Below are 115343 nucleotides of genomic sequence, written 5' to 3'. Positions count from 1 at the left end.
CAGGCCCCCATCGCCGTCGTCAATGCAGGTATCGGCATCCGCACGCTCGACGGCAAGTGGACCGCCGGATTGTGGTCGAAGAACCTGTTCAACAAGATCTATGCCGCCACGTTCAGCCCGGCCACGGGCAGCGCGCCGACCATCGAGATCCTGTCCGACCGCCGCTCGTTCGGCGTTCAGGTTGCACGCAAGTTCTGATGTTCAGCAGCCGGAACCGCACGGGCGGTTCCGGCTCTCGCTTTGCGTTTTTCCGACTTTGCATTCGCCAGACTTTAGCCAGAGGCTGATCCCACGACCATGGCCACCCAATTCGCCTCGGCAACCGCTCCGGTAGCCTCAGACCAAGTCCAAAGTGCTGGTCCCCGGCCGCTCAGACTGCTGCGCTTTGCCGCCATGGTCATGCCGCTGGCGGCGGTGGAAGCGCCGCTCACCACTTATGTCCCACCGCTATATGCCAGCCTGTTCGGGTTGAGCCTGCCCGCGATCGGCGCGATTTTCCTGCTTGCGCGGCTGTGGGACGCGGTAATCGACCCGGCCATCGGGTTGCTGTCCGACCGCACCCGCAGCCGGTTCGGTCGGCGTCGGCCGTGGATCGTGGGCGGCTCGGTGCTGTTCGCGCTTGGCGCCTTTGCCGCGTTCCTGCCGCCACCCTCGTTCGGACCATTCGCGCTGTCGGCGGCGCTGTTCGTGCTCTATCTCGGCTATTCGATGATCGCGACGCCGCTGGCCGCATGGACCGGCGAGCTTTCCGCGCAATATCACGAACGGACCCGCATCGCGACGTATGCCATGGTCATGACCGCGCTCGCCTTGTTGCTGGCGCTGGTACTGCCAAGCCTGCTTGCCACCCGCTTGGCAGGCCAGCCCGCCGCGCAACTGGCGGCGATGGGGGCAATGGTATTCCTGCTGCTGACGATCACGCTGCCGCTGGGGCTGGGTGCACTGCCCGAACCGGAGCCGGCCAAGGGTCCGCTGCCGCCGCTGCACTTGCGCCAAACGATCGGGTTCGTGCTGCGTGAAAAGCTGCTGCTGCGCGTGCTGGCGTCGAATGGAGCCGTGCGGCTGGGGCAGGGCATCCGTACCGCGCTGTTCGTGTTCTTCGTCGCGCATTACATGAACAGCCCCGCGCTGGCGCCCGCGCTGTTCCTTTACCAGTACGTTTTCGGCATTCTGGCTTGTCCGATCTGGCTCGCGATCGGCCGCCGCGTTGGCAAGGGGCGCGCGGCCGTTGCCGGTGAATTGCTGCAGATGACGATCAACCTCGCGCTGCTGCTGGTGGCGCCGGGCGGATGGCCACTGTTGCTGGCGCTGACAACCGCGCAGGGACTGGCGCAAGGTTCGGGCAACCTGATGCTGCGCTCGATCGTTGCCGACGTTGCCGACGCACACCGGCTGGAAACCGGACACGACCGCATCGGCCTGTTCTTCTCGGTGTTCTCGCTGTCGGACAAGGCCGGGTTGGCGTTGGCGGTCGGGATCGCGCTGCCGCTGGTCGGAGCGCTGGGCTTCGATCCCAACCACGCCAGCACCGCATCGGCCCTGTTCGGGCTCAAGGCGGTGTTCGCGCTAGGGCCGGCGATTGCGCACCTCATCTCTGCCGCGATCATCCACGGCTTCCCGATCGACGAGGAGCGCCATGGCGAGATCCGCCGCGCCCTGGCCGCGCGCGATGCCGCCGGTTTGGCGTCCGATGCCAGCCATGACCGCTGGCTGGCAGACGAGGCGCACGAGGGCCGGAACTAAGCCTCAACCGGTTCCGCGATACCCGGCGCCCTGATTGGGTCGCGCCGGGTATCGCGGGGCAATTCAGGTGCCCTTGGCCTGCGTCGCGGACTTGGCGGCATGGTGATGGCGATGCTTATGCGCCTTCTTCTTGTGGGTCTGGGCCCATTTCCAGTGCTCCAGACGCCGCAGGCGCGTTTCCAGCCCACCGATGCGTGCCGTGCCAGCCTGAGCAGCCTGCGCCGTCGCCAGGGCGCCTTGTGCGGACGCTCCGGCCCCTTGAGCGGCCGCTGCGGCGGCGTCGGCACTGGCCTGTGCGCGCTGTGCCGCGCTACCGGCAGCATCGGCGCTCGATTGCGCCTTGCCCGCAGCATCAAAGCCCTCATTGGCGCGGGTCATGGCCTGATCGGCTGATGCCTGCGCGCGCTTGACCGACCCGGTCGTGGCGCAACCGCCAAGGATCATCGGCATCGTCGCGGCAACCAGCAGCACTAGTTTTGATTGGTTCATCGTCGGTTCCCTTCGTTTGCGGATCGCCCCTTGTTCCACCCTGCCAAGGCCGGACTGTCGGCCGGTAACTGTCGGTGCGATGAACGGAACTGCGATCGGATCAGAACTGCCGATGAAGCGAGACGGCGGGCCGACGGACCGTGGCATTGTTGCGCTGCAACCCGCTTTGCGGTGATTCCATAGAGTTAGGTCAAGCGCGCGTTAACCGGGCCTCTTTGCGGCTCGGTAAGATAGCGGGCGCATGCCCCTTTGATGATGAGGGTTGCCCGTTTCCTGCCAGATCTCGATTTCGTTCTGCTTTGCCTTGCGCTGATCGCTGGCGGCGCAAGTGCTGCCGATCGGTCGGTGCCGGTAGCACTGGCGGCGCTGGTCGTTCTGGCCGGGAGTGGCCTTGTGCGGGCGAGGCGCATGCAACGCGCCCGCCGCGACAGTGCTGCGGCCGAACAGGAGTTGCTCGAAACCCGTGCGATCGCGCGCCTGCTGGGCGAAAACGCGAGTGAGATCGTGCTGCGGACCGATGCTTCGGGCATGATCACTTACGCTTCACCCGCGGTGGCGCAGCATGGTCGCATCAAGCCCGAAGCCTTGCTCGGCGCTAGCCTGCCGTCGCTGTTCAACGCGACCAAGGCCGATGATGTGGCGCGGCTGCACGATCTGGCCATCCATGGAAAGTCGGACGGACAGTGGCATGAATTTCGGGCCGGAGCAGCCCTGCGCGGTCCTGACGCCGACGGTGGCTGGTTCGAACTGCGCGTCCATCCGCTGATCGATGAAGCAGGCGGCCACCATGGCGCGGTGGCGATCTTGCGCAACATCGACGAGCGCAAGACCTTCGAGCAGCGTCTGGCCGAAGCCGGGCTGACCGATCCGCTGACCGGGCTGGCCAACCGACGCGCGTTCATCGCCATGCTGCAGCACTGCCTCGACGGACAGGCGCAGGACGCCCCCAATGTCGGCTGCATCGCGATGTTCGACCTCGATCATTTCAAGCAGATCAACGACCAGTTCGGCCAGGAAGTCGGGGACCGCGTGCTCGTGCTGTTCGCCGGTCTGGCGCGGGCGCAAGTGCGCGGCGAAGACATGGTCGCGCGCGTCGGCGGGGAGATGTTCGGCGTGCTGCTGCCTCAGGCCAGCCCGGAACAGGCCGAGGCGGTCTGTCAGCGCATTCTCAGCACATTTTCCGATCAGGCGCGCGTGGTCGGCAATGCCATTGTGCGCACCAGCGCCAGCGGTGGAGTCGCGCGGATGGCGCGCAGCGCCGATGCCGCCATGCGCGCGGCCGAAATCGCGCTCTATACCGCAAAGGCCAAGGGGCGTGACCGGCTTGAACTTGAGACTCGCAAGCGCAGCCCCGGCGCCCGTTGGTAGTCGTCAGGGGCCATTCCGCACGGTCCGGCCGACGCGTTTCTGTCATCACTACGCATTTATCCGGCAAGATGGCGTTAAACGGGGTTGAACCCGAGCAACAATTGTGATTCTTAATAAGGCAATGAAACGCCGCCCCGCCCATCACCGTCTCAAGTTGCCGCGCGAAAGCGTGACGCAGTCTTTGGCGCTGCTTGCTTTGCTGTTTATGGGTGCGGTAGCGATCGCCGGGCCAAGCGGTGCGCTTGCCTGGTCGGAAAACGCACGCCTGCTCGAACAGCGCCAGACCGAGGTGGCGCAGCTTTCGGCTGAGCGTGACCGGTTGAAGAACCGTGTCGAACTGCTCGATCCGCGCCACGCCGATCCCGATCTGGTCGGTGAATTGCTGCGCAAGGATCTGAACGTTGCGCACCCCGACGAGCTGGTGATCCCGCTACGCTGATAGCGCCATTTCCAAGGCGGCGCGGCGCTAGCATGAGCCGCAGCAACTGCATCCGACTCCCCGCTCGATAGCATCGATCAGGCCGATATTGACGATTTCGGTGCGGCGGATTGCATCGAGGCTGGAACTTTCGGCCTGCGCGGACCATATCTTGCTGGTCGATGTCTGCTGAACCTTCATCTCCTGAAACGGCCGATATCGGCGTTTCGCCATCCGTGTGGCGCTATGCCCATGCCAGCAGGGCGCACCTGATCATCGATGGAGCGGCCTATTTCGTGCATATGCGCGCGGCAATGGTGCAGGCCCGACAACGTATCCTGCTGATCGGCTGGGACTTCGATACCCGCATTCTGGTGGGTGAGGGGCGGCGGTGGTGGAACCTGCCGCGTCGCAAGGTCGCGCCTGCGCGACTGGGCGCCTTCATCATGTGGCTGGCAAATCGCCGTCCGGGGCTGGATGTTCGCCTGCTCAAGTGGAACTTCGGCGCGATGAAGGCGCTGTTGCGCGGCACCATGGTGTGGGATCTGCTGCGCTGGGCCCTGCATCCGCGCATCACGTACCGACTGGACAGCGCGCACCCGCTGGGGTGCAGTCACCACCAGAAGATCGTGGTGATCGACGACAAAGTTGCGATGTGCGGCGGCATCGACATGACCGCTGAGCGCTGGGATACCCGCGAGCACCGCGAAAAGGACCAGCGGCGACGCTTGCCCGGCGGTCTGCGAACCTTCGGCCCATGGCATGACAGTTCGCTGATGCTCGAAGGCGAGGCCGCGCGCGCGCTCGGCGATCTGGGGCGGCAACGTTGGGCGCAGGCGGGCGGGAAGCCTCTTGCGCCCTGCCTGCCGCAAACCGAATCTGCCTGGCCGAACCGGGTCGCAGCCGAATTCACCGACGTTGAAGTGGGTATCGCGCGCACGCGGTCGGCCTGGCGCGACATCTCGGCCGTGCGCGAAGTCGAGGCTTTGGCGGTCGAGCAGATTGGCCGCGCGCAGCGGTTCATCTATGCGGAGAACCAGTACTTTGCTTCGCGCCGGATCGCCGAGGCGCTGGCAGAGCGGCTGGCCGAGCCCGATCCGCCCGAGGTTGTCGTGGTGATGCCGCTGGCCAGCCATGGGTGGTTGCAACACACCGCGATGGACAATGCGCGGGCAAGGCTGTTTGCAGCGGTGAAGGCGGTCGATCACGCCGATCGCCTGTCGATCTGGATACCCCGCAACGCGGCGGGAACGCCGATCTATGTCCACGCCAAACTGACGATCATCGACGACGAGATCCTGCGGGTCGGGTCGGCCAACTGGAACAACCGTTCGATGGGGCTGGACACCGAATGCGATGTGTTCATCGACGCACAGCGCCCCGCCAACGCCGGCTGCGAGGCGCAGATCAGGGCAATCCGGCACTCCTTGCTGGGCGAGCATTGCGACCTTGCCGCCGACCTTGTCGGTTCGGAACTCGATCGCCACAGGTCGATGGCGGCGATGATCGCGGCCCAGCCTGCGAACGGGCGGCACTTGGAACGTTATGTTCCGCCAGAACTGAGCGAGGCGGCCAAGGTTCTTGCGGATTCGGCACTACTTGATCCCGAAGCACCCGAAGAAATGCTTGCTTTCTATCGTCATCGCGGGCTTTTCCGCAGCCGCATACTGAAACGCCCCGCCTGAAGGCGCCATGGGCAAGAACCGGGGAGCACCGAACGATGAGCCACAGCCACGATCATGACGATGCAGATGATGATGCGCTGCGCGGCAAGGCTCCCGTGCCCGACCACGTACAGGAAGCGATCCGCACGCTGATCCGCTGGGCTGGCGACGACCCGGAGCGCGAGGGGCTGCTTGACACGCCAAAGCGCGTGGCGCGGGCGTGGAAGGAATATTGTCAGGGTTATGGCGAAAACCCGGCGTCGCATCTGGCGCGCCAGTTCGAGGAAGTGGGCGGCTACAACGAGTTGGTGCTGCTGAAGGACATTCCGTTCCAGTCGCATTGCGAACACCACATGGCGCCGATCATCGGCAAGGCGGCCATCGCCTATCTGCCGCGCAACAAGGTGGTGGGGATCTCGAAGCTGGCGCGGGTGCTCACCGGCTTTGCGCAGCGCCTGCAGATTCAGGAGCGGCTGACCAGTGAAGTGGCCCAGTGCATCTGGGAAAACCTCAAGCCGCATGGTGTTGCCGTGGTGATCGAGGCGCAACACGGCTGCATGACCGGGCGCGGGGTCCGCACCCCCGGCGTCGGCATGGTCACCAGCCGGCTGATGGGTACGTTTCTTGAGGACAATCGCAGCCGCAAGGAAGTGCTCAGCCTGATGGGGTATTGATCGCGCGGCATGAAAGGGCAAGGATGGCCGCCATGCGCAAAGCCATCCTGTCGCTCGCCCTCGTCGCCACCCTGACCACGCCGGTTGCGGCGCTGGCGCGTGCCCCGGCGCCAGCAAAGCGGACCGCCATTCCCGCCGCGATCTTTACCGATCCACCGCAGGACAAGGCGCATCCGGCGCGGATGGAAACGCTGCATATTCCCACGGGCGGCGTTGCGGTCAACGGCGTGGCCTATCTTGCGGTCGGCGCCGGGCCGCACCCGACGGTGGTTATTGCCCACGGCTTGCCCGGCATCGAAAAGAACCTTGATCTGGCGCAGGCGTTGCGCCGCGCCGGATGGAACACCATCACTTTCAATTATCGCGGGTCGTGGGGCAGTCCGGGCTCGTACAAGTTCGCGCAGAACCCCGAAGACCTCAGCGCCGTGCTGGCGTTCCTGCGTGACCCCACCAACGCGGCCAAGCTGGGCGTGGATACGCGCCACCTTGCCGTGATCGGCCACAGCATGGGCGGCTGGACCACCGCCATGGTCGGCGCGCAGGACAAGCAATTGTCCGGGCTGGTGCTGATCTCTGCCGCCAACATGGGCCTGATCGGCGCTATGCCGCACGATGCGCTGCTGCGCTTCATGAGCGAGAACATGGAAACGCTGGCCTCGACCCCGGCAACGCTGACCGATGAACTCGTCGCCAATTCGGCCGCGAACAACTGGCTGGCCAGAGCCGATGGGCTCAAGGACACCCCGCTGCTCGTCCTGACCTCGGACGACGGACTGGCAGGGCAGGGCGAGGCGCTCGTCGCAGCCGTCCGCAAGGCGGGTGGCACGAAGGCCGTTACCGCGCATGAAGCGACCGACCACAGCTGGTCGGACCGCCGCATCGCGCTGGAGGCGCGGATCATCCGTTTCCTGCAGCCGCTGTTCAAATGAGAGCGATCCGCGATGCGGGTGGCGCATCGCGGATCTGGTCTGTTTAGCGCTTGGTCGCGGTGTCGTACCAGCCCGCGATATCTTCATGCAGCTTGGGCAGGACGGCGGGGTTGAGGTAGATCATGTGGCCGCTTTCGTAATAGCGGCTGGTGATGTTCTTGCGCAGCGGCTCGGCCAGCATCAGGTGGTCGATGTCGTATTCGGTGGCATAGAACTGGGTGGCGGCATCAAAATAGCCGTTCAGGAACAGCACCTTCAACGTCGGGTTTATGCGCATCACATAAGCCAGATCAAGCCCGGTATCGGGAACTTGCGCGGGCCAGCGGGTGCCGGGCGCGCGGTGCTTCCAGTCCCAGTCGAAGTCCTTGTCGCGCGCCGACACCTTGTAGGGCATGTCGGTCTTGTACCCCAGCGTGCGCGCGACATAGCTCTGGAAGCTGCTGACATAGGCGCCGGTGGTGGCGGTGCTCGCCGCATCGTCCTCTGGCTCCGCCGCGTTGGCATCGCCGACGTTCAGCAGGTAGCGGGTATCGAGCCGCCCGGTCGCCACGCCACGATCGCGCAGCAGTTCGGTCTGGAACTGCTCCAAGGGAATGCGCAAGTTGGCGCGGCGGACAAAGGCTTCCGACAGGCCGGTATAGGCGGCAAGCTGGCGCGCGGTGGCGGTCAGTTCATCGGCGCTGATCGCCGTGCCCTTGGCCAGCGCTGCGGCATAAGGCCCGGACACCCAGCCGCGCACTTCGTCGATGAACTTGGCCAGATCGGCAGGGCGGTTGGCGATGCGGTTGTGATACCACGCGGTGGCCGCGTACGTCGGCACCATCGACAGCGGGCCAATGTCATAGCCGGGCAATTCAACGCCGTAGTTGAGGATGGTGGACAGCATGACGATACCGTCAAGGCTCAGCCCCCGATCCTCAAGCTGGGCGGCGACCGCACCGTTGCGCAGCGTGCCATAGCTTTCGCCGAACAGCACCTTGGGGCTTTGCCAGCGGTTGTTCTTGTCGACATAGCGGATGATCGCGCGGGCAAAGGCCTCCGCATCCTGATCGACGCCCCAGAAGTCCTTGCCGGTCTTGTCGCCAAGCGGGCGCGACCAGCCGGTGCCGATGGCGTCGATGAACACCATGTCGGTCTTGTCGATCAGCGAATCCGGGTTGGGCTTGAGCGCGTATTGCGACGGAGCGACATACGTCGGGTTCTCGGTCGACACGCGCACCGGCGAGAAGCTGCCCATGTGCAGCCAGATCGAAGCCGAGCCAGGACCGCCGTTGTAGAAGAAGCTGACCGGCCGGTTCGCAGCGCCGCCATCCTTGACGTAGGCGGTGTAGAACACGCTGGCCGAAGGCTTGCCGTCGTCATCGCGGATCGTCAGCGTTCCGGCCGTGGCGGTGTAGCCGACGGTGCCGTTGCGCAAGGCGACGCTGCCTTTGCTGACGGCGGCCTGCTCCTCGACTGGCGGGCGTGGCCATGCCTTTTCCGCTTCGGCCTTGAGCACATCGGCACGCGGCTTTGCCGCATCGGCGCTCTTGTCGTCGGCATGGGCTGGCATGGCCGTGAGGGCCAGCAACATAAACGCGGAAATGACTGCACGCATCCGGGGGGAAGTCCTGTCTTGGTTTCGTCTGCAACGGGGCTGGCAGGCGACAGGCTGTCTCGCAAGTGCTTTTCGTCTCGGCTGCGCAATGCGCGGTCCGAATGCACGAACGGGCCGCTCCCGAAGGAACGGCCCGCTGCATGACACCTTGCGGCGCGAATGAAATCAGAGGTGTTCGAGCACGTATTCGGCCGAGCTGACCTTGAATTCACCAGGTGCTTCGACATGGACCTGTTCGACTACACCGTCGTTGACGACGAGCGCGAAGCGCTGGCCGCGCAGACCAAGGCCGAAGCCCGAGCCATCGAGCGTCAGGCCCAGTGCCTTGACGAAATCGGCGTTGCCATCGGCCAGAAGCGTGACGTCGGGCGAGCCGCTGGCGGCGCCCCATGCCTTGAGCACGAAGGCATCGTTGACGGCCGTGCCGACGATTTCGTCGATGCCAGCGGCCTTGAGTTCGGCAGCCTTTTCGACGTAGCCGGGCAGGTGCTTGGCCGAGCAGGTGGGGGTGAAGGCACCCGGCACCGAGAACAGTGCAACGCGCTTGCCGGCGAAATAGTCGGCACTCTGCACCGCTTCGGGCCCGTCCTGCGTGGCCTTGACCAGCTTCACGTCGGGCAATTTGTCTCCAACCGCGATCGTCATCCCCAGGTATCCTTTCTATGCGAGTATTGGCGTGGAGAGATATAGGCAGCGCGTGTGACAGCGCAACCACGCACCGCCACCGATCGCGTGCGAACTACTCATATAAAGTTTTCTTTATATAAAGTTTGCGCGGGGTAGCTCGAATGGCTATTGCCGACCAAGAGCCGACCCGTTCACCGGGTCGAACACCGATTCAAATTCAGCCATTCAGGAGATTTCAGCGTGGCCAGCGTGCTCGAAGCCGAAAAGGATTACGTGATCGCCGATATCGGCCTTGCCGAATTCGGTCGCGCCGAAATCGCCATCGCCGAAACCGAGATGCCGGGCCTGATGGCACTGCGCCGCGAATTCGGCCCCTCGCAACCGCTCAAGGGCGCGCGGATCACCGGGTCTTTGCACATGACGATCCAGACCGCGGTGCTGATCGAAACGCTGGTGGCGCTTGGCGCGCAAGTGCGCTGGGCGACCTGCAACATCTATTCGACGCAGGACCATGCCGCCGCCGCGATTGCCGCCGCAGGTATTCCCGTGTTCGCGATCAAGGGCGAGACGCTTGGCGAGTACTGGGACTATGTCGGCCGCATCTTCGACTGGGATGATGGCGAGGGCCAGACCGCGAACCTGATCCTCGACGATGGCGGCGACGCCACGATGTTCGCACTGTGGGGCGCGCGGCTGGAAGCGGGCGACACCATGCCCGAACCTTCGAACGCCGAGGAAATCGAGTTCCAGCGCGCGCTCAAGGCCTTTATCAAGCGCAAGCCCGGCTACCTGACCATCTCGGTCGCCCACATCAAGGGCGTGTCCGAAGAGACGACGACCGGCGTTCATCGGCTGTACCAGATCGCCAAGGACGGCAAGTTGCCGTTCCCCGCGATCAACGTCAACGACAGCGTGACCAAGTCGAAGTTCGACAACTTGTACGGCTGCAAGGAATCGCTGGTCGACGCCATCCGCCGCGCCACCGACGTGATGCTGGCCGGCAAGGTCGCCTGCGTTGCGGGCTTTGGTGACGTGGGCAAGGGCAGCGCTGCGTCGCTGCGCAATGGCGGTGCGCGCGTGATCGTCACCGAAATCGATCCGATCTGCGCATTGCAGGCCGCGATGGAAGGCTATGAAGTGGTCACGATGGAGGACGCGGTGACCCGCGCCGACATCTTCGTCACCGCCACCGGCAACGAAGACGTGATCACCGCCCAGCACATGGCCGCGATGAAGCCGATGAGCATCGTGTGCAACATCGGCCACTTCGACAGCGAGATCCAGATCTCGGCGCTGTCGAACTACAAGTGGACCGAAGTGAAGCCCGGCACCGATCTGGTCGAGTTTCCCGCTGAAGATGGCGGCGCGGGCAAGCAGATCATCATTCTGGCCAAGGGCCGGTTGGTCAACCTGGGCTGCGCCACCGGCCACCCCAGCTTCGTGATGAGCGCCAGCTTCACCAACCAGACGCTGGCCCAGATCGAACTGTTCACCAAGGCGGCGGATTATGACAACAAGGTCCACGTGCTGCCCAAGCATCTGGATGAAAAGGTCGCGGCACTGCATCTCGAAAAGCTGGGCGTGAAGCTGACGACGCTTTCGCCCAAGCAGGCCGCCTATATCGGCGTTACGCCGGCCGGACCGTTCAAGCCCGATCACTATCGCTACTGATCCGATCGGTCGATTTTCGTGCGTACATGCCGGACGCGTCCACCATCATGGGCGCGTCCGGCATTGTGTTTCGGCGCATGACTGCCTAGCCAAGGCACGATGTTGCAGAACCAAGCCGTACTTGTCCTGATCGGTCTGCTGCTGGCCGGTTGGACCGTGGCCGCAACCTGGGTGATGCTGTCCGCGCGGGCGCGGTTGCGCAGGGCCGAAAGCGGGCAGCGGCAGGCCCGCCGCCTTTCGCGCATGATCGAGGAATCGCCCGCGCTGCCGCTGCTGGTGCGCGCCGACGGGCGGATCGAAGGACCGCCCAGACTGGCCGGCTGGTTCGGGTTTGAGGCGATGCCCGGCTTCCTTTCCGAGTTGGATGCCCCGGATCGCGGCTTCGATGAAGTGCAACTGTCGCGTCTGGCTGACGCCGTGCGCAAGGCGCAGCGCACCGGAACGCCATTCCGGCTGGTGCTGCGGGCGCGCGGCACGGACAAGAGCCTTGGCCTGCGCGGTCACCTAGCCGATCCGCAAGTCTCGCCGGGCGGCGCGGCGCTGGTGTGGTTCTTCGACTTTTCGGACAGTGAGGCCGAACTGCGCAGCCTGCGCGCCGAGGCGGCAGAGGCGCGTTCGGACTTTGCGGGGCTGTCCGGCCTGATCGAGGCCGCGCCGCTGCCGATGTGGTTCAGGGGCCGGGATATGCGGCTGCGGCTGGTCAACAGCGCCTATGTCAAGGCAGTCGGTTCGCGCAGTGCCGAAGCAGTGATTGCCGCCGATGTCGAACTGGTCGAACCCGATCAGGGCCTTACGCCTGCGCAAGTGGCGCGGCAGGTGCGCGACAAGCGCGCGCCGGTCGAGCGGATCGTGTCGGCCACAATCGGCGGACAGCGGCGCACGATGCGGGTCATCGACCTGCCACTCGGTGACGAAGGGGTGGCCGGATACGCGGTCGATATCGAGGAAATGGAGGAACTGATCCGCCAGTTCCGCCGCTTCCGCGAAGCGCAACGCCAGATGCTCGACACTCTGTCGGCGGGGATCGCGCAGTTCGATGACCGGCGCAATCTGGTGTTCGCCAACCAGCCGTTCCTGCGCCTGTTCGCTATGCCGCAGGCGTGGGTGGTCGATACCCCGCCGTTCGACCGCGTGCTCGATCGGATGCGCGATGGTGGCCGCCTTCCCGAAGTGCGCGATTTTCCCGAATGGCGGCGCGAACGGCAGGGCTGGTTCCTCTCGCGCGAACCGCGTGAGGAGCCCTGGCACTTGCACGATGGCACCCACTTGCGCGTGATCGGTCAGCCGATGCCCGATGGCGGGCTGCTGATGATCTTTGAGGACCGGACCGAGCAACTGCAACTGTCTGCGATGCGCGACACCTTGCTGCGCACCCGCACCGCCACGTTCGACAACTTGTTCGAATCGCTTGCGGTGTTCGGGCCAGATGGGCGGCTGCAATTGTGGAATCGTCGCTTTGCCGCCGATTTCGTACTCGACGAGGCGTTCCTCGATACCCATCCGCGCGCCGACATGCTGCTCAACCGGCTGGCAGGCCTGCTCAAGCGCCCGGCGCAAGTGGGCACCATCGGGCAGGTGATCCAGTCGGCCACGCTCGACCGCAAGCAGATGAGCGGCCGACTGGCGCTGGCCGACGGCCGCTACTTCGAATTTGCCGGGGTGCCGCTGCCCGATGGCAATGGGTTGCTGACCGTGCTCGACATCACCGACTCGCAAAAGGCCGAAGCCGCGCTGCGCGAACGCAATGCCGCGCTGGTTGAGGCGGACTCGGTCAAAACCCGCTTCATCGCCAACATGAGCTATGAATTCCGCACGCCGCTGACCTCGATCGGTGGCTTTGCCGAAATGCTGCAGGGTGGCATCGCCGGGGAGCTGCCGCCAAAAGCACAGGAATACGTCGCGGCAATCCTCACCTCGGTCGAACGGTTGGGTGAGCAGATCGAGAACGTACTCGACTTGTCGCAAAGCGAGGCCGGGACGCTGCCGCTGGCGCGTGAGCCGGTCGATCTGTTCGCCTTGCTGAGCGAGGTTGCGCGTGAACGCGCCGAGCGGATCGCGGCGGCGGGGCTTACGCTCGACTTGCGCGGTTCTTCCGCCATCGGCACCGTCACCGGCGACGACCGCCGATTGCGCCGGGCGTTTGGCCAGTTGCTCGACAATGCCATTGCCGCCACGCCCGAAGGCGGGCGCATCCTGATCGACACCGGACGGATCAAGGGCAAAGGGAAGGGCGGCGGCATCCAGGTCGTGGTCTCCGACAATGGCCGGGGTATGGACGGCGGCCAGTTGGCACGCGCCTTTGAAGGGTTGAAGGTCAGCGCCGATGGCAAGACGATCGAGCGGCGCGCCGGCCTTGGGCTGCCGCTGGTGCGCCAGTTGATCGAAGCGCATGGCGGCACCATAGAATTGCAATCCGAGCCCGGTGGCGGCACCAGCGCCATCATCGCTCTGCCGGGAGCCTGACGTGATCGCCACCATCGACCTGCCTGATCTGGACGCCACCACCGCCTTGGCCGCGCGCATCGCTTCACGGCTGCGCGCGGGCGATGTCGTGGCGCTGACCGGTACGCTGGGCGCGGGCAAGACCACGCTCGCTCGCGCGGTCATCCGCGCGCTGGGGCATGAAGGCGAAGTGCCCAGTCCCAGCTTTGCGATCATCGAACCCTATGATCCGCCGCAAGTTCGCCTGCCGGTGATCCATGCCGACTTCTATCGTCTCAAAGACCCAGCCGAACTCGCCGAAATCGGTCTGGACGACTATCGCGAGGGCGCCGCGCTGATCGCCGAGTGGCCCGACCACGCCGGTGGCTTTGCGCATGAGGCGGGCTGTCTGTCGATCTGCATGGAATCCGACGAAAACGGTCGCCGGGCCATTGTCGAGCCCGGGCAGGATTGGCTAGAGCGAGGGTCATGGAATTGACAATCCCCGATAGCGCCCCGGCTTTTCTCGCCGATGCGGGCTGGGCCGGAGCAACCATCGAGCCGTTGCCCGGCGATGCCTCGTTCCGCCGTTATTTCCGCGTCGAGCGGGCTGCGGATACCGCGATGCTGATGTATGCGCCTCCGCCGCAGGAAGACCCGCAGCCGTTCGTGCGCGCGGCCCGCTGGCTGGATGACAACGGCTTGCGCGCGCCGCGTATCCTGCATGAGGCAGCCACCCATGGCTGGGTGCTGCTGCAGGATTTCGGCAATGTGCGGATGCGCGAGTATGTCGATGCCTGGCCCGAGGACGAAGAGGCGGTCTATCGCACCGCCATCGATACGCTGGTGCAGTTGCACCGGCTGCCGGGCGGTCCGTTCACCCAGTATTCGCTGGCCGAGTACCAGCGTGAGGCCAAGCTGTTCGTCGACTGGTTCTGCCCGGCACGCGGATTGTATGTCGATGGGCGCAGTTGGAACGCGGCTTGGGAGGAAGTGCTCGCGCCGATCCTGATCGCCCAGCGCCCCGGCGTTACCGTGCTGCGTGACTATCACGCCGAAAACATCATGCTCGACGGCGGGATCGAACGGCAGGGCCTGCTCGATTTTCAGGACGCGCTGGTCGGCCATCCGGCCTATGATCTGGTTTCGCTGTTGCAGGATGCGCGGCGCGAAGTGGCCCCCGAACTGGAAGCGAAGATGTTCGATCACTACTGCGAACGCACTGGCGCCAATGACGAGTTTCTGGGCGATTACGCCCGCCTTGGCGCCCAGCGCAATGCCAAGATCATCGGCATTTTCGTGCGCCTGTGGAAGCGCGATGGAAAGCCACGCTACCTCGACTACATCCCGCGCGTGTGGGCCATGCTGGAGCGCGATCTGGCGCACCCGGCACTGGCCCCGGTGGCACGCTGGTTCGACCGCAACATTCCCGATGAATTGCGCGATCCGGCGGGCGTGCTCGGCGGAAGGTTCGAACGATGAGCGACGCTGCCGATACCTTCGGGCAAAAGCCGCTCGCCAGCGACGTGGCGATGATCCTTGCAGCAGGCATGGGCAAGCGCATGCGCCCGCTGACCGCGGCCCGGCCCAAACCTCTGGTCCGCGTCTGTGGCAAGCCGTTGATCGACTATGCGCTCGACAAGCTTGAGGAAGCCGGGGTCGCACGCACGGTGGTCAACGTGCATTACCTTGCCGACCAGATGACCGCACATCTGGCAGCGCGGCAGGCTCCTGCCATTGCCATTTCGGATGAGACCGAGGGCTTGCTTGAAACCGGCGGTGGCTTGCTGCACGCGCTGCCGCTGATCGCGGCGGAGACGTTCTTCAGCCTGAACAGCGATGCGATCTGGCTCGATGGGCCGCGCAACGCCTTTGCCGCGCTCAGCGATGCCTGGGACGAGGAGCGGATGGACGCGCTGCTGTTGCTGGTCAGCCATGCGCAGGCGTTCAACTATGACGGGCGCGGCGATTTCCACCTCGACCAGTTGGGCCGGATCACCCGGCGCAAGCCTGGCCGCGTGGCGCCGTTCATCTTCACCGGCATTCAGCTTGTCTCGCAGCGGTTGCTGCGCGATGCGCCGGATGGGGCGTTCTCCACCAGCGTGTTGTGGGATCGGGCGATCGAGGAAGGTCGGCTGTTCGGCATTTCCCATACCGGCTTGTGGTATGAAGTGGGCACCCCGCAGATGATCGGGCCGACCGAACTTGCCCTGACCCAGCTTTGACATGAGCGGGGCTGGCGTGGCCGATGATGACCATGGGGTTGGTCAAAAGGACGGCAACGTCGCCGATGGCCGGCATCGGCCGCAGGTCTATTCCATCGCCGCGCACCGGGGTTTTGCCGACGCGCTCGTCGCCGGTCTGATCCCCCGCTACCGCGAAGAGGCGTTCGGCCTTGCCCGGTTGACGCTGCTTCTGCCCAGCACCCGCGCGGTGCGCACCGTGACCGAGGCGTTCGTGCGGGCAAGCGCTGCGGATGGCCATGGTGGCTTGCTGTTACCGCGCATGGCCGTGGTCGGCGATCTCGATCTGGACGAGACGCTGGGACCGCTGCTCGATCCGCTGCGGGCAGGGGCCGACGTTCCGCCCGCCATCGATCCAGTGCTGCGCCTTTTGCGCATCGCCGATCTGCTGCGGGGCGAAGTGCCCACCGGGACCGGCGAGGCCAGCCTGCTGCGTCAGGCGCGCAATGTCGTAGGGGCGATCGACCGGTTGGGCGTCGAGGATGTCGATTGCATGCACCTGCTTGATCCCGATCTGGTCGGGGTTGTCGGGGAACTATCGCAACACTGGAAGGACAATACCCGCCTGTTCGCCGCCACGCTGATCCGCTGGCAGGCCGAACTGGACGAGCGCGGCGCGATCGATCCGCCCGTGCGGCGCAACCGGTTGCTGCAGCACATCGCTTCGGCGTGGGCGCAACAGCCCCCGGCGCACCCGGTGGTGGCGGCAGGGGTCACTTCGGCGTCGCCCGCGGTGGCAAGGCTGCTGCGCGTGGTGGCAGAGCTTCCCCGGGGCGCGGTGATCCTGCCCGATCTCGATCTGACGCTCGACCAACCGGTGTGGGATGCGCTGGGCCTTGCCGGGCAACCGCGCGAGGCGGGCGGGCCGGTGTTCGGGCGCGGTGATGCCACCACGCACCCGCAGTATCACCTCAAGCTGCTGCTCAACCGCATGGGGCTGGCGCGCGACGAAGTGCAGCCATGGCACCGTTCGGGCCTTGCCGCCGCGCCACCTGCGCGCAGCCGGGCGATCTCGAACTTGTTCCTGCCACCCGAAGCGAGCGCCAAGTGGGCCACCTTGCCTGCCGAACAGCGGCGTTTGTCGGGCGTCCGGCTGATGGAAAGCGCCCATCCGGACGAGGAGGCGCAAGCCGTTGCCGTGCTGGTGCGTGAGGCGTTGGCAGTGCCCGAACGGCGCGTGGCGGTGATCACGCCCGACCGCGCGCTGGCGCAGCGCATTGTCGCGCATCTGGGGCGCTGGAACATCCAGGCCGACGACAGCGCGGGCATTCCGCTGGCGCAGACCGCGCCGGGACGGCTGCTGCTCCATCTGGCAGACACCTGGGCCGAGGCCGCCGCGCCGGTGCCGTTGCTGGCGCTGCTGGGCCATCCTCTGGTGGCCAGCGGGCCCGAGCGCGCCGACTGGCTGGATCATGTGCGCCTGCTCGATCTGGCGTTGCGCGGCCCGCGTCCGGGGCCGGGCACAGCAGCCATCGGTGCCCTGTTGACCGCACGTCGCAAGGACTTCCCCCAGCTTGAAAGCTGGTGGCCGCACGTCGAAGCCTTGCTGGCGCCGCTGCTGATGCTTGAGGGCGCGGTGCCGCTTGACGCCACGCTGGTGCAGCTTGCCCAGACGGCCGAGGCGCTGTGCGGAGAGGCGCTGTGGGCGCAGCCTGCCGGGCGCGCGCTGGCCGCCTTTGTCGAGCAATGGACCGCCGCTGCCGCGCAAGCCAGTCTGACCGCACCGCCCGCCGAAGTGGCCGCACTGCTGCGCGATGCGCTTGGCGAGATTGCGGTGCGTCCGCCCTATGGTGGTCATCCGCGCCTTGCCATCTATGGTCTGCTTGAGGCGCGGATGAGCCGTGCCGATCTGGTGATCTGCGCCGGGCTGACCGAGGGTAGCTGGCCGGGCGCGCCCGCGACCGATGCCTTGCTGGCGCCTGCGGTACTGCGCGCGCTGGGGATTCCCGGCGCCGATTTCCGCATCGGCCTTGCCGCGCATGACCTTGCCGGAGCGCTGGGGGCGCCAGAGGTGGTGCTCAGCCATGCCCGGCGCGATGCGGCGGGTCCGGCAATCGCTTCGCGTTTCCTGCTGCGCATCCATGCGATGCTTGGCGACCATGTGGCGATCGAGGCTGATGCGGTGCGCCATGCCCGCCGACTTGGCCGGGTGGACATAGCGGTTGCCCCCGCGCCGCAGCCCAAGCCGATGCCATCAGCCGAACAGCGCAAGGTCGATATCGCGGCCACTGCGCTCGACCGGTTGCGCGGAGATCCCTATCAATTCTACGCCTCGGCCATCCTCAACTTGCGCGCGCTCGATGCGCTTGATGCCGCGCCCAGCCCGGCGTGGAAAGGCACCGCCGTGCACGGGGTGCTTGAAGCCTGGCACGAAGCGGGCGCTCCGCCCGGCGGGCTGGTGGCCGAAGCCGAACGCCAGCTTTCCGCGATGAGCGGCCATCCGTTCATGCGCGCGCTGTGGCAACCCCGTCTGCTTGAGGCGCTGCGCTGGATCGAGGAGCGGCAGATCGCCTTGCAGCAACAAGGGCGGATTGTGGCCCTTTCCGAGAAATGGGGTGACATCCAAATCAAGGGGGTCCGCTTGCACGGCAAGGCCGACCGCATCGACCATTTGCCCGACGGCAAGCTGGCGGTGGTCGATTACAAGACCGGCAAACCGCCGTCGGCCCGGATGGTCGAACAGGGTTATGCGCTGCAACTAGGCCTGATCGCGCTGATCGCCGAACGCGGCGGCTTCAAAGAGGCCGACGGGGCGGTCGACGGCTTTGAATACTGGTCGCTGGCGCGCAAGCAGGGCAACCCGGATTTCGGCTATTGCGAGGAGCCAGTGCTGGAAGGCAGGCGCAAGTCGGGCCTGCCACGCGATGAGTTCGTCGCCCGTACACTCGATTATCTGGAAGATGCGATCGATCGCTGGATCCTCGGGAACGAGCCCTTCACTGCGCGCCTCAACCCCGATCTGCCGGGCTATTCCGACTACGACCAGTTGATGCGGCTCGACGAATGGCAGGGCCGGGCAAACCGCAAGGATACCCCGGCATGAGCGTGAAGGTCTATCCGCTCAAGGACAACCAGTTGCAGGCGGTCGCGCCGGAGCGGACGGTGTGGCTGTCAGCGTCGGCGGGCACCGGCAAGACCCAGGTGCTGTCGGCGCGGGTGCTGCGTTTGCTGCTCCAGCCCGGCGTCGAACCCGATCAATTGCTGTGCCTCACCTTCACCAAGGCGGGTGCGGCTGAAATGGCGACCCGCGTGAACGAAGTGCTGGCGCGCTGGGTGCGGCTTGATGACACGCAACTGGCGATCGATCTGAAGGCCATCGGCGCGCCGTTCGATCCTGCCACCGTGCAGCGCGCGCGCAGCCGTTTTGCCGCGGTGCTCGATTGTCCGGGCGGCGGCTTGCGCATCGGCACGATCCACGCGTTCTCGCAGTGGCTGCTGTCGGCCTTTCCGGTTGAGGCAGGGCTGCTGCCGGGCACGCGCGCGATGGAGGATCGCGACCGCGACCTGCTGTTCCACCGCGTGCTGGCCGACTTGCTGGTCAGCGCGCAGGACCGGGGCGACGACACCCTGCTCGATGCGCTGGCATTGCTCAGCCTGCGCTATACCGAGGTGCAAGTGCGCGACTATCTGTTGCGCTGTGCCGCGGCGCGCGACTTGTGGCATGGACCCGGCGCTTGGCAGTCCCCACTGCGGCCGCGCATAAACCGCGTGCTGGGGCTGGCTGCGGATGCCGACGCCGATGGGCTGGCCGCGATCTTTGCCGACGATGCGTTCGACGTGCGCTCGCTGCGCCGCTGCCACACCGCGCAACTGGCGTGGAACACCGCCAACGGGGCCAAGATGGCCGCACCCATCGGCGCTTGGCTGGCGGCCCCGGCGGCTGAACGCGCGCAGACCTTCGACGCCATGGCCAAGGCCCTGCTCAACGACAAGGGCGAGCCGAAATGGCTGAGCAACCTGCTCAAGGTCGATGGCGACTATGCCGAATATGCCGGGCGGGTGATCGCCTGCATCGAGGAGGCGCGCGAATGGCTGGCGCGGCATCGCCTTGCCGATCTGCTCGAACCCGCGCTCACGCTGGGGCAGCGCTTTGCGCTGGCGTGGGACGAGGCCAAGCAGCGCGAAGGTTTCATCGATTTCGACGACCAGATTCGCGCCGCCGCCGCGCTGCTGACGCGGCAGGACAGCGCCGAATGGATCCGCTTCAAGCTCGACCGCCGGTTCGATCACGTGCTGGTCGATGAAGCGCAGGATACCAACAAGGCGCAGTGGCGGATCGTGCTTGACGGTCTGGTCGATGATTTCTTCAGCGGTCAGGGCCAGCACGACGACGGTCCCGATGGCGAGGTGCATCGCACGCTGTTCGTGGTCGGTGACTACAAGCAGGCGATCTTTCGTTTTCAGGGCACCAGTCCCGAAAACTTCCGTGACGCGCGCGATCGGGTGGCAAAGCAACTGGGCGAACTTGCCCAGGTGCTGGACGATCCGGCGCGCGACCTGCTCGATCTGGGGTTGGGCAGATCGTACCGCACGGCGCGGCCGATCCTCGACTTCGTTGACCGTGCGATCGACGCCATCGGCCCCGAAGCGATCGGCCTGAGCGGGCCGCGTGAAGCGCATGTCGGCGAAGAGCGCGCGGGCAAGGTCGTGTTGTGGCGCGCGGTCGGCCATGATGATGGCGAGGATGCGGCCAACCTCGGCGACGAGGTTGACGACTCAGACGGCGATGATGGCTGGCTGTCGCGCCCCGACCGCGCGCTGGCCGACACGCTGGCGCGTCAGGTGCGCGGCTGGCTGGAACGCGGCTTTCCGCTGGGCAAGGGCGAGCCGCGGTTGGCCGGGCCCGGCGATGTCATGATCCTAGTCCGCAAGCGCAAGGAACTGGCTGGGCTGATCGTCGCGCGGCTTCATGCGCAAGGTGTGCCGGTGGCCGGGGTCGACCGGCTGCGGCTTGGCGCACCGTTGGCGGTCAAGGACTTGCTGGCCGCATTGCGCTTTGCCGCGCAGCCGCTCGATGACCTGAACCTTGCCAACCTGCTGGTCTCGCCGCTGATCGGCTGGACGCAGGAGGAGTTGCTTGCCCATGGCTGGCGGCCGCGCAAAGCTGCCTTGTGGGAGCACTTGCGTCAGCTGGATGCGCCTCTGGTCGGCGAAACCCGCGAACGGCTTGGCGCGCTGCTGGCGCGGGCGGACTATGTCTCGCCCGATGCCCTGCTGCACTGGCTGCTGGTGGGGCCATGGGATGGACGCCGGCGGCTGGTGGCACGGCTGGGCGAGGAAGCGGCCGATCCGATCGCCGAATTGCTCAACGCGGCGATGGCCTATGGCGCGGCGCATCCGCACAGTCTGGTCGGGTTCCTCAACTGGTTCGACGCAGGCGATGGCGATATCAAGCGCGAAGCCGGGGGAAGCAACGGACTTGTCCGGGTGATGACCGTCCACGGCTCGAAGGGATTGCAGGCGCCGATCGTCATTCTGGCCGATGCGGCCGACGATCCCGACAAGGCGATGGTGCGCGGGCTGGAACTTGATGAGGTCGTGCTCGATGCGCGCCGTCCGGTGCCGCTGCCGCCGCTGCGCAAGGACGAAAAAATCGCAGCCGTGCGCGCGGCCGAGGATCTTGCCCGCGCCGAGGAACGGCAGGAACACTGGCGCCTGCTCTATGTCGCGATGACCCGCGCCGAAGAGGCGCTGTTCATCACCGGCGCGCTACCGGCCAGAGTGGATGAACCGCCCAAGGACAGTTGGTACGCCCGGCTTGCTCCGCTGTTTGCCACCGACCACTGGATCGACGATCCGTTGTGGGGTGGCAGGCGCGAACTGGGCAGTCTGGCGGAGTGGCCCAAGGGCGTGCCGCAGATTGGCCTGAAACCGGCCATCATGCCAGCCCCGGAGCCGTTGCCGGACGTGCTGACCGTGCCGGTTGGCCCGGAACCACGTCCGCCGCGTCCGCTCGCACCCAGTTCGCTGGGCGACGAGACTGCGCCCGATCCGCCGGTCAAGCCGGGGCCGCATGCCATTCAGGCGGCGCAACGCGGCACGCTGATCCACCGGCTGATCGAGCGCCTTCCTGACCTTGGGCCAGAGCGGCGCGAGGTGGCGGCGCTGGAATGGTTGAAACGCAATGCCGCGCAGTTTGCCGAAGGCGAGCGGCAGGACATGGCGCGCGCCGCGTTGCAGGTCGTGACGCATCCTGACTGGCAGGATGCGTTCGGGCCCGGTTCACTGGCCGAAGTGCCGCTGGCCGCGCTGGTCGAGGACCGGGTAGTCACAGGCACCATCGATCGCCTGCTGATCACGCCTACGCATGTGCGGATCATCGATTTCAAGACCGGGCGCCGTCCACCAGTTCGGCTTGAGGACATTCCAGCGGCCTATTTGCGCCAGATGGCGGCGTACCGCGCGGCCTTGCGGGTGATCCATCCGGGCAGGATCGTCGAAGCCGCGCTGCTCTATACCCATGCCCCGGTGCTGTTCACGCTGCCCGATGCGCTGCTCGACGCGCAAAAGCTGGGCCTTTCGGGGCCGGAGGAAACCTTTTCCGCCTGATCGGTTGCGCCTTGCGCGCCGCACCCTAGATTGCAGGCAACAATTCGGATCGTTCTAACAGGAGATTGCAAGCCATGGCGACCAAGGCCGTAACCGATGCCAGCTTCGAGCATGACGTGCTCAACGCCGGCAAGCCCGTGCTGGTCGATTTCTGGGCCGACTGGTGCGGCCCGTGCAAGATGATTGCCCCGGCGCTCGAAGAGATCGCGGGCGAACTGGCCGACAAGGTCGACATCGTGAAGATGGACATCATGGAAAACACCGACGTGCCCGGCAAGATCGGTGTGCAGTCGATCCCGCTGCTGGTGCTGTTCAAGGATGGCAAGCCGGTCGCGCAAAAGCTGGGCGCCGCACCCAAGAGCCAGCTCAAGGGCTGGCTGGAAAGCGTCCTTTAACGATGGACAGCGGCAGAGTGGCGGTGCGGGGTCATAACCGCGCCAGCCGCTCTGCCAGTGTATCGAACAGGGCAGGGCTGGCCGCCGCGACCAGCCCCGGCTCCAGATGGCGGTCGACGCGATAGGCCGATCCATCGGGACGCGCGGCCTTGCCGCCCGCTTCATTGACGAACAGCACGCCCGCCGCGTGGTCCCACGCCAGCGTGCGCTCGAAGATCGACACGTCGTTGATGCCGGTGACGATGCGCGGATATTGCTCCGCCGCACAGCGCGGAATGTCGACCAGCGTGTAGTGCGGCGCGATGTGCTGCTGCAATGCGGCGCGGCGCACCGGATCGGCAAACACCAGCGAGATGGCGGCAACCGGCGGTTCCTGCCCGGTGGTGCGGCTGACCAGCGCCTCACCGTTGAGGAAGGCGCCCTTGCCCTTGTGCGCGCTGCACACCCGACCGGTCAGTGCATCGTAGATCCACCCGCCAACCGCTACGCCATGTTCGGCGAGCGCCACCAGCACGCCGAACGGCGGCTTGCCCGCGGCAAAGTTGTTGGTGCCATCCAGAGGGTCGATGATCCAGCACAGCGAATCGCCGAGCCTCTCAAGCACAGCAGGATCGGCATGCGCGGCCTCCTCGCCGACGATGGTCGCTTCGGGCAGGATCGCGGCGAGCCCTTCGGCAAGGATGCGCTCGGCATCGGTGTCGGCGATGGTCACCATGTCGTCCACCGCCTTGGCTGTCACCTGATCGGCGGCAAGTTGCTGGTAACGCGGCAGGATCGCGGTTTCGACCGCGCGCTTCATCAACGCGGCGACGGCGGTATCGAGGGCGGCGCTCATAAAGAACTCTTTATGTGAGAGGAATCGCGGCAATCTCGGCGAACGCGGGACGTTCGCGCAGCCTTGCGTACCAGTCAGCCAGATGCGGCAGATCGGGACGAGGGATGCCCAGCGCGAAGTAGGTATGGGCATAGACCCCCATCGGCATGTCGGCGATGCCGAAAGCCGGGCCGGAAAGCCAGTCCCGCGTCGCCAGCTCGGCATCGAGCAAGGCCATCATCGCTTCGCTGGCGCGGGCCGAAGCAGCAACGGCGGTGTCGGTGCCGTCCTTGCCGTGACGCACCACTCCAAGGAAGGAATCGCGCTGCGCATCGGCAAAGTGGAACTGCCAGTCCATCCATTTGTCGCCACTGGCGCGCACTGCGGGGTCGTCGGCGCGCAGCTGCGGCGCATGGACGTCTGCCAGATAGCGCAAGATGGCGTTGGATTCCCACAGATGCACATCGCCATCGCTGATCGCGGGGACCATGCGATTGGGGTTGAGCGCCTGATATTGCCGCGAATAGCCGAACTTGCCGCCCATATCGATGCGCTCGAACGGCACCTGCGCTTCACCAAGCGCCCAGACGACTTTCTTGACGTTGTGCGAGTTGATGCGGCCCCACAGCGTGATCATGGCGCGTCAGCTCCGGTAATCGGCGTTGATGGCGATGTAGCCATGCGTCAGATCGCACGTCCACACCATGGCGCGGCCTTCGCCAAGGCCAAGGTCGACCTCTATCGAAATGTCCTGTCCCTGCAGGTGCGCCGCCACCGGGGCTTCGTCATAGTCGGCGAGCGGTTGGCCATCGCGCGCGGCCCAGGTGCCGCCAAAGCCGATAGACAGCCGGTCCCGGTCGGCCGGTTGCCCGGCCTTGCCGACGGCCATCACGACGCGACCCCAGTTGGCGTCCTCGCCCGCGATGGCGGTCTTGACCAGCGGCGAATTGGCGATGGATAGCCCGACAATCCGGGCGCTTTCGTCGGAAATTGCGCCCGAAACGCTGACCGCGATGAACTTTTGCGCGCCTTCGCCATCGCGCACCACCAGATGGGCAAGCTCGCGGCAAACCTGCTCGATCGCGGCGGCAAAGGCATCGGCGCCGGCGTCGTCGAACCCGGTCAGCGGCGCATTTCCTGCCTTGCCGGTGGCAAAGGCCAGCACGGTGTCGCTGGTGGAGGTGTCGCTGTCGACCGTGATGCAACTGAAAGTGCGCGTGTTGGCCGCGCTCAGCACGTGTTGCAGGAATGCCGGGCTGACCGCCGCGTCGGTGAAGATGTAGCCCAGCATCGTCGCCATGTCGGGCGCAATCATGCCCGAACCCTTGATGATCGCGCTGATCTGCACCGTGGCGCCGCCAATTACCGCGCTGGCGGTGACGCCTTTGGCGAAGGTGTCGGTCGTGCCGATGGTGCGCGCGGCATCTTCCCACGAGCATGGCGCGGCATCGAACGCGGCGCTGATCCCCGCCTGCGCCTTGTCCTTGGGCAAAGGCACGCCGATGACCCCGGTAGAGGAGACGAACACCTGTTCGCGCGGGGCATTGAGGTGCGCTGCGACCTGATCCATGATCGCCTCCACCGCCTCACGCCCGCGATAGCCGGTGAAAGCGTTAGAATTGCCCGCGTTGACCACCAGCGCACGGGCTTGGCCCTGCGCCACGTTGATGCGGCCGAGTTCGACTTCGGACGAGCAGCACACGTTGCGGGTGAACACCCCGGCCACGGCAGTGCCTTCGTCCAGTTCCACGTAGGTCAGATCGCAGCGGCCCCAGTCCTTGTACCCGGCGCGCACAACGCGCGGCGTGGCGCCTGCAATCGCGGGCAGGGCGGGAAAGGGCTGGGCGAGCGGAGATACGGCGTCGGACATGGCCGGGGGCCTAGCGGTTCAGGTCGCCGCGTTCAATGCCCGCAAACGATCGGCGGGCAGGCGGATGCCCCTTGCGAACGGCGACTTGGCCAGAACATTCGCCACACAAAAACTCATCCCCAGCCCAGCCAGCAGCGCGAGTGCGCGCCCGGCAACCGGCAGGTCCAACGTCACGATATGCACCAGTTCCAGGATCGGGAAGTGCACGGCGTAAAGCGGGAACGAAATCTCGCCTAGCCAGGTCAGTCTGCGGGGTAGGGGGGCGGTCGGTCGCGCTGCCGCTCCAAGCGCCAGAACGCCCGCAAACAACGCGATCACCACGGGATCGCTGATGCTCAGGTCAATTCTGGCGATTTTCGGCACCAAGAGCAAAGCTGGCAACAACGCGAGCGACGTCCACCAAGGCAGCGTGCCCGTCGTCAACCGGCCTCGATTGCGGGCAAGCGCGATGCCCAACGGATAGGCAAAGCCAGCGCGGACAAAGCCAAACGCCCAATCATTTCCATGCGCGCCGATCTGGAGCGAGCCGAAATGGTGTGCTGCGATGGCCAGTACGATCCAGCACAGCCCGGAAATCGCCACCAGCGTGCGCGTCGGCAAATAGCGCAACACAGCCAGATGCAGGGCGTTTATCGCCAGCTCGACGACCAACGACCATTGTGGGGCATTGAGCGGATAAGTCAGCAAATCGGTGTCGGGGACTATCCGGGGCAGGCCCACCATGGCCAGGACCAGCACATCGAACACCTTCGGCCAACCCCACAGGAGCGCATGGCTGATGGTACCGAACAGCGCACCAAGCCCGATGAGCGGCCAAAGGCGTGCGCAACGGCGCGCCATCACCAGTGTCGCCTGGCGCACACTGGAGGCGCCATTCTCGATCATCGGCGTCAGCACGAATCCGCTGAGCATGAAGAAGAAGTCGACCGAGAGGTAGCAGCGCTCGAACAGCCAAGTTTCGCCCGAAAGCCCCTCGAAATGGACCATCAGCACCATCAGCGCAGCAATCCCGCGCAAGCCGTCGAGCACGACAAGGCGCGCTCCATCGCTCTGCCCGTGCTGATTGTGCCCCTGCGCCATCCCGATCAGGGTAAAAATCCGGCGCTAAGGATTGGTAAAGAGCTGAGCGACTTTGGGCCTTTTCCTGCTGCAAGGGATGTCCCATAGATTACCGATGCTGTCCCGGATGACACCCCTTGTTCGCCCCGCGCTGCGCGCCTTGACGGTTGCAGCAGCACTGACTTTGGCCACGCAGGCCCATGCGGCACTGCCGCGCGGGCCCACCCCCAGCGGCAGTCCCGGGCAATGGGTGACAAGCAATGACTATCCCAGCGCGGCATTGCGCAACGAAGTGGAGGGCGTCGTCGGTTTTCTGCTGACAATAGGTGTGGATGGCGTTCCATCAGGCTGCGAGGTTACCCAGAGCAGCGCCTCGCCCGATCTCGACAACCAGACGTGCCTGCTGCTGATGCAGCGCGCGCGGTTCACGCCCGGGACCGACGGAAACGGCAAGCCAGCAGCAAGCACCTACCGAAGTTCGGTTCGCTGGCAGATTCCAAGGGATATTCATGTTGAAGCCACCTTGTTCACTTACAGTTATGTTGTGCAGGCCGATGGCACGGTAAGCGATTGCAAGGTCGTGCGCACAAATGGGGCTGCAGCAGGCTATGGAAACGTTGCGGGCGACGGACCGTGCGGACGCCTTGGGCAGCATTTGGCTCCCTATCTCGATCCAACGGGCAAACCGGTGGCACGCCGCGTGACGACAACGTATTCGGTGACCGTCGAGGCGCCCTGACATCGCTCATGCAGTTCCGAGCCGGAAAAATTGCCGTCTGCAATGGACGAACCGCTTCGGCTGCCCTATCTGGCCCGACGATGCGCTTGTTGCTTGTCCTTCTTGCCATGCTCAGCGGACTTTCGCTGCCCGGCTCCGCTTACGCGGTGTCGTCGGCAGAAGTCGTCGCTGCAAGCGCGGCCAGCACGCAGCCAACGGCAAGCGTGGCCTGCCCGTTGCGGGCCGCCGTGGCGCGCGCCGCATACCGTCTGGAGCGTACTGCGCCACTGGTATTGCCTGCGCTTGCGCCCGCCGTTGCCCGCATGTGCGGCGTCATCATCAAGGTCGACCGCGCGCGCGAATAACGCGCCGCCGCGTCGTTTCGGCCTTGTTTTGATCAGGCCAGCCTTGTTTTGAACAGGTTTGCGCGGCGTTTGCGCACTTTGCCTGCAACTTTCCCATTCGGTAATCAGGAATCCGCCCATGTTCGGCGCACTTGCCAAGTCCATTTTCGGCTCGTCCAACGACCGTTACGTCAAATCGCTCGACAAGGTCGTGCGCAAGATCGCCGCTTTCGAGCCCGACGTGCAGGCGCTTTCGGACGAGCAGCTTGCCGCGCAGACGGTGAAGTTCCGTGAGGCGCTGGCCGCCGGGCAATCGCTCGACGACATTCTGCCCGAAGCCTTTGCCACCTGCCGCGAAGCGGCGCTGCGCGTGCATGGCATGCGCCACTTTGACGTGCAGATGATCGGCGGCATGGTGCTGCACCGTGGCGAGATCGCCGAAATGCGCACGGGCGAGGGCAAGACGCTGGTGGCGACGCTCGCCGCCTATCTCAACGCCATCGAGGGCAAGGGCGTCCACGTCGTCACCGTCAACGACTATCTGGCCAAGCGTGACAGCGAATGGATGGGCCAGATCTACAAGTTCCTGGGGTTGAGCGTTGGCGTGATCGTGCCCAACCTTGACGAGGAGGAACGCCGCGCGGCCTACAACGCCGATATTACCTATGCCACCAACAACGAGCTGGGCTTCGACTACCTGCGCGACAACATGAAGCAGGATCGCAGCCAGATGGTGCAGCGGCCCTTCAACTTCGCGATTGTCGATGAAGTCGACTCGATCCTGATCGACGAGGCGCGCACCCCGCTGATCATTTCGGGCCCCACCGACGACAAGAGCGACCTCTACATCTCGGTCGATGCGGTGGTGAAGACGATCGAGCCTTCGCTGTACGAGGCGGACGAGAAGTCCAAGAGCGTGTCGCTGACCGAGGACGGCGTCGAATGGGTCGAACGCCAGCTTGAGGCCGCCGGACTGCTGGTCGGCTCGAACCTCTACGACGTTGAAAACACGATGGTCGTCCATCACCTTGACCAGGCGTTGAAGGCCAACGTCATGTTCAAGCGCGACATCGACTATATCGTCAAGGACGGCAAGGTCGTCATCATCGACGAATTCACCGGCCGCATGATGGACGGGCGTCGCTGGTCGAACGGGCTGCATCAGGCGGTCGAGGCCAAGGAAGGCGTGCGGATCGAGCCCGAGAACCAGACCATGGCCTCGATCACGTTCCAGAACTATTTCCGCATGTATCCCAAGATTTCGGGCATGACCGGCACCGCAGCGACCGAGGCGGCGGAATTCTTCGACATCTACAAGATGAACGTCGTGACCATCCCGACCAACATCCCGGTCAAGCGGGTGGATGAAGAGGACGAGTTCTACAAGAACACGCTCGACAAGTTCGGCGCCATCGCCCGCCTGATCCGCGAGCGCTACGAGACCGGGCAGCCGGTCCTGGTGGGCACCGTCTCCATCGAGAAGTCCGAACTGCTTTCGGAATTCCTGAACAAGGAAGGCGTCAAGCACAACGTGCTGAACGCCCGCTTCCACGAGATGGAGGCCCATATCGTGGCGCAGGCCGGGCGGATGGGTGCGGTGACCATCGCTACCAACATGGCCGGTCGCGGCACCGACATCCAGTTGGGCGGCAATGCCGAATTCCGCATCGAGGATGAGCTGCGCGACGTGCCCGAAGGCCCCGAGCGCGACGCCGGAATTGCCCGGATCAAGGCCGAAGTCGCCGAGGAAAAGCGCAAGGTACTGGAAGCGGGCGGACTGTGCGTCATCGGCACCGAACGCCACGAAAGCCGCCGCATCGACAACCAGTTGCGCGGTCGTTCGGGCCGTCAGGGCGACCCGGGCCTGTCGAAGTTCTATCTGTGCCTTGAAGACGATCTGCTGCGCATCTTCGGCCCCGACACCCTGTTTTCGCGGATGATGAATTCGAACCTGGCCGATGGCGAGGCGATCGGTTCGCGCTGGCTGTCAAAGGCGATCGAGACCGCGCAGAAGAAGGTTGAAGCGCGCAACTACGACGTGCGCAAGCAAGTGGTCGAATACGACGACGTGATGAACGACCAGCGCAAGGTCATCTACGAGCAGCGCGCCGACATCATGGATGCCGACACCGTGGGCGAGGTCGTCAACGACATGCGGCTCGATACCGTCAACGCCATCGTAGCCGATGCCTGCCCGCCCAATTCCTATCCGGAACAGTGGGATATCCCGGCACTCAAGGCGCGTACGCTCGATGTGCTGGGGCTGGATGCGCCGATCGACGACTGGGTGGCCGAGGACGGGATCGAACCCGAAACCATCGAGCGGCATCTGGTCGAACTGGCCGACGCGCACATGGCGGCCAAGATCGCCGAGATCGACGCCGCCTCGTGGGCGAGCCTTGAGAAGTCGATCCTGCTCGAACGGCTCGACCATCACTGGAAGGAACACCTCGCCACGCTCGACGCCTTGCGTCAGGTGGTGTTCCTGCGCGCCTATGCGCAGAAGACCCCGATCAACGAATACAAGCAGGAAGCTTTCGGCCTGTTCGAGAAGATGCTCGAAGCGATCCGCGAGGACGTGACCCGCATTCTGATGCTGGCCGAGTTCCGCATGCGCGCGCCCGAGGATTTCCAGCTTCCCGAGCTGCCCGACTTCCTGACGAGCACCGACTTCGCGCCGGGCGCACCCAATCCGTTCGGGGTCGAAGGCGCGGCGATCCCGTTCGGAGCCTTCACCGGGACCGTCCAGGCAGGGCAACTGGAACAGGCGCAGCCTGCCGGTGATCCTTATGCCGGGCAGGGGATCAGCCGCAACGCGCCGTGCCCGTGCGGATCGGGCCAGAAGTACAAGCACTGCCACGGCGCCGCCGCCTGAGGGTGCGCTGACCCGGATAGTGGCTTTGCCATCAGACGGGGAGCGCGCGCCAGATGCGCTCCCCGTCGGCATCAAGCCTAGACCAGAATGAAGTCGGACACGGCGAGCACCGGCTTGTTGACCAGTAGCGCGATCTGAACCGCTGCATGGCCGCCGACCCCGTCGGCATCGTAGAACAGCGCCCCGGTGCCTGCATCGTACAGCAGGTGCTGGTCGGCCGTGGTCGCTTCTGTGCCGAAACCCAGCTCATTCGCGCTCAATTGATCGCCAATTGCCGCAAATATCTCGTGCGACAGCGCGATCCGATCCGACCCGTGCTCGAACACAAAGTGATCGAGCGTGTCGGGCGAGCCCAGATCGTTCAGGGTGAACGTCTGGGCAATGCCGTCCGGTGCTGCCGTCACGTCATGAGTGGCATCGCCAAGCGGCAGCGGATCGCCGACCAGCACATTGCCATAGAAGCCTGAACCCGTGCCGGTAGCGGTCACGCTCAGGCTGACGTGGATATTGGCAAGGTTGCCCGCAAAGATGGCCGACGATAGCGACCCCAGATCGACCGCATTGTTGGTGAAATAGGCGGCGGCCGCTGCACCGCTGGCAAAGCTTTGGTGAAGCAGCGTTGTGCCGTTGCCCGAGATGTCGAGCGTCACGTTGGTCACGGATGCGCCATAGTTCGTTCCGCCGTAAAGGCCGACGATCAGATCATGTTTTACGGCCAGTTGGGTCAGATCGACTTTAACGTCGAACGCGGCGGTGCTTGTCTGGGCGCCGTTGCCGTAAGGAGAGTGGTGCCCGCCCACTTCGGCGATCGCGAAATAGGTCGGAGTCTTGGTCGAGGTGAACGCGGCATTGATCGCGGCATTGGCGGCCAGGATCGAGTTGACGTTGGCTGCAAGCGGGGCACCGGTGACGTTGGCCACCGAATTCGACGTCCAATCGAACGCCAGCGGGGCCGCGGCCATTTTGCTGTTCGCGCTGGCGACCGCCTTGTCGATCAGGGAGGTGCCGCTGATGACTGCAGTGGCTTGGCTGCCAACGCCGCGAACCAGCAGTCCACTGGTGCCTGCTGTTGCCGTCGATATGGCCGAAGCCGTACCGACGTGACCGCTGGAAGTGGCCTTTGCGCTGCCCGAACTGCCGCTGCCGATGCCACCGAACGCGGAAACGGTGTCGATGACCGACGGGGCCGTGGTGGTGGCTATGCCGGTCGCAACGGCCGCAGATCCGACGCCGCGCGTTGTGCCAAGGCCTCCATCCCCGCCGGTTGCCACAACGGTAAGCGTGCCAAGCCCCTTGGCTGTCAGCACACCTGCGGCCGTGGCATTCGCACCGCTGCCGCCAGCCGCGCCCTGCGCACTGCCACCAGCGCCGCCATAGGCGTTGACGTTGAGCAGCACATTGGCGGGTGTCGAGGCTAGTGCTGTGTCATCGTACGTCTGGCTGGCGAGGGCCGCGCCGCCCGCTCCGCCGACACCACCGCCACCCGCCGAGCCACCCGCGCCACCGCGCGCGGTTTCGGTTAGTGTTGCCCAACCGCTCTTACTGGTTGCCGAGACAAGGTCCACGGCCGATGCACTGGCCCCGTCACCGCCTTTTGCGCCGCCCAGGCCAGACCCGCCAGCGCCACTGCTAAGGTCGAGCGAGGCTGTTGCAGAGCCGTTTCCGCTGGTTGCCGCCGAAGTCTTGGTACCGCTCGCACTACCGCCCATGCCGCCCGAGTTGCCCACGCCATTTCCGTTACCGCCTACGCCTGCGGTTGCCGTTACGATGGCAGCGACTGCCTCGTTTCCTCCAGTCATGCTGATGGCCGCGCCACCGGCGTTGGCAGAGCCGCCGGCACCGCCTTTCGCTCCGGCCGAATTCCCGCCGTTGCCGCCGCCTGCGGATTCGGTGAGCGTAACGGCCTTGTTTCCGGTTGCGGTTCCGCTGACAGTGGCTGCTCCACCGGCCCCACCGACCGTAACCGCTCCGTTCACGTATCCAGTGCCACCACCGCCACCGCGGGCGCTGGTATCAACGTTGATGCTGGCGGGCGAAGACCTGGTAATGCTTTCAGACACGTTGGCATCACCGCCATTACCGGCAAGGCCGCCGTAACTGGAGCCTCCGCTGCCGCCGTTGCCCGCCGTGGTCAGATAGAGGTTGCCGCCTGCCGAACCGCCATAGGTGACGTTGGCTGCGGAGATCGCGCCGCCGTTCCCGCCGTTGGCACCATTGTAACCGATGCCTCCGATGCCTCCGGTAAGATAGGCGACCGCAGATGCCGTCTGCGCCAGATTGGCGACCGCCACTGCGGTGGCTGTGGCAGTGCCGCCATTGCCTGCGGTGGTGCCAGCACCGGAAGCCGCCCCCCCATCGCCGCCGGTCGCGAAGGCCTGAGCATTGGCTTGGCCGGTGGTGCTGGTCACCGCCACTGTGCCATTGCCTGTTCCGCCGCTGCCAGCATTTCCGCCTTGGGCATAACCGCCTGTTCCACCCGTGCCGCGTGCTACGCCATAGAGGGTCTTGGTCCCGATCAGTACCAGCGACGCCGTGCCGCTTGTCCCGGCAAGGGCGGAAATCCCGGCACCCGAAGCGTTACCCGCCGCGCCGCCCAGAGCATTGGCGGATGCCGTGATCGAGGCGCTCTGGGTTGCGTTCAGGTTGTCGTTGAAATTGAGGTTGCTGGTTGCGGCACCCCCTGATGCTGCCGTGCCGCCGCTCGTCGTTCCGCCGTTGCCCCCGATGGATGCCTGCGTAAGGTTCAGACTGCCGCCGTTGGTCGACCCGGAAACCTGATTGTTCGCCGAAGCGGCTGCACCGGCACCTGCGCTGGCACCGCTTGTGCCATCGCCGCCAGCACCACCGTTTTGCGTGAGGCTGACCGTGACGAGCCCGTTGCCTGCGGTCTTGCCGCTTGCCGTTGAGCCGCTTGCCACGCCGCCGTTGCCACCGATTGCGCCAGCGCCCTTGCCGACACCGCCGCCTCCGCCAGTCGCGGCGACAACGAGGTTTACCGCCTCGCTGCCGACAGTCGTGCTTGTCGCGGTGCCGACAGCCTTGCTGGCGCCGCCGGCCGCGCCGCTGGTCCCAAGCGCCGATGCCGAACCGCCGTAGCCGCCGGTTGCCGTCGCGGTGGCGTTCACCACGAAGGCCCCCGTCGCATTGACGGTCGCAGAGCCATATCCGCCGGCTGCGGCCACGCCGCCATCCGAGGCACCGCCAAAGCCTGCATTCGCCGTGGAGGCAAGGGTGAGTTGGGCGCTTTTGTTGGCGTTGAGGGTGTCGTTGAAAGTCAACGATGATGTGGCATTGCCCGCCGCGCCACCCGATCCGCCTGCTGCACCATTTCCGCCGCTGCCTCCGATGGCCGTCTGCGCAAGGCTCAGCCGCCCGGAAACAGTCTGGCCGCTGACGGCATCGATCAGCGTCGACTGGGTGCCGTTGCCGCCAGAAGCTCCGGCAGATCCATTGCCGCCCGAACCGCTGAATTGCGTCAGGTTGATACTGACCAACCCGCTGCCCGCAGTAGCGCCGCTCGCCTTGCTGCCGCTCGCGATGCCGCCATTGCCGCCGACGTGGCCCGCACCACTGGCATTGCCCCCACTACCACCAAACGTGTTGAAGGCGACGTTCACCGAGTTGTTGCCGACCGTCGTGCTTGTGCCGCTGGCAGATCCGGACGCACTGCCGCCGACACCGCCATTGCCACTTTGCGTGCCAGATCCACCGCCCCCGCCAAGGATTGACGAACTGACGGTGACGGTCTTTGCGCCCTTGATGGTGGAGACACCGGTAGCAGCGGCACCAGCTCCTCCGGACGAGCCGACGTAGCCGTAACCACCCGCGCCGCCATAGGCAGCGTTGTTGGTGCTCAGGTAGGCGCTTTGGGTCGGGCTCAACGTGTCGTCGACGTTCAGATTGGCGATGGCGACGCCACCGGCACCGGCAGTGCCGCCGTCGGACGTGCCGCCCGCTCCGCCATAGGCAGATTGGTTGAGTTGCAGGCTGCCGCCATTGGTCGCACCCGAAACGCTGTTGGCCAGTTGCGTTGAGCGACCGGCCGCGCCATTGGCGCCGTTCGTGCCACCGCCGCCGTCACCGCTCTTTTGCAGTACCGTGGCATTGGCGGAACCGTTTCCGGCCGTCACGGCAATTGCGGCGGTTCCCGATGCCAGCCCGCCGGCACCACCGGTAAGGCCAGCAGCGGTGGAATAGCCCCCGTTGCCGCCATAGGATGTCGCAGCAGCGTTGACCGTTTCGCCGGTTGCCGCGGTGTTGGTGGCTTTCGCCGAAGCGGACCCGTTGCCGCCATTGCCGCCTGCTGCGCCCGACCCACTCGGGTTGCCTAGACCGCCGCTGCCGCCCGATCCGCCTGCGCCGCCATAAGCCTGTGCGTTGGCAGACGCCGCTCCGGCGCGGTTGGTGATGGCCAGCGCAGCGGCATCACCGCCCGCCGCACCACTTCCAGCCGAACCACCGGCACCGCCCCCGCCAAAGCCGCCCGATCCGCCGCCGCCGCCCTGACCGCCCGATGCCGAAGCATTGTTTGTTGCATCAAGTGGGGTTGCCGTGGCCGCTGAAGCCGCCGACCCGTTGGTTCCCGAAGATCCTGCCTGGCCTGGGCCGACGCCACTTGCGCCATTGGTCCCGCTGGCGCCGTTGCTCGTTACCGTACTCATGCTGTGCCCTCCGATATTCAAAGGGGACGGCGTCAGGGGCTACCACATGGAAAAGCAAATGCGGTGACAGAACCAATTCGGTTCGCCAGATATCCCATTTCGCCGACCACGTGATCTTGATTGTTGATGCGTTGCGTATTGCGCCTTGCTTGCTTTGTCTAATGTAAGCCAAATCACAGTTGATGAATATTTTTTCAGCCAATCGGTTTACTGGTCACAAACCCGCAAGGATCGGCGGAAGTTCTTTTAAATGCTGGTTACAGAACCTCAGACACAGCGGAGCGCTTTGGGAACACCGCAAATCCGGGCGCCCAGAGCAAAACCAACATACCAGACCGCCAAACCCCAGACTACCAAGCCATAGGGTGCTGCAAAATCCGATGCGGACCAACGATGAAGGAGAAGGGGGAAACAAGCCCGCAAATGCCAGAGAGGCTGAATTTGCAGGCTGTTTCCGAAGAAAATGGCTCCCTGAGTAGGATTCGAACCTACGACCACTCGATTAACAGTCGAGAGCTCTACCGCTGAGCTATCAGGGACCGGCTCCGGTTGCCCGGGGCAGGAGCGCGCTAATAGCAGGCGATTCCCGTTTGGCAAGCCCCGGTTTTCCACAGGCCGTTTTCGATCGTCGAACAAGCCGTCAGACGAGGAACTGCTCGGCGAATATCCGCTCGTCCAGACTTTGCCCGCGATCGAACAGCAAGGTCAGCTGGTGCTCGCGCCCGGCGCGCACGCGCACCACCTTAACATCGCGCAGTTCCTTTTGGTCGGCCACCACCAGCACCGGCCGCTTGACCGACTCGCGCGCGCGAAAGGTGATCTCGGCATTGTCGGGCAGGATCGCCCCGCGCCAGCGGCGTGGCCGGAACGGGCTGATCGGAGTGAGCGCCAGCGTATTGGAGCCAAGCGGCAGGATCGGTCCGTTAGCCGAAAGGTTGTAGGCGGTCGATCCGGCAGGGGTCGCCACCAGAACCCCGTCGCAAGACAGTTCGGGAATGCGCACCTTGCCGTTCACCGTCACCTCAAGCTTGGCGGTCTGGCGGGTTTCGCGCAGCAGCGAGACTTCGTTGATCGCCCACGAGGTATGCAGCACGCCGCTGTTGGTCTCGGCCTCCATCCACAGCGGCGAAACCGCGATATGGCGGGCGCGGGCAATGCGCTCGTCCAGACTGCGGCTGCTTTTCTGCTTGTTCATCAGGAAGCCGACGGTGCCCAGATTGATGCCGAACACCGGCACGACGCGGTTGGTGTCGAGCATCTGGTGCAGCACTTGCAGCATGAAGCCGTCGCCGCCCAGTGCGACGACAACCTCGGCGTCCTCGACCGCGACCCATTCGCGTGAGGCGCGCAAGGCCACCTCGGCATCCTGCGCCCTGTCGGTGGGCGAGGCGACCAGCGCCAGGCGCTTCGTTTCGACCATGCGGTCCTTAGCTCCTTCCCCGGGGCCATTGCGGCCCATGTCTTGCAGCGGGGTGTATGGAGCGCCCCAATGTGGTGCAACGGCAAAAGGAACTACGCTGATGATTTCGCCCCGGCTTTGTCCTATGGCCTCGCTCGATGAGCCCGGCCATGAACCCGATTGTCGAACCTGTTGCCGCCGAGCGCGATGTCCTGACCGGTCTGGTTGGTGCAGAAACCGCGCGTGGATGGCTGGATCGAGCCAGCGATGGCGGGTTCATTCAGGCCATGCTGGTCAGCCTCAAGCGGCTGCCTTCGGTCAATCTTGCCTATGGCAAGGCCGGGGGCGATCTGGTGCTGGTCGAAGTGGCGCGGCGGATAAGCGACTTCGCGCGCGAGGAATTGGGCGACTCCACCATCGTGGCGCGCACCGCTGGCGGTGATTTTCTGGTCGCTTCGGCGCAGACGCTGAGCCGCGAACGCTGGCAGTGGCTGGCCGAAGCGCTGGGCCGGACGATCGCGCGGCCGCTGATCGTCAATGATGAACGGTTGTCGCTCGCCCCCCGTACCGCCCTGTTGCGCGGGCTTGCCGGAGAATCGGGCGGCGCGCTGCTCGACCGGCTCGATCAGGCGGCCGAGGCCTTGCAGCGCAGCGCCGGACGGCGCGTACTGTGGGCCGATGGCAGCCATCCCGCACGGGGGCGGAGTGCCGCACGGCTTGAAGGTGACCTGCTGGGGGCGCTGCACCGCGACGAGATCACCATCCTGCTGCAGCCGCAATTCGATGTGGCCAGCGGAGCATTGGTCGGTGCCGAAGCGCTCGCCCGCTGGCAACACCCCACGTTCGGCCGGATCGGTGCAGAGACGCTGTTTGCGGTTGCCGACAGGGGCGATCTGGTTGCCCAGCTATCGCGCCACATCGCGCTGCGTGCGCTGACGATCGCGGCGAGCTGGCCCAGTCCCTTGCGGTTGTCGCTCAACGTCACGGCCGAGGACTTTGCACTGGGCGAGTTTGCGTCAACGCTGCGCGCCACACTCGATCGCACCGGCTTTCCGGCTGAATGCCTGACGATCGAGATTACCGAGCAGACCCTGATCACCGATTTCGATGCGTGTGCATCTGCGCTTGAGGAACTGGCGCAGATCGGCGTCAGCGTCGCGCTCGATGATTTCGGCACCGGCTTTTCCAATTTCCGCGCGTTGAAGGCGCTGCCGCTGCACACGCTCAAGCTAGATCAGACGCTGGTCAAGGATATCGCGCGTGACGGTCGGGACCGGGCGATCCTGCGGGCCATGGTCGCGATGGCCCGCGCGCTCGACCTGAAGGTCGTGGCCGAAGGGGTCGAGACCGTGACCCAGCTCGACATCCTGCGCGATGAAGGGTGCGAGGTCTTTCAGGGTTTCCTGCGCGCGGGGCCAATCGACGAAGCGTCGTTTGCAGCGTTGGCCGCGGCTCCGCAATAAGCTCAGGCCGCCTTCTTGCCAGCCCCGGCACGGCGGGCGATTGCCGACAACCCCTTGGTCAACTGCACCAATCCATTCAGCCGCGCTTCGGGCGAGCCCCAGGCGCGCTGGATGACCAGCTTGTTGTCGGGCCGCAGCTTGGCCACGCCGCCCAATCGCTCGATATAGCTGATCAGCCCAAGCGGATCGGGGAAGCTGTCGTTGTGGAAGCTGACGAGCGCGCCCTTCACGCCAACGTCGATCTTGGAAATCTGCGCGGCAATCGCCTGACGCTTGACCTCGATCAGCCGTAGCAGGTTCTGGGTGGGCGAGGGGAGCGGTCCGAAACGATCGATCATTTCGGCGGCCAGCGCCTCGACCGCATCGGCACCTTCGGCTTCGTTCATGCGACGATACAGCGCCATGCGCACCGCCAGATCGGGCACGTAGTCCTCGGGGATCATGATCGGTGCGTCGACGGTAATTTGTGGACTGAGCGTTTCCCGCTCGCGCGCAAGGCCGATCTCACCCGCCTTGGCTGCCAGAATCGCATCCTCCAGCATCGACTGGTAGAGTTCGAAGCCGACTTCCTTGATGTGGCCCGATTGTTCGTCGCCCAACAGGTTGCCCGCGCCACGCAGATCGAGATCGTGGCTGGCCAGCTGGAACCCGGCACCCAGTGAATCGAGATCGCTCAGCACCTTCAAGCGCTTTTCGGCCACTTCGGACAGCGCCTGAGTCTCGGGGTAGGTGAGGTAGGCGTAAGCACGCAGCTTGCCCCGCCCGACGCGGCCGCGCAGCTGATACAACTGCGCAAGGCCGAAGCGGTCGGCGCGGTGCAGGATGATGGTGTTGGCACTGGGAATGTCGATGCCGCTCTCGATGATCGTGGTCGACAGCAGCACGTCGTACTTGCGTTCATAGAACGCGCCCATGCGGTCCTCGACCTCGGTCGGGCTCATCTGGCCGTGCGCGGAAACGGCGCGCACTTCGGGCACGTTGAGGTGCAGCCATTCCTCAAGTTCGGGCATGTCGGCGATGCGCGGCACCACGATGAAGCTCTGTCCGCCGCGCTGGTGTTCGCGCAGCAGTGCCTCACGCATGACCACATCATCCCACGGCATCACGTACGTGCGCACGGCGAGCCGGTCGACCGGCGGGGTCTGGATGGTGGACAGTTCGCGCAGGCCCGACATCGCCATTTGCAGCGTGCGCGGGATTGGCGTTGCGGTCAGCGTCAGCACGTGGACGTCGGTCTTGAGCTGCTTGAGCCGTTCCTTGTGGTTCACGCCAAAGCGCTGTTCCTCGTCGACGATGACCAGCCCGAGCCGCTTGAACTCGATCGACTTGGCCAGCAGCGCGTGGGTGCCGATGACGATATCCATCGTCCCGTCGGCAAGGCCGGCGCGCGTTTCGGTCGCTTCCTTGGCCGGGACCAGCCGCGACAGGCGACCGACGTTGAGGGGGAAACCGTTGAAGCGCTCGCTGAACGCAGTGTAGTGCTGGCGGGCGAGCAAGGTGGTCGGTGCGATCACCGCTACCTGCCGCCCGGCCATGGCCGCGACGAACGCCGCGCGCAACGCCACTTCGGTCTTGCCGAAGCCGACATCGCCGCACACCAGCCGATCCATCGGCTTGCCATCGACCAGATCGCCCAGCACATCGTCGATGGCGCGCTCCTGATCGTCGGTTTCCTGCCAGGGGAAGCGGTCGACGAACGGGCCATAGCTGGTCGGATCGACCGCCAGCACCTCAGCCTGCCGCAATGCGCGGTGCGCGGCGGTAGCCATGAGTTGCCCGGCGATTTCAAGGATGCGCTCGCGCATCTTGGCCTTGCGCCGCTGCCACGCCTCGCCGCCCAACCGGTCGAGCGCAACGCCATCGCTGTCGTTGCCATAGCGCGAGAGCACGTCGAGGTTTTCGACCGGGATGTAGAGCTTGTCGTTCCCGGCATAGGTCAGTTGCACGCAGTCGTGCGGGCTTTCGCCGACGCGGATCGCCTCAAGCCCCTCATAGCGGCCGATGCCATGCTCCATGTGGACGACCAGATCGCCGGGGCTGAGCGCGGACAGCTCGGCCAGAAACGCATCGGCATCCTTGCGCTTGCGTTTGCGCCGGACCAGCCGGTCACCAAGGATGTCCTGCTCGGTCAGCAGTTCCAGTTCGGTGTTGGCAAAGCCTTGTTCCAGCGGCAGGACGACTGCAACCGGCTTGCCCCTGGCAGCAAGACCCAGCGCTTCCTGCCAGCTTTCCGCCAGCAACGGCGCCGCTTTGCCAGCCTCTGCCAGCAGCGAGATCAACCGCGCGCGCGACCCGGTGGTATAGGCCGCGACGATGGGCTTGAGCCCGCGCGTGCCGAGCGCCGCCAGATGCTTGGCCGCAGCCTCATAGACATTGGCCTGCTGCGCGCGTTCGGCGGTGAAATCGCGCGAACTGGCAAAGCCGAAATCGAGCGCGCGGGTGGATTCGGGTTCGGCGAAGATCGAGGTGCGATGCACCGGCCAGCCCGTCAGCGCGCGTTCCATCTCGTCGCTGGTCAGGTAGAGCGCGGATTCGCTCAGCGGGCGGTACGATCCGGGGGTGCGTTGCGCGCTTTCGATGCGGGCATGGTGATAGTCGGCAATGTCAGCCAGCCGGGTTTCGCCCGCCTTGGCCGCGCTACCTTCCAGAACGACCAGATCGCCTTGCACCAGATGGTCGAACAGCGTGACCATGCGGTCTTCGAACAGCGGTAGCCAGTGCTCCATGCCTGCCAGGCGGCGCCCTTCGCTGACCGCCTGATAGAGCGGATCGCCGGTAGCGTTGGCGCCGAACAGTTCGCGATAGCGGCTGCGAAAGCGCTTGATGCTGTCCTCGTCGAGCAGCGCTTCGCTGGCGGGCAACAGCAGGTGCGTTTCCACCGGCTGCACGCTGCGCTGGGTCGATGGATCGAACAGCCGCATCGTCTCCAGCTCGTCGCCGAAGAAGTCGAGCCGCAGCCCATGGTCCAACCCGCTGGGATAGATGTCGAACACCGAGCCGCGCACGGCGTATTCGCCCGAATCGACCACCGTATCGGTGCGGGCATAGCCTTGCCGCTGCAACAGCCCGATCAGGCTTTCGCGCCCGATCTCGATTCCGGGCTTGAGCAGCCGGGTCGATTCGCGGATGCGGAACGGGGTCAGTGTGCGCTGGAGCACCGCGTTGATCGTGGTGACCAGCAATTGCGGCGCGTCGCGCTTCCATTGCAGACGCTGCAAAGTCGCCAGACGGCGCGCGCTGACCGACAAGGCGGGAGAGGCGCGGTCGAAAGGCAGGCAATCCCACGCAGGAAATTCGAGCACCTCCAGTTCGGGCGCAAAGAAGCCCGCGCTTTCGGTGACCGCGCGCATCGCTGCATCGTCTGGCGCGACGAACACGACCCGGCCGCTCGCCTTGGCGGCATGGGCGGCGCGCGCCAGATCGGCCAGCACCAGCGGCTGCGCCCCGCGCGCGACGGAGGACAGGACCAGCGGACTGGTGGCGGAAAGCAGGCGGTTCAGGTCGGGCATCGCTGGGTCAATCGAACAATCTGGCGCAGATACTGGCTACAACACCCCATCGGTTGACCGTCCGGGCGCTCGCCAGCCGATGCACTAGGCCAGCCACCGCACTTCGACAAGGCGGGGAAAAGGGGCTTGGTCGGTGAGGCGTCAGCGCGGAATGTCGACGTAATCAAGCAGGCGCATCCGCGCCATCTGCGGCCCTTCATATTCTGGAGGAACCGGTTGCGTGCCCAGCGCCCAGGCCATGATATCGACGTCATCCTCGTCAATAAGGTGTTCGAACCAGACCACTTCAGCCTCGGTCCAATCGGCGTGGAAGCGGTCGAAGAAGCAGCCGATCATGTAGTCAGCTTCGCGCGTGCCACGGTGCCAAGCGCGGAACTTCAGCCGGTTGAGGCGGTCGGTGTCGATCATCCCGTTGCGGTTAGGCCAAGCGCGCGCGCAACTCAAGCGTCCGGGCGGGCAGGAACCTTCCCGTCCTGCTCCGCCCGGACTTGCCGCTCATTGCAACGGCGCGCGCAGGGCTTGCAGCACTTCGTGCGGCTGGCGACCGAGCAGGTTCTTGGCCAGTTCGCCGACCAGCGCGCGCTCGACCGCTGGTGTGTAGTGACGGCGCAACTCGCCCAATGTGCGCGGAGTGGCGATCACGACGATATGTTCCAGCTTGTGACCGGCCACTTGCCGGTTGAGCCAGTCGGCCACGGCCGCGGCGTGAGCATCCTCGCGCATCTGATGGGCGGAAGTGCCGCCGCTGCTCGACCCATGGCGACCACCCGAGCCGTGATTGTGCTCGACCAGTTCGGGCAAGGGTAGTGCGTGCAGTTCAGGCTCGGTTTCGTTGCCGCCATTGCGCAACAGCGACCAGCCATGGCCGTCGACGATGACAACGACAGCGGCGTGGGGAAGCAGCATGGGAATATTCTCCGGATCGTTTCTACCGTGTTGTTGTGGAGCCATCCTCACCGCCCCGACCATGCGCCAGATCAAATTGTGGCGCACAAATCATCGGACCGGAACGGTCGATTCAAACCGCAACGCGGTGGTGGCGCCGGGCCGATGCGCTCGCTAAGGATCGGGAATGCGTCCCGATCTGCTCAATCCCCTGTTCGCCGAAACCGGCAGCCTGAAAGGCGTGGGGCCGGGGCTGGCGCGCCCGCTCGACAAGCTCGGCCTCACCCGCATTCGCGATCTGGTCTATCATTTGCCCGAACGCTTCGTGGCGCGGCGTCCAATCCTGAATCTGGACGAGGCGGGCGTGGGCGAAAACATCGTCGTCGCACTGACCGTCCAGGAGCATCGCGCACCGGCGGGGCGAGGGCCGTTTCGTGTGCTGGCGACCGATGCCGCGGGCAACTTCGTCGCGATCACCTATTTCGGGCGCGCGGCTTACAGTGCCAAGAAACTGCTGCCGGTGGGCGCGAAACGCTGGGTGGCAGGGCGGCTCGACCAGTTCGGCCAAAGTCTGCAAATCGTCCACCCCGACCATGTGGTCGAGGACAGCGCCGAACTGCTCGGCCAGATGAACGAGCCGGTCTATCCGCTGTCCGAAGGGCTGACCCAGAACCGCCTGCATGGGCTGGTGCAACAGGCGCTGGGCCATCTGCCCGACCTGCCGGAATGGATCGAGCCGGGTCAACTTGACCGGTCGGGCTGGCCGAAATGGGCCGATGCGATGCGTAGCGCCCACACCGGCTCCGCCGAAGCCGCACGCGATCGCCTGGCTTATGACGAACTGCTGGCCAATGCGCTGGCGCTGATGCTTGTCCGCGCGGGCAATCGCAATCGCGTGGGGCAACAGCTGGCGGGTGATGGCCACTTGCGCGCCAAGCTGCACCTGCCTTTTGCGCTGACCGGCGCACAGACCCGTTCGATCGCCGAAATCGCGGGCGACATGGCGCAAGGCGCGCCGATGTTGCGCCTGCTGCAGGGCGATGTCGGCGCAGGCAAGACCGCCGTGGCGCTGCATGCCATGCTCATCGCGGTTGAGGCGGGGGCGCAGGCTGCCATGCTTGCGCCGACCGAAATCCTTGCGCGCCAGCATTTTGCGACGCTTTCAAAGATGCTCGCCGGAACCGGAGTGTCCATCGCCATCCTGACCGGGCGCGACAAGGGCCGCGCGCGTGAAGCCACGCTGATGGGCCTGCTCGACGGGTCGATCCACATCTGCGTCGGCACCCATGCGATCTTTCAGGAGACGGTCGCCTACCGCAATCTCGGTTTGGTGGTGATCGACGAGCAGCACCGCTTTGGCGTCGGACAGCGGCTGATGCTCACCCAGAAGGCCAAGCGGACGCCGCACTGCCTGGCGATGACCGCAACGCCCATCCCGCGCACGCTGACGCTGGCGCAATACGGAGAGATGGACGTTTCCCGGCTGGACGAGATGCCCCCCGGACGGCAGCCGATCGACACCCGCGTGATCGCCATCGAGCGCATGGCCGATGTCGTGGACGGCATCGGGCGACACATCGAGAAGGGGGGGCAGGCCTATTGGGTGTGCCCGATGGTGCGCGAGCAGGAAACCGAGGATCTCGCCGCAGCCGAGGCGCGCCATGCGGCGCTGGCTGCGCGCTTTGGTGACAAAGTAGAACTGGTCCACGGACAGTTGCGACCCGAAGCCAAGGACGCGGCGATGGAGCGCTTCGTCCGTGGCGAAGCGCTGGTGCTGGTGGCCACGACTGTTATCGAGGTCGGCGTCGACGTGCCCAACGCCACGCTGATGGTGATCGAGCAGGCCGAGCGCTTCGGCCTTGCCCAGTTGCACCAGTTGCGCGGCCGGGTGGGGCGCGGCAGCGACAAGAGCACGTGCCTGTTGCTGCGCGGTGAGGCGCTGTCCGAAACCGGGCGCGAGCGGCTTGCCCTGATGCGCGAAACGCAGGACGGGTTCCGCTTGGCCGAAGAGGATTTGCGGCTGCGCGGCGGGGGCGAGTTGCTGGGTACCCGGCAATCGGGCGATACCCCGTTCCGCGTCGCCACGTTCGAGCAGATCACGCGCCTGCTGCCGGTCGCGCATGACGACGCGCGGCTGTTGATGGATCGCGACGGGGGCCTTGCCTCGCCGCGTGGGGCGGCTGCGCGCGTGCTGCTGTATCTGTTCGAGCGTGACTGGGGTGTGCAACTGCTGCGCGGCGGGTGAACTTCCGATTCCTGCCTTGCCCTTCGGGGCAGGCGTCGGGTCAACGCCAGCGCGATACAGGGCGCCATGGACAAGCTTCCCGAAAATGCCCGCCTGCTTGGTCAGGCCGGGCTGTTGCCGCAGATCGCGCTGGCTCTGGCAGTGTTCAAGGGCGGCCCACTGGGCTGGACCGCGCTCGCGCTGGCCTATGCCTATGCCGCGCTGATCTTCAGCTTTCTGGGTGGCGTCTGGTGGGGGATTGGCATCGCAAAGCCTGCGGTGCCGCGCTGGTTTCCGCTGGTGGCGGTGTTGCCCAGTCTGATCGGACTGGCCTTGTGGTTGCCGTGGATGCTCGGTTGGACCTGGCCGGGCCCGCAGTTGTGCGTGCTGGGCGTGCTGATCGCGCTATCGCCACTGGTTGACCGCGCTTTGCAATTCGCGCCTGTCGGTTGGATGAGGCTGCGCTGGCAGCTTTCGCTCGGGCTGGGCGGGTTGACGATCCTGACGGGCTTGATCGCACCCTGATCGCGCGCCAACGCCGATCGCGCGTTCGGTTCCAGAGTCCGCCCCGGTTTTCCTGCCCGATAACCTGAGCCCGCATTCCTGCGTGGCGGGTATTGCCTGCCGAAGCAAGGGCCTGTGCCCGTGCCGATCCCTGTATTCAGCGCCGCGCGAAACGCTGTCCGACCCGCCCCGCGATGGTCAGGACAAACGCTATTGACAACATCCTTCCTGAAATCTTATTTATCGGATAATTAGGATGCACAGTTCCCAGGGAGGGGAAAATGAAACACAACCATGCACGGATTCTGACGTTGGCAAGCGTGCTGGCTTCGGTCAGCGCGCCGTCGTTGGCGATGGCCCAAGACGCAGCTGCTGCCGACAAGGAGCAGACCGAAGCGATCGTCGTCAGTGGCCTGCGCGCATCGCTGCGCGATGCGATCGTGGCCAAGCGCGCGTCCACCGTCGTCACCGAGGTGATCTCGTCGAAGGACATCGGCGTGATGCCCGATGTGACCATCGCCGACGAACTCAACCGGCTGCCCGGCGTCACCGCCTCACGCGATCGCGGCAACGCCAGCCAGGCCTCGGTGCGTGGCCTTGGTCCGCGCCTGGTGCTGGGTCTGGTCAACGGCCGCGAAGTCGCCTCGTCCGAGCCGGACCGCAACGTCCGCTGGGAAATCTATCCGTCCGAAGCCGTGTCGGGCGTAACGGTCTACAAGTCGCAGGGCGCCGACCTGATCGCGGGCGGTGTTGCCGCAACGATCGACATCCGTACCTTGCGGCCGCTTGACTATTTCGGCCCGAAGCTGACCGCGCGGGCCGGTGTGCAGGCCAATGATGCCGGGTTCAAGATCCCCGGCTACAACGGCGTCGGCACGCGCGGCAGCGCGCAGTTCGTTACCCACCTGACCGATACGCTGGGCGTTGCGCTCGGAGGTACTTATCAGCAGCAGCAGAACGGCTATGGCTCGTTCCAGGGCTGGGGTTACAACACCGGTTCGGACAGCCCGACGCTGGATGGCAAGCACGTGAACGCACCTTGGGGTGCGCAGACCGAAGTGAAGGCGCTGAAGGAAACGCGCTGGAGCACCACCGGCGCCCTCCAGTGGCGGCCCGATGACCATTGGGAACTCGGCGTCGACTTGCTCTATTCCAACGTCAAGATTGCCGAAAAGCAGTATCAGCAGTGGTACGGCGGCTGGGGCGACTGGGACGGGACCATTCCCGATTCCACGTATCAGACCGGCCAGTTCACCCTTGCAGGCGATAGCATCGTCGGTGCCAAGATCGACAACTGGAAGACCACCGTCACCAACGTTCTGGCCAAGTACACCGAGGACAAGAACCTGCTGGCGACTGGCTTCAACGCCCGCTTCCGCGGCGATGACGTGACGGCCAAGCTTGACGCCTCGTACTCCAAGGCCATCCGCAACAACTTGTGGCAGGCGCTGGAATGGAACGTTTATCCCCAGTCGGTGACCTTCAACACCGCCGCCGGGGTCGCGCCATCGATCACCACGCCAGTGGACCTCACCGGCGGCGCACAGTCGTTTGCCGGGCAGGGCCTGACCGGTCCGCAACGGCTTGTCGATACGCTGGGCGCGGTGCAGTTCGACTTCAACTACCAGATCCACGGCGGTCTGATTTCGGCGCTGAACGCTGGCTGGCGCTATTCGAACCGGGTCAAGAGCTTCAACTCGATGACCGGCGGTTCGGTTTCGGTGGTTGGTACGCCCAGCTTTTCCTCGTTCAGCGTGAACGGGTCGGGCTTCACCGCGCCCAACTTGCTCTATGCCGATTACAACGCGATTGCGGCGCTCGATCTGACTGGCTCCACCCAGGACAAGGGGCAGTACTGGCACGTCAGCGAAGATGACTTCGAGGGCTACGTCATGGCTGAACTTGCAGGCGAGGTCGGCGGGATCTCGTTCACCGGCAACATCGGCGTGCGCGCCGTCGACGTCAGCACCAAGTCGTCCGCGTTCCAGGCCGTCACCTCGTGGAATGGCACGGCCAACGTCACGACGTACAACCCGATCAGCACGCCCAGCCACTACACGCGCGTTTTGCCGAGCCTGAACCTCAACTTCGATCTGTCGCCCGAGCTCAAGCTGCGCGCAGGCGTGGCGCGGGTGATGAGCCGTCCGCCGCTCGACGAACTGCGCGCGAGCAGCAACTTGTCCTACTATCCGCCGTCGTTCCTGCAGGGCAGCTCGGGTAATCCCAAACTCAAGCCGTTCATGGCGACGCAAGGCGATCTCAGCCTCGAATACTACTTCCACAAGGATGCGGTGGTCGCGCTGGCTGGGTTCTACAAGAATGTCGACAGTTCTGTGGGTTACACCAGCTTTACCGAATCCTATCCGGTCAACGGCGTGCTGACCCCGTTCGCCATCACCGGCCCGGCCAACGGCAAGGGCGGCTATATCGTCGGCACCGAACTGTCGTTGTCGATGCCGTTCTTCTTCGTGCCGGCGCTATCGAACTTCGGCATCTATACCAACGTGGCACTGAGCGATTCCAACCTGAAGGAAATGACCCCCACCGCCAATCCGTTTGCGGCGGTCGGGCTGACCAAGTTCACCGGGCAGTTTGACTTGTGGTATTCGGCACACGGCATCGACGCGCGCGTCGGCGTCAAGCGCCACAGCCCGCAGACGGTGATCTTCGGTTGGGATGCGACCAAGCTGACCCGCCTCGAAGCCGAAACGACGGTTGGTGCCAGCGTTTCGTACGCCATCACCAAGGCGATTTCGCTGCGGGTGCAGGCCAACAACCTGACCAATCAGGCGGCGCGGTTCTATTACGCCAACGACGTCAACCAGTTGGCCCGCTACGAAAAGTACGGCCGCAGCTATCTGGCCGACGTGACCGTCAAGTTCTGATCCGCAACACCTTGCGCACAACAATCGGGGGCCGCGATCATCTCGCGGCCCCCGTTCTTTTTGCCTATGGCCGGTTTTCCTGCGGCCTGCCGCCTATTTCTTGACTGTGTAATCCACGCTCATCCAGCGCAAGGCGCGCACTGCCTCGTGATCCTTGACCGTGAACCAGGCAGCGTTTTCCCAGCTCGATCCCGTGCCCCAGCGCGTCTTGCACTTGGTGGATACCCAGTCGGGCGCCCAATAGACCACGCCGTTGCCGCCATTGGCCACGACGGTGCGGGTCAGATCCTCAAGATAGCGGGCCTGTCCCTCGGGGCTGACCGGATAGCCGGGAATGGCCGAATCCGTGCCCAGCAGGTTGCCGGTATCATCCCCGAAATCGGTGGTGAAGGGATAGGCCGTCTCGACCACCCATACCTCGGCGCCATAGCGCCGGTGGGCAGCGTCGATCACCTTGCCCAGCCCGGCAAGATTGTACTTCGACCACTTGCTGTAATAGCTGATGCCGATGATGTCGTAATCGAGCACGCCCGCTGCGGTCGCGTTGTCGAACCAGCCGATGATGTTTTCGGGTTGGGCGATGTGCAGCATGGTCTTGATCGCGGCGCCGTGCGCGCGCGACGCTTCGCGTACGGCGGCAAGCCCAGCGTTGAGCAGCGCGGCGTTGCGCTTCCAGTCGGTTTGCGCGGCATCCTTCTCGCCGGCGAGCAGTTCGCGGTTCGTTTCATTGCCGACTTGCACGAATTCGGGAAGCTGGTGTTCGCCCGCCAGGCGGTCGAGGATGTCGCGGGTGTAATCGTGCAGCGCCCTGGCCTGCTGGTCAGCGCTCAGGCCGACCCATGCTGCGGGTGCGTTCTGGTGATCGCCATCGGCCCAGTCGTCGGAATAATGGAAATCGAGCAGCACCTGCATGCCCGCAGCATGGGCGCGGCGAATGGTCTTGAGCGCATCGTCATAGGTGCTGTAGCGCGTCCACTTCGGATCGTTCCACAGGCGCACCCGCACGATGTTGGCGCCATGCGCCTTGATCAGGGCAAAGGGATCGACCTTTTGCCCGTGTTCGCGAAAGACCGCGCCGCAGTCCTCCATCTCGTTGGTGAACGACAGATCGGCGCCAAGGTGCAGCGGCGCTGTCGCGTGGGCCGGAGCCGAGGCCAGCAGACCGGCGATAAGCAGTTTACGCATGGTGGTCCTCACGCTGATTTGTGGGCAAAAAGCAGCAGGCTGGCGGGGGCTAGGCCATCGCCAGTGACACGCAGTTCGATCGGGCCGTCGCTCTTGCCCGCTTGAACCAGCGCTTGCGCCAGTCCGTTGAAGGCGAGGCGGTCGGGCGTCTTGTCGGGATCGTGGTCGGTTGGATCGCCGTTGCCGGTGCCGATCAGCCGTGCATCACCCGATACGGCGAAGTGGAGCCGATTGGCAGCGGCTGGGACAGGATTGCCCGCCTTGTCGACCACCTGCACCGCGATCACGGCAAGGTCGGCACCATCGGCCACCAAACGCTTGGCGCTGGTTGCCAGGCGCAAGCCTGTCGCAGGGCCAGCAGTGATCCGCTGATCGCGGGTCACTTCGCGACCCTTTGCGTCCAGCCCGCGCGCCACCAGCTTGCCGGGCGCATAAGCCACCTGCCAGACAAGGTGGCCGTTGCGCGGCATCGGCTTGGTGCCCAGACTGCGTCCGTTGAGCACAAGCTCCACTTGCGCAGTGTTGCCATGCGCCCATACCTCGATCGGCTTGCCTTCACGGCCCGGCCAGTTCCAGTGCGGCAACAGATGCACTTGCGGCAGATCAGGGCGCCACCATGCGCGGTAGTAATGAAAGTTGTCCTTCGGGAACCCGCAAATGTCGGCGGCGCCGAAATAGGAGGAGACGCTCGGCCATGCCGGGAAGGGCGTCGGCTCTCCGCGATAATCGAAGCCCGTCCAGATGAAGCCTCCGGCGATGCCCGGATCGTTGGCCACGATCTGCCACCATGCCTCGCCGGTGCTGGCCCACCAGGGCGCTTCGGTGTCATAGGCACGCACGACATGCCGCGCAGCATCGTTGGCATATTCGCCGCGCGTGGCGACGGTGCTGGCCGTCTCGGTGCCGATCACCGGAACGTGCGGATACTTGGCCTTGAACGCCGCGATCTTGTCGGTGCGGTAGTTGAAGCCGACGACATCGACGCTGCGCGCGGCGCCATCTTCGTACCAGCCGCTGTCCATCGCCTGCGTGGTCAGCCGCGTGGGGTCGAGCGCCTTGGCGCGGGCGACCAGCCGATCGGACAGACGGCGGCCGCGCGGCGTTCCCTGATGCCCTTCCTCGTTGCCAACCGACCACAGGATGATCGAGGGATGGTTGCGGCTCGACAGGATCATCCGGTCAAGTTCGTCAAGCGCTTCGGGGCTGGTGGTGTTGAGCCGCGTCTCGGCGATCATCATCATCCCGCGCGCGTCGCATATGTCGAGCAGCGCTTGCGATGGCGGATTGTGCGCGCTGCGCCAGGCATTGGCGCCCATGTCCTGCATCTGGGCGACGCGCCATTCGTGCAGCGCGTCGGGAATGGCCGAGCCGACGCCCGCGTGATCCTGATGGTTGCAGACCCCCAGCAGCTTCACCGGCTCGCCATTGAGGAAGAACCCGGTGGCGCCATCAAAGCGCAAGCTGCGGATTCCGAAGGAGGTCTGAACCGCGTCGACCACGTTGCCGTCGGCCAAGACCTCGGTTTCAAGCCGATAGAGCGCGGGATCGCGCAAGGTCCACAGCCGGGCAGAGGGCAGGGAGAAGCTCTGGTCCTGCAAGGCCTCGCCACGCGTGCCGACCGTGGCCAAAGCGCCATCGCCTGACGCCACCACCGCACCATCGGGCGCGATGACCCGGTGGCGCAACTGAAAGGCGACGCCCTGCGATCCGGCCACTTGTGTCGTGATCGCGATCTGCGCGCCTGACCCATGCGGTTCGCCGCGCACGAACACGCCCCATTGCGGGACATGCAGCGCTGCGGCCACCACGAGGCGCGCATGGCGATAGACGCCCGCTCCTTCATAGAACCAGCCTTCGCCAAGGCTGGCATCGACCCGGATGGCAAGCTGGTTGGGGGTGCCGTCGTAGTTCAGGAAATCGGCGATATCGACGCGGAACGGGGCATAACCGCTCTCGCTGCCGCCCGCGACATAGCCGTTGACGATTACTTGCGAGGCGCGGAACACCCCGTCGAATTCCAGCCAGATCGCCCGGCCCTTGTCGGCGGCGGTTACCGCCAGCTTGCGGCGATACCAGCCCACGCTGTTTTGCGGAAAGGCCCGGCCGATGGCACGAAAGCCGTGCGCGGCAGAGAAATCCTCCTTGCCCTTGGGCACTTGCGCGGGCGGGGCGTAGGGCAGATCGCTGGCCCAGTCGTGCGGCACGGTGACTTGCGCCCATGCACTGTCGTCGAAGTCTGGCTTGCCCGCATCGGTCGTGTCGAAGCCGGGCTTGGCATACGTACGCTGCCATGCGCCCCAGCCGAAATCCCGTTCGGGATCGGCGGCATGGCCCAGATGGAATCGCCAGCCATCGGCCAGCAGTTCGGTCCTGCGGGGCGAAGCCTGTTGCGGCGAGGCCAGCGCCGCTGCCGCCTGGGCCTTGCCTGCGATCAGCGCGGCCGAGCCTGCAAGGCTGGTGCCGATCATGGTGCGACGGTCGATTGCAAACATGTCCATGGCGATCAAAACTCGAACGGAGCAATGGGGTGGACGGTGCCGAGCATCATCGCGTCGGCAACCAGCGTCAGCGGGCGGGCATCGACTTCGCTGCGGCCACTATCGATGAGCGTGGCGAACCGCTCGTACAGCCGGGGATATTCGCGGTTGGGTGCCAGCGGCAGCGCGTCACCGGCGATGGTCAGGACGTGGCCGCCAGCGCCAAGCGTCAGCAAACCATCGACGCTCTCGACCTCGATGTCCCATTGCTGGTGGCCTTCATGCAGGATGTCGAGATCGCAATGCACGATGGGCGCGCCATCGTGGCTGAGGGTCATGGCCGCGCGCATCGGCATGGCGCGGTTGGCGGGTACGTGCAGGTCGGCCGCCTCCAGCGCGAGCACGCCGGGCATGATCGCGGTCAGTATCGAGAGCGCGTTGATTGCCGGATCGAACACGCCGAATCCTCCTGCAGCCAGCAGCCAGTCCTGCCCCGGATGCCATTCGCGCACGTTTTCGCGCCAGGCGATGCGCACCGCGCCGATCTGCCGCTGTGCCAGCCAGGCTTTTGCCGCATCGACCGCCAGACTTTCGCGCGAGTGCCAACTGGTGAACAGGCTCAAGCCCGCCCTTGCCGCCTCGTGGCGCAGCCGCTCGACTTGCGACAAGGCGGCGGCAGGTGGTTTTTCCAGAAAGACGTGCAGTCCGGCGTCGAGCGCCTGATGTGCCAGTTCGGAACGGACGGCGGGCGGGGTGCACAGCACGATGGCGTCGAGTTCATGTCCGGCATCAAGCAGCGAACGGAGGTCAGGATGATGCGGCAGGCCGTCCACGCCGTCATGCTTGCTCGCCGTTGCGACCAGATCGAATCGCTGATTTCCGCCGATAGCGGGAATATGCTGATCGCGGGCGATCTTGCCCACGCCAACCAGCCCCAGTCGAATCCTCGCCTTGCCCATGAACCGCTATCCTTCGCACTTTACTTTTATATGATATATCTGCTTAAAGGCGTCAACGACAGGCTACAAGTTGCGAAACGGACCGACGGGTACCGTGGAGCAGACGTTTCAGAGGACCGCGCGCCATGACCCAAAGCGAACCCAAACCCACGCTCCGTTCGCGTGCGTGGTTCGACAATCCGGCCTCGCCCGACATGACCGCGCTCTATCTCGAACGCTACCTCAACTATGGCCTGACCATGGAGGAGCTGCAGTCGGACCGGCCGATCATCGGCATCGCGCAGACCGGCTCCGACTTGTCGCCGTGCAACCGCCATCATCTTACACTGGCCCAGCGTGTGCGCGATGGCATCCGCGATGCAGGCGGCATTCCCATCGAGTTCCCACTCCACCCGATTCAGGAAACCGGCAAGCGGCCGACCGCCGGGCTCGATCGCAACCTCGCCTATCTCGGGCTGGTGGAGACGCTGTTCGGGTATCCGCTCGACGGCGTGGTGCTGACCATCGGCTGCGACAAGACCACGCCGGCCTGCCTGATGGCGGCGGCCACGGTCAACATTCCGGCCATCGCGCTGTCGGTCGGCCCGATGCTCAACGGCAATTTCCGGGGCGAGCGTACCGGCAGCGGCACGATCGTGTGGAAAGCGCGCGAAATGCTGGCGAAGGGTGAGATCGACTACAAGGGCTTCATCAAGCTGGTCGCGTCGAGCGCGCCGAGCACCGGTTATTGCAACACGATGGGCACGGCGACCACGATGAACAGTCTGGCCGAGGCTCTGGGCATGAGCTTGACGGGCAATGCGGCCATTCCGGCGCCCTATCGCGACCGTCAGGAAAGCGCTTTTCACACCGGGCGCCAAATCGTCGAAATGGTGCGCGCTGACCGCAAGCCGTCCGACATTCTTACCCGCGCCGCGTTCCTCAACGCCATCCGCGTCAATTCGGCCATCGGTGGCAGCACCAACGCGCCGATCCACCTCAACGCGATCGCCCGCCATGTCGGCGTCGAGCTGACCCTTGCCGACTGGGAAGCGCATGGCGCTGACGTTCCGCTGCTGGTGAACCTGCAACCGGCGGGCGCCTATCTGGGTGAGGACTTCTACCGTGCGGGCGGCGTTCCGGCGGTGATGGGCGAGTTGTATCGCGCAGGCCTGCTCGATGGCGATGCGCTGACAGCCAACGGCCAGAGCGTTGCGGACAATGTCGGCACGGCGCAGATCGAGAACGAGGATGTCATTCGCCCGCTTGATCGCCCGCTGCTGCCCGCGGCCGGACTGACCGTGCTGTCGGGCAATCTGTTCGATGCAGCGGTCATGAAGCTGAGCGTCATCAGCCCGGATTTCCGCGCGCGCTATCTGTCCGATCCCGCTGATCCCGAGGCGTTCGAAGGGCATGTCGTGGTCTTTGACGGGCCCGAGGATTACCACCATCGGATCGATGATCCGGCGACCGGCATCACCGACCGGTCGATCCTGGTGATCCGTGGCGCCGGCCCCATCGGCTATCCGGGCGGGGCCGAGGTCGTCAACATGCGCCCCCCTGCGGCGCTGATCCGCGCGGGGATCGATGCCTTGCCCTGCATCGGCGACGGGAGGCAGTCGGGCACGTCGGGCAGCCCCTCGATCCTCAATGCCTCGCCCGAAGCGGCGGCGGGGGGCGGCCTTGCGCTGCTGCGCAGCGGCGATACCGTGCGCATCGACTTGCGCGCGCGCAGCGTCAACGTGCTGATCTCGGACGAGGAACTGGCCGAGCGCCGCGCGCAGGAGGCGCAACAACCCTTCCACGGTCCCGAAAGCCAGACGCCCTGGCACGAGATTTCGCGCAACATTACCGGGCAATTTGCCGGTGGCGCGGTGATCGAAAGCGCGGTCAAGTATCAGCGGATCGCGCAGACCAAGGGCCTGCCGCGCGACAGTCACTGAACAAGGCAGCAACGGGCCGAGAGGAATAGCTGAGCGATGGCGAAATCGAAAGCGGACTGGCAAATCCTGCCGCGCGACACGCGCGACACGCTGGGTGAGGGGATCACTTATGTCGTCGCCGAAAACGCGCTCTACTGGGTCGATATCATCGGCCAGCGAGTGCAGCGCTTCAACCTGTCGACTGCCGCCTATGCGCAATGGGCCATGCCCGAAATGGTCGGTTGGGTGCTCGAACGCGCCAATGGCCAGGGCTTCATCGCCGGGCTGAAGTCGGGGTTCCACACGCTGACGCTGGAGCCCTTCGCGCTGTCACCCATCGCCGCACCCGAACCGCATCTGCCAACCAACCGCATGAATGACGCTTGCGTCGATGCCAAAGGGCGCATCTTTGCGGGCACGATGAGCATGGAAGGGCAGGCGTCGGGCGCGCTCTATCGGCTCGATCCCGACCTGACATACCATCGCGTCGATGCGCCCTACACGATCGCCAACGGCCCGACGATCGCGCCTGATGGCGCATGGCTTTATCACACGTGCAGCGCGGCGAGCGAAGTCTACCGCTTTGCGCTGAACGACGATGGCAGCCTTGGGCGGCGCGAACTGTTCGTCGCATTTCCCGACGCATGGGGATCGCCCGACGGCATGGTCGCCGACGCCGAGGGTGGCATCTGGATCGCGCATTGGGGCGGTTCGTGCGTCAGCCGCTTCACCCCCGAAGGCAAGCGCGAGCGCTGGATCGATCTGCCCGCCAGCCAGATCACCAAGCCCTGCTTTGCCGGAGAGAACTTTGACCGCCTGTTCGTCACCAGCGCCGCCGACGGTGTGGACGAGCCACTGGCGGGCGCGGTGTTCGAGGTCGATCCCGGATGCCGTGGCCTGCCTTCGCACCGGTTCGGCGGATAAGGCGATGACGGGTCCGCGCCGCTCAGGCTCAGCCGGTCTGGGTGATCAGTTCCATCACGTCGCCGATGATCGCGCTCATCGCGGCGCGCGCGGTATCAGGATCGCGGGCAAGGATCGCCTCCTTGACCGCGCCATGGGCGGCAAGGTCGGCGGTGCGGCCCTTGATCCGGTTGGTCAGCCGGATCGATGTGCGCAAAGCGGTGGCTACCACATCGCGGAACTGGGCAAAGAACGGGTTGCCGCTGGCGCGCAGGATCGACAGGTGGAAGGCGATATCGGCGTCGAGCACGTCATCCTCGCCGCGTTCGGCCGCCGCCATCCGCGCAAATCCGTTCTCGATCAGCGCCAGCGCCTTGTCATCGGCGGCAACGGCGGCCAGCGCGGCGGCGGCCGGTTCGATCGCTGCGCGCAACTGGTTGAACTGCCCGAGCAATTCGACCGAGAACTTGCGTTCGAGCAGCCAGCGCAAGACGTCGGCGTCAAACAGGTTCCAGGCGCTCACCGGCTGCACGGTTGTGCCCTGGCGCGGTCGGGCGCTGAGCAGGCCCTTGGCCGTCAGCATCTTGACCGCTTCACGCGTGACCGAGCGGCTGACCCCGTGCCCTTCGGACAGTTCGGCCTCGGTCGGAAAGCCGTTCGCCTCGAACGCACCGGTGACGATCTGCTTTCCCAGCAGGTCGAGCAGACCATACGTCAGGTTGCGACCCAGTCCGTTGCGAATGTCGTCGGATGCGGTGTCCATGGGCGCTTGCCGATCTCCAGAATGTTTAATCATATAAATAGACCACAGGGCCTTTTGGCAAGCGTCTTGAGAGGAATAGCCGTCTGATGTCCCTTTCGCTGCTCGATACCGCCATGGTGGCAGGCTACGCCATCTTCATCTTCGCGCTTGCCCAGTGGGTCAGCCGCCGCAAGGCGGGCGACACGCAAGACAGCGCGGACTATTTCCTCGCCTCGCGCAGCCTGCCGTGGTGGGCGATCGGTGCTTCGCTGATCGCGGCCAACATCTCGGCCGAACAGATCGTCGGCATGGCCGGATCGGGCTATGCCATCGGCCTTGCCATCTCATCGTACGAATGGATGGCGGCGGCCACTTTGCTGATCGTGGGCAAGTTCTTCCTGCCGGTGTTCCTGAAGAACAACATCACGACGATGCCCGAATTCCTCGAAACCCGCTTCGGACCGACCATCCGCACTGTGATGGCGGTGTTCTGGCTGGTGCTCTACGTGTTCGTGAACCTGACCTCGATCCTGTGGCTGGGATCGGTGGCGGTCCATCAGGTGGCGGGCGTCAATCAGGATCTGGCCTTGGCCGGACTTGGCGTGTTCGCGCTGCTCTACCAGATCCGGGGAGGGCTGAAGGCCGTGGCGCTGACCGACATCGTGCAGGTCGCCTTGCTGGTGATGGGCGGGCTGGTGGTCTCGACCATCGCATTGGGCCAGTTGGGGCAAGGCGCGGGCGTGGTCGCGGGCTTCACCCGACTGGTTCAGGCGGTGCCTGACCATTTCCACATGATCCTGTCGCCCGACAGCCCGCATTACAAGGAGCTGCCCGGCCTTGCCGTGCTGATCGGCGGATTGTGGATCGCGAACCTGTCGTACTGGGGCTTCAACCAGTACATCATCCAGCGCACACTGGCCGCAAAGTCGCTGGCCGAAGCGCAGAAGGGCATCGTGTTCGCCGCCTTCCTGAAACTGCTGATGCCAGTGATCATCGTGCTGCCGGGTATCGCCGCCGTCTTGCTCGCGCCCGGCCTCGGCAAGCCCGATCAGGCCTATCCGGCCATGCTGCACTTGTTGCCCAGCGGCTTGCTGGGGCTGGTGTTTGCCGCGCTGACCGCCGCGATCATCGCTTCGACCGCCAGCAAGATCAACTCGATCGCCACGATCTTCACCCTCGATATCTATGCCCGCAAGATCGACACCACGGCCAGCGAGGCACAACTGGTTCGGGTCGGACGCTTCACCGCGATTGCGGCGACGGTGATCGGCATCGTTGCAGCGCGGCCCTTGCTCGGCGGGCTGGATCAGGCGTTCCAGTACATTCAGGAATTCTCGGGATTCGTGACGCCGGGCATCACGGTGATCTTCCTGACCGGCCTGTTCTGGCGCGGCACGACCGAAACCGGCGCGCTGGCCGGGGCACTTGCCTCGGTGGTGCTGAGCGCCTTCTTCCGCTTTGCCGGGATCGCGGCGCTGACCGACATTCCCTTCATGAACCGCATGGGGATCATCTTCTTCGCCTCGCTGGCGCTGACGGTGGTCATCTCGCTCGCCCGGCCAAGCCCCGAGCGCGCCGCCGGGGGCATTCTGGAGGGCGTGGATTTTGGCACGACGCGCAGCTTTACCGCGGCTTCGGTGCTTATCGTCGCCATTCTGGTCGCGCTCTATGCGGTGTGGTGGTGAGATGAGCATCGGACGAAGCGGTTCGCTGATCGCGATCGACTGGGGCACGACCAACCGCCGCGCCTTCTTGCTGGACGCCGACGGCCAACTGTTGCGCACCTTGCGCGACGGCAAGGGGCTGCTGGCGGTCGAGCCCGGCGGGTTTCCGGCCGAACTCGCTGCCATCCGGGCCGAACTGGGCGATCTGCCGGTGCTGCTGGCGGGGATGGTCGGTTCGGCGCGGGGCTGGGTCAACGTGGCGTATCTGCCATGCCCGGCCGGGCTGGCCGATCTGGCGAAAGGCCTGCACTGGATCGACCGGCGCACCGCGATCGTGCCGGGTCTGAGCGATCCCGCAGGCGACGTGATGCGCGGCGAGGAAGTGCAACTGCTGGGCGCGGTGGCAGCGGGGCTTGCGCCTGCCGATGCGCTGCTGTGCCAGCCAGGCACGCATTGCAAATGGGCGCGGATGGTCGACGGCAAAGTCGCCAGCTTTGCCACGGCCATGACCGGCGAACTTTTTGCGCTGCTCCGGAACCACAGCCTGCTGGCCGAGTTCCTGACGGGCGAGGTCGTGGACAACGACGCCTTCCGCCAAGGGGTGAGCACCGGGCTTGCCGGGCGCCTGACCAGCCACCTGTTCGGCGTGCGCGCTTCGGCCCTGCTGGGCTTGCGCAGCGCGCAGGACAGCGCGGCTTACGCCTCGGGCCTGCTCATCGGTCATGACGTGGCCGGTGAAAATCTGGAGCAGGGACAGGCCGTCCATATCCTCGCCGATCCCCATCTTGGTGCGCTATATGCCTCGGCGGTGCGCATTGCGGGCGGGGTGCCCCATCCTGTCGACAGCCACGCCAGCTTCATCGCCGGCATCGATCACATCTGGAAAGCGACCAAGCCATGACCCTCGCGACCGACCTTCTTGCCCCCGCCATGAAGCGTTGCCCGCTGGTGGCGATCCTGCGCGGGGTTCGCCCCGACGAAGTGGAAGCCATCGCCGACGCGATCATCGAGGCGGGCTTCACGATGATCGAAGTACCGCTCAATTCGCCCGAGCCATTGGAATCGATCGCCCGACTGGCCAAGCGCTATGGGCCACAGGTGCTGGTGGGCGCAGGAACGGTGCTCAGCGTGGCCGACGTTGCGGCCGTGCGCGATGCCGGTGGGCGGCTGATCGTCTCGCCCAACGTCAATGCCGATGTCATCCGCGCCAGCAGCGGACTGGTCTCACTGCCGGGCTTTTTCACCCCTACCGAAGCGTTCGCCGCGATCGAGGCTGGCGCAACCGGACTCAAGCTGTTTCCCGCAGACGGGGCCAGCCCGGCCTATCTCAAGGCGCAATGCGCGGTGCTGCCCAAAGGCCTGCCGCTGCTGGCCGTTGGTGGCGTGACGCCGGACAACCTTGAGCAATGGGCCGCTGCCGGGGCGCATGGGGCCGGACTGGGTTCGGCACTCTACAAGGCTGGACAATCGGCCGCGCAAGTGGGGCAACAGGCGCAGGCCTTTGCCAAGGCGGCGGCAGCGGTTGCGCTCTGGCAGCAGGGGTGAACAGCCACAGCCCCTTCGACCCGAGCGTGGATCGAAGGGACTGGCCTTTGGTTGCCCTTAGCGGAACAGCGTCTTGAGCGTGACGCCCCACGTGCGGTTGTGTCCGGGGAAGCGCACAGCGGTATTGGCATTGGTGGCCGCTGACACCCAGTAATAGGCGTTGGTCAGGTTCCGGGCCCAGGCCGAGACTTCCCAACGACCATCCAGCCGGTGCAGCGCCAGACTGGCATTGACCACGCCATAGCCCTTGAGGTTGAGCTGCGCATCATCCTCCAGCGTGTTCTTCGCGGTTCCCTGATAGCGACCGTTGACGATGGCACGCAGTCCCAGACTGTCGCTGACCGGTGAATCCCACATGACCGTGGCCGCGCCCGAGAATTTGGGGCTGAGCGGGAAGGCCGCGCCGTCATAGTCCTTGGGCTTGCCCGCCGCATCGATCCCGACATAGCCTTGCACCTCGGTCTTGAGCAGGGTGCCTGCCAGCGCGACGGTGAGGTTGCGCGTCACGGCGATGTTGACATCGCCATCAAGGCCATAGGCGCGCGACTTCGGGATAGACGCCAGGCGCAGCAGCGTGGTGTAGATCGGATCGGCGAAATAGATGCTCAACTGCTTGTCGCGATAATCGTAATAGAACCCCGTAAGGTTCAGGTTCACCTTGCGGTCGAGCAGCGCCAGCTTGGCGCCCAGTTCATAGCTGGTCAGTTGTTCCTGTCCCGCCGGGCCGTTCTGGGTTGCGATGTTGGCGGCATTCACCGGGGTCGAGCCCGACTTGTAGCCGCGCGATACCGAGGCGAACAGCAGCGCATCGGCATTGACCTGCCAGCCCAGCGCGGTGCGCCAGGCCACGTTGTGCTCGTCCGTGCGCGACCGCACGATGCCGAACGTCTTGGTCACCGGGTCGAAGGTGTTGCACTGGTTGGCGCTGATCGGCGCGGTCAGCGCACCATAGACCTGATAGAACAGCGCGCGGTTGAACAGGTTGACGTTGGGCAGCATTGACCCGTTGAGGTCGCGCGAACAACCGGCATAGTCCTGCGTGTCCTTGGTATAGCGGATGCCGGTGGTCAGCGTCAGTTGCGGCGTCAGCTTCCAGTCGGCGCTGGCAAAGGCCGAGCGCGTCTTGACCGCGAAGTCCGCCGTGTCGCGATACGTACGGAACGATGTCATCACGTCGGCGACGGTATAGCCGTTGCTGTTGAATGGCGTCCCCAGCAAGCCCAGCGCCAGAATGGAGCCCCGGATCGCGCCAACGTTGGCATTCTCGCCCAGCAGCGTCTGGTTGGTGTCGATCACCTTGTCATCGGCGTAGTACCCGCCCACGGTCCATTCCGCCGGGCCGGTCTTGCCCTGCAAGCGCAGTTCCTCCGACACCGAGCGTGCCTGTCCTTCGGCATGCTGGATCAGGATCTGGTAAGGCGCGCCGCTCCAGTCGAACACCGCGTCGCGTTTCACCTTGTTGTAGCCGGTCAACGACACCAGCGTGATGCCGGGGGTGATCTCGGCTTCGATCAGCCCGCGCAGGCCGATGAACCAGTCGTTCTCGCGCAAGGGGCCGGATACCCCGGCGCCCGCCCCGATATTGGCCGAGCGCGCCGATTGCGCGGCCCAGTCAGCGGTATCGTTGGTCCAGGTTCCCTTGTGCCCGGTGATGTAGGCGGGCAGGCCGGGCGCGTTGAACAGGCTGAACAGCGTGCCATTGGCCGGATCGGTGTTGGGCGTGAAGCCTACCGCTTGTCCCGCAATGGTGTCCGACTTGTTCTTCCAGCCGTTCACGCCGATTTCCAGCTTGAGCGTTTCGGTCGGGCGCGCGGTCACGGTCAGGCGGCCACCGTAGTTGTGGACTTCCCCCAGACGCTCGTCGCGACTTGCGCTCTTTTGCCAGCCCTTGCCGCTGTCCTCGGTGCGGAACGCCAGACGCGCGGCCACCTTTTCGCCCAGTGGCGCGTTCACAAAACCTTCGCTGTTGAAGGTCTGGTTGTTGCCACCTTCGACGGTCAGCCCCGCTTCAAGCCGGTCCTTGGGCTTGGCGGTGATGAAATCGACCAGTCCCGCGGTGGTGTTGCGGCCGTACAGTGTGCCCTGCGGCCCTTTGAGCACCTCGATGCGTTCAAGGTCGAACAACGGCCCCGAGTTCATGAACGGATAGGCGCTGGCCACTTCGTCGGTATAAGTGCCGACGGTCGAGGTGGCCGACAGGTTGATGGTGTTGAAGCCGACCCCACGCAAAGTGTAGATCGGCACGCCCTGATACCCGCGCGAGACATTGAGGCTGGGTGCCACGCTTTGCAGATCGTCGGTCGAGGTCACGCGCATCTGCTTGAGCTGCTCGCCTCCGAACGCCTGAATCGAAGCGGGAATGTCGCTCAATTGTTGGGCGCGGCGCTGTGCGGTGACGATGATCTCGGCCGGGGTTTCCGCCGGTGCAGGGCTTGCGGATTCGGCGCCCGGATCGGGTGCGGCGGCGGCGGCGGCGGCGGCCAGTGCCGGTGACGCCCACAACGGTCCGCCTAGGATCGACCCGGCAAACAGCAACGACAGGTAACGAGGGGCAATCGACATCTGGCACTCTCCCATGAACATCACAGTGTTCTTGGGGGCATTCTATCACCTGATATACGTTTATCAATCATGATAAGGAGAATCTTTTCGGGACAGCAAGACGTTGCAACAATGAAGCTTTCGGGAGAGGGGGGGCCGGAAGGTGGCTGGCGGAAAGGATGGTCGCGTCAACCCCGGTATCGCGCACTGACCAGAACCGGGTGGGATCAGCCGGTCAGGCCGCGCAGCAGGCGGAGTGCCGCAGCGCCGATCTCGTCATGACGGGCATCGTCGATCCGCTCCCAGCCCAGGAACGGCCGCGATATCGCTTCTTCGCGGGTGAAGGCCGATAGTGCCGCAAGCAGCATGACGGCGCCGATCCGATCTGGCTGAGGCGAGCCATCTTGCGCCCGCGCCATTCCCAGCAGGTCGGCCACCAGCGCTATGCCCGGTTGCCACAACTCGGCAAACAGCAGCGCAAAGCCCGGGCCCTGCTCGCTCATTTCGCGCAGCACGAAATCGGTGGAGAGGCGCTGCTCGGCGTCGGCAGTGATCGCCGAGACGAGCGCCAGCAAAATCGTTTCCAACCAGTGCCGTGCTTCTTCACGCGTGATCGCGTCGCTGTCGGCAGCGGCGCGCGCGCTCGAAACGAGTGGCAGCAGGCGGCGCCGGTACTGCTCGACGATCGCGTTCGCGCAGGCGCGGTGCAGCCCTTCCTTGTTGCCGAAGTGATAGGCGATGACCGGCAAGGTCACCCCGGCCTGCGCCGCGATCATGCGGGTGGTGGCTCCGGCAAAGCCTTCGCGCGCAAAACAGTCCATTCCTGCGGCCAGAATGCGCTCCGCCGTGGTTTCGGGCAGGAGCGTTTCGGTTGCGGGCAGGGTGCTGTCCAACTGGGTCATGCGCGGTGCCTAGCACGAACTTGCAGGCGAGCCTATCGCCTGATAGATCCTGTATATCACTTGATAGGACTCGATCATGACGCAAGCCGCCCGCGCTGAAGCAGCCCTCGACGATGCTCTGCACGATCGCGCACGCAAGGCGGCGGCGCAGGAGCGGCACATCGATTACCGCAGCCCTGCTGGCGAGCCGGCACTCGTTGCGCCCGATTCGGTGCAATGGCGCGTGTTCCGCAATCCGGTGGCCTTGGGGGTTGGCGGCGTGGCTGCGGTGCTGCTCGAATTTGCCGACGCCCGTATCCGCAGCGGGGTGTGGGAGCATTCGGTCTATCCGGTTGATCCCATCGGCCGCTCGCGCCGGACCGGCCTCGCCGCCATGGTCGGCGTCTATGGCCCGCAATCGACCGCGCGCGCGGTGATCGCCGGAGTCACCCGGATGCATGCGCGGGTCGGTGGCACGACGCCTGATGGCACGGCCTATCGCGCGCTCGATCCCGAACTGCTCGACTGGGTTCATGCAACGGCATCGTTCGGCTTCATGAAGGCCTATGACCGGTTCGTCCGCCCGCTGTCCGCAGCCGATCAGACCCGCTTCTTTGCCGAAGGTGAACCAGTTGGCGCGCTGTATGGCGTGCGCCATCCGGTGCGATCGGAGGCCGACTTCACGGCGATGATGGAGCGGCTGCTGCCTCGTTTCGAACCGCACCCGATCAATCTCGAATTTCTCGACATCATCGCCTCGGGCAAGGCGGCGCCCAATGTGCCACGTGCGCTGCACCGGGCACTGGCGCGCGGTGCGGTCGCCATTCTGCCGCCGGTGGTGCGCAAACGGCTGCAACTGGGCGGCGAGTGGAACCTTTCGCTGGCCGACCGCGCCATGCTTCGGCTTGCCGGTACGCTGGCCGACCGGGTGCATGACAAGTCCAGCCCGGCCTGGGCCGCCGCCGAACGGCTTGGCCTGCCGGGACGGTTCAGTTGGCTTGAACCGAAACAGCAACGCCGCATCCTGCTGGCGCGCGGCTGAAGAGAAGATTGGTCGGATACCGAAAACGCAAAGGGCGCCCACTTGGGGCGCCCTCGCACATCCTTGCTTGTTCAAGGAAGTTGGTCGGGGAGAGAGGATTCGAACCTCCGGCCCCTGCCTCCCGAAGACAGTGCTCTACCAGGCTGAGCTACTCCCCGACCGATCCGCCAGCCAGTCACCCGGCTGCGAGGCAGGGGCGCCCTATATGTCGGGGTCATGCAGGTGGCAAGCGGGTATGTGAAAGTTTTTACCCACAGGCTTCGTCCACAACCGCCCGCATGTGTCGGACTGGCGCAAACCCGCTGCCCGGCATAGACTGCGCGCCATGGCGGCACCGCATTACGAGCAGCAGTATCTTGACCTGATGCAGCGCATCTGGACTTCGGGCGACGAGCGGGTCGACCGCACCGGCATCGGCACCCGCGCGGTATTCGGCGCGCAACTGCGCTTTGACCTGTCCGATGGGCAGATTCCCTTGCTGACGACCAAACGGGTCTATTGGAAAACCGCCGCGCGCGAGTTCCTGTGGTTCCTCACCGGCGACACCAACATCCGCGCGTTGTGCGCGCAAGGGGTGGAGATCTGGACCGACTGGCCGCTCGACCGCTATCGCCGCGAGACCGGCGACAGGATCGAGCGTGCGGCCTTTTCGGCGCGGATCGTGGCGGACGCCGCGTTTGCCGCACAGTGGGGCGATCTTGGCCCGGTCTATGGCAAGCAGTGGGTCGACTGGCCGGTCTATGAGCCCGCAGAGGAAGCCAAGGGGCTGTTCCGCAAGCGCGCACAGGGCGTCAACCAGGTGGCCGTGGTGGTCGAGAGCCTGCGCACCAATCCCGGATCGCGCCGCCATATCGTCGAAGGCTGGAATGTGGCCGAAGTGCCCGCCATGGCGCTGCCGCCGTGCCACAAGACCTATCAGTTCCATGTCGCGGGCGACCGGCTGTCGTGCATCCTCTATCAGCGGTCGTGCGATGTCGCGCTGGGGCTGCCGTTCAACTTGTTCGGTGCCGCACTGTTCACGCGGATGCTGGCGCAGCAATGCGACCTGCAACCGGGCGAGCTGGTCTGGATGGGCGGCGATACCCACTTGTACCTGAACCATGCCGAGCTGGTGGAGGCGCAACTGGCGCGGGTTCCGCAAGGCTCGCCCCGGTTTGAGCTGGTGAACCGCCCCACGAGCATTTTCGATTATCGGATCGAGGATTTCGCGGTCAGCGGCTATGCTCCCCAGGCGCACCTGGCGGCACCGGTCGCGGTCTGAAAGGGCGATTGACTCGGAAAGTTCGGCGTAATATTATTACTCGCAGATAAAAGATTGCTTCTGGCTGGCGAGTCTCGCACAAGTGGGGTGTCCGGCCGATGCGGGAGTGTCCGATGCGGGCTTTCAGTCGATGAGTTCACCCAACTCCGCAACCGATCGGGGCAATCTGCCGCCGCTTTCGCTGCACGTGCCCGAGCCGCGCTTCCGGCCGGGTGACGCGGCGGATTATTCGCACCTGCCGATCTCGCAAGCGGGCGCGCAGGCCCGACCGGACGAGGCTTGCGCGCCTGTCGAAACGCACCCGCTGTGCCTCGATCTGATCCGCGTGCTCGATGATGAGGGCAGGGCGGTCGGCCCGTGGAACCCGGCGCTGGATGCCGAGACCCTGCGGCGGATGCTGCGCGCGATGGCGCTGACCCGCGCGTTCGACGATCGCATGTACCGCGCCCAGCGGCAGGGCAAGACCAGCTTCTACATGAAAAGCACCGGCGAGGAGGCGACGGCGGTTGCCCCGGCGATGGCCCTTGCCCCCGATGACATGGTGTTCCCGACCTATCGCCAGCAAGGCCTGCTGATCACGCGCGGCTATCCGCTGGTCGAGATGATCAACCAGATTTACTCGAACCGCGCCGACAAGCTGCTGGGGCGCCAGTTGCCGGTGATGTATTCGGCGCGCGAACAATCGTTCTTCAGCATCTCGGGCAATCTGGCCACGCAGTTCCCGCAGGCGGTGGGCTGGGCGATGGCCAGCGCGATCAAGGGCGACACCCGCATCGCGGCGGCCTGGCTGGGCGAGGGATCGAGCGCGGAAGGCGATTTCCATTCGGGGCTGACCTTTGCCGCCGTCTACAACGCGCCGGTGATCTTCAACATCGTCAACAACCAGTGGGCGATCAGCAGCTTCTCCGGGTTCGCCGGGGCCGAGCGCACCACGTTTGCCGCGCGCGCCATCGGTTATGGCATCGCCGGACTGCGGGTGGACGGCAACGATCCGCTGGCGGTCTATGCCGCATCGCGCTGGGCGGCCGACCGCGCCCGCGCCAATGGCGGGCCGACGCTGATCGAGCACTTCACCTACCGCGCCGAGGGGCACTCCACCTCGGACGACCCCGGCCAGTACCGCAGCGCGCAGGAGCGGGCCGAATGGCCACTGGGCGATCCGGTGACGCGGCTCAAGCAGCACCTCATCGCGCTTGGCGAATGGAGCGAGGACGCGCACGCGGCGATGGACCTGGAACTGGTCGAGACGGTCAAGGCCGCCGCCCGCGAAGCCGAGAAGAACGGTGTTCTGGGACAAGGGTTGCACCATCCCACGCGCACCCTGTTCGAAGGGGTGTTCGAGGAAATGCCCTGGCACTTGCGCGAACAGTCCGAGCAGGCGATCCACGAACGCCGCATCCGTTACCCCGATTGGCAGGAGTGACGCCGATGACCAGCAACTCCAGCAACTCCGGCAACTCCAGCAACTCCGGCAACTCCGGCAGCGCCGAGCCTCGGGCAACCCGCCGCATGAACATGATCGAGGCAATCAACGATGCGCTCGACATCATGCTGGCGCGCGATCCCGATGTCGTCGTGCTGGGCGAGGATGTGGGCTATTTCGGTGGCGTGTTCCGCGCCACGGCGGGCCTGCAAAAGAAGCACGGGCGGACACGGGTGTTCGATACGCCGATCTCCGAATGCGGCATCATCGGCGTGGCGGTGGGCATGGGCGCCTATGGCTTGCGCCCGGTGCCCGAAATCCAGTTCGCCGATTACATCTATCCGGGGCTTGACCAGTTGGTGTCCGAGGCGGCGCGGCTGCGCTATCGCTCGGCGGGCGAGTTCATCGCGCCGCTTACCGTGCGTTCGCCCTTCGGCGGCGGCATCTTCGGCGGGCAGACCCACAGCCAGAGCCCCGAGGCGCTGTTCACCCATGTCGCGGGCCTCAAGACCGTGATTCCCAGCACGCCGCACGATGCCAAAGGCCTGTTGATCGCCGCCATCGAGGACAACGATCCGGTCATCTTCTTCGAGCCGAAGCGCATCTACAACGGGCCGTTCGACGGCTATTACGACAAGCCGGTCGAGCCGTGGTCGCGCCATCCCGACAGCGAGGTGCCCGAGGGCCATTACCGCGTGCCGCTGGGCAAGGCGCGGATCGTGCAGGCCGGTGAGGCGCTGACCGTGCTCGCCTATGGCACGATGGTTCACGTCGCGCGCGCGGTCTGTGCCGAGAAGGGCGTCGATGCCGAAATCCTCGATTTGCGCACGCTGGTGCCGCTGGATATCGACGCGATCGAGGCTTCGGTGCGCAAGACCGGGCGCTGCCTGATCGTCCACGAAGCGACGCGCACCGGCGGCTTTGGCGCGGAGTTGAGCGCCTTGGTGCAAGAGCGCTGCTTCTATCACCTCGAAGCCCCGATCGAGCGGGTGACCGGCTTCGACACGCCTTATCCGCACAGCCTCGAATGGGCCTATTTCCCCGGCCCGGTGCGGCTTGGTGAAGCCATCGACCGCCTGATGATGCCTGCCTGATCTGGAAAGCCTGACGCCATGGGAACTTATACCTTCCGCCTGCCCGACATCGGCGAGGGCATTGCCGAGGCCGAGATCGTCGCCTGGCACGTCAAGCCCGGCGACCGCGTCGAGGAGGATGGCCGCATCGCCGACCTGATGACCGACAAGGCCACCGTCGAGATGGAAAGCCCGGTGTCGGGCATCGTCCGCGAAGTTGCCGGGGCAGAGGGTGACGTGATCGCCATTGGCAGTCCGCTCGTGGTGATCGAGACCGACGATGCGGACGAGCTTGCCGAGGAGGCCGTCTCAGCGCCTGCGCCGGCGGATGAGCCCGCAACTTCCCCGGAAGCGACGCCGCAGCCCAGCGAGGCTGTACGGGCACCTGAGAGACATGAGGCCGTCGCACTCCCTGTGGCAGCGCCTACGACCGGCTCGGTCCCCCATCGCCGCGTGCTGGCCAGCCCGGCGGTGCGCCAGCGCGCGGACGACCTCGGCATCGATCTGGCGCACGTGCGTCCGTCCGAGGAAGGGCGGGTGCGCCACGCCGATCTCGACGCGTTTCTCGCCTACAATGCGGGCGGCGGTTTCAGTGCTTCGCGTGCCACGCGCCCCGACGAGCAGGTGCGGGTCATCGGCCTGCGGCGGCGGATTGCCGAAAACATGGCGGCATCGAAGCGGCATATCCCGCACTTCTCGTACGTCGAGGAGATCGATGTGACCGCGCTGGAGGACTTGCGCGCCGATCTCAACGCCCATCGCGGCGAAAAGCCCAAGCTGACGCTGCTGCCGCTGTTGATCCGCGCGATCTGCAAGACGCTGCCCGCGTTCCCGATGCTCAATGCGCGGTATGATGATGAGGCCGGCGTCGTCACCCGGCACGGTGCGGTGCACATGGGCATCGCCGCACAGACACCCGCCGGGCTGATGGTTCCGGTGTTGCGCGATGCGCAGGCGCAGAACCTGTGGCAACTGGCGCGCGAGATCGCCCGGCTGGCCGAAGCCGCGCGCACCGGCACCGCGCGCAGTGACGAACTGTCGGGCTCGACGTTGACCATCACTTCGCTGGGACCGCTCGGCGGCATCGCCACGACGCCGGTGATCAACCGCCCCGAAGTCGCCATCATCGGCCCCAACCGCATCGTTGAGCGCCCGATGTTCGTGCCCGACGGCTTGGGCGGCGAACGGCTCGCCAAGCGCAAGCTGATGAACCTGTCGATCAGTTGCGACCACCGCGTGGTCGACGGCTGGGATGCGGCCAGCTTCGTCCAGGCCTTGCGCCGCCTGCTGGAAACGCCGGTGCTGCTGCTGGCCGATTGAGCGGGGTGGGCGGGTGACTGCGGCCCCGGCCCGCATGGACAAGTTTCGGAGGCTCGTCCTTACGGCTGCTTTCCGGCAATTTCGATCCGAACTTGCCGGTCCGGACGCGACGCCATTGCGGGCGTGAACGCCACCAAAACGCAACAGCTTCGTCGCCCCGTGCTTGACACGGGGCTTGGCTAGTTTTCCACGTCACCCCGCTGCGCGTTCGCCACCGGATACCACTGGCCCCAAAGGTCCAACCAATCGGGGTTGTCGCCTTCGATCCAAAAATCGTCCACGTGGCTTGAGCCTGCACGTTCACGATGCTGCCAAACGCGAGGTCTCAAGGAAAGCCAAGCCCCGTGTCAAGCACGGGGCGACGGGGGCTTGGAGGAGGAAATGACCGCTCCCACGACATCCCCGTCGTTCAGCTAATCACCATACCTTGGCAAAAGCTGATACTCCTTGAGCGCCAAAATTACCCACCAAGCCTACCGCACCACGCCGCGATAGGTCATCTGCCCTGCGCCCAGCGCTGCCAGTTCGCCGGGCACACGCCAGCGGACGTGGGTGACGTCTTCGGCGCGGGCGTGGCGCCACTGGCCGTCGCCAAGGTGAACGATCAGATCGGGCAGGGCGCCCCAGGTGTGGCCGCCATCGACCGAGACCTCCTGATCGTCGCGCGCGCTCGACTGGAACGAGATCGAGCGCGGCATCGGGTTGGTCACGGTGAATTCGCGGGTGCGGCTGGCCTTCCAGTTGACCACGAAGATCACCCGGTCGCCCGCGCGCAACTGGTCCGCGCGCTCCAGCACGCGAATCCTGCCGCCACCGGGGGCAGCCTCGAATCGTTCGATGAAGACATCGCTCGCCAGTTGCACAGGCTCAGCCGCCTGGGCGAACAGTGGCGCCGCCGTCCCCACGGTCGCAACCATCGTGATCACCGCCTTCTGCATCAAACCTAAGCCCCCGCGTGCCATGCCCCAAGTTGGGTAGGATGCTTATCCACAGCCGCGGCTAAAACTTGGTTAACCCGCGCTAAATGCACTACGTTACCGGGGTTTCTCGGAGCCCGGAATGCGCTGGCGCTGGTGGTGGCGCGCCCATGTGGAAACGCGCAAAAAACTTCGCTTCAATTTGTTGACAGTGCCGGTGCTCTGCCATAGAGGCGCGGCTCCCAAACGGAAGCGCGGGTGTAGCTCAGTTGGTTAGAGTGCCGGCCTGTCACGCCGGAGGTCGCGGGTTCGAGCCCCGTCACTCGCGCCATCGTTTGGAAGTCAGAGTGCCCTGTTGGTGGACGCTCCGTGGTTGCGGTCTTTTGACCGTCAGTGCGCGGGTGTAGCTCAGTTGGTTAGAGTGCCGGCCTGTCACGCCGGAGGTCGCGGGTTCGAGCCCCGTCACTCGCGCCACCAACCCAGATCGGAACAGACCGGAAGCGCAGGCCCCCTTGTGGGGCCCGTTTCCGTTTGTGGCACCGCGAAACGTTAAGCACTCACCCCCAGCGGCCGGTTTCCATCCAGATCAGATAGCGGCGCAGCGGCAGCAGCCACGCCACGCCCAGAATGACATAGATCAGCGTCTGAACCAGCACGGGCAGGGTACCCAGCACACCGCTGAGCGAGCCGACGATGGCTGCATAAGCCGTCAGCGCGGCCAGCAGGCCCAGTATCCCGATCGGCTTGCGCCATGTCGGCCGGTTGCTGTCGTGCTCGGTCATGATTGGGTGCAATCCTTCGAAACGGCGTTCAGAACGGGCCGTAAAGCCGGGTCGGGGTTACCACGGCGGCAAGCCGGTGGTCGTGTGCCTCGACGGGCAGTTCCTCGGCAAGCTGGCAATCCCATGCCAGACCGATGGCGATGGTTTGCGGATGCGCCGCCAGCCAGCGATCGTAATGGCCACCACCTTGGCCAAGCCTGCCGCCATCGGCGCTGAAACCGACCAGCGGCACGAACAGCACTTCGGGTACTTCGGGAAGCACATCGGGGCCGGCGCCTCCGGTCGGTTGCCGGGCGCCGAACGGATCGGGTTCAAGCGTGTCGCGCAAGTAAGGCGAGATCCAGCGGCGGAATTCCATCGGCGCCTCACGCCCGGCGAACCAGGGAAGGGCCAGCGTGTGCCCCGCCTCGTGGAAGAAACCGGCATAGCCCAGCGTCGGCGCCTCATCGGCGGTTGGCATGTACAGGCCGATCACCGCATCGCGCGGGATGATGTCGAGGATCGGGCCGGGCGGGCGGCGCAGCACCAGCCCACGGATGCGGGGATCGAGCGCCGCGACATGCGCCTGACGCTCGGCGCGCAAGCGCTTTCTGAGCCGGGCCTTGGCAAGCGTGGCTCCCGCATCTCCACCACCGTGCATCTGTGGCTCAAACTCCGGATTTGGTGGGGTGACGGGACCACCATGGGTCGTTAGCTCGGAAAATCCTCCGACGCCTCGACGTCAGGTGGGGACCATGTGCTTCGGGCCAAGACCCGGGCAGGGACAGCCCCCGTGGATTGCTTATAGCCTCAGGGATGTTTCATGCGGCTCGTGCCGGGCAGTACCCGTCATGGCACTATCTAGGCGTTCGCGCGCGGTTCCTCAAGATGTCCGGCAAGCTTTTCCACGCGTTCGGCCAAAGCGTTGATCCGGGCAAGCGTCGCCGCGCGCGCCTGAACGGCCTCGGCTGTGTCTTGTGGTGCGGCAACTGGCGGGGGAGGAGGCTCCTTGCGGTGTTCCTCGTGCAGTTCATCCGCCAGCATCAGTGCCGCCACCAGCAGCATCCGCACTTCTGACTGACCACTGGCCAGCCCGGCGCGCCGGGCGCGTTCGTCGATCATCCGGCCGAGCATCTCGATATGCGGCTGCTCGTCCTGATCCGCCGAAACGGTGTAGGCGCGACCGCCGATGGTCAGGTGCAGATTGGGCATCGCTTGCTCATGCTCCGTTTGCCAACGCTCAATTGACCAGCGCTCATTTCGGAAGATTGGCCAGCAGCAGGTCTAGCTGCTGCAACTCGCCGGCCACCGAGTCTTTCAGCCGACGATGGCGCGCGCGCAATTCGCGCAACTCAGCCGCTTCGGCCGCACGCGTCGCCGCCACGCCTTCAAGGTGCGCGATGGCCTGCTCGATACGGTCGAGGGCCGTGCCAAGCGCCTGTTCTGGGTTCCCTGTCGCCATGGCGCGAATCGCTACCACAACCCCGCGCCGAAGCAAACCGCCCGGCCCGCTGCCGGCGCACCCTGAAGGGCACGAATGGGGCCACGCGAATCTGGGTGTGCATTCGAATGCACAATGTTTTAAGGATGCTTGTGCAAGTGCGAACGAATGCGGCATTCGGTGGCCTTGACGGTGGGGAATGCTCTGCCCAAAGAGGCCTCGCTCCGAATCACCGGATTGCGCGCCCAAACTGGCGCTGGAAAGGTTTTTTCAGGTTATGACTCGCGACCCCACCGCGCTGGCGCCAATGGCCAACGCGATCCGTGCCCTTGCGATGGACGCGGTACAGGCGGCGAATTCGGGCCACCCGGGCATGCCGATGGGCATGGCCGACGTGGCGACCGTGCTGTGGTCGCAGTTCCTGAAGTTCGATCCTTCCGCGCCCGACTGGTCCGATCGTGACCGTTTCATCCTGTCGGCGGGCCACGGCTCGATGCTGGTTTACGCGTTGCTCAACCTGTCGGGCTATGCCTCGCCGACGATTGGCGACATCCGCAAGTTCCGCCAGTTGGACAGCGTTTGCGCCGGACACCCGGAAAACTTCCTGATCCCCGGCGTTGAATGCACCACCGGCCCGCTGGGTCAGGGTATCGCCATGGCCGTGGGCTTCGCGCTCGCCGAACGCCACCTCAACGCCCGCTTCGGTGACGATCTGGTCGATCACCACACCTGGGTGATCGCGGGTGACGGGTGCCTGATGGAAGGCATCAACCACGAAGCCGTCGGCCTTGCCGGAACGCTCGGCCTCGGTCGTCTGAACGTGCTGTGGGACGACAACAAGATCACCATCGACGGCGATACCTCGCTGTCGACGACCGAGGACGTGCTCGGTCGCTATTCCGCCAGCGGTTGGCACGTGACCTCGTGCGACGGCCACGACTTTGCCGACATCGCCCGCGCCTTGGCCGAGGCGAAGGCCGATCCGCGCCCGTCGCTGGTCGCCTGCCGCACCGTCATCGGCAAGGGCGCACCCAACAAGCAGGGCGGCCACAACGTCCACGGCTCGCCGCTGGGGGCCGACGAGATCGTCGCCGCCCGCGACTATCTGGGCTGGAGCGCCGCGCCGTTCGAAATCCCCGCCGACATCGCCGCCAACTGGCGGGCCACTGGCGAGGCGGGCAAGCAGGCGCATGCGGCATGGACCGCGCGCGCCGCAGCCAACCCCAGTGCTGCCGAACTCGCCCGCCGCATGGCTGGTGATCTGCCGTCCACCGACGCCATCGAAGCCGAATTCGCAGGCTGGCTGACCAAGTCGCAGAAGGTCGCAACCCGCAAGTCGAGCGAACTGGCGCTCGAGGTGCTGACCGCGCAGATCCCCGAACTGGTTGGCGGTTCGGCCGACCTGACCGGCTCGAACAACACCAAGACCAAGTCCACCCCGCCGCTGACCGCGCAGGACTATTCCGGCCGCTACGTCTATTACGGCATTCGCGAATTCGGCATGGCCGCGGCGATGAACGGCATGGCGCTGCACGGCGGGATCATCCCTTACGGCGGCACCTTCCTGGTGTTTTCGGACTATTGCCGCAATGCCATCCGGCTGTCGGCGCTGCAGCACGCCCGCGTGGTCTATGTGCTGACGCACGATTCGATCGGCCTTGGCGAAGATGGACCCACCCACCAGCCGATCGAGCATGTCATGAGCATGCGACTGATCCCCAACTTGCAGGTGTTCCGCCCGGCCGACGTGATCGAGACCGCCGAATGCTGGCAACTGGCGCTGGCCAGCCGCAACACCCCTTCGGTGCTGGCGCTGACCCGGCAGAACCTGCCGCAACTGCGCACTTCGGGCGAATTGCTCAGCGCCAAGGGTGCCTATCGCCTCGTTGCGGCAACCGCCGCTCGCAAGGTCGTGATTGTCGCCACCGGCTCGGAAGTAGAGATCGCGGTCGATACAGCCAAGCTGCTGGAAGCGCGGGGCATTGGCGCCGATGTCGTGTCGATGCCGTCTTGGGAACTGTTCGACGCGCAGGACGCGGCCTATCGCGCCGACGTGCTGCCCGCCGATGTGCTCAAGGTCTCGATCGAGGCAGGCGTCACCACCGGCTGGCAGAAGTACGTCGGCGACGGGCTGACCATCGGCATCGACAGCTTTGGCGCTTCGGCTCCGGCGGAAGTTCTTTACGATCATTTCGGACTTACTGCGGCAAAGATCGCGCCGCGTATTCTCGACAGGCTTGCCTGACAGACAGGGGCCACTCCACCATCCGCTTCACCTACAGGGAGGTTTGACATGGCGACCAAGGTTGCAATCAACGGTTTCGGACGCATCGGGCGCAATGTTGCACGCGCCATCCTCGAACGGCCCGATTCCGGTCTTGAACTCGTCGCCATCAACGACCTTGGCAGCGCGGAAGCCAATGCCCGCCTGTTCAAGCGCGACAGCGTGCACGGTGCCTATGCCGGTACGGTCGAAGTCGATGGCAACGATCTGATCATCGACGGCAAGCGCATCACCGTGACCGCCGAGCGCGACCCGGCCAAGTTGCCGCACGCAGCGCAAGGCATCGACATCGCGCTTGAATGCACCGGCTTCTTCACCACGCGTGCAGGCGGCCAGAAGCATCTCGACGCCGGCGCCAAGCGCGTGCTGATCTCGGCTCCGGGCAAGGAAGTCGATCTGACCGTGGTCTATGGCGTCAACCATGACAAGCTGACCGCCGATCACCTGATCGTGTCGAACGCTTCGTGCACCACCAACTGCCTCGCCCCCTTCGCCAAGGTGCTGAACGATGCCATTGGCATCGAGCGTGGCCTGATGACCACGATCCACAGCTATACCAACGACCAGAAGATCCTCGACCAGATCCACGAGGATCCGCGTCGTGCCCGTGCCGCTGCGATGAGCATGATCCCCACCACCACCGGCGCTGCCCGTGCGGTCGGCGAAGTGCTGCCCGAACTGAAGGGCAAGCTCGATGGTTCGGCGATCCGTGTGCCGACCCCGAACGTTTCGGTCGTCGACCTGACCTTCACGCCCAAGCGCGACACGACCAAGGAAGAAGTCAACGCGCTGCTCAAGGCTGCTGCCGAAGGCCCGCTCAAGGGCGTGCTGGGCTACACCAACGAGCCCCTCGTCTCGATCGACTTCAACCATGACGCGCATTCCTCGACCATCGACAGCCTGGAAACGGCCGTCATCGACGGCAAGCTGGTGCGCGTGCTGTCGTGGTACGACAACGAATGGGGCTTCTCGAACCGGATGGTCGACACCGCCGGTGTGATCGGCAGCCTGATCTGATCCCGCGCGTGCCCGTCCCCGGCCGATGGTCGGGGACGGGTGCCGTTCCGCATTTGTGGTTCGCCGTGCAGCGAGCCTTTGCCACAGGGGATCGATGACATGACCTTCAAGACGCTTGACGACATTGGCGACGTGGCTGGCAAGGCCGTGCTGGTGCGCGAAGACCTCAACGTGCCGATGGCCAACGGCGTCGTCACCGACGACACCCGGCTGCGCGCGACCGTCGCCACGCTGGCCGAGCTGGCCGACAAGGGTGCCCGCGTGTTGGTGCTGGCCCACTTCGGCCGCCCCAAGGGCGAACGCAGCGCCGAAAACTCGCTCGAACCGATCGTGCCCGCGCTTGCCGCGGCGCTGGGTCGCCCGGTCGGGTTCATCGCCGATTGCGCCGGGGCCGAGGCCGAGGCCGCCGTTGCCGCGCTGCAACCGGGCTCGATCACCGTTCTGGAAAACACCCGCTTCCACAAGGGCGAGGAAAAGAACGACCCGGCAACCGTCGCCGCCATCGCCAAGCTCGGCGATGCCTATGTCAACGATGCGTTCTCGGCTGCGCACCGCGCTCACGCTTCGACCGAAGGGTTGGCGCATGTGCTTCCCGCCTATGCCGGACGCGCGATGCAGGCCGAGCTTGAGGCACTGGAAAAGGCGCTGGGCAAACCTGAGCATCCGGTAGCGGCCGTTGTCGGCGGGGCCAAGGTTTCGACCAAGCTCGATGTGCTCAAGCACTTGGTCGGCAAAGTCGATCACCTGATCATCGGTGGCGGCATGGCCAACACGTTCCTTGCCGCGCGCGGCGTGGATGTGGGCAAGTCGCTGTGCGAGCATGACCTGACCGCAACCGCCGACGAGATTCTCGACAACGCCGACAAGGCCGGTTGCACGATCCACCTGCCGTACGACGCGCAAGTGGCCAAGGAATTCGCCGCCAACCCCGCTTCGCTGCGCATCACCAACGTGCACGAAGTCGCCCCTGACGAGATGATTCTCGACGTTGGGCCACAGGCGGTCGAAGCGCTGGCCGACGTGCTCAAGACCTGCAAGACGCTGGTATGGAACGGGCCGCTCGGCGCGTTCGAGATCGAGCCGTTCGATACCGCCACGGTGGCACTTGCGCGCACCGCAGCGGCGCTGTCGAAGGAAGGCTCGCTGATCTCGGTTGCAGGCGGGGGCGATACCGTCGCCGCGCTCAACCATGCGGGCGTTGCCGCCGACTTCTCGTATGTCTCGACTGCGGGCGGGGCCTTCCTCGAATGGATGGAAGGCAAGGAACTGCCCGGCGTGGCCGCACTCGAAGCCTGACGCAGGACGGGCTGTTTGTTTACAAAAGCGATGGGGCGGCAGGATCTGATCTTGCCGCCCCATTTGCGTTTTGATCCAGACACTTTGGGTCTGATTGGTTTGCGCAGGCAACAAATTTGCGGCACCTGCAATGTTGCGGTTGCGAAATCGACCGGTCGCCGGTAAAGGTTCGTTCATACGTATGCATTAGGCGGTCGCAAGCAGGGGTGAGCCTTGGCCCATCGGTCTGCCGCAAGGTCCGGATTTCAGGCGCCGCGGGCGCAGCAAAGCAGTTTGGCAGCAATACTTTCGCAGCATTACAGGGAGCCGACATGAGCAACGCCGAATTCACCCAGAGACTGGCCGAAGGCAAAGGGTTCATCGCAGCCCTCGACCAGAGCGGCGGTTCGACTCCGAAGGCGCTCAAGGGTTACGGCATTGAGGAATCGGCCTGGACCAGCGAAGCTGAGATGTACGGCCTGATCCACGACATGCGCAGCCGCATCATCAAATCGCCCGCCTTCACCGGCGAAAAGGTGCTTGGCGCGATCCTGTTCGAGCGGACCATGGACGGCACCGTCGATGGCGTGCCGGTTCCCGCAGCGCTGATCGCCAAGGGCGTGATCCCGTTCATCAAGATCGACAAGGGTTTGGAAGACGAAGCCAACGGCGTGCAACTGCTCAAGCCGATCCCCGGCCTTGACGAGTTGCTCAGCCGCTCGAAGGCGCTTGGCGTGTTCGGCACCAAGGAGCGCTCGGTGATCCACTCCGCCAATGCCGAAGGTATCGCGGCGGTGGTCAAGCAGCAGTTCGAACTGGGCGCGCAAGTCAGTGCAGCCGGGCTGATGCCGATCATCGAGCCCGAAGTGAACATCAAGAGCGAAACGCGCGGCGATTGCGACACGATCCTGCTCGCCGAAATCCTCAAGAACCTTGATGCGCTGCCCGATGGCGAAAAGGTCATGCTCAAGCTGTCGTTGCCGATCGTGCCGGGTACGTTCGAACCGCTGGTTGCACACCCCAAGGTGCTGCGCGTGGTCGCGCTTTCGGGCGGTTACAAGCGCCCCGAGGCGTGCGTCCAGCTTTCCGAGAACAACGGCATCATCGCCAGCTTCAGCCGGGCGCTGCTCGAAGACTTGCGCTTCCAGATGACCGACGCCGAATTCGATGCCGCGCTGGGTGAAGCGATCGACGAAATCTACACCGGTTCGACGGTCAAGTCGGTGCCGGTCGCGGCCTGAGGCCGACCGATTACGCTTTGAGAGGACGGAAAGGCACGCCCCTCACCCCGCAAAAGCGGGGGAGGGGCGTTTCGTTTGTGGGACAATGTTCACACCGGGGCGACTGCCTGCCGCTGATTCCGGGCTAGGCGCGCAAGGCTCCACGCGCTAGGCATCGCGCATGTCGAAATCCAAAACCAAGCCGGCCAAGCCCAAGCCGATCGAAATCATTCCCTGCCAGCTCTATCTGATCTCGCCGCTCGACGTGACCGGCGGTTTCTCCGACAGGCTGGCGCGCGCACTCGATGCAGCGCAAGTCGCCGCGTTCCAGTTCCGCGTCAAAGGCATCGATGATCATGCGGCCGCCAAGCTGGCCGAGCCGTTGCAGCGCATCTGCGCCGACCGCGACGTGGCCTTCATCGTCAACGATTCGATCGGTCTGGCCAAGCGTCTGGGCGCCGATGGCGTCCATCTGGGACAGGGCGACGGCGCAGTGGCCGAAGCGCGCGAACAGCTTGGCCGCGATGCGCAAATCGGCGTGACCTGTCAGGACAGCCGCCACCGCGCGATGGCTGCGGGCGAGGAGGGCGCCGATTACGTGGCGTTCGGCGCGTTCTTCCCGTCAGCGACGAAGGAAACCGAACACCGCGCCGAGCTGGAACTGCTGAGCTGGTGGTCGGCGGTGTTCGAGCTGCCCTGCGTCGCGATCGGCGGAATCACGCCTGCCAACTGCGCCCCGCTGATCAGCGCGGGCGCCGATTTTCTGGCGGTAAGCCACGCGGTATGGGGCGGTGACGAAGCTGCTGCCGTACGCGCCTTTGCCGAAGTTTTGGCCGCGACGCCGCGCGGAACCGACTAGGCCGCTACGGGGTTTCACTGATCCGCCCGGCATGGCAGAAAGCGTGATGACCGCGGCGTTCGGCGGCAAAAGGATACGACAGAGATGACGACCGGCAAGGAATTGGCATCGCGCGAACTGACGCTGCGCAGCGTGGTGCTCGGCGCGCTGCTGACGGTGGTGTTCACCGCGGCCAATGTCTATCTGGGCCTGCGCATCGGGTTGACCTTTGCCACCTCGATCCCGGCGGCGGTGATCTCGATGGCGGTGCTGCGCTTGTTGCCCGGCGCGACGATCAAGGAAAACAACATCGTCCAGACCATCGCCAGCGCGGCGGGAACGCTGTCGGCGATCGTGTTCGTGCTGCCCGGCCTGATCATGGTCGGCTGGTGGAGCGGTTTTCCCTATTGGCAATCGGTGTCGGTCATCGCCATCGGCGGCATTCTCGGCGTGATGTATTCGGTGCCGCTGCGCCGTGCGCTGGTCAGCGGATCGGACTTGCCCTATCCCGAAGGCGTTGCCGCTGCCGAAGTGCTGAAGGTCGGCGCGGGCGAGGGCGGGGCCGAGGAAAACCGCCGTGGCCTTGCCGCCGTGGTGCTGGGCAGCGTGCTGTCGGTGGTCTACCCTTTGCTGGGCAAGCTCAAGCTGGTGGCCGAAGGCGCTAAGACGATCATCCCGGTCGGCGCAGGCGGCACATCGCTGTCCGCAGGCCTGTCGCTGGCGCTGCTGGGTGTCGGCCACCTTGTCGGGCTGGCCGTGGGGCTGTCGATGCTGGTCGGCATCGTGATCAGCTTTGGCGCGCTGCTGCCGCTTTATACGGCTACGGGCGCGCCTGCGGGCACCGACCTTGCAGACTTCATCGGTGACGTGTTCGTCCACAAGATCCGCTTCATCGGCGTCGGCACGATCAGCCTTGCCGCCGTGTGGACCCTGCTCAAGGTGATCGGTCCGATCGTGCGCGGGATCGCCGCTGCCATCGCTGCCGACCGCACCCGCAAGGGCGGCGGCATGGGTTCGCTCGACCTTACCGAGCGCGACCTGCCGATCGGCATCGTGGGCGGTACCATCGCGTTGCTGATGGTGCCTATCGCGATCCTGCTCAGCGGGTTTGCCACCGGCGGTCCGGTCAGCGCGACGGGGATCGGCATTGCCGTGCTCTATGTGCTGATCGCGGGCGTGATCATCGCTTCGGTCTGTGGCTACATGGCCGGGCTTATCGGTGCTTCTAACAGCCCGGTTTCGGGTATCGGCATTCTGGCGGTGCTGGGCATTTCACTGATCCTCGTCGCCTTGTTCGGGCGCAGCGGCGGTGGCAGCGACACCAAGGCGCTGGTCGCCTTCGCGCTGTTCGTCACCTCGATCGTGTTCGGCGTCGCAACGATTTCCAACGACAACCTGCAGGATCTCAAGACCGGGCAACTGGTCGGCGCAACGCCCTGGCGCCAGCAGGTCGCGCTGATCCTGGGCGTGGTCTTCGGCGCGCTGGTGATCCCGCCGATCCTAAGCCTGTTGAACTCGACGTTCGGCTTTCAGGGCGCGCCGGGATTGCTGCCCAATGGCGGCAAGGACGCGCTGGCCGCACCGCAGGCCGCGCTGATCTCGGCCATTGCGCAAGGCGTGCTGGGCGGCAACCTTGACTGGTCGCTGATCGGGCTGGGCGCGGCCATCGGCGCGGTCGTGATCGTCATCGACGAAATCCTGCGCAAGACCGGCAAGGGCTCGCTGCCGCCGCTCGCGGTGGGCATGGGCATGTACCTGCCGATGGCGGTGACGGCGGTTGTCGTGATCGGTGCGATCACCGGCCACGTCTACAACACCTGGGCCGCGCGCCAGCCCCGCGCCGAATTCGCCGAGCGGATGGGCGTGTTGACCGCCACCGGCCTGATCGTCGGCGATGGCCTGTTCAACATCGCTTACGCAGGCGCGGTGGGTGCGACCAACAATGCCGACATTCTGGCGATCACCAGCGAATCCGCATGGACGACTCCGGTAGGCATCGTGGTGTTTGTCGGCTTCATCGCGTTCGCCTACCGCCGCATGGTGAGGGCAGCGCAAGGCTAATTTTTGCGGCTGCAAGCGCCGAGGAACTTACAGGCCGTCGGTCTCGGGCGCGTCGGTGCCGTTGCTGCCGGCAGCGCCGGCGCGCACGCAGCGCACTCCTGTTTCCTGGCCATCGCCGTCGAGCCGCCGCAGCGTCGCCTCGCTCTTCACGCGATACCGATTGCCGACAAACGGCCCCGACGTCATCGTCAGCCGGTCGCCCAACCGCAAGTAGTTGCCTGAGGCCGCGCCGACGTAATAGCTTGAATCCGGGGCGATACGGAAGTTTTCCGCAGGCACCGCAACCGGCCGTCGCGCAGCATCGCCGGGCACCTCGCACGTCCACGGACCTTGCACGAGCACCCGCAACTGGCCGCCCGGAGAGGCCAGTGCAAGGTGCGCTGGCAGTGCAGCAAACCCCGTCAGCAGCAGGGCAAACATGATCGGGCGGGCAAGGGCGGATGTCTTGGTCACGCTGCGGGCGCTACCACGTCGGCGCGAGTTCGTCACGATGGTCTGGACATCACTTCGTCAGGGTGGCTTGATGCAATCGGCCGCAGCGGCTAAGGCCCGCCAACTCCGATCAACGGCAGGGCTCTTTCCATCATGAAGATCAGCGGCGTGGACATCCGTCCGGGCAATATCCTGGAATACGAAAAAGGCATCTGGAAGGTTGCCAAGACCCAACACACCCAGCCCGGCAAGGGCGGGGCGTTCATGCAGGTCGAGATGAAGAACCTCATCGACGGCCGCAAGACCAACGTGCGCTTCCGCAGCGCCGATACGGTCGAGCGCGTGCGGCTTGACACCAAGGACTTCCAGTTCCTGTACCCCGAAGGCGATGACCTCGTGTTCATGGACGTCGAAACCTACGACCAGATCACGCTGCCGTCCGATCTTCTTGGCGATGCCGCCGCTTTCCTTCAGGACGGCATGACCGTGCTGCTCGAAATGTATGACGAGCGCCCGATCTCGGTGCAGTTGCCCGAACAGGTCGAAGCCACCATCGTCGAAGCCGACGCCGTGGTGAAGGGGCAGACCGCCTCGTCCAGCTACAAGCCGGCGATCCTCGACAACGGGGTGCGCGTGATGGTTCCGCCGCATATCGGCAGCGGTACGCGCATCATCGTCGACGTCTATGAGCGCACTTACGTCAGCAAGGTGGGCTGACCCATCGTGTTGTCCAGCATGCGCGGAGAAATTTGAATGGCTGCAATTTCCGGACTGATCCGGGTCATGGAACGTGCTGCGCGCAAGGCTGGCACGCGGCTGCGTCGCGACTTCGGCGAAGTCGAACACCTTCAGGTCAGCCGCAAGGGGCCTGCCGACTTCGTGTCGAAGGCCGACCAGAACGCCGAACGCACGATCTATGACGAGCTGCGTCTGGCGCGGCCCGACTGGGGCTTCGTGATGGAAGAAGGCGGCGTGATTCCTGGCGAACCGGGCAAGCCGCGCTGGATCATCGACCCGCTCGATGGCACCAGCAATTTCCTGCACGGCATCCCGCACTTCGCGATCTCGATCGCGGCGCAGGAGCCCGCGCTCGATGGCAAGGGCCCCGATGGCAGCGGCTGGGGCGATGTCATCGCCGGGATCGTCTACCAGCCGGTGACCGACGAAAGCTTCTGGGCGGAAAAGTCGCGCGGGGCTTGGTTGCAGGACCGCCGCCTGCGGGTTTCGGCGCGGCGGCACATGGACGAAGCCTTGATCGCCACCGGCATCCCGTTTTCGGGGCGCGGCGACATGGCCGAATGGGTGCGGATCTATGCCGAACTGGGCCCGCGCATCGCCGGAATCCGGCGCTTCGGCGCCGCATCGCTCGATCTGGCATGGGTCGCCGCAGGGCGATTCGATGGCTATTGGGAAAGCGGTCTGAAGGCGTGGGATTCGGCCGCCGGATGCCTGCTGGTGCGCGAAGCGGGCGGTTTCGTGTCCGATTATCGGGGCCGTTCGCTGCCGATCTGCGACGAAACGCTGCTGGCCGGCAACGACCAGTTGCATTCCAAGCTGCACAAGCTGCTTGCTGGTGCGCTGCGCAACGCCTGACGAAATCGGCGCAAAACCAAGCATAACGCATATTGCCACTGCCGGGCGACGCGGCTAAGCCGCTCCTCGCCCGGCACAGTGCCCCTGTGGTGGAATGGTAGACGCGACCGACTCAAAATCGGTTGGAGAGATCCGTGCCAGTTCGAGTCTGGCCAGGGGCACCACTTACTGCTGATGGCTTGCTCGGGAGTAGCCATGCCGCAACGGCGGCATCACCCGAGCAGAAACGCCGCCGTTTGGCATCGGCCATTTAGCATTGGCCTCAGAAGCGGTTGATCATGTTTTCCAGCCATTCCTGACGGCCTGACCGGGGTTTCGGGGCCAGGTCGCAGGTGAGCGCCAGATCGGCGATCGACGCAAGTGTCGCAGTGGGCGCGTGGATGGCCTGCCCCAGTTCCCCCTGCCAGCCCGCGTAGCGCTCCTTGCGGAAGGCATCGACTTTGCCATCAGTGATGATCGCTTCGGCCTTGAGCAGCGCGTGCGCGATGGTGTCGATCCCGCCGATGTGGCCGTGGAACAGGTCGGCCGCATCGATGCTTTGGCGGCGGACTTTGGCGTCGAAATTGAAGCCGCCGGTGGTGAAGCCTCCGGCGCGGATGATTTCCAGCATGGCCAGGGTCAATTCCTCGACCGAGTTCGGGAACTGGTCGGTATCCCACCCGTTCTGGTGGTCGCCACGGTTGGCGTCGATCGAGCCGAAGATGCCCAGCGCCCGCGCCATCGCAATTTCGTGCTCGAAAGTGTGGCCGCCCAGCGTCGCGTGGTTGGCCTCGATATTGACGCACACTTCGTTCTCAAGGCCGAAGCGCTTGAGGAAGCCATAGACCGTCTGGGTGTCGAAATCGTATTGGTGCTTGGTCGGCTCGTGCGGTTTGGGCTCGATCAGGATCGTGCCGGCAAAGCCGATCTTGTGCTTGTGTTCGACGACAAGGTTCAGGAATCGCCCGAAGTTTTCCTGCTCGATGGCGATCTCGGTGTTGAGGATCGTGTCATACCCTTCGCGGCCGCCCCACAGCACATAGTTGGCCCCGCCCAGGCGGTGGGTGGCCTCCAGCGCATCGCGCACCTGACTGGCGGCCCAGGCAAAGACTTCGGGATCGGGATTGGTCGCAGCGCCCGCCATATAGCGCGGATGGCCGAACAGGTTGGCCGTACCCCACAACAGCTTGCGGCCATGCTGCGCCTGCAACGCCTCAAGATGATCGACCGCTTCGGCAAAGCTGCGGCGGAACGTGGCGAGATCGGTGGCATCGGCCATCACGTCGACGTCGTGGAAACAATAGAACGGCACGTCGAGCTTTTCGACGAAGGCCAGTGCGGCCTCACGCTTGGCATGGGCGGCGGCGGCATCGTTGGCTCCGGCGTGCCATGGCCGGGTGAACGTGCCCGCGCCGAACACATCGCTGCCCGGCCAGCAGAATGTGTGCCAGAAGCACACCGCCAGGCGCAGGTGATCCTCCATGCGTTTGCCAAGGACCAAACGATCCTTGTCGTACCAGCGATAGGCGAGATCGCTGGCACTGTCGGGGCCTTCATAGCGGACGGTATCGAACGGCGCGAAATAGTCGGCGGACATGGTGGGTTACTCCTTGATCTGGGCGATGAGCGGGAAAGCGGCGCGGAAGCAGGCGAGCTTGGGTGCGAGCGCTTCGGCAAGGCTGGCGTCGGGCTCGATGACATGGCGGACTGGCGGGCTGGGGCAGGCATCGGCGATGCTGGCGCCGGTCACCGCGATCTGGGCAAGCCGTGCAGCGCCAAGCGCGGGGCCGACTTCACCGCCTTCGAGATAGACCAGCGGCACCCCGAGCGATGCGGCGATGATTTGCCCCCAATGGGCTGAACGCGCGCCTCCGCCGATGACTTTCAGCGCGGTCAAGGCGGTGCCCGCTTCGCGCAGTGCGGCAAGTCCGTCGGCATGGGCAAAGGCGACGCCTTCGAGCACGGCGGCAGCAAGCCGGGCGGGAGTGGTGTCGTTGTCGAGGCACACGAACGCGCCGCGCACCTGCGGATCGTTGTGCGGCGTACGCTCGCCCGAAAGGTATGGCATGAACAGTTCCGGCCCGCTGGCAGGCCCGGCCTGCCCGGCCAGCGCGAAAAGGCCGGGAACATCGCAGCCGATCAACCGCGCCGCCCAGTCGACGCACGATGCGGCCGAGAGATGGACGCTCATCTGGTGCCACATGCCGGGCAGCGCGTGGCAGAAGGCATGCACTGCACGTGCCGGGTTGGGACGAAATTCGCGCGTTGCGACGAACGTCACACCCGATGTGCCCAGCGACAGCAGGGCGTCGCCATCGCCGACCACGCCGACACCGACCGCGCCTGCCGCGTTGTCGCCACCGCCTGCCGCGACCGGCACACCGGCCATGCCCCAGCGTGCGGCGATTTCGGTCCGCAAGGTGCCGGTCGCCTGCGTTCCTTCGTACAGCCGGGGCATATGACTTTCGGAAAGGCCGCAGGCGGCCAGCATCACTTCGCTCCAGCGCCGTTGCGCCACATCGAGCCAGAGCGTGCCCGCACTGTCGGCCATGTCAGAGGCCTTGTCGCCCGTCAGGACGAGGCGGACGAAGTCCTTTGGCAGCAACACGCTGCGCACTTGCGCGAAGACCGCTGGCTCATGCTTGCGTACCCACAGCAGCTTGGGCGCGGTGAAGCCGGGCATGGCGATGTTGCCGGTCATGGTGCGGGTGCGCGGCTCGGCACGTTCCAGTTCGGCGCATTCGGCAAAGCTGCGGCCATCGTTCCACAAGATCGCAGGCCGCAGGGGTCGGTCGTCGGCGCCCAGCAAGGTGGCGCCGTGCATCTGCCCCGCAAGCCCGATGCCCGCGACGCCCGAGCGCAAAACCGGATCGAGCGCGAGCACCGCCGCTTCGGTGGCCCTCCACCAGTCGTCAGGGTCTTGTTCGGACCACAGGCTTTCTGCGCGCGCGACCGATAATGGCGCCGTTGCCTGAGCGAGGACCGTGCCCGACGGTGCGGCGATCACCGCCTTTACGCCGGACGTGCCGACATCGATTCCCAGAAACACCGTGCCGCTCTCCCAATGACGGTCGTTGCCGCCAAGTTAGCGCTACCATTGTCGGGCTGGCAAGAGGCTATCAACCCTTCGAAGGGTGTCAGGCGATGGCGTACTTGTGCCCGCCCCTTACGGTCACTAGGCGAAGGACGCGATGACCACGACGCCACGCAAACCCCGTTCCGGCAAACGCGGCCCGACTGTCGCGGATGTTGCCCGTTGTGCCGGTGTCTCGCCGATGACGGTGTCGCGCGTGATCAATTCCGAGCCGAACGTGATGCCAGCCACCCGCGAAAAGGTGGAGGCGGCCATCGTCGCGCTTGGCTATGTGCCCAATCCTGCGGCGCGCAGTCTGGCCGGGGGGCAGCAATGCCGCATCGCGCTGCTTCACGCCAATCCCAGCGCCGCTTATCTCAGCGAATTCCTGATGGGCAGTCTGGCACAGGCCAGCAAGCTCGATGTGCAACTGATCGTCGAGGATTGCGATCTGCTGGCGGACCCGGCAGAACTGGTCCGGCGGCTGATCGACCATCGCGTCGATGCGGTGCTGCTGCCGCCGCCACTGTGCGATGACGAAGTCCTGCTGAAGGCCTTGCATTTGGCAGGCCTTCCGATCGCGCAGATCGCCACGGGCCGCCCGGCGGAATTCGCTTACGCGGTGACCATCGACGACGAAGCTGCGGCCCATGCGATGACCGGTCGCCTCATCGGGCTGGGCCACCGCCGCATCGGGTTCGTCGCCGGGGCCACCAACCAGACCGCCAGCGCCCTGCGCTTTGCCGGTTACGCCCGCGCCTTGTCCGAGGCCGGTCTGACACCGGACGATCGACTGGTGAGGGAAGGGGACTTCACCTATCGTTCGGGGCTTGTCGCGGCCGAAGCGCTGCTGGCGCTGCCCGAGCCGCCAACCGCGATCTTCGCCAGTAACGATGACATGGCGGCGGCAGCAGTCGCGGTCGCCCACCGTCACCGGCTCGAAGTGCCGCGAGACCTGTCGGTCTGTGGCTTCGACAACAGCGCGATGGCGACCACGATCTGGCCCGAGATCACTACCATCGACCAGCCCGTGGCTGAGATGGCGAGGCGAGCGACAGCGCTTCTTGCCGAAGCCGTTCGCGGTCGCGCTGGCCCGCCTGCCTTCGTTGCCCGGCATATCCAGCTGGCATTCAAGATGCTGCCCCGCGCGTCGGATGCTTGTGCGCCGCCGTGCGCGCAAAATCATGGACTTGGGACTTGAAACGATGAACGGCTCAAACGCATGACCGGACCGGTCACCCATCGCAAAACGAGCGCGCGTCGCGAAGCGGCCGGGGTACTGGCCGATGGCACTGCGGTCGATGCCGTGGTGCTCGCCAATGCCAACGGCGTTTCTGCCCGGATACTGAGCTACGGTGCGACATTGCAGGCGCTGATCGCACCCGATGCGCACGGGCGACTGGCCGACGTCGTGCTGGGTCATGACGATGTTGCAGGTTACGAGCGGACGCGCGCGTTTTTCGGCAGCACCATCGGCCGTTATGCCAATCGCATAGCAGGCGGACACTTCACGCTCGACGGCACAAGCTACCAACTGGAGCAAAACAACGGTCCGAACACGCTCCACGGAGGGCCGCGCGCCTTCGATCAGGCGATCTGGGACATTGCGCATATCGGCGCAGAGATCGGCGAGGATACCGAAGCATCGGTCACGCTGACCCACCTCAGTCCGGATGGCGAGGGCGGGTTTCCCGGAGAAGTCCGCGCCTCGGTTCGCTATGCGCTGGATGCGGACAACAACCTTTCGATCACCATGACCGCCACGACCTCGCGGCCTACCGTCATCGCGATGACCAACCACGCCCTGTTCAATCTTGCGGGGCTGGATCGCGCGGGCGACGGCGCGCCGCAGGGTGCGATGCGCCACCGGCTGACGATCCCCGCCGCCGCCTTCACCCCGGTCGACGCCGACTTGATCCCGACTGGCGAGTTGCGCCGAGTTGCAGGCACCGTGTTCGATTTCCGCGCGGGCCGGATCCTGTCCGATGGTCTGCGCGACGGGACCGAGGCGCAGATCGTCATCGGACGCGGCTACGACCACAATTTCGTGCTCGACAAAGGGCTGACCGCGCAGCCGCAACTGGCTGCCGTGCTCGAAGATCCGGCATCGGGTCGCAGGCTTGAGGTGCTGACCACCGAACCCGGCCTGCAACTCTACACCGCCAATGCCTCTGACGGACGTAACATCGGCAAGCGAGGCACGCTCTATCGCATGGGTGACGGCATCGCGCTGGAGCCTCAGAAATTTCCCGACACGCCCAACCAACCGGCGTTTGGCTCGGCCCGGCTCGATCCGGGTCAGACCTATCGGCATGTCATGATCTACCGCCTGTCGACCGTGCGCCACCTTGATCGCTAGTCAGAGACTGCCAACCCGCGATTTTCCGGTTGCGCCACTTCGCACAGCCGCTAGCCTTCGCGGCATGAACCTGAAAACCCGCGCATTCGCCAGCATTCTGGCCGCCTCGGCCGCAGCGCTGATCACCCCGTCGGCTCATGCGGCCGATGACCTCGCCGCGACGATCCGCGCCGACCTGCCCGGCTTGGTCGCGACTTATCGCGATCTGCACAAGAACCCCGAGCTGAGCTTCCAGGAACTACGCTCCTCGGCGATTCTTGCCGATGCCGCGCGCAAGGCCGGGTTCGAGGTGACCGAGAAAGTCGGCAAGACCGGCGTCGTCGCCGTGCTGCGCAATGGTCCGGGGCCGACCGTGCTCATCCGCGCCGACATGGATGGATTGCCGGTGGTCGAGCAGACCGGCCTGCCCTTTGCCAGCACCGCGCGCGGGGTTTCCACCGCCGGGGTCGAAAGCGGCATCATGCACGCTTGCGGCCATGACACCCACATGACCGCGTGGATCGAAACCGCAAGGCTGCTCGCCAGCCACCGCAAGGACTGGTCGGGCACCGTGGTGATGATCGGCCAGCCTGCCGAGGAGGTGAATGGCGGCGCGCTGGCCATGCTGGCCGACGGACTGCTCACCCGCTTTCCCAAGCCCGATTACACCATCGCCTTTCACGATACCGCCAGCCTGCCATCGGGCACGATCGGGCTGCGTCCGGGCTTCGCGCTGGCCAACGTCGACATGGTCGACCTGACCGTGCGTGGCGTCGGCGGGCATGGCGCCTATCCGCAATTGACGCGCGATCCGATCGTGCTGGCCAGCGCCATCGTCATGCGCCTGCAAACTCTGGTTAGCCGCGAAAGCAGCCCGTTCGACCCGTCGGTCGTCACCGTCGGCGCGTTCCACGCCGGGGCCAAGCACAACATCATCTCGGACGAGGCGCAGTTGCAGCTTACCGTGCGCAGCTACTCCGATGCCTCGCGCAAGTTGCTGCTAGACGGCATCCGCCGGATCGCCAAGGCCGAGGCGGAGGCGTCCGCCGTCCCGGCCGACCGGATGCCGATCGTCACCGTGCGCGAGCCCCACGGCAGCGCGACGTGGAACACGCCCGAATTGACCGCGCGGATGGGTGCCGTGCTGCGCGCCCGGTTCGGCGAGGAACGGGTGCGCGAAGTCGGCCCCGAAATGGCGGGCGAAGATTTTGCCGAAATCGCCCGCACCGATCCGCAACACATCCAGTCGCTGCTGATCTGGGTCGGCGGGCGGCCCGCCGAGGAAATCGATGCAGCGGCAAAGGATGGCAAGATCCTGCCCGGTCTGCACAGCCCGTTCTGGGCGCCCGAGGCGGACAAGGTGATCGCCGCCGCAGCCGAGGCGCTCACCGCCGAGACGCTGGCATTGCTGCCAAAACGGTGACAGTTCATCAGGCGGCGGGGCTTGTGTTCCCGTTATGTTCGCGGTAGAGCGAGCGTATGGCCAAACCCAAACGTCGCTATGTCTGCCAGGCCTGTGGCAGCGTCACCACCCGTTGGCAGGGGCAATGCCCCGATTGCGCCGAGTGGAACACGCTGGGCGAAGAGGCGGCAGAAACGGTCTTTTCGTCAAAGCATGATCTGACCAGCGGTGGCCGGATGATCGGCTTCGTCTCGCTCGATCACCCGGTTGCGCTGCCGCAGCGGCGCAAAACGGGCCTTGCCGAATTCGACCGCGCGCTGGGTGGCGGGCTGGTGCCCGGATCGGCCATTCTGATGGGCGGCGATCCCGGCATCGGCAAGTCGACCCTGCTGTTGCAGGCAGCGGCGTCGATCGCGCAATCTGGGGCCAGCGCGATCTACATCAGCGGCGAAGAGGCTTCGGGGCAGGTGCGGCTGCGCGCCGACCGGCTTGGCCTTGGCAAGGCACCCGTTCGACTGGCTGCGGCCACTTCGGTCCGCGATATCCTGACTTCGCTCGCCACGGTTGAGCCGCCCGCCTTGCTGGTCATCGATTCGATCCAGACGATGCATTCCGACCAGATCGAAGGGGCGCCGGGTACCGTCAGCCAGGTCCGCGCCAGCGCTTTCGAACTGATCCGCTATGCCAAGGAAAACGGCGTGGCGCTGGTGCTCGTCGGGCACGTGACCAAGGACGGTTCGATCGCAGGGCCGCGCGTGCTCGAACACATGGTCGATGTGGTGATGAGCTTTGAGGGCGAGCGCAGCCACCAGTATCGTATCCTGCGCGCACTCAAGAACCGCTTCGGCGCGGTGGACGAGATCGGCGTTTTCGCGATGGCGGGCGCGGGGCTTGAAGAAGTCGGCAATCCCTCGCTGCTGTTCCTCTCGGGCCGGCCGGATACCGTTGCCGGAAGCGCGGTGTTTCCGGCGCTTGAAGGCACGCGGCCAGTGCTGGTCGAAATTCAGGCGCTGACGGTACGTCTGCAAAGCGGAGCGACACCACGCCGCGCGGTGGTCGGCTGGGACAGCGGGCGGCTGGCGATGCTGCTTGCGGTGCTTGAGGCGCGCTGCGGCCTCAACTTTTCCACCGCTGAAGTCTATATCACCGTCGCGGGCGGCTATCGGCTAACCGATCCGGCGGCAGACCTTGCGGTGGCGGCAGCGCTCGTCTCGGCGTTGGCCGACCGCCCGCTACCCGGCGATGCCGCGTGGTTCGGGGAAGTTTCGCTGGCAGGTGAGGTGCGGCCCGTCGCCCACGCTGGAATCCGCACCAAGGAATCAGCCAAACTCGGCTTTACTCGTGCCTATGGCCCGGATGGCGGCGGCGAACCCGTCGCGGGCCTTGCCTATACCGCGTTGCGACTGCTGCCAAATCTCGTTGACCGCATTGTAGGTGGTTCCTAGACACGAGGGATCATGACCGGCTTCGATTACGTTGTCTTTCTGGTCGTCGCGGTTTGCGCGATCGGCGGTTTCTTTCGCGGCTTCATCCGCGAAGTGCTGTCGCTTGCCGCATGGTGCATATCGCTGCTGGCGGTGCACTATGCCCATGAACCGCTGACCGAATGGCTGGAACCGCACTTGCCGGGGCAGACGGGCGCGGGTGTTCTGGCCTTCGCGATCCTGCTGATCGTTCCCTATTTCGTCACCGCGATGATCGGCCGCCATTTGGGAGAGGCAAGCCTCAATTCGATGCTCGGGCCGATCGATCGCGTGCTCGGCTTCGGTTTCGGCGCGGTCAAGGGCTTCATCGTGATGGTCATGGCCTTTGCCTTGATCGTGTTTGCCTATGACGTGGTGTGGGGCCCCAAGGGACGGCCGGTGTGGATCGTCAAGGGGCGGACCTACCCCTTCCTCAATGCCGCAAGCGAGGAACTGCTGACCCTGATCGCCCAACGCCGCGCAGCAGCTGCGGACGCCGCTGCCAACCCGGACGCGAAAGCTTCGGATGATGCCTTGTCCGGTAACGGGCCGCATCACACGTCCGCATCACGTCCGCACAAGTCGCACCACCGCGCGCCAGCCAAGGTCGATTGAGGTGGCCTTCACTGCCGCGCGCGGACTTTACACGCCTGAAATCCTTGCTGCGGCTACCGCGCTGGCAAACTGGCCGTGGGAACCATCGCTGCCCTTGCAGGGCGAGGCGCGGTCGCGCTCGTGCGGCAGCGGTATCGCGCTGGCGCTCGACATTGCAGAGGATGGCACGATCACGCGGCTCGGCCTTCGCCCGCACGCTTGCGCCGTTGGTCAGGCCGCCGCGCACGTTTTTGCCCAAAGCGCGATCGGGCGCAGCCGTGCCGATATCGCCGAGGGGCGTCAGCAGATTGACGACTGGCTGAAGGGTGACGGACCGCTACCCGACTGGCCCGGCATCGCCTTGATCGCGCCTGCGCAAGCGTATCCGGCGCGGCATGGCGCGATCGTTCTGGCTTGGGATGCAGCGCTTGCGGCGCTTTCCTGATATGCCCGGTTTCGCTAGGGCAGCGGACTGATCACGGCAGACGCTCCGGGGCCGGTCCGGATTGAAGCTGGCAAAGACGTGGAAAAAGGAACGGGGATGGCCGGAGTGGATCACGCAGGAGTACAGGCAGAGCCAAGCGCTGCCGACATGCGTCTGGTGATTGCTGCCTCATCGGCGGGCACCGTGTTCGAATGGTACGACTTTTTCATCTACGGCACGCTTGGGTCGATCCTGTCGAAAGCGTTCTTCCCTACCGGCAACGCCACGCTGGAAATGCTACTGTTCTGGCTGGTGTTCGCGGTCGGTTTCGGGTTCCGCCCGCTCGGCGCGGTGTTGTTCGGCTTTCTGGGCGACCGCTTGGGCCGCAAGTACACCTTTCTGGTCACTGTGCTGCTGATGGGCGTGGCGACCGCTGGTGTCGGGCTTGTGCCCTCGGCCGCGACGATCGGCTATGCGGCGCCGGTACTCGTCATCAGCCTGCGCATTCTGCAGGGCCTTGCGCTTGGCGGGGAATATGGCGGCGCCGCTGTCTACGTCGCCGAACATGCGCCAGCGGGACGCCGCGGTTTCTACACCAGCTTCATTCAGGCCAGCGTGATGGGCGGCTTTGTGCTCAGCCTGATCGTGGTGCTGTCGTGCAAGGCCATGATGAGCGCGCAGACATGGTCGGAGTGGGGCTGGCGCGTGCCCTTCGTGCTCAGTCTGGCGTTGCTGGCGGTGTCGCTGTGGATGAGGCTCAAGCTGTCGGAGAGCCCGGTGTTTCAGGCGATGAAGGCGCAAGGCGAACTTGCCGGCAACCCTTTCGTCGAGAGCCTGACCTATCCCGGCAACTTGCGGCGGCTGTTCGTTGCGCTGTTCGGCGTGGCCGCAGGGCTGACGGTGATCTGGTACACCGCGATGTTCAGCGGCCTGTCGTTCCTGAAAGGCGCGATGCGCGTGGACGACACCACCGCCGAGCTGATCGTGGGGGCGGCTTGCGTGATCGGCATGCCGTTCAACCTGCTGTTCGGGCACCTGTCGGACAAAGTCGGACGCAAGTTGCCGATCGTGCTGGGCTACGTCGCCACGCTGGCGTTGCTGTTTCCCGCGTTCTGGCTGGTCGGCGGCGCGGCGAATCCCGGCCTTGCCGAAGCCGCTAGGCGCGCACCGGTGGTGGTGCAGGGGCCGGACTGCAGCTTCAACGCATTTGCCACTGATCAACCGACAGCCTGCGGCAAGCTGCTGGCCGACCTGTCCGCGTCGGGCGTGACCTATACCGTCCGCCCCGCACAGACGCTTGCATTGAGCGCTGGCACCAGTCCGCTTCCCCTCGATACCTATCCCTGGCCCGACAAGAAGGCGCGCGCCAAGGCGTTGCAGGCCCTGCTTGGCGATGCCGGATACGATTTCACCAAGGCGCAGCCCGCCTTTGGTCAATCGGTGCTGATCGTGCTCGGTCTGGTACTCGTGATGGCGCTGTCGGGGGCGACGTATGGCCCGGTGGCGGCACTGCTGGCCGAGATGTTCCCGCCGCGCATCCGCTATAGCTCGATGTCGATCCCCTATCACATCGGCACCGGCTATTTTGGCGGATTTCTGCCATTCATCTCAAGCCTGATTGCCGCGCAATCGGGCGATCCCTATGCCGGCTTGTGGTACACATGGGTGGTCGTGCTGATCGCGCTCGTCGTTTCGGTGTGGGGACTGAAGGGCGGACCGCCGCGCGAATATGGTGACAATGCCTGAGTCCATTTCCTTAGCCGAATTGCCGCCATCGCCGCTGAGGCTGAGGCTCGACACCCATGCACTTGCCGCCAACTGGCGCGTGTTGAACGCGGCATCCGGCGCGGCGCGGGCTGGAGCGGCAGTCAAGGCTGATGCCTATGGCCTTGGCGCGGCTGCGGTTGTGCCGGTTTTGGCCGAGGCCGGGTGCCGCGACTGGTTCGTGGCGCACTGGCAAGAGGTGCCCGCCGTCCTTGCCCATGTGCCGCCCGCCGATCTTGCCGTGTTGCACGGACCTTTGACTGACGCCGACGTTGCTTTTGCACGTGCCACCGGAGTGCGGCCGGTACTCAACTCGCTTGATCAGGTACGCCGCTGGCTGGCGGGGGGCGGGGGACGCTGCGACCTGATGGTTGACACCGGGATCAACCGGCTGGGCCTGCCGCTCGCCGACCTTGGCGATCCGCTGCTGCACGGCCTCGACATCGATTGTTGCCACAGTCATCTCGCCAGTGCGGACGAGGATGTGCCGCAAAACGCGGTGCAGCTTGCGCGGTTTGCCGAGGTCCGCGCGACGGTGCCCGCCCGCCGGTTTGCGCTCGCCAACAGCGCCGGAATCAGCCTTGGCGCGGACTACCATTTCGACCTGACCCGCCCAGGATTGGCGCTTTATGGTGGTATTGCCCGACCCGAGCAGGCCGCGATAATCCGGCAAGTGGCCCGTCCGCAGGCGGCGATCATCCAATTGCGTGATCTGCAGCCAGAGGATCGCGTGGGCTACAATGCTACGTTCACCGCATCAGCACCGATGCGCGCGGCCATCGTCGCGCTCGGGTATGCCGATGGTTACTTGCGGTGCTGGTCGGGCGGCAAGGGGGCAATGATCTGGAAAGACCAGCAACTGCCGGTGCTTGGGCGTATTTCGATGGACATGACAATTGTCGATGCAAGTAACGCCCGCGATCTGAAGGAGGGCGACTGGCTTGATGTCGCCTATGATCCGGTTGCCGCGGCGCGAAGCAGCGGACTGTCGCAGTACGAATTGTTCACCTTGCTCGGCCGACGGTTTGCCCGATAGGAGCATTTTGACGCTATTTCGTCGACCTTTGTTGCGCTGCACATGTTGCATCTGCTAAGCATGCAAAAATCCCAGGAGGGTGCGCGCAAATGGCTAACAAAAACAATGAAGGTGACACCGTCGTCATCAAGAAATATGCCAATCGTCGGCTGTATAATACCCGTACATCAAGCTACATCACGCTAGATCACCTGGCGCAGATGGTTAAAGACAACGTGGACTTCAAAGTCACCGATGCCAAGACGGGCGCTGATCTGACGCACACCATTCTGACGCAGATCATCATGGAGGAAGAAGCAACTGGCGAACAGATGCTTCCGACCAATTTTCTTCGCCAGTTGATCTCGATGTACGGTAATTCGATGCAGGCTCTTCTGCCCGGTTACCTTGAAGCATCGATGGAACATTTCCGCGAGAATCAGGTGAAGCTGCGCAAGGCGATCGAGGACAGCATCGGCGCCAATCCGCTCGCCCAGATTGCGCAGCGCAATGTCGAACTGTTCAAGGCGGCGGCAGCAGCATTCGCACCCGCAGCGGGCCAGCAACCAGCGCGTGATGCAGAACGGCCGACCGCGCCCGCCGCGGAAGGTGGCGAACTCGATGTGTTGCGGCAGCAAATGGCTGACATGCAAAAGAAACTCGATCAATTGATCAAGTGATCAAAGGCTGGGCGGGGGGCTTTGTCCCTCCGCCTTGGCTCCATCGATGCAGGTGCATGTGGGGCCTTATCCGATCGTCGGCACGGATCGGTGCGGTTTGACGGTTGCCCGAATCCCCTTGCGGCCGTAACCGGCTGCGCATGACCCAAGCAAAGATCCGCCACGCCCTGCCCGTCACCCGCGAAGAAGACTTCGCCCAGTGGTATCAGGCGGTGATCTCCGAAGCAGAACTCGCCGAAGAATCCGGTGTGCGCGGTTGCATGGTGATCAAGCCCTGGGGCTATGGCATCTGGGAGCGTATCCAGAAGCTGATGGACGCGCGCATCAAGGAAGCGGGCGTCGAAAACTGCTATTTCCCGCTGTTCATTCCGCTGTCGTACTTCGCCAAGGAAGCCGACCACGTGGAAGGTTTCGCCAAGGAAATGGCCGTGGTTACCCACCACCGCCTGATCGCCGACGGCAAGGGCGGCCTTATCCCCGATCCCGAGGCCAAGCTCGAGGAGCCGCTTGTCGTGCGGCCCACATCGGAAACGGTGATCGGCGCGGCGATGGCGCGCTGGATCCAAAGCTGGCGCGATCTTCCGCTGCTGACCAACCAATGGGCCAATGTCGTGCGCTGGGAAATGCGCACGCGCATGTTCCTGCGCACCAGCGAGTTCCTTTGGCAGGAAGGGCACACCGCGCATGCGGACGAGGCCGACGCCATGGTCGAAACGCTGCGCGCGTTGGAAATGTACCGCAGCTTTGCCGAAGACGTGCTGGCCATGCCGGTCATTGCTGGACCGAAGCCTGAAAACGAGCGCTTTCCCGGCGCGGTCGAGACATTCTCGATCGAGGCGATGATGCAGGACGGCAAAGCGCTGCAGGCAGGCACCTCACACTATCTGGGCACGACTTTTGCCGAGGCTGCGGGCATCCGCTATCAGGACAAGGAAGGCCAGCAAACCCTTGCCCACACGACAAGCTGGGGCGTTTCGACCCGGATGATCGGCGGCGTCATCATGACCCACGGCGATGATGATGGCCTGCGCACCCCGCCGCAAGTGGCGCCGCAGCAGATCGTTATCCTGCCGATGCTGCGCGACAACGACGAGGACGAGGCGTTGTTGACGTACTGCGATGCGCTGCGCAAGGAACTCGCCAGCCTGTCGGTGTTCGACGAACGGGTGCGGGTGCTGCTCGACAAGCGCCCCGGCAAGGCAACGCAAAAGCGCTGGGCCTGGGTCAAGAAGGGCGTGCCGCTGATCCTTGAAATCGGCGGACGCGATGCTGCTGGCGGTCAGGTTTCAGTGGTCCGCCGCGACCGCCTGTGGCGCGAGGATGGCAAGGTCAACTTCGTCGGACAGCCGCGTGAGGCGTTCGTCGCAGCGGCCGTCGGCGAACTCGAAGCGGTCCAGTCGGCGCTCCACGCCGAAGCCACCGCACGACGCGACGCGCAGATCGAAACGGGGGTGAGCGATCTGGCAGGCCTCGCCGCCTACTTCGCCGAAGATCGCAGGTTTCCGGGTTGGGTCCAGCTTGGCTGGTCGCGCCCGACCGGCCCGGCGCTCGACGCCGTGGTCGAACAGCTCAAGGCGTTGAAGCTGACGATCCGCAACACCCCGCTGAACGCACCCGCGCCGGGCGGCACGTGCCCGTTCACCGGCGAACCGGCGGTCGAGACGATCCTGATCGCGCGGTCGTACTGAAGATGCGCGGGCGGCACCTTGCCGTGGCGTAAAGTCGCAGGCACAGTGCTTGCAATGCATCGACTTGTCCTGACCGCGGCCCTACTGGCCGCCGCCGCCGCAACTCCCGCGCTCGCCGCGCCCGAAGACGCCATTTCCGAAGCGCGGCTGCGCACCGACATTGCGCATCTTGTGGCCTTTGGCACGCGCCACACGCTGTCATCGCAGACCGATCCCAAGCGTGGGATCGGCGCGGCGCGCAACTGGGCCGAAGCCGAACTGCGCAAGACCAGCGATGCCTGCGGCAAATGTCTGAACATCGTATTGCCCGAAACGATGGTGCAGGGCGAGCGTGTGCCCACGTCGACCCGGCTGGTCGATGTCGTGGCCATCCAGCGCGGCAGCGAACGCCCCAACGAAGTGGTCATCGTCCAAGGCCACATCGACAGCCGCAATTCCGATCCGCTCGACGCCGTGGGGGATGCGCCAGGGGCGAACGATGACGGCTCGGGCACTGCGCTGGTACTCGAAGCCGCGCGGGTGCTGAGCGGGCACAAGTTTCCGACCACGATCGTCTATGCCGTCCTTTCTGGCGAAGAGCAGGGCCTTTACGGCGGAAAGTTGCTGGCCGACTATGCCGCGCAACAAGGCTGGACGGTGAAGGCGGTGTTCAACAACGATATCGTCGGCAATTCGCGCGGTTCGGACGGACTGGTCGAGGATGCGCATGTCCGCGTCTTTTCCGAGGGGCCGCGCGCCGATGCCAGCGCCGCCTTGCGCGCCGCGCAGCGCCGCGATGGTGGCGAAAACGACAGCCCCAGCCGCAACTTGTCCCGCTGGCTGGCAACGCTTGCCGCGCAGGACGCCAAGGGTTTGGCCGTGCGGCAGGTCTGGCGCGCCGACCGCATGGGCCGGGGCGGGGACCACCTGCCGTTCGAGGACAAGGGCTTCCCGGCGGTACGCTTCACCGTCGGCGTCGAGAACTATGAGGCCCAGCACCAGAATGTCCGCAGCGAGGCTGGCCGCCCGTTCGGAGACACCATCGATCGGATGGACTTTGCCTATCTGACCAAGGTCGTGCGGCTGAACGTGCGCGGTCTGGCGGCGCTGGCGGCGGCGCCGTTGCCCCCTGTGGCCACGGCCAAGGCGGCGGTCCAGACGTTCACCGATATCGACTGGCAGGCGGTTCCCGGTGCCGCCGCGTACGAAGTGTGGCGTCGGCGTACCGACGTGCCCGGCTGGGAAGAGAAGGTTGCCGACACCGCGCAAACCCACGTGCGGCTTGACGGGGTGCGCGGCGACGACTGGATTTTCGGGGTTCGTGCGCGCGCGACCTACGGCGCCAGCGGACCGATCGCGTCAGCCGTTCCGGGAGGCGCATTCGGCCCGCTGCCTGCGGACAAGTGACGCGCCCGGCAACCGGCGGACATTGGAGCTGACCCAAGCTGCCGGTTGCAAAGCGGCCGCAGAACGCCCACAGGACAACGGATGGTCCGGACCAAACTGCCCCAGGGGCTCCCCACCCGCCAGCAAGTGCTCGATTTCATCGCCGCTGCCGACGAACCCGCCGGCAAGCGCGAGATCGCCAAGGCCTTCGGCCTGAAAGGCACCGAGAAGATCGCGCTCAAGGCCTTGTTGAAGGACATGGCCGAGGAAGGGCTGATCGACGGCAATCGCAGCGCCTTTCACCGCATGGGCGGCGTGGCGAAGGTCACCGTGCTGCGGGTTGTCGACATCGATGATGGCGAGCCCGTGGCCATCCCCGACGCCTGGCAGCCCGACGATGGCATTCCCCCGCCGCGCGTGCGGGTGAAGGAGCAGAAAGGCCGCGCCCGCGAAGCCTCGCTCAAGGTCGGCGATCGCGTGCTGGCGCGTACCGAGGAAGCGGGCACGGGCTGGATCGCGCATCCGATGAAGAAGCTGCCGGCCAATGCCGATCAGCTGCTGGGCGTGATCGAGTTCGATGGCGCGGGCAAGGGCTGGTTGGCGCCGGTCGACAAGCGCGTGCGCAATTCGGTGCCGGTATCCGATCTGGGCGGAGCGGAAGCGGGGCAGCTCGTGCTGGCCGAGCCCGCCGGACGTTCCCCCCGTTCGGGAATGAAGGTCACCGCCGTGTTGGGCGATCCGCTGGCGCCGCGCGCATTCAGCCTGATCGCGATCCACAAGCACGGCATTCCCTTTGCCTTCGCGCCCGAGGCGATCGAGGAAGCGCAAGCCGCTGCCACCCTGCCGCTGTCCGAAAGCCACCGTGAGGATCTGCGCCACCTGCCGATCGTGGCGATCGACCCGAGCGATGCGCGCGACCACGATGACGCGATCTGGGCCGAACCCGATGGTGCAGGCGGTTATCGCGCGGTCGTGGCCATCGCCGACGTCAGCTTCTACGTACGCCCCGGCGGCAAGGTCGATCGTGATGCGCGCAAGCGCGGCAACTCGGTCTATTTCCCTGATCGGGTCGTGCCGATGCTGCCCGAAGTGCTGAGCGCCGAGGTCTGCTCGCTCAAGGCCGGGGCAACCCGCGCCGCGATGGCCTGCCACTTGCAAATCGACGCGCAGGGCCGCGTGACCGAATGGCGCTTCACCCGCGCACTTGTGAACATCGCCGAAGTGATCGCTTATGAAGAGGCACAGCGGCGGATCGACAGTGGCGAGGCTCTGCCGCACCTGCAACACTTGTGGGGCGCGTGGAAGCTGCTGGAAGCGGCGCGCCATGCCCGCGATCCGCTGGAGCTGGAACTGCCCGAACGGCGCGTCGTGCTCGATCAGCAAGGGCGCATTGCCGAAATCGCGCTGCGCGAGCGGCTCGATGCGCACCGCGTGGTCGAGGACTTCATGATCGCGGCCAACGTGGCGGCGGCCAAGGCGCTTGAGGCCAAGGTCGCGCCGGTGGTCTACCGCATCCACGAACCGCCGAGCCGCGAAAAGCTCGTCGCGCTGAAGGACTATCTCGCCACTTTCGGGCGCAAGCTGGCGATGGGGCAGGTGATCACGCCGGGCCTGTTCAACCGCATGCTCAAGGACGTGACCGACGAGGCCGAGAAGGCGCTGGTCATGGAAGCGGTGCTGCGCAGCCAGACGCAAGCGTACTACGGACCGCGCAATGCCGGTCACTTCGGGTTGGCGCTGGGCTCCTATGCTCATTTCACCAGCCCGATCCGCCGCTACTCGGACCTTCTCGTGCATCGTGCGCTGGTCGATGCCTATGGGCTTGAACAGCCGCGTCCGCACATTGGCGACCTCCCGCCGACGACCGGCCTTGCCGACCGTGATCGCGCCGACCTGCTGCGCATCAGCGAAGCGATCAGCATGACCGAACGTCGCGCGATGGAAGCCGAGCGCGATACCATCGACCGCTATGTTGCCGCATGGCTTTCGGCGCGGGTGGGCGAGGTGTTCGACACGCGCATCACCGGGGTGCAGAAGTTCGGGTTGTTTGCCACGATCATCGGGCTGGGTGGCGACGGGCTGGTGCCGATCTCGACGCTGGGTGCCGAGCGGTTCGGTTATGACGAGAAGGCGCAGCGGCTGGTCGGCGAACTGAGCGGCGTGGAATTCGGGATGGGCATGATTCTCAAGCTTCGTCTGGCCGAGGCCAATCCGCTTACCGGTGCGCTGAAGTTCGAGCCGGTCGATGTGGCCGAAGGCGTGCAGCGGATCGAACGGCGCGGCGGGCGGATCGACGGCAAGCCCAAGCCGAAGGGCAAGTATATCGCTGGCGCACGCGGCCGCCCCGCCAACATCCGCCATCAGGGTAAGGGCAAGCGCTAGGCGGCGTGGACAAACTCCGCGCGGCCTGAAGCCTCAGCTTACCGCGTCGAGTCGGTCCTCGTCGATGCCGCCGGGCACGATCATCAGCACGCACGGCAGGTTGCAGGCGTGCGCGGTGAAGTGCGCGGTCAGCGGACCGGGCGTGCCGTCGCATGCCGCGCCCAGCACCAGTGCACTGACTTCGGGATGTTCGGCCAGATACTGACGCACCACTTGCGGCCCATCACCCTGCCGGACCGCGATCACCGGGGTCAGGCCGGATTCGCTGGCGAGGTTGCCCGCAGCGACCGCTACCAATCGTTCGGCCTGTTCGCGCGCTTCCTCCTCGATCGTGGCCTGGATGGCACCGAACGCGACGAAGTCCTGCTTGGGTACCGGGGCAAGGATGTGCACGGTTCCGCCGGTCCCCACCGCGCGGCGCGCGGCAAAGCGCAGCGCCCGGCGGGCTTCTTCGCTTTCATCCATCAGTACGAGATAGACGCGTTGTCCCATGGCAGCCCCCAATCTTTCCTCAGGCAGTCATTTTGCCGGCAGTCATTTTTCAGGCAGTTTTGCTTCAGGTTATGGGTCATGGCATAATTCGTATGCGGGGCAAGCGCCAAGACACTTGACCACAGGCGCTGGCGTGGCGAAATGGCGCTGCGCAGGACTGGTTAGAAACTATCCTTTCCGGTTATAATGCGCAGGATCACAACGCCGGATTGGCGATAGTCCTTGCCGGGACTTCCCAAGGCCGCCGGAAGAACGGAAAACCCGCCATGCCGATTGCCATCAAGATGCCTGCGCTTTCGCCAACCATGGAAGAAGGAACTTTGGCCAAATGGCTGGTCAAGGCTGGCGACAAGGTGGCTTCGGGCGATATTCTTGCCGAGATCGAGACCGACAAGGCGACGATGGAATTCGAAGCGGTCGATGAAGGAACGGTGGTTTCCATCGACATCGCGGCCGGGACCGAAGGGGTCAAGGTCGGCACCGTGATCGCCACGATCGCGGGCGAAGATGAAGATGCCGCCGCTCCGGCGCCCGCTCCGGTTGCTGCCGCGCCTGCCGCGAAGGTCGTCGAGGTACCCGCTGCACCCGCGCCAGTCGTTGCCGCGCCTGCCCCGGTTGCCGCGCCCATCGCTGCTGCTGCGCCGAGTGGCGACCGCGTCGTCGCCAGCCCGCTGGCCAAGCGAATCGCTGCTGGCAAGGGCATCGATCTGGCAAGCGTGAAGGGCAGCGGCCCCAACGGGCGGATTGTCAAGGCCGACCTTGATGCCGTGTCGGCAACCAGCGCGCCCGCTCCGGTTGCCGTTGCAGCGCCCGTCGCCGCCGTCGCTCCGGTCGCAGCCGCTCAGGCTCCCGCTCCGGCCCCGGTTGCCGCGGCGGTGCCCGACTTCGGCATTCCATACGAGGCGACCAAGCTCAACAACGTGCGCAAGACCATCGCGCGCCGCCTGACCGAAGCCAAGCAGACCATCCCGCACATCTACTTGACCGTGGACGTGCAGCTCGATGCGCTGTTGAAGCTGCGCGGCCAGTTGAACAAGGCGCTGGAAGCGCAGGGCGTGAAGCTGTCGGTCAACGACCTGCTGATCAAGGCTTTGGCCAAGGCGCTGGTGCAAGTGCCCAACTGCAACGTCAGCTTTGCCGGTGACGAACTGCGCACGTTCAGCCGGGTCGACATCTCGGTTGCGGTCGCGGCGCCCAGCGGGCTGATCACGCCGATCATCAAGGATGCCGGGGCCAAGTCCGTGTCGGCCATCGCCACCGAGATGAAGACGCTGGCGGGCAAGGCCCGTGAGGGCAAGCTGCAACCGCAGGAATACCAGGGCGGCACCGCCAGCCTGTCGAACCTCGGCATGTTCGGGATCAAGCAGTTCGATGCCGTGATCAATCCGCCGCAGGCGATGATCCTTGCCGTCGGCACGGGCGAGCAGCGCCCTTATGTGGTCGATGGCGCGCTGGCCGTGGCCACGGTGATGTCGGTTACCGGCAGCTTCGACCACCGCGCCATCGACGGAGCGGATGGCGCAGCGCTGATGCAGGCGTTCAAGGGCCTCGTCGAAAACCCGCTCGGCCTGGTGGCCTGAGCCGGGACTGTCACTTTGAGGAGCGGCGCCGCGCGCGCCGTTCCGCCAGACATTGCAACCCGTGACCGGCAGATTTCGTGCCGGCCGGGGACGTGAAGGAGCATCCGCGTGGCTGAACAGTACGACCTCATCGTCCTTGGCTCGGGCCCCGGCGGCTATGTCGCCGCTATCCGTGCCGCGCAACTGGGCCTCAAGACCGCCATCGTCGAACGCGAAAACCTCGGCGGTATCTGCCTCAACTGGGGTTGCATCCCGACCAAGGCGCTGCTGCGCTCGGCCGAAGTGTTCCACCAGATGAAGCACGCCAAGGCCTATGGTCTGGCCGCCGACAACGTCAGCGCCGATATCGCTGCGGTAGTCGCGCGCTCGCGCGGGGTGGCCAAGCAACTCAATCAGGGCGTCACGCACCTGATGAAGAAGAACAAGATCGCCGTGCACATGGGCGCAGGCGTGCTGAAGGCGCCGGGCACGCTTGAGGTGACCAGCGACAAAGGCACCGAGACGCTGACCGCCAAGCACATCATCGTCGCCACCGGCGCGCGCGCGCGCGATCTGCCGTTTGCCCCGGCCGACGGCAACCGCGTGTGGACCTATCGCCACGCGATGACGCCCAAGGAACTGCCGAGCAATCTGCTGGTAATCGGCTCGGGCGCAATCGGCATCGAGTTCGCCAGCTTCTACAATGACATGGGCTCGAAGGTCACGGTTGTCGAAGCGCTTGACCGGGTGGTGCCGGTCGAAGACGCAGACGTTTCGGCCTTCCTTGAAAAGTCGCTGACCAAGCAGGGCCTGACCGTGCTCACCGGCGCCGGGGTCGAGGCGCTGACCGTCGGTGCAACTGGCGTCAAGGCGAAGATCAAGACCAAGGACGGCAAGGTCACCGAAGGCGATTACAGCCATGTCATCGTCGCCATCGGCATCGTGCCCAATACCGAAGCCATCGGGCTTGAGGCACTGGGCGTGAAGACCGAGCGCGGCATCATTCAAGTCGATGGTTATGGCCGTACGGGCATTCCGGGCCTGTGGGCCATCGGCGACGTGACTCCCGGCCCCTGGCTGGCGCACAAGGCCAGCCACGAAGGCGTGACCACTGCCGAAGCCATCGCTGCCGAACTTGGCAACAAGGACGTCCATCCGCACCCGCTCGACCGCTCGAACATTCCGGGCTGCACATATTGCCATCCGCAGATCGCCAGCGTCGGGCTGACCGAAGCAAAGGCCAAGGAAGCGGGCCATGAGATCAAGGTCGGCAACTTCCCCTTCATCGGCAACGGCAAGGCCATCGCGCTGGGCGAATCGGACGGGTTCGTCAAAACCGTGTTCGATGCCAAGACCGGCGAACTGCTTGGCGCGCATATGGTTGGTGCAGAAGTGACCGAAATGATTCAGGGTTTCGTTATCGGCAAGACTTTGGAAACCACAGAAGCCGAATTGATCAACACAGTATTTCCGCACCCCACGATCAGCGAATCCATGCATGAATCGGTGCTTTCGGCGTTCGGGCGCACCATCCACATGTGACCATTTCGCATGGTTAATTTATTTTGACGCGATGATCCCCATCCGGCTGGCCCTCTGCAACAGGCCGCCGGATGGGTTATTCAAACTTTTACCGACCCCTGTCTTTACATGCAGCGACCACTCCATCTGGAGGAAAGACCTGCATGCCCTTGTACAACAGCGCCTCACCAGTTGCCCGCATTGCCTTGAGCACGAACGCGGCGATCAATGGCTTGCTCCCTTCTCAGGCCTACTTCCGCGTCGGCTGGTCGACCAAGGTCGCGGGCGTGACGCAAGTCAGCTACAGCTTCCCCTGGGCCAACAGCGTCGCCAGCAAGTTCGTCACCGGCTATGCCGAGCCTGCCGCCAGCAAGACCGGCGCGCTGACCGCCACCCAGATCCCGCAAGTCACCGCAGCCTTCCAGAAGTGGGCCAATGTGGCGGCCATCCAATTCAAGCAGGTTGACGAGACCGCCGCCGGACAAGTGGGCGACATCCGCGTTGCCTTCAGCTCGAAAGTCGGTGCAGGGTACTGGGGCTATGCCCTCGGGGTGTCAGATGGCGCAACCAACGCGCACGGCGATATCTGGATCGCGCCGGGGTCGATGGGCCAGTCCTTCGCGCTCGGCACCTACAACTTCATGGCGATGATGCACGAGATCGGACATGCGATCGGCCTGAAGCACCCGTTCGAGGCGCCGGTGATCGGCTCCGGGCTCGACAATCGCCGCTACACGATCATGTCCTACACCGACCCGGACAAAGTATGGTGGTACAACCCCACCACCAAGATCGCCGAGTACCTGATCAAGTCGCCGATGGTCTATGACATCGCCGCTGTGCAACAGATCTACGGCGCGAACATGACCTATCACACGGGGGATGATGTCTATGCCTTCAGCCCGACCGCGCCGTCGTACGAGGCGATTTGGGACGCCGGCGGTACCGACACGTTCAGCGTGGCCGCGTTCACCAACGGTTGCGCGATCGATCTGCACGCCGGGGCGTATTCCTCGCTGAACTATGCCGATATCAGCCTCACCAAGAACATCGGCATCGCCTTCAACTGCACGATCGAGAACGCCATCGGCGGTGCGGGCAACGATACGATCGATGGCAACGACGCGAACAACTCGCTCGACGGAGGAGCCGGCGACGACACGCTGAACGGTTATGGCGGAAACGACACGCTGCTGGGCGGTGCGGGCAACGACATTCTGAACGGTGGCGCGGGCGCGAACACGCTCAACGGTGGCGATGGCACCGATACGGCAAGCTATGCAGCCGCGACTACGGCTATAACGGCAAGCCTTTCGGTTACCACAGCGCAAGTTACCGGGGGTGGCGGCACCGACTCATTCATCAGCATCGAGAACCTGATCGGTGGAGCAGGAGCCGACAAACTGACCGGCAACGATGCGGCGAATACGCTGGATGGTGGGGCAGGGACTGACACGCTGGTCGGTGGCGGCGGCAATGACGTATTGATCGGCGGCGCGGGCAAGGATCTGCTGACAGGTGGCGCAGGCGCCGACAGTTTCCAGTTCGCGTTGAATACAGACTTTTCAGGCACAACTGCGACGACCGCCGACGAAATCGTCGATTTCAGTCATGCCCAGGGCGACCAGATCGATCTGCACCTGATCGATGCCAATACATTGACCGCTGCCTCTAACGATGCCTTTACATACATCGGCGCGGCGGCGTTCGGAAAGCATGCTGGCGAGTTGCGTTATGTCGTGACCGCGGGCGTCGGGCTGCTGTCGGGTGATATTGACGGCAACGGCACCGCCGATTTCGCCATCCGGATCGATGGCGGGCCAGCCTTGGTCGCGGCCGATATCGTGCTGTGAGCGAGGCGCGAGGACCAGTCGGGGAAGCCGATGCTGCAGTGCACAACCCTTTTAAGCTCCAGACCAAGATCTAGGTAAAAGTCCTTAACCAGTTCGGGGTACCTTCAGGGGATTGGTCCTGGAGACTGCTCCATGCTGTCGATTCGTTCGGAAATGGCTTCCCAGCGGCGTATTGCGCCAAGACATCACTATCTGCTGGTCTACCACGCCTGCGAGGACACGTTCTCGAAGCAGGTCGAGCTTTTTGCCGACACTGTCGACGACGCGATCACTTTTGCGGGAAAGGCTCCGGCCTATCGCGAGATCGAAGTCTGGGAAGACGGCCTGCTGCGCACCCGCATCGCCAGTTAAAACCTGGCAGGCGGCACACTTGGCGGACAGGGTGGGATTCGAACCCACGGTGAGCTTGCACCCACGGCGGTTTTCAAGACCGCTGCCTTAAACCACTCGGCCACCTGTCCGTGTGCTGTGGTTCAGCGCCGGATAGCGCGCTGGGCGCAAGGTGCAAGTGGTTTAGCCGAGGATTTGTAACCGCCTGCCGACAACGCTGCGCGAACCGGGCGACGGGGCTTCCCAATCTGCGTGCGCCGTGCGACATCCGGTGGCGATGACCAGACGCTCAACCATGAATGTTTTTTTGGCCTCTATCGCGTTGATACTGGGGCTGTTGTGCAATGCTGCCCCCGCCGTCGCGCAGTCCAGCGAGGAAGCGGGCTTCCAAGCCTATCTGCAATTGCTGGCGGCCCGTGCCCGCGCCGAAGGTATCCGCGAAACCACGATTTCCAGCGTGATCGGCAGCCTCACTTTCAATCCGCGGGTCATCGCTCTCGATCGCAATCAGCCTGGCAGCGCACCATCGACCATACCCTCGTTCGAGCCCTACCGCCGACGCCACGTCGATCCGGTGCGGATTGCAGGTGGCCGCCGGATCATCGTCGAGGATGCCGCGCTGATCGGTTCGGTCGAGCGGCGCTATGGTGTACCTGCGGGCATCCTGCTCGGGATATGGGGGCATGAAAGCAACTATGGCCGGATCACCGGCGATTTCGATCTCGCCCGCTCGTTGGCGTCGCTGGCCTATGAGGGGCGGCGGCAAAAGCTGTTTGCCGATGAATTCATCGCTTTGTTGCGGATGGTAGACCGAGGTGTGCCACGCTGGAAGCTTGTCGGAAGCTGGGCCGGGGCGTTCGGCAATCCGCAGTTCCTGCCGAGCGTATATCTGCGGGTGGCGCAAGATGCCGATGGAGACGGATTGGCCGACATCTGGAGCAGTCGGGCCGACACGCTTGCGTCGATCGCCAACTATTTCCGCGACGCCGGCTGGCGAACCGGCCAGCCATGGGGCATTGCAGTCTCGGTTCCGGCAACGTTCGACCGCACCGCCTTGCGCACAGGGCTGGTCAGTCCGCGCTGCCCACAGGTGTTCACCCGCCATTCGCGTTGGCGTTCGATGGCAGAGTGGCGCGCGATGGGGATCGTTCCGCTTCGGGGCGTATGGCCCGGCGATGACGTGCAGGCCACCTTGTTCGAACCCGATGGCCCCGCCAAACCCGGCTGGCTGCTAACCGGAAATTATCGGGTTATCCTCGATTACAATTGCTCGAACTTCTACGCCCTGTCGGTGGGATTGCTGTCAGATGAAATCAGCCGCTAAATTTGCACTCCTGATCGGTGGCGCATCGTTTTTCGCTCTGGCCGGTACGGCCTCCGCCCGCCCGCCGGAACCTGCGGCCGACATCTATGGGCCGACCGCCGACTATCCGATCGTGATCGGCGATCCCTATGTGGCAGGGGGAACCAGCTTCACCCCTTCGGATACGCTCAATTACGATGCTGTCGGCTATGCGCTGGCAGGCGAAGGGGCCGGGGTAACCGGCGCCCACCACACGCTGCCGATCCCCTGCTATGTCGAGGTTACATCGCTCGATTCGGGCCGCACCGCGCTTGTTCGGCTGGACAAGCGTGGACCGATGGACAGCCCGGCGCTGATCCAGCTTTCCCCTGCCGCGCTGGCGCAACTTGGCCTCGACCCGGCGACCGCTCATGCGCCGGTGCGGGTGCGCCGGGTGAATCCGCCCGAGCAGGAACGCGCGCTCTTGCGCACCGGACAGCAAGCCCCCGCGCGGATGGACACGCCGCCAGGCCTGCTCGGCGCGCTCAAGCGCAAGCTTGGCGTCGGACCAGCGCAAGTGCCAGACGATGCCGTAACCGCGGTGCTTTCGCCTGCGCCCTTGCCGGTAAAGCTATCGCCACAGATCGTCGGGCATCCTGTGCCAACGCAATTGCCTGCGCCAAGGCCGGTGACTCCCGCTCCCAAGGCACCGGTTGTGAAGCCCAAGCCTGCACAGGCACCTGCACCAGCACCGCATCCGAACCCCGCCACATCCGGTTACGGCACGTCCGCTTCCAGCACCGCAAAACTTGCCGTTCAAGTAGCCGCGTTCTCAGCGCGCGATCGGGCCGAAAAGGTGGCGCGTGCCTTGGGCGGCAGCGTCAGCGCGTCGGGCAAGGTATTCCGCGTACGCATCTCTGCGGCAGGCAAGCCTGCGGCTGAAGCGGCACTGGCGAAGGCGCATCGTGCAGGCTATGCCGATGCCCGGATCGTTTCGGGCGACTGACCAGCACTGCTGGCAAGGGCGTCTTGATACGGGGCCGCATGTTGCCGGGGAATCGCCGTTGCCTTCAAGATTGACTGCCATTTTTGCCGCATTGCTGCTCTCAGGGACGCAATCCGCGTTGGCCAAGGGGCAGGCTGCACCGCTGAATGACCCCGCTTCACCGCCACAAGTCGATGCGCCGATCGCTCTGCTGATCGATGTGGCGTCGGGCCGGGTGCTGTTCGAACGTCAATCGCATCGCCGGTTCGTCCCGGCCTCGCTGACCAAGATCATGACCAGCTATGTCGCGTTCGAACTGATCGATCAGGGCAAGCTGTCGCTCGACCGCACCTTCACGATGCGGCCCGAAACCTTCCGCAAATGGCACGGTGTCGGCAGCACGATGTTCCTTGGCAACCAAAGCCAGACCCGCGTTTCCGACCTGATCGAGGGCATCGTCACCGTCTCCGCCAACGATGCCTGCGTCGTGCTTGGCGAAGGAATAGCGGGAAATGTCAGTGCGTTCACCGCGTTGATGAACGCCAAGGCGCGCGAACTCGGCTTGCGCGACATGCATTTCAACACGCCCAACGGCTGGATGGACGAAGGCCAGACTTACGTCTCTGCTGCCGACCTTGCTACGCTGTCGACTGCGCTCATCACCCGCCATCCCGCGCTCTATCGGCGGTTCTATGGGCATGACCGATTGACCTGGAACGGCATCGCACAGGCCAATCACAATCCGCTTTATGGCAATACGCCGGGTGCCGACGGGGTCAAGACCGGCTTCACCAACGAGGCCGGCTATGGCTTCGTCGGCTCGGTCCTGCGCAACGGGCGGCGGCTGATGGTCGTCGTCGGCGGCTATGACAGGCCGACCGACCGCGCCAGACAGTCGCGCGAACTCATCGAATGGGGCTTTGCCGCATGGGACGAACGGCCGCTTTTCCGTAGCGGGGCCGTGCTCGGTCAGGCCAAAGTGCAAGGCGGCGCTCAGCGCAGTATCGCGCTTGTCGCGCCGCAGGATCTGGCCTTGACCGTGCCGCGCGGATGGAACGCCCCGGCCGCGTCGATCCGCACCAGGATCCGCTACAAAGGGCCACTGCGGGCACCAGTGGCCAAGGGCGATGAAGTGGCGACTTTGGTGGTGGAGGCCCCCGGCCAACCCGCGCAGCGCATTCCGTTGGTCGCAGGGGCGAACGTGGCTCCCGCCGGCCTGTTCGACCGTTTGCGCAACGGCTTGCTGGCGATGGTCGGACAATGAGCGCACCAGCAACCCGGCCCGGACGGTTCATCGCGTTTGAAGGAGGAGAGGGCGCAGGCAAATCGACGCAAGCGCGCCTGCTGGCCGAAGCCTTGCGCGTTCGCGGGCTTGAAGTTGTCACCACACGCGAACCCGGCGGCACACCGGGGGCCGAGGCCATCCGCACACTTTTGCTATCTACCGAGGGGGCAGATTGGGGCACGCGCGCCGAAGCGCTGTTGTTTGCTGCCGCGCGCGCCGACCATGTCGAACGGCTGATCCTTCCGGCATTGGCGCGCGGCGCATGGGTGGTGTGCGATCGCTATCTTGATTCGAGCCGCGCTTATCAGGGGGGCGGCAGCGGTCTGTCCGACGCCGATATCCGCACGCTCCACACGATCGGTAGCGAGGGCCTGTTGCCCGATATGACCGTGCTGTTGACGCTCGATCCAGTGCAAGCAACGGCGCGCCTCGCGCTGCGCGATCAGGGTGCGTCCGACCGCATCGGCGGACGCTCGGCCGAATACCACGCGCGCGTGGCGGCCGCTTTCGCCAGCTTTGCCAGCGCCGAACCCGGTCGCTTTGTGGTGATCGACGCTGCAGGCGAACCTTCACAAGTCCATGCACGGATCATCGCTGCGCTAGACTCGGCGATCGGCCTGTGATGAGTAACCTGATCGGGCACGAGGCGGCATGGGCGCAATGGCGCGCGGCGATCGGCGGGCAACGCCCCCATCATGCCTGGCTGCTCGCCGGGCGGGAAGGGTTGGGCAAAGCCACCTTCGCGCTTGCCGCCGCTGCCGAGCTTGTTGCCGAGCCGGGCGTTCCGCAACCTCCGCCGCACCAGCACCCCGACATTCTGCGACTGGAACCTCTGCCCGCCAACGAGGATGAGGTCAAAAAGCGCGATGACGGCCGCCCTTGGCAGCGCAAGCGCAATATCAGCGTCGATCAGGTACGCGAGATGCAGCGCCGTCTGGTCACCCGGCCGACACTCGGCCGCCGCCGCGCGGTCATCTTCGACGCAGCCGATCAGTTGGAGAAGGGCGCGGTCAACGCATTGCTCAAAAGCCTTGAGGAGCCGCCGCAGGGTACGTTCTTCCTGCTGGTGGCGCATCAACCGGGGCGTTTGCTGCCGACGGTGCGATCGCGCTGTCAGGTCTTGCGGTTTCATGCCTTGAACGATGCCGATCTTGCCCTTGCGCTCGATCGGTCGGGCCAGCCAATGGATGCGGCTACCCGCACTGCTGCGCTGGCGGTCGGCGCCGGATCGCCGGGTGCCGCGCTCGCCTTTGCCGCGCATGAACTGGGTACGGTATTCGGCCTGATGCAGCGGCTTGCACGCGAAGGCGATCCCGAATTTGCCCTGCGCGGCGCGCTGTCGACCGCCCTTGCCGGAAAGCTCGACCGCGAACGGCAGGCTGCCATCATCGAGGCCGCGCGCATGGTCCTCGTCCGCGCGCTAGACAGCGCCGACCGGAACGCTGCGGCCCAGATCGTCGAAGCCCATGCCCGGATCGTGACATTGGCCGGGCAGGCACCGATCTTCAATTTCGACCCCGCCTTGATGCTGCTGGAAATCGGTGCCTTGCTGGCATCGGTCGGGCGCACTAGGGAGAACGCCAACAGGGCCTGATCCGATTGCCCACCACGCGCAAGGAAGCACCGTCCCGATGGGCGAACCGTTCTACATCACCACCGCCATAGCTTATCCCAATGGCAAGCCCCATATCGGCCATGCCTATGAATGGATCGCCGCCGACGTGATCGCGCGGTTTCAGCGCGCACAAGGCCGCGATGTCCGCTTCCAGACCGGTACCGACGAACATGGCCTGAAGATGGCGCAAAAGGCGCGCGAACTCGGCGTCACCCCACGCCAGTTGTGCGACGAGATGACCGAGCATTTCCGCGCGATGGCCGATGCCTTGAACATGAGTTACGACGTGTTCCAGCGCACCACCGACGAAGCGCACTACCGCGCCAGCCAGGCGATCTGGCAGGCCATGGCCGACAAGGGCGATCTCTACCTCGACCGCTACGAGGGCTGGTACTCGGTGCGCGACGAGGCTTTCTATGACGAAAGCGAACTGATCGCGGGCGATGATGGCGTGAAGCTTTCGCCGCAGGGCACCCCTGTCGAATGGCAGGTCGAGGAAAGCTGGTTCTTCAGGTTGTCCAAGTATCAGAAGCCCTTGCTTGACCTTTATGAAGCGCATCCTGAATTCATCCAGCCCGAAAGCCGCCGCAATGAGGTGATCCGCTTTGTCGAAGGCGGCCTGCGTGACCTTTCGGTTTCGCGCACCTCGTTCGATTGGGGCGTGCCGGTGCCGGGCAGTCCGAACCATGTGATGTACGTGTGGGTCGATGCCTTGACCAACTACCTGACCGGGCTTGGCTACCCGGACAAGACACCCGAGCTGGAAAAATGGTGGCCCGCCGATATCCACCTGATCGGCAAGGACATTGTCCGCTTCCACACGGTCTATTGGCCGGCCTTTCTGATGAGCGCCGATCTGCCGCTGCCCAAGCTGGTGTTCGGCCATGGTTTCCTGCTCCACCGGGGCGAGAAGATGTCCAAGTCGCTGGGCAATGTGGTCGATCCGCTTGAATTGGCGCAGACCTTCGGCGTTGATTCCTTGCGCTATTTCCTGATGCGCGAAGTCAGCTTCGGCAACGATGGCAGCTACAGCGCAGAAGCCATCGTCACCCGCTGCAACGCCGAACTGGCCAACAGCTTCGGCAATCTGGCGCAGCGGACTTTGTCGATGATCTTCAAGAACATGGGCGGTGCGCTGAAGAATGAACTGCCACAAAACAATGCGGATGTGGAACTGCTTGGCACTGTCGGCGGCCTGATCAGCGCGATGCAGGAACGCTTTGCCGGCTATGACTTCAGCGGCGGACTGGACCACTGGATGCAGGCGGTGTTCCGCTGCAATGCCTATGTTGATGAGCAGGCACCGTGGACCTTGCGAAAGACCGACCCTGCGCGGATGGAGGCGGTGCTGATGACGCTGTTCCGCGCGGTGCACGATCTGGCGCACGCCGTGCGACCCGTGGTGCCAACGGCGATCGACGCACTTCTGGACCAGATGGGCAGCGCGCCCGATGCGCGCACCTTTGCCGCAATCGACAACACCGGGTGGGTTTCGGATCTGATCGCCTCGGGCTTCACCCTGTCGCAGCCCACCGGCGTATTCCCGCGTCTGGAGCTTCCGGCGGACGAGGTCGCCTGATGCTGATCGATTCGCATTGTCACTTGAATTACAAGGGCTTGGCTGAGCAACAGGACGCTGTGCTCGAACGTGCCCGTGCGGCCGGGGTGAAGGGTTTTCTCAACATCTCCACCCGGCAGCGCGAATGGGCTGACATTGTGGCAACCGCGCATCGTTATGCCGACGTATGGGCCAGCGTCGGCATTCACCCGCATGAGGCTGATGAACACGTCGATCTCGGTGCCGCCGCCTTGCGCGCGGCAACCGACGATCCGCGCGTGATCGCCATCGGTGAAACGGGCCTCGATTACTATTACGATCATTCCGACCGTCAGGTTCAGCAGGATCTGTTCCGGGTCCACATCGCGGTGGCGCGGGAAACCGGGCTGCCGCTGATTATCCACACCCGCGACGCCGAAGATGACACCGCCCGAATCCTGACCGAGGAAATGGGGAAGGGGGCCTTCCCCGCGCTGATCCACTGCTTCACCGCGTCTGCTGAATTCGGCCAGAAGATGATCGAGCTTGGCCTGACGATTTCGCTGTCGGGGATTGTAACCTTCAAGAACGCCAAGGACTTGCAGGCATTCGCTGCGGAAGTTCCTGAGGATCGGTTGCTGGTCGAAACCGACGCTCCGTTCCTGGCGCCGATGCCGCACCGGGGCAAAGTCTGCGAGCCTGCGTTCGTGGCGGACACACTGCACTTCGTAGCGAGTTTGCGCGGTGAAACTCCTCAGGCGCTGGCCGAGACGACCGGCCGCAACTTTGCTGCACTGTTTGCCAAGGCCGGAATTGCTGGGGCGATTGCCGCATGAAGCTGATCATGCTGGGCAGCGGCACGTCCACCGGGGTTCCGCGCATCGGCAACGATTGGGGCGATTGCGATCCGGCCGAACCGCGCAATCGTCGGACGCGGGTTGCGATCGTGGTTGAAGGTGCTGACGGGGCGCGGTTGCTGGTCGACACCCCGACCGACTTGCGCCAGCAGTTGCTGGCAACCGAAATCGGCCGCATCGATGGCGTGCTGTGGACCCACGATCACGCCGATCACACGCACGGGATCGATGACTTGCGTCCGTTGCGGATGGGGCGTGGCGCGCCGATCCCGGGCTATGCTGCCGATGAAACGGTACGGCGCTTGCGGATGCGGTTCGGCTATGTCTTTGCCGGACAGCACGGCTATCCGACGATCTGTTCGCTCGAGAACCTCGACCGGGTGCGGATGATTGCAGGGATCGGGATCGGGTTCTGCCAGATGCCCCACGGCCCGGCGCAGTCCACCGCGTTCCGCTTCGACCAGGATGGCAAGTCCATCGGGTATGCTACTGATTTCAGTGAGATAACGGCGGATATGGTCGCGCTGTTTGACCGGGTCGATGTGCTGGTCGTGGATTCATTGCGTCGCAAGCCGCATCCCACGCACGCGCATCTTGGCATGGCTCTTGAACTTGTCGAAGCCTGCCGGGCCGGTCGTGCGGTTCTGACGCATCTCGACAAATCGATGGACTACCGCACACTGTGCGACGAAACGCCAGGGCATGTCGAGCCGGGTTTCGACGGGCTGGAACTGGTTCTGTGACAACCGATTCGATCGTTCAACTGATCGGCATCGCGATGGCGCTGACTCTCGTTCTGGCCAACAGCCGTTTGCGCGCAACACCCATGCGTCAACGCATCGTCATTGGCGCGGCTTGGGTGGTGATCATTGCGGTGACTGCCTATGCTTTTGCCGGCTTTCATCGCTGATCTTTGCACTTCTATGAACACCCATGAGCGCTTCAATTTAACATAATCATTATTATCGATCTGACATAATGTAGCAGCAACGTTCAAATGTCACAGTCGCGCAAAGTAGAGATGTCTCACTTGGGCTACCGTGCCCTCCGGCTGTTCGGAGGTATTGAGCATGGCGGTGTTGCGTATGAGTACCGAGGAGCTTTCG

92 protein-coding genes and 6 tRNA genes (1 of these 98 running past the window's edge) are annotated in these 115343 nt (G+C 65.0%); 68 read left to right on the top strand and 30 right to left on the bottom strand.

Features of this window, described 5'->3' with window-relative positions; translation table 11 throughout:
• Together LDN95_RS00490 and LDN95_RS00485 are read left to right on the top strand one after the other, a co-directional pair.
• On the top strand, window positions 1-198 hold the final stretch of the coding sequence (locus LDN95_RS00490) for a TonB-dependent receptor (protein WP_226015663.1). Its footprint begins 2265 nt before the window's first position; only the last 198 of its 2463 coding nucleotides appear in the window; the start codon falls outside the window, past its left edge; it ends in the stop codon at window positions 196-198.
• A gap of 99 nt (window positions 199-297) precedes the next feature.
• A complete protein-coding gene (locus LDN95_RS00485) occupies window positions 298-1743 on the top strand; it encodes an MFS transporter (protein WP_226015662.1) in 1446 nt (481 codons plus the stop codon).
• Window positions 1744-1806: 63 nt separating this feature from the next.
• On the opposite strand, the gene LDN95_RS00480 is transcribed toward LDN95_RS00485, so the two are convergent.
• Window positions 1807-2232 carry a hypothetical protein gene (locus tag LDN95_RS00480; RefSeq protein WP_226015661.1) on the bottom strand — a complete coding sequence of 142 codons (426 nt, stop codon included), beginning with the start codon at window positions 2230-2232 and terminating at the stop codon, window positions 1807-1809.
• Window positions 2233-2484: 252 nt separating this feature from the next.
• Between LDN95_RS00480 and LDN95_RS00475 the strand changes: the two genes are divergently transcribed.
• From LDN95_RS00475 to LDN95_RS00455, 5 genes are all read left to right on the top strand, one after another.
• Window positions 2485-3600, top strand: coding sequence for a sensor domain-containing diguanylate cyclase (locus tag LDN95_RS00475; protein ID WP_226015660.1), 1116 nt, complete (start codon window positions 2485-2487; stop codon window positions 3598-3600).
• A 121-nt stretch (window positions 3601-3721) separates the two neighbouring features.
• A complete protein-coding gene (locus tag LDN95_RS00470; protein ID WP_226015659.1) occupies window positions 3722-4039 on the top strand; it encodes a septum formation initiator family protein in 318 nt (105 codons plus the stop codon).
• A gap of 161 nt (window positions 4040-4200) precedes the next feature.
• Window positions 4201-5703, top strand: a complete 1503-nt coding sequence (locus LDN95_RS00465) for a phospholipase D-like domain-containing protein (protein WP_226015658.1) — start codon at window positions 4201-4203, stop codon at window positions 5701-5703.
• Between the two features lie 35 nt (window positions 5704-5738).
• Entirely contained in the window at window positions 5739-6356 is a 618-nt protein-coding gene (gene folE / locus LDN95_RS00460) for a GTP cyclohydrolase I FolE (protein WP_226015657.1), read from the top strand.
• Between the two features lie 32 nt (window positions 6357-6388).
• Entirely contained in the window at window positions 6389-7285 is an 897-nt protein-coding gene (locus tag LDN95_RS00455) for a S9 family peptidase (protein ID WP_226015656.1), read from the top strand.
• A gap of 43 nt (window positions 7286-7328) precedes the next feature.
• On the opposite strand, the gene LDN95_RS00450 is transcribed toward LDN95_RS00455, so the two are convergent.
• Window positions 7329-8837 (bottom strand): S10 family peptidase, encoded by a 1509-nt coding sequence (locus LDN95_RS00450; RefSeq protein WP_226015655.1) that lies wholly within the window; start codon window positions 8835-8837, stop codon window positions 7329-7331.
• Window positions 8838-9047: 210 nt separating this feature from the next.
• On the bottom strand, window positions 9048-9527 hold the full coding sequence (locus LDN95_RS00445; protein ID WP_226015654.1) for a peroxiredoxin: 480 nt from the start codon (window positions 9525-9527) through the stop codon (window positions 9048-9050).
• A gap of 222 nt (window positions 9528-9749) precedes the next feature.
• On the opposite strand from LDN95_RS00445, the gene ahcY reads away from it, so the two are divergent.
• The 8 genes from ahcY to trxA all read left to right on the top strand — a co-directional run bounded on the left by ahcY (window position 9750) and on the right by trxA (window position 22788).
• On the top strand, window positions 9750-11180 hold the full coding sequence (gene ahcY / locus LDN95_RS00440) for an adenosylhomocysteinase (RefSeq protein WP_226015653.1): 1431 nt from the start codon (window positions 9750-9752) through the stop codon (window positions 11178-11180).
• 99 nt (window positions 11181-11279) lie between these two features.
• Window positions 11280-13643 carry a PAS domain-containing sensor histidine kinase gene (locus LDN95_RS00435; protein WP_226015652.1) on the top strand — a complete coding sequence of 788 codons (2364 nt, stop codon included), beginning with the start codon at window positions 11280-11282 and terminating at the stop codon, window positions 13641-13643.
• A gap of 1 nt (window position 13644) precedes the next feature.
• The gene (tsaE, locus tag LDN95_RS00430; protein ID WP_370631625.1) at window positions 13645-14100 is read left to right on the top strand and encodes a tRNA (adenosine(37)-N6)-threonylcarbamoyltransferase complex ATPase subunit type 1 TsaE; all 456 of its coding nucleotides are present in this window, start codon (window positions 13645-13647) and stop codon (window positions 14098-14100) included.
• Window positions 14091-15083 (top strand): aminoglycoside phosphotransferase family protein, encoded by a 993-nt coding sequence (locus LDN95_RS00425; protein WP_226015651.1) that lies wholly within the window; start codon window positions 14091-14093, stop codon window positions 15081-15083. The genes tsaE and LDN95_RS00425 overlap by 10 nt, the downstream gene beginning before the upstream one ends.
• Entirely contained in the window at window positions 15080-15826 is a 747-nt protein-coding gene (locus LDN95_RS00420; protein ID WP_226015650.1) for a nucleotidyltransferase family protein, read from the top strand. The genes LDN95_RS00425 and LDN95_RS00420 overlap by 4 nt, the downstream gene beginning before the upstream one ends.
• Before the next feature lies 1 nt (window position 15827).
• Window positions 15828-18887 carry a double-strand break repair protein AddB gene (gene addB, locus LDN95_RS00415; RefSeq protein WP_226015649.1) on the top strand — a complete coding sequence of 1020 codons (3060 nt, stop codon included), beginning with the start codon at window positions 15828-15830 and terminating at the stop codon, window positions 18885-18887.
• A complete protein-coding gene (addA, locus tag LDN95_RS00410) occupies window positions 18884-22393 on the top strand; it encodes a double-strand break repair helicase AddA (protein WP_226015648.1) in 3510 nt (1169 codons plus the stop codon). Before addB ends, addA begins: the two co-directional genes overlap by 4 nt.
• A gap of 74 nt (window positions 22394-22467) precedes the next feature.
• A complete protein-coding gene (gene trxA / locus LDN95_RS00405) occupies window positions 22468-22788 on the top strand; it encodes a thioredoxin (RefSeq protein ID WP_226015647.1) in 321 nt (106 codons plus the stop codon).
• A gap of 31 nt (window positions 22789-22819) precedes the next feature.
• On the opposite strand, the gene LDN95_RS00400 is transcribed toward trxA, so the two are convergent.
• The 4 genes from LDN95_RS00400 to LDN95_RS00385 are packed head-to-tail and all read right to left on the bottom strand — an operon-like array spanning window position 22820 to window position 26552.
• The gene (locus LDN95_RS00400) at window positions 22820-23623 is read right to left on the bottom strand and encodes an inositol monophosphatase family protein (protein ID WP_226015646.1); all 804 of its coding nucleotides are present in this window, start codon (window positions 23621-23623) and stop codon (window positions 22820-22822) included.
• 10 nt (window positions 23624-23633) lie between these two features.
• A complete protein-coding gene (locus LDN95_RS00395; RefSeq protein ID WP_226015645.1) occupies window positions 23634-24239 on the bottom strand; it encodes a glutathione S-transferase family protein in 606 nt (201 codons plus the stop codon).
• A 6-nt stretch (window positions 24240-24245) separates the two neighbouring features.
• On the bottom strand, window positions 24246-25472 hold the full coding sequence (gene argJ / locus LDN95_RS00390; RefSeq protein WP_226015644.1) for a bifunctional glutamate N-acetyltransferase/amino-acid acetyltransferase ArgJ: 1227 nt from the start codon (window positions 25470-25472) through the stop codon (window positions 24246-24248).
• Between the two features lie 18 nt (window positions 25473-25490).
• Window positions 25491-26552, bottom strand: coding sequence for an acyltransferase (locus tag LDN95_RS00385; protein WP_226015643.1), 1062 nt, complete (start codon window positions 26550-26552; stop codon window positions 25491-25493).
• A gap of 52 nt (window positions 26553-26604) precedes the next feature.
• Here LDN95_RS00385 and LDN95_RS00380 point away from each other — a divergent pair, with 52 nt between their 5' ends.
• The 3 genes from LDN95_RS00380 to secA all read left to right on the top strand — a co-directional run bounded on the left by LDN95_RS00380 (window position 26605) and on the right by secA (window position 30468).
• Window positions 26605-27270 (top strand): energy transducer TonB, encoded by a 666-nt coding sequence (locus LDN95_RS00380; RefSeq protein ID WP_226015642.1) that lies wholly within the window; start codon window positions 26605-26607, stop codon window positions 27268-27270.
• Window positions 27271-27377: 107 nt separating this feature from the next.
• Window positions 27378-27614, top strand: coding sequence for a hypothetical protein (locus tag LDN95_RS00375; protein ID WP_226015641.1), 237 nt, complete (start codon window positions 27378-27380; stop codon window positions 27612-27614).
• A 118-nt stretch (window positions 27615-27732) separates the two neighbouring features.
• On the top strand, window positions 27733-30468 hold the full coding sequence (gene secA, locus LDN95_RS00370) for a preprotein translocase subunit SecA (protein ID WP_226015640.1): 2736 nt from the start codon (window positions 27733-27735) through the stop codon (window positions 30466-30468).
• 77 nt (window positions 30469-30545) lie between these two features.
• On the opposite strand, the gene LDN95_RS23105 is transcribed toward secA, so the two are convergent.
• The 3 genes from LDN95_RS23105 to LDN95_RS00355 all read right to left on the bottom strand — a co-directional run bounded on the left by LDN95_RS23105 (window position 30546) and on the right by LDN95_RS00355 (window position 36549).
• Window positions 30546-35129: a hypothetical protein gene (locus LDN95_RS23105; RefSeq protein WP_255629886.1), complete on the bottom strand. Its 4584-nt coding sequence runs from the start codon at window positions 35127-35129 to the stop codon at window positions 30546-30548.
• Window positions 35130-35593: 464 nt separating this feature from the next.
• Window positions 35594-35668 (bottom strand) — tRNA-Asn (locus tag LDN95_RS00360).
• Window positions 35669-35769: 101 nt separating this feature from the next.
• A complete protein-coding gene (locus LDN95_RS00355) occupies window positions 35770-36549 on the bottom strand; it encodes an NAD kinase (protein ID WP_226015639.1) in 780 nt (259 codons plus the stop codon).
• A gap of 149 nt (window positions 36550-36698) precedes the next feature.
• Between LDN95_RS00355 and LDN95_RS00350 the strand changes: the two genes are divergently transcribed.
• Entirely contained in the window at window positions 36699-37991 is a 1293-nt protein-coding gene (locus LDN95_RS00350; protein ID WP_226015638.1) for a bifunctional diguanylate cyclase/phosphodiesterase, read from the top strand.
• Between the two features lie 2 nt (window positions 37992-37993).
• Here the strand turns inward: LDN95_RS00350 and mfd are convergent, their stop codons facing one another.
• The 3 genes from mfd to LDN95_RS00335 form a co-directional block, all read right to left on the bottom strand.
• Window positions 37994-41500 carry a transcription-repair coupling factor gene (gene mfd / locus LDN95_RS00345; RefSeq protein WP_226015637.1) on the bottom strand — a complete coding sequence of 1169 codons (3507 nt, stop codon included), beginning with the start codon at window positions 41498-41500 and terminating at the stop codon, window positions 37994-37996.
• Window positions 41501-41641: 141 nt separating this feature from the next.
• A complete protein-coding gene (locus LDN95_RS00340) occupies window positions 41642-41908 on the bottom strand; it encodes a succinate dehydrogenase assembly factor 2 (RefSeq protein ID WP_226015636.1) in 267 nt (88 codons plus the stop codon).
• A gap of 87 nt (window positions 41909-41995) precedes the next feature.
• Window positions 41996-42406: a host attachment protein gene (locus LDN95_RS00335; protein ID WP_226015635.1), complete on the bottom strand. Its 411-nt coding sequence runs from the start codon at window positions 42404-42406 to the stop codon at window positions 41996-41998.
• Between the two features lie 166 nt (window positions 42407-42572).
• Here LDN95_RS00335 and recG point away from each other — a divergent pair, with 166 nt between their 5' ends.
• The 3 genes from recG to LDN95_RS00320 all read left to right on the top strand — a co-directional run bounded on the left by recG (window position 42573) and on the right by LDN95_RS00320 (window position 47998).
• Window positions 42573-44630, top strand: a complete 2058-nt coding sequence (gene recG / locus LDN95_RS00330) for an ATP-dependent DNA helicase RecG (protein WP_226015634.1) — start codon at window positions 42573-42575, stop codon at window positions 44628-44630.
• Window positions 44631-44696: 66 nt separating this feature from the next.
• Window positions 44697-45134 (top strand): DUF3429 family protein, encoded by a 438-nt coding sequence (locus LDN95_RS00325; RefSeq protein WP_226015633.1) that lies wholly within the window; start codon window positions 44697-44699, stop codon window positions 45132-45134.
• A 260-nt stretch (window positions 45135-45394) separates the two neighbouring features.
• Entirely contained in the window at window positions 45395-47998 is a 2604-nt protein-coding gene (locus LDN95_RS00320) for a TonB-dependent receptor (protein ID WP_226015632.1), read from the top strand.
• 93 nt (window positions 47999-48091) lie between these two features.
• Here LDN95_RS00320 and LDN95_RS00315 read toward each other — a convergent pair whose 3' ends face one another.
• The 3 genes from LDN95_RS00315 to LDN95_RS00305 are packed head-to-tail and all read right to left on the bottom strand — an operon-like array spanning window position 48092 to window position 52619.
• Window positions 48092-49183, bottom strand: a complete 1092-nt coding sequence (locus LDN95_RS00315; RefSeq protein ID WP_226015631.1) for a glycosyl hydrolase 53 family protein — start codon at window positions 49181-49183, stop codon at window positions 48092-48094.
• Between the two features lie 8 nt (window positions 49184-49191).
• Window positions 49192-51681: a beta-galactosidase GalA gene (gene galA, locus LDN95_RS00310; RefSeq protein ID WP_226015630.1), complete on the bottom strand. Its 2490-nt coding sequence runs from the start codon at window positions 51679-51681 to the stop codon at window positions 49192-49194.
• A 5-nt stretch (window positions 51682-51686) separates the two neighbouring features.
• The gene (locus tag LDN95_RS00305; protein WP_226015629.1) at window positions 51687-52619 is read right to left on the bottom strand and encodes a Gfo/Idh/MocA family protein; all 933 of its coding nucleotides are present in this window, start codon (window positions 52617-52619) and stop codon (window positions 51687-51689) included.
• 125 nt (window positions 52620-52744) lie between these two features.
• Between LDN95_RS00305 and LDN95_RS00300 the strand changes: the two genes are divergently transcribed.
• The gene (locus LDN95_RS00300; RefSeq protein ID WP_226015628.1) at window positions 52745-54541 is read left to right on the top strand and encodes an IlvD/Edd family dehydratase; all 1797 of its coding nucleotides are present in this window, start codon (window positions 52745-52747) and stop codon (window positions 54539-54541) included.
• A gap of 36 nt (window positions 54542-54577) precedes the next feature.
• Window positions 54578-55444 (top strand): SMP-30/gluconolactonase/LRE family protein, encoded by an 867-nt coding sequence (locus LDN95_RS00295; protein ID WP_226015627.1) that lies wholly within the window; start codon window positions 54578-54580, stop codon window positions 55442-55444.
• Between the two features lie 28 nt (window positions 55445-55472).
• On the opposite strand, the gene LDN95_RS00290 is transcribed toward LDN95_RS00295, so the two are convergent.
• Window positions 55473-56186, bottom strand: coding sequence for a FadR/GntR family transcriptional regulator (locus LDN95_RS00290; RefSeq protein ID WP_226015626.1), 714 nt, complete (start codon window positions 56184-56186; stop codon window positions 55473-55475).
• A gap of 86 nt (window positions 56187-56272) precedes the next feature.
• Here LDN95_RS00290 and LDN95_RS00285 point away from each other — a divergent pair, with 86 nt between their 5' ends.
• From LDN95_RS00285 to LDN95_RS00275, 3 genes are read left to right on the top strand one after another with little or no spacing between them, the layout of a single operon-like run.
• A complete protein-coding gene (locus LDN95_RS00285) occupies window positions 56273-57850 on the top strand; it encodes a sodium/sugar symporter (protein WP_226015625.1) in 1578 nt (525 codons plus the stop codon).
• Window position 57851: 1 nt separating this feature from the next.
• Window positions 57852-58730, top strand: coding sequence for a 2-dehydro-3-deoxygalactonokinase (locus LDN95_RS00280; RefSeq protein ID WP_226015624.1), 879 nt, complete (start codon window positions 57852-57854; stop codon window positions 58728-58730).
• Window positions 58727-59374 carry a 2-dehydro-3-deoxy-6-phosphogalactonate aldolase gene (locus LDN95_RS00275; RefSeq protein ID WP_226015623.1) on the top strand — a complete coding sequence of 216 codons (648 nt, stop codon included), beginning with the start codon at window positions 58727-58729 and terminating at the stop codon, window positions 59372-59374. The genes LDN95_RS00280 and LDN95_RS00275 overlap by 4 nt, the downstream gene beginning before the upstream one ends.
• A 57-nt stretch (window positions 59375-59431) precedes the next feature.
• On the opposite strand, the gene LDN95_RS00270 is transcribed toward LDN95_RS00275, so the two are convergent.
• Both LDN95_RS00270 and LDN95_RS00265 read right to left on the bottom strand, forming a co-directional pair.
• Window positions 59432-61936, bottom strand: coding sequence for a TonB-dependent receptor (locus LDN95_RS00270; protein ID WP_226015622.1), 2505 nt, complete (start codon window positions 61934-61936; stop codon window positions 59432-59434).
• 206 nt (window positions 61937-62142) lie between these two features.
• The gene (locus tag LDN95_RS00265; protein ID WP_226015621.1) at window positions 62143-62817 is read right to left on the bottom strand and encodes a TetR/AcrR family transcriptional regulator; all 675 of its coding nucleotides are present in this window, start codon (window positions 62815-62817) and stop codon (window positions 62143-62145) included.
• Window positions 62818-62893: 76 nt separating this feature from the next.
• On the opposite strand from LDN95_RS00265, the gene LDN95_RS00260 reads away from it, so the two are divergent.
• Window positions 62894-63838, top strand: coding sequence for an oxygenase MpaB family protein (locus LDN95_RS00260; RefSeq protein ID WP_226015620.1), 945 nt, complete (start codon window positions 62894-62896; stop codon window positions 63836-63838).
• An 81-nt stretch (window positions 63839-63919) separates the two neighbouring features.
• Here LDN95_RS00260 and LDN95_RS00255 read toward each other — a convergent pair.
• Window positions 63920-63996, bottom strand: a tRNA-Pro gene (locus tag LDN95_RS00255).
• A gap of 167 nt (window positions 63997-64163) precedes the next feature.
• On the opposite strand from LDN95_RS00255, the gene thyA reads away from it, so the two are divergent.
• The 4 genes from thyA (at window position 64164) to LDN95_RS00235 (ending at window position 68915) form a co-directional block, all read left to right on the top strand.
• Window positions 64164-65099, top strand: a complete 936-nt coding sequence (gene thyA, locus LDN95_RS00250; RefSeq protein ID WP_226015619.1) for a thymidylate synthase — start codon at window positions 64164-64166, stop codon at window positions 65097-65099.
• Between the two features lie 130 nt (window positions 65100-65229).
• The gene (locus LDN95_RS00245; protein WP_226015618.1) at window positions 65230-66522 is read left to right on the top strand and encodes a 3-methyl-2-oxobutanoate dehydrogenase (2-methylpropanoyl-transferring) subunit alpha; all 1293 of its coding nucleotides are present in this window, start codon (window positions 65230-65232) and stop codon (window positions 66520-66522) included.
• Between the two features lie 86 nt (window positions 66523-66608).
• Window positions 66609-67616, top strand: a complete 1008-nt coding sequence (locus LDN95_RS00240; protein WP_226015902.1) for an alpha-ketoacid dehydrogenase subunit beta — start codon at window positions 66609-66611, stop codon at window positions 67614-67616.
• Between the two features lie 18 nt (window positions 67617-67634).
• Window positions 67635-68915: a dihydrolipoamide acetyltransferase family protein gene (locus LDN95_RS00235; protein WP_226015617.1), complete on the top strand. Its 1281-nt coding sequence runs from the start codon at window positions 67635-67637 to the stop codon at window positions 68913-68915.
• Window positions 68916-69388: 473 nt separating this feature from the next.
• Here the strand turns inward: LDN95_RS00235 and LDN95_RS00230 are convergent, their stop codons facing one another.
• Window positions 69389-69832, bottom strand: coding sequence for a hypothetical protein (locus LDN95_RS00230; protein WP_226015616.1), 444 nt, complete (start codon window positions 69830-69832; stop codon window positions 69389-69391).
• 254 nt (window positions 69833-70086) lie between these two features.
• Here LDN95_RS00230 and LDN95_RS00225 point away from each other — a divergent pair.
• Both LDN95_RS00225 and LDN95_RS00220 read left to right on the top strand, forming a co-directional pair.
• Window positions 70087-70163, top strand: a tRNA-Asp gene (locus LDN95_RS00225).
• A 66-nt stretch (window positions 70164-70229) separates the two neighbouring features.
• Window positions 70230-70306, top strand: a tRNA-Asp gene (locus LDN95_RS00220).
• 83 nt (window positions 70307-70389) lie between these two features.
• Here the strand turns inward: LDN95_RS00220 and LDN95_RS00215 are convergent.
• The 4 genes from LDN95_RS00215 to LDN95_RS00200 form a co-directional block, all read right to left on the bottom strand.
• Entirely contained in the window at window positions 70390-70614 is a 225-nt protein-coding gene (locus LDN95_RS00215) for a DUF2842 domain-containing protein (protein ID WP_226015615.1), read from the bottom strand.
• 28 nt (window positions 70615-70642) lie between these two features.
• Window positions 70643-71254: a 5-formyltetrahydrofolate cyclo-ligase gene (locus LDN95_RS00210; RefSeq protein WP_226015614.1), complete on the bottom strand. Its 612-nt coding sequence runs from the start codon at window positions 71252-71254 to the stop codon at window positions 70643-70645.
• 200 nt (window positions 71255-71454) lie between these two features.
• Window positions 71455-71805: a cell division protein ZapA gene (locus LDN95_RS00205; protein ID WP_226015613.1), complete on the bottom strand. Its 351-nt coding sequence runs from the start codon at window positions 71803-71805 to the stop codon at window positions 71455-71457.
• 43 nt (window positions 71806-71848) lie between these two features.
• Complete coding sequence (locus LDN95_RS00200) at window positions 71849-72055, bottom strand: hypothetical protein (RefSeq protein WP_226015612.1); 207 nt, start codon at window positions 72053-72055, stop codon at window positions 71849-71851.
• Window positions 72056-72311: 256 nt separating this feature from the next.
• On the opposite strand from LDN95_RS00200, the gene tkt reads away from it, so the two are divergent.
• The 6 genes from tkt to LDN95_RS00170 all read left to right on the top strand — a co-directional run bounded on the left by tkt (window position 72312) and on the right by LDN95_RS00170 (window position 80729).
• The gene (tkt, locus tag LDN95_RS00195) at window positions 72312-74279 is read left to right on the top strand and encodes a transketolase (RefSeq protein WP_226015611.1); all 1968 of its coding nucleotides are present in this window, start codon (window positions 72312-72314) and stop codon (window positions 74277-74279) included.
• A gap of 48 nt (window positions 74280-74327) precedes the next feature.
• Window positions 74328-75335 (top strand): type I glyceraldehyde-3-phosphate dehydrogenase, encoded by a 1008-nt coding sequence (gap, locus tag LDN95_RS00190; RefSeq protein ID WP_226015610.1) that lies wholly within the window; start codon window positions 74328-74330, stop codon window positions 75333-75335.
• A 99-nt stretch (window positions 75336-75434) separates the two neighbouring features.
• The gene (gene pgk / locus LDN95_RS00185; protein WP_226015609.1) at window positions 75435-76631 is read left to right on the top strand and encodes a phosphoglycerate kinase; all 1197 of its coding nucleotides are present in this window, start codon (window positions 75435-75437) and stop codon (window positions 76629-76631) included.
• Between the two features lie 311 nt (window positions 76632-76942).
• Window positions 76943-77851, top strand: coding sequence for a fructose bisphosphate aldolase (locus LDN95_RS00180; RefSeq protein WP_226015608.1), 909 nt, complete (start codon window positions 76943-76945; stop codon window positions 77849-77851).
• A 160-nt stretch (window positions 77852-78011) separates the two neighbouring features.
• Entirely contained in the window at window positions 78012-78689 is a 678-nt protein-coding gene (gene thiE, locus LDN95_RS00175; protein ID WP_226015607.1) for a thiamine phosphate synthase, read from the top strand.
• A gap of 84 nt (window positions 78690-78773) precedes the next feature.
• Complete coding sequence (locus LDN95_RS00170; protein WP_226015606.1) at window positions 78774-80729, top strand: OPT family oligopeptide transporter; 1956 nt, start codon at window positions 78774-78776, stop codon at window positions 80727-80729.
• Between the two features lie 27 nt (window positions 80730-80756).
• Here LDN95_RS00170 and LDN95_RS00165 read toward each other — a convergent pair whose 3' ends face one another.
• Entirely contained in the window at window positions 80757-81182 is a 426-nt protein-coding gene (locus LDN95_RS00165; protein ID WP_226015605.1) for a hypothetical protein, read from the bottom strand.
• 132 nt (window positions 81183-81314) lie between these two features.
• Here LDN95_RS00165 and efp point away from each other — a divergent pair, with 132 nt between their 5' ends.
• The 3 genes from efp to LDN95_RS00150 all read left to right on the top strand — a co-directional run bounded on the left by efp (window position 81315) and on the right by LDN95_RS00150 (window position 82918).
• Entirely contained in the window at window positions 81315-81878 is a 564-nt protein-coding gene (gene efp, locus LDN95_RS00160; protein ID WP_226015604.1) for an elongation factor P, read from the top strand.
• A 36-nt stretch (window positions 81879-81914) separates the two neighbouring features.
• On the top strand, window positions 81915-82754 hold the full coding sequence (locus LDN95_RS00155; RefSeq protein ID WP_226015603.1) for an inositol monophosphatase family protein: 840 nt from the start codon (window positions 81915-81917) through the stop codon (window positions 82752-82754).
• Window positions 82755-82834: 80 nt separating this feature from the next.
• Window positions 82835-82918, top strand: a tRNA-Leu gene (locus LDN95_RS00150).
• 98 nt (window positions 82919-83016) lie between these two features.
• Here LDN95_RS00150 and xylA read toward each other — a convergent pair.
• Together xylA and xylB are read right to left on the bottom strand one after the other, a co-directional pair.
• Window positions 83017-84330, bottom strand: a complete 1314-nt coding sequence (xylA, locus tag LDN95_RS00145) for a xylose isomerase (RefSeq protein ID WP_226015602.1) — start codon at window positions 84328-84330, stop codon at window positions 83017-83019.
• Between the two features lie 6 nt (window positions 84331-84336).
• A complete protein-coding gene (gene xylB, locus LDN95_RS00140; RefSeq protein WP_226015601.1) occupies window positions 84337-85782 on the bottom strand; it encodes a xylulokinase in 1446 nt (481 codons plus the stop codon).
• A gap of 142 nt (window positions 85783-85924) precedes the next feature.
• On the opposite strand from xylB, the gene LDN95_RS00135 reads away from it, so the two are divergent.
• From LDN95_RS00135 to LDN95_RS00080, 12 genes are all read left to right on the top strand, one after another.
• The gene (locus LDN95_RS00135; protein WP_226015600.1) at window positions 85925-87007 is read left to right on the top strand and encodes a LacI family DNA-binding transcriptional regulator; all 1083 of its coding nucleotides are present in this window, start codon (window positions 85925-85927) and stop codon (window positions 87005-87007) included.
• Window positions 87008-87028: 21 nt separating this feature from the next.
• Window positions 87029-88165 carry an aldose epimerase family protein gene (locus tag LDN95_RS00130; RefSeq protein WP_226015599.1) on the top strand — a complete coding sequence of 379 codons (1137 nt, stop codon included), beginning with the start codon at window positions 87029-87031 and terminating at the stop codon, window positions 88163-88165.
• 64 nt (window positions 88166-88229) lie between these two features.
• Window positions 88230-89567: an amidohydrolase gene (locus tag LDN95_RS00125; RefSeq protein WP_226015598.1), complete on the top strand. Its 1338-nt coding sequence runs from the start codon at window positions 88230-88232 to the stop codon at window positions 89565-89567.
• 56 nt (window positions 89568-89623) lie between these two features.
• Entirely contained in the window at window positions 89624-90991 is a 1368-nt protein-coding gene (gene radA, locus LDN95_RS00120; protein WP_226015597.1) for a DNA repair protein RadA, read from the top strand.
• Between the two features lie 12 nt (window positions 90992-91003).
• Entirely contained in the window at window positions 91004-91624 is a 621-nt protein-coding gene (locus LDN95_RS00115) for a CvpA family protein (RefSeq protein ID WP_226015596.1), read from the top strand.
• Between the two features lies 1 nt (window position 91625).
• Entirely contained in the window at window positions 91626-92048 is a 423-nt protein-coding gene (locus tag LDN95_RS00110; protein ID WP_226015595.1) for an iron-sulfur cluster assembly scaffold protein, read from the top strand.
• Window positions 92049-92144: 96 nt separating this feature from the next.
• Complete coding sequence (locus tag LDN95_RS00105) at window positions 92145-93773, top strand: MFS transporter (RefSeq protein ID WP_226015594.1); 1629 nt, start codon at window positions 92145-92147, stop codon at window positions 93771-93773.
• A complete protein-coding gene (locus LDN95_RS00100) occupies window positions 93766-94827 on the top strand; it encodes an alanine racemase (protein WP_226015593.1) in 1062 nt (353 codons plus the stop codon). Before LDN95_RS00105 ends, LDN95_RS00100 begins: the two co-directional genes overlap by 8 nt.
• 89 nt (window positions 94828-94916) lie before the next feature.
• Window positions 94917-95486 carry a polyhydroxyalkanoate synthesis repressor PhaR gene (gene phaR / locus LDN95_RS00095; protein WP_226015592.1) on the top strand — a complete coding sequence of 190 codons (570 nt, stop codon included), beginning with the start codon at window positions 94917-94919 and terminating at the stop codon, window positions 95484-95486.
• Window positions 95487-95626: 140 nt separating this feature from the next.
• Entirely contained in the window at window positions 95627-97174 is a 1548-nt protein-coding gene (locus LDN95_RS00090) for an aminoacyl--tRNA ligase-related protein (RefSeq protein WP_226015591.1), read from the top strand.
• Between the two features lie 54 nt (window positions 97175-97228).
• Entirely contained in the window at window positions 97229-98560 is a 1332-nt protein-coding gene (locus LDN95_RS00085; protein WP_226015590.1) for a M28 family peptidase, read from the top strand.
• 81 nt (window positions 98561-98641) lie between these two features.
• Window positions 98642-100921, top strand: coding sequence for a ribonuclease R family protein (locus tag LDN95_RS00080; RefSeq protein WP_226015589.1), 2280 nt, complete (start codon window positions 98642-98644; stop codon window positions 100919-100921).
• Between the two features lie 33 nt (window positions 100922-100954).
• On the opposite strand, the gene LDN95_RS00075 is transcribed toward LDN95_RS00080, so the two are convergent.
• On the bottom strand, window positions 100955-101413 hold the full coding sequence (locus tag LDN95_RS00075) for a universal stress protein (RefSeq protein ID WP_226015588.1): 459 nt from the start codon (window positions 101411-101413) through the stop codon (window positions 100955-100957).
• A 266-nt stretch (window positions 101414-101679) separates the two neighbouring features.
• Here LDN95_RS00075 and LDN95_RS00070 point away from each other — a divergent pair, with 266 nt between their 5' ends.
• The 4 genes from LDN95_RS00070 (at window position 101680) to LDN95_RS00055 (ending at window position 106697) form a co-directional block, all read left to right on the top strand.
• Window positions 101680-102993: a pyruvate dehydrogenase complex dihydrolipoamide acetyltransferase gene (locus tag LDN95_RS00070; protein WP_226015587.1), complete on the top strand. Its 1314-nt coding sequence runs from the start codon at window positions 101680-101682 to the stop codon at window positions 102991-102993.
• A gap of 108 nt (window positions 102994-103101) precedes the next feature.
• Complete coding sequence (gene lpdA, locus LDN95_RS00065; protein WP_226015586.1) at window positions 103102-104514, top strand: dihydrolipoyl dehydrogenase; 1413 nt, start codon at window positions 103102-103104, stop codon at window positions 104512-104514.
• Between the two features lie 143 nt (window positions 104515-104657).
• Window positions 104658-106346 (top strand): M10 family metallopeptidase, encoded by a 1689-nt coding sequence (locus LDN95_RS00060; protein WP_226015585.1) that lies wholly within the window; start codon window positions 104658-104660, stop codon window positions 106344-106346.
• Window positions 106347-106478: 132 nt separating this feature from the next.
• Entirely contained in the window at window positions 106479-106697 is a 219-nt protein-coding gene (locus LDN95_RS00055; RefSeq protein ID WP_226015584.1) for a hypothetical protein, read from the top strand.
• 20 nt (window positions 106698-106717) lie between these two features.
• Here the strand turns inward: LDN95_RS00055 and LDN95_RS00050 are convergent.
• Window positions 106718-106807 (bottom strand) — tRNA-Ser (locus LDN95_RS00050).
• Window positions 106808-106971: 164 nt separating this feature from the next.
• On the opposite strand from LDN95_RS00050, the gene LDN95_RS00045 reads away from it, so the two are divergent.
• The 9 genes from LDN95_RS00045 to LDN95_RS00005 all read left to right on the top strand — a co-directional run bounded on the left by LDN95_RS00045 (window position 106972) and on the right by LDN95_RS00005 (window position 115147).
• The gene (locus LDN95_RS00045; RefSeq protein WP_226015583.1) at window positions 106972-108000 is read left to right on the top strand and encodes a lytic transglycosylase domain-containing protein; all 1029 of its coding nucleotides are present in this window, start codon (window positions 106972-106974) and stop codon (window positions 107998-108000) included.
• On the top strand, window positions 107984-108964 hold the full coding sequence (locus tag LDN95_RS00040; protein ID WP_226015918.1) for a sporulation protein: 981 nt from the start codon (window positions 107984-107986) through the stop codon (window positions 108962-108964). Before LDN95_RS00045 ends, LDN95_RS00040 begins: the two co-directional genes overlap by 17 nt.
• A 70-nt stretch (window positions 108965-109034) precedes the next feature.
• Window positions 109035-110207 carry a D-alanyl-D-alanine carboxypeptidase family protein gene (locus LDN95_RS00035; protein WP_226015582.1) on the top strand — a complete coding sequence of 391 codons (1173 nt, stop codon included), beginning with the start codon at window positions 109035-109037 and terminating at the stop codon, window positions 110205-110207.
• Window positions 110204-110851: a dTMP kinase gene (gene tmk / locus LDN95_RS00030; protein ID WP_226015581.1), complete on the top strand. Its 648-nt coding sequence runs from the start codon at window positions 110204-110206 to the stop codon at window positions 110849-110851. Before LDN95_RS00035 ends, tmk begins: the two co-directional genes overlap by 4 nt.
• Complete coding sequence (locus tag LDN95_RS00025; RefSeq protein WP_226015580.1) at window positions 110851-111822, top strand: DNA polymerase III subunit delta'; 972 nt, start codon at window positions 110851-110853, stop codon at window positions 111820-111822. The genes tmk and LDN95_RS00025 overlap by 1 nt, the downstream gene beginning before the upstream one ends.
• A gap of 37 nt (window positions 111823-111859) precedes the next feature.
• Window positions 111860-113422 carry a methionine--tRNA ligase gene (gene metG / locus LDN95_RS00020; RefSeq protein ID WP_226015579.1) on the top strand — a complete coding sequence of 521 codons (1563 nt, stop codon included), beginning with the start codon at window positions 111860-111862 and terminating at the stop codon, window positions 113420-113422.
• Window positions 113422-114216: a TatD family hydrolase gene (locus tag LDN95_RS00015; RefSeq protein WP_226015578.1), complete on the top strand. Its 795-nt coding sequence runs from the start codon at window positions 113422-113424 to the stop codon at window positions 114214-114216. Before metG ends, LDN95_RS00015 begins: the two co-directional genes overlap by 1 nt.
• On the top strand, window positions 114213-114980 hold the full coding sequence (locus tag LDN95_RS00010; RefSeq protein ID WP_226015577.1) for an MBL fold metallo-hydrolase: 768 nt from the start codon (window positions 114213-114215) through the stop codon (window positions 114978-114980). Before LDN95_RS00015 ends, LDN95_RS00010 begins: the two co-directional genes overlap by 4 nt.
• A complete protein-coding gene (locus LDN95_RS00005; RefSeq protein ID WP_226015576.1) occupies window positions 114977-115147 on the top strand; it encodes a hypothetical protein in 171 nt (56 codons plus the stop codon). Before LDN95_RS00010 ends, LDN95_RS00005 begins: the two co-directional genes overlap by 4 nt.
• Window positions 115148-115343: the final 196 nt, after the last annotated feature.

Origin of the sequence: Novosphingobium sp. FKTRR1 (assembly GCF_020404405.1) — a bacterium.
GTDB lineage: Bacteria > Pseudomonadota > Alphaproteobacteria > Sphingomonadales > Sphingomonadaceae > Novosphingobium.
The sequence above is the reverse complement of the archived record's forward strand: the minus strand, read 5'-3'. Positions and strand labels throughout refer to the sequence as shown.

Bases quoted from the DNA above. Each gene is read 5' to 3' on its own strand.
- thiE (WP_226015607.1), top strand. From the start codon at position 78,012: ATGTCGAAATCCAAAACCAAGCCGGCCAAGCCCAAGCCGATCGAAATC.
- thyA (WP_226015619.1), top strand. From the start codon at position 64,164: ATGGCGGCACCGCATTACGAGCAGCAGTATCTTGACCTGATGCAGCGC.
- LDN95_RS00135 (WP_226015600.1), top strand. From the start codon at position 85,925: ATGACCACGACGCCACGCAAACCCCGTTCCGGCAAACGCGGCCCGACT.
- recG (WP_226015634.1), top strand. From the start codon at position 42,573: ATGCGTCCCGATCTGCTCAATCCCCTGTTCGCCGAAACCGGCAGCCTG.
- LDN95_RS00090 (WP_226015591.1), top strand. From the start codon at position 95,627: ATGACCCAAGCAAAGATCCGCCACGCCCTGCCCGTCACCCGCGAAGAA.
- efp (WP_226015604.1), top strand. From the start codon at position 81,315: ATGAAGATCAGCGGCGTGGACATCCGTCCGGGCAATATCCTGGAATAC.
- LDN95_RS00350 (WP_226015638.1), top strand. From the start codon at position 36,699: ATGAACCCGATTGTCGAACCTGTTGCCGCCGAGCGCGATGTCCTGACC.
- LDN95_RS00015 (WP_226015578.1), top strand. From the start codon at position 113,422: ATGCTGATCGATTCGCATTGTCACTTGAATTACAAGGGCTTGGCTGAG.
- LDN95_RS00060 (WP_226015585.1), top strand. From the start codon at position 104,658: ATGCCCTTGTACAACAGCGCCTCACCAGTTGCCCGCATTGCCTTGAGC.
- LDN95_RS00305 (WP_226015629.1), bottom strand. From the start codon at position 52,619: ATGGGCAAGGCGAGGATTCGACTGGGGCTGGTTGGCGTGGGCAAGATC.
- mfd (WP_226015637.1), bottom strand. From the start codon at position 41,500: ATGCCCGACCTGAACCGCCTGCTTTCCGCCACCAGTCCGCTGGTCCTG.
- LDN95_RS00240 (WP_226015902.1), top strand. From the start codon at position 66,609: ATGAACATGATCGAGGCAATCAACGATGCGCTCGACATCATGCTGGCG.
- LDN95_RS00375 (WP_226015641.1), top strand. From the start codon at position 27,378: ATGCTCAGCGGACTTTCGCTGCCCGGCTCCGCTTACGCGGTGTCGTCG.
- LDN95_RS00215 (WP_226015615.1), bottom strand. From the start codon at position 70,614: ATGACCGAGCACGACAGCAACCGGCCGACATGGCGCAAGCCGATCGGG.
- LDN95_RS00395 (WP_226015645.1), bottom strand. From the start codon at position 24,239: ATGATCACGCTGTGGGGCCGCATCAACTCGCACAACGTCAAGAAAGTC.
- LDN95_RS00320 (WP_226015632.1), top strand. From the start codon at position 45,395: ATGAAACACAACCATGCACGGATTCTGACGTTGGCAAGCGTGCTGGCT.
- LDN95_RS00480 (WP_226015661.1), bottom strand. From the start codon at position 2,232: ATGAACCAATCAAAACTAGTGCTGCTGGTTGCCGCGACGATGCCGATG.
- LDN95_RS00455 (WP_226015656.1), top strand. From the start codon at position 6,389: ATGCGCAAAGCCATCCTGTCGCTCGCCCTCGTCGCCACCCTGACCACG.
- metG (WP_226015579.1), top strand. From the start codon at position 111,860: ATGGGCGAACCGTTCTACATCACCACCGCCATAGCTTATCCCAATGGC.
- LDN95_RS00010 (WP_226015577.1), top strand. From the start codon at position 114,213: ATGAAGCTGATCATGCTGGGCAGCGGCACGTCCACCGGGGTTCCGCGC.
- tkt (WP_226015611.1), top strand. From the start codon at position 72,312: ATGACTCGCGACCCCACCGCGCTGGCGCCAATGGCCAACGCGATCCGT.
- LDN95_RS00290 (WP_226015626.1), bottom strand. From the start codon at position 56,186: ATGGACACCGCATCCGACGACATTCGCAACGGACTGGGTCGCAACCTG.
- LDN95_RS00055 (WP_226015584.1), top strand. From the start codon at position 106,479: ATGCTGTCGATTCGTTCGGAAATGGCTTCCCAGCGGCGTATTGCGCCA.
- LDN95_RS00205 (WP_226015613.1), bottom strand. From the start codon at position 71,805: ATGCCCAATCTGCACCTGACCATCGGCGGTCGCGCCTACACCGTTTCG.
- LDN95_RS00420 (WP_226015650.1), top strand. From the start codon at position 15,080: ATGAGCGACGCTGCCGATACCTTCGGGCAAAAGCCGCTCGCCAGCGAC.
- LDN95_RS00470 (WP_226015659.1), top strand. From the start codon at position 3,722: ATGAAACGCCGCCCCGCCCATCACCGTCTCAAGTTGCCGCGCGAAAGC.
- LDN95_RS00260 (WP_226015620.1), top strand. From the start codon at position 62,894: ATGACGCAAGCCGCCCGCGCTGAAGCAGCCCTCGACGATGCTCTGCAC.
- LDN95_RS00475 (WP_226015660.1), top strand. From the start codon at position 2,485: ATGATGAGGGTTGCCCGTTTCCTGCCAGATCTCGATTTCGTTCTGCTT.
- xylA (WP_226015602.1), bottom strand. From the start codon at position 84,330: ATGTCCGCCGACTATTTCGCGCCGTTCGATACCGTCCGCTATGAAGGC.
- LDN95_RS00280 (WP_226015624.1), top strand. From the start codon at position 57,852: ATGAGCATCGGACGAAGCGGTTCGCTGATCGCGATCGACTGGGGCACG.
- LDN95_RS00105 (WP_226015594.1), top strand. From the start codon at position 92,145: ATGGCCGGAGTGGATCACGCAGGAGTACAGGCAGAGCCAAGCGCTGCC.
- LDN95_RS00275 (WP_226015623.1), top strand. From the start codon at position 58,727: ATGACCCTCGCGACCGACCTTCTTGCCCCCGCCATGAAGCGTTGCCCG.
- LDN95_RS00385 (WP_226015643.1), bottom strand. From the start codon at position 26,552: ATGGCGCAGGGGCACAATCAGCACGGGCAGAGCGATGGAGCGCGCCTT.
- phaR (WP_226015592.1), top strand. From the start codon at position 94,917: ATGGCTAACAAAAACAATGAAGGTGACACCGTCGTCATCAAGAAATAT.
- LDN95_RS00340 (WP_226015636.1), bottom strand. From the start codon at position 41,908: ATGATCGACACCGACCGCCTCAACCGGCTGAAGTTCCGCGCTTGGCAC.
- LDN95_RS00155 (WP_226015603.1), top strand. From the start codon at position 81,915: ATGGCTGCAATTTCCGGACTGATCCGGGTCATGGAACGTGCTGCGCGC.
- argJ (WP_226015644.1), bottom strand. From the start codon at position 25,472: ATGTCCGACGCCGTATCTCCGCTCGCCCAGCCCTTTCCCGCCCTGCCC.
- tmk (WP_226015581.1), top strand. From the start codon at position 110,204: ATGAGCGCACCAGCAACCCGGCCCGGACGGTTCATCGCGTTTGAAGGA.
- addA (WP_226015648.1), top strand. From the start codon at position 18,884: ATGAGCGTGAAGGTCTATCCGCTCAAGGACAACCAGTTGCAGGCGGTC.
- LDN95_RS00400 (WP_226015646.1), bottom strand. From the start codon at position 23,623: ATGAGCGCCGCCCTCGATACCGCCGTCGCCGCGTTGATGAAGCGCGCG.
- LDN95_RS00325 (WP_226015633.1), top strand. From the start codon at position 44,697: ATGGACAAGCTTCCCGAAAATGCCCGCCTGCTTGGTCAGGCCGGGCTG.
- LDN95_RS00075 (WP_226015588.1), bottom strand. From the start codon at position 101,413: ATGGGACAACGCGTCTATCTCGTACTGATGGATGAAAGCGAAGAAGCC.
- LDN95_RS00265 (WP_226015621.1), bottom strand. From the start codon at position 62,817: ATGACCCAGTTGGACAGCACCCTGCCCGCAACCGAAACGCTCCTGCCC.
- LDN95_RS00070 (WP_226015587.1), top strand. From the start codon at position 101,680: ATGCCGATTGCCATCAAGATGCCTGCGCTTTCGCCAACCATGGAAGAA.
- LDN95_RS00200 (WP_226015612.1), bottom strand. From the start codon at position 72,055: ATGGCGACAGGGAACCCAGAACAGGCGCTTGGCACGGCCCTCGACCGT.
- LDN95_RS00435 (WP_226015652.1), top strand. From the start codon at position 11,280: ATGTTGCAGAACCAAGCCGTACTTGTCCTGATCGGTCTGCTGCTGGCC.
- LDN95_RS00355 (WP_226015639.1), bottom strand. From the start codon at position 36,549: ATGGTCGAAACGAAGCGCCTGGCGCTGGTCGCCTCGCCCACCGACAGG.
- LDN95_RS00295 (WP_226015627.1), top strand. From the start codon at position 54,578: ATGGCGAAATCGAAAGCGGACTGGCAAATCCTGCCGCGCGACACGCGC.
- pgk (WP_226015609.1), top strand. From the start codon at position 75,435: ATGACCTTCAAGACGCTTGACGACATTGGCGACGTGGCTGGCAAGGCC.
- LDN95_RS00040 (WP_226015918.1), top strand. From the start codon at position 107,984: ATGAAATCAGCCGCTAAATTTGCACTCCTGATCGGTGGCGCATCGTTT.
- addB (WP_226015649.1), top strand. From the start codon at position 15,828: ATGAGCGGGGCTGGCGTGGCCGATGATGACCATGGGGTTGGTCAAAAG.
- LDN95_RS00210 (WP_226015614.1), bottom strand. From the start codon at position 71,254: ATGCACGGTGGTGGAGATGCGGGAGCCACGCTTGCCAAGGCCCGGCTC.
- LDN95_RS00045 (WP_226015583.1), top strand. From the start codon at position 106,972: ATGAATGTTTTTTTGGCCTCTATCGCGTTGATACTGGGGCTGTTGTGC.
- LDN95_RS00230 (WP_226015616.1), bottom strand. From the start codon at position 69,832: ATGGTTGCGACCGTGGGGACGGCGGCGCCACTGTTCGCCCAGGCGGCT.
- LDN95_RS00450 (WP_226015655.1), bottom strand. From the start codon at position 8,837: ATGCCAGCCCATGCCGACGACAAGAGCGCCGATGCGGCAAAGCCGCGT.
- LDN95_RS00085 (WP_226015590.1), top strand. From the start codon at position 97,229: ATGCATCGACTTGTCCTGACCGCGGCCCTACTGGCCGCCGCCGCCGCA.
- LDN95_RS00300 (WP_226015628.1), top strand. From the start codon at position 52,745: ATGACCCAAAGCGAACCCAAACCCACGCTCCGTTCGCGTGCGTGGTTC.
- LDN95_RS00100 (WP_226015593.1), top strand. From the start codon at position 93,766: ATGCCTGAGTCCATTTCCTTAGCCGAATTGCCGCCATCGCCGCTGAGG.
- LDN95_RS00245 (WP_226015618.1), top strand. From the start codon at position 65,230: ATGAGTTCACCCAACTCCGCAACCGATCGGGGCAATCTGCCGCCGCTT.
- LDN95_RS00180 (WP_226015608.1), top strand. From the start codon at position 76,943: ATGAGCAACGCCGAATTCACCCAGAGACTGGCCGAAGGCAAAGGGTTC.
- trxA (WP_226015647.1), top strand. From the start codon at position 22,468: ATGGCGACCAAGGCCGTAACCGATGCCAGCTTCGAGCATGACGTGCTC.
- LDN95_RS00285 (WP_226015625.1), top strand. From the start codon at position 56,273: ATGTCCCTTTCGCTGCTCGATACCGCCATGGTGGCAGGCTACGCCATC.
- LDN95_RS00170 (WP_226015606.1), top strand. From the start codon at position 78,774: ATGACGACCGGCAAGGAATTGGCATCGCGCGAACTGACGCTGCGCAGC.
- radA (WP_226015597.1), top strand. From the start codon at position 89,624: ATGGCCAAACCCAAACGTCGCTATGTCTGCCAGGCCTGTGGCAGCGTC.
- LDN95_RS00025 (WP_226015580.1), top strand. From the start codon at position 110,851: ATGAGTAACCTGATCGGGCACGAGGCGGCATGGGCGCAATGGCGCGCG.
- galA (WP_226015630.1), bottom strand. From the start codon at position 51,681: ATGGACATGTTTGCAATCGACCGTCGCACCATGATCGGCACCAGCCTT.
- folE (WP_226015657.1), top strand. From the start codon at position 5,739: ATGAGCCACAGCCACGATCATGACGATGCAGATGATGATGCGCTGCGC.
- LDN95_RS00080 (WP_226015589.1), top strand. From the start codon at position 98,642: ATGGTCCGGACCAAACTGCCCCAGGGGCTCCCCACCCGCCAGCAAGTG.
- LDN95_RS00115 (WP_226015596.1), top strand. From the start codon at position 91,004: ATGACCGGCTTCGATTACGTTGTCTTTCTGGTCGTCGCGGTTTGCGCG.
- LDN95_RS00425 (WP_226015651.1), top strand. From the start codon at position 14,091: ATGGAATTGACAATCCCCGATAGCGCCCCGGCTTTTCTCGCCGATGCG.
- LDN95_RS00270 (WP_226015622.1), bottom strand. From the start codon at position 61,936: ATGTCGATTGCCCCTCGTTACCTGTCGTTGCTGTTTGCCGGGTCGATC.
- LDN95_RS00445 (WP_226015654.1), bottom strand. From the start codon at position 9,527: ATGACGATCGCGGTTGGAGACAAATTGCCCGACGTGAAGCTGGTCAAG.
- secA (WP_226015640.1), top strand. From the start codon at position 27,733: ATGTTCGGCGCACTTGCCAAGTCCATTTTCGGCTCGTCCAACGACCGT.
- LDN95_RS23105 (WP_255629886.1), bottom strand. From the start codon at position 35,129: ATGAGTACGGTAACGAGCAACGGCGCCAGCGGGACCAATGGCGCAAGT.
- LDN95_RS00125 (WP_226015598.1), top strand. From the start codon at position 88,230: ATGAACCTGAAAACCCGCGCATTCGCCAGCATTCTGGCCGCCTCGGCC.
- LDN95_RS00465 (WP_226015658.1), top strand. From the start codon at position 4,201: ATGTCTGCTGAACCTTCATCTCCTGAAACGGCCGATATCGGCGTTTCG.
- LDN95_RS00315 (WP_226015631.1), bottom strand. From the start codon at position 49,183: ATGCGTAAACTGCTTATCGCCGGTCTGCTGGCCTCGGCTCCGGCCCAC.
- LDN95_RS00485 (WP_226015662.1), top strand. From the start codon at position 298: ATGGCCACCCAATTCGCCTCGGCAACCGCTCCGGTAGCCTCAGACCAA.
- gap (WP_226015610.1), top strand. From the start codon at position 74,328: ATGGCGACCAAGGTTGCAATCAACGGTTTCGGACGCATCGGGCGCAAT.
- LDN95_RS00130 (WP_226015599.1), top strand. From the start codon at position 87,029: ATGACCGGACCGGTCACCCATCGCAAAACGAGCGCGCGTCGCGAAGCG.
- LDN95_RS00235 (WP_226015617.1), top strand. From the start codon at position 67,635: ATGGGAACTTATACCTTCCGCCTGCCCGACATCGGCGAGGGCATTGCC.
- LDN95_RS00335 (WP_226015635.1), bottom strand. From the start codon at position 42,406: ATGCTGCTTCCCCACGCCGCTGTCGTTGTCATCGTCGACGGCCATGGC.